The 115,343-nt window shown below is 42.7% G+C and carries 98 protein-coding genes, 4 tRNA genes and 3 pseudogenes (1 of these 105 running past the window's edge); 46 read left to right on the top strand and 59 right to left on the bottom strand.

What is annotated here, in order from left to right; genetic code table 11:
* A protein-coding gene (gene mrdA, locus VXQ92_RS00525; RefSeq protein WP_416679887.1) for a penicillin-binding protein 2 crosses the window boundary here: on the top strand, positions 1-807 show its 3' portion. Its footprint begins 1,245 nt before the window's first position; the window shows 807 of its 2,052 coding nt (coding positions 1,246-2,052); its start codon lies off the left edge, out of view; its stop codon occupies positions 805-807.
* 2 nt (positions 808-809) lie between these two features.
* Positions 810-1,379, top strand: coding sequence for a 16S rRNA (guanine(966)-N(2))-methyltransferase RsmD (gene rsmD / locus VXQ92_RS00520; protein ID WP_416679886.1), 570 nt, complete (start codon positions 810-812; stop codon positions 1,377-1,379).
* Positions 1,380-1,454: 75 nt separating this feature from the next.
* On the opposite strand, the gene VXQ92_RS00515 is transcribed toward rsmD, so the two are convergent.
* Positions 1,455-1,700 (bottom strand): hypothetical protein, encoded by a 246-nt coding sequence (locus VXQ92_RS00515; protein WP_416679885.1) that lies wholly within the window; start codon positions 1,698-1,700, stop codon positions 1,455-1,457.
* Positions 1,701-1,937: 237 nt separating this feature from the next.
* Between VXQ92_RS00515 and VXQ92_RS00510 the strand changes: the two genes are divergently transcribed.
* The 3 genes from VXQ92_RS00510 (at position 1,938) to VXQ92_RS00500 (ending at position 3,991) form a co-directional block, all read left to right on the top strand.
* Positions 1,938-2,672 (top strand): sulfite exporter TauE/SafE family protein, encoded by a 735-nt coding sequence (locus tag VXQ92_RS00510; protein WP_416679884.1) that lies wholly within the window; start codon positions 1,938-1,940, stop codon positions 2,670-2,672.
* Positions 2,673-2,770: 98 nt separating this feature from the next.
* The gene (locus VXQ92_RS00505) at positions 2,771-3,532 is read left to right on the top strand and encodes a 3-oxoacyl-ACP reductase (RefSeq protein ID WP_416679883.1); all 762 of its coding nucleotides are present in this window, start codon (positions 2,771-2,773) and stop codon (positions 3,530-3,532) included.
* Positions 3,533-3,664: 132 nt separating this feature from the next.
* Entirely contained in the window at positions 3,665-3,991 is a 327-nt protein-coding gene (locus VXQ92_RS00500) for a hypothetical protein (RefSeq protein WP_064095605.1), read from the top strand.
* Positions 3,992-4,058: 67 nt separating this feature from the next.
* On the opposite strand, the gene VXQ92_RS00495 is transcribed toward VXQ92_RS00500, so the two are convergent.
* On the bottom strand, positions 4,059-4,643 hold the full coding sequence (locus tag VXQ92_RS00495; protein WP_416679882.1) for a 1-acyl-sn-glycerol-3-phosphate acyltransferase: 585 nt from the start codon (positions 4,641-4,643) through the stop codon (positions 4,059-4,061).
* Between the two features lie 388 nt (positions 4,644-5,031).
* On the bottom strand, positions 5,032-6,186 hold the full coding sequence (locus VXQ92_RS00490; protein ID WP_416679881.1) for a LuxR C-terminal-related transcriptional regulator: 1,155 nt from the start codon (positions 6,184-6,186) through the stop codon (positions 5,032-5,034).
* Between the two features lie 234 nt (positions 6,187-6,420).
* Between VXQ92_RS00490 and VXQ92_RS00485 the strand changes: the two genes are divergently transcribed.
* A complete protein-coding gene (locus VXQ92_RS00485; RefSeq protein ID WP_416679880.1) occupies positions 6,421-6,915 on the top strand; it encodes a copper resistance protein NlpE in 495 nt (164 codons plus the stop codon).
* 69 nt (positions 6,916-6,984) lie between these two features.
* Here the strand turns inward: VXQ92_RS00485 and VXQ92_RS00480 are convergent, their stop codons facing one another.
* Positions 6,985-8,793 carry a YadA-like family protein gene (locus VXQ92_RS00480; RefSeq protein WP_416679879.1) on the bottom strand — a complete coding sequence of 603 codons (1,809 nt, stop codon included), beginning with the start codon at positions 8,791-8,793 and terminating at the stop codon, positions 6,985-6,987.
* A 539-nt stretch (positions 8,794-9,332) separates the two neighbouring features.
* Here VXQ92_RS00480 and VXQ92_RS00475 point away from each other — a divergent pair.
* The gene (locus VXQ92_RS00475; RefSeq protein WP_064095609.1) at positions 9,333-9,707 is read left to right on the top strand and encodes a hypothetical protein; all 375 of its coding nucleotides are present in this window, start codon (positions 9,333-9,335) and stop codon (positions 9,705-9,707) included.
* Between the two features lie 400 nt (positions 9,708-10,107).
* Here the strand turns inward: VXQ92_RS00475 and groL are convergent, their stop codons facing one another.
* The 4 genes from groL to VXQ92_RS00455 all read right to left on the bottom strand — a co-directional run bounded on the left by groL (position 10,108) and on the right by VXQ92_RS00455 (position 13,967).
* Positions 10,108-11,742, bottom strand: a complete 1,635-nt coding sequence (gene groL / locus VXQ92_RS00470; RefSeq protein ID WP_064095611.1) for a chaperonin GroEL — start codon at positions 11,740-11,742, stop codon at positions 10,108-10,110.
* Positions 11,743-11,811: 69 nt separating this feature from the next.
* Positions 11,812-12,102: a co-chaperone GroES gene (locus VXQ92_RS00465; protein WP_064095612.1), complete on the bottom strand. Its 291-nt coding sequence runs from the start codon at positions 12,100-12,102 to the stop codon at positions 11,812-11,814.
* 169 nt (positions 12,103-12,271) lie between these two features.
* Positions 12,272-13,048, bottom strand: a complete 777-nt coding sequence (locus VXQ92_RS00460) for a metallophosphoesterase family protein (protein WP_416679878.1) — start codon at positions 13,046-13,048, stop codon at positions 12,272-12,274.
* Complete coding sequence (locus VXQ92_RS00455; RefSeq protein WP_416679877.1) at positions 13,029-13,967, bottom strand: diacylglycerol/lipid kinase family protein; 939 nt, start codon at positions 13,965-13,967, stop codon at positions 13,029-13,031. The genes VXQ92_RS00460 and VXQ92_RS00455 overlap by 20 nt, the downstream gene beginning before the upstream one ends.
* A 415-nt stretch (positions 13,968-14,382) precedes the next feature.
* Between VXQ92_RS00455 and VXQ92_RS00450 the strand changes: the two genes are divergently transcribed.
* Both VXQ92_RS00450 and VXQ92_RS00445 read left to right on the top strand, forming a co-directional pair.
* The gene (locus tag VXQ92_RS00450; RefSeq protein WP_064095615.1) at positions 14,383-16,212 is read left to right on the top strand and encodes a phosphoenolpyruvate carboxykinase (GTP); all 1,830 of its coding nucleotides are present in this window, start codon (positions 14,383-14,385) and stop codon (positions 16,210-16,212) included.
* A 134-nt stretch (positions 16,213-16,346) separates the two neighbouring features.
* Positions 16,347-16,769 (top strand): hypothetical protein, encoded by a 423-nt coding sequence (locus VXQ92_RS00445; protein WP_416679876.1) that lies wholly within the window; start codon positions 16,347-16,349, stop codon positions 16,767-16,769.
* 61 nt (positions 16,770-16,830) lie between these two features.
* Here the strand turns inward: VXQ92_RS00445 and VXQ92_RS00440 are convergent, their stop codons facing one another.
* Both VXQ92_RS00440 and folD read right to left on the bottom strand, forming a co-directional pair.
* The gene (locus VXQ92_RS00440) at positions 16,831-17,499 is read right to left on the bottom strand and encodes a class I SAM-dependent methyltransferase (RefSeq protein WP_416679875.1); all 669 of its coding nucleotides are present in this window, start codon (positions 17,497-17,499) and stop codon (positions 16,831-16,833) included.
* 137 nt (positions 17,500-17,636) lie between these two features.
* Entirely contained in the window at positions 17,637-18,485 is an 849-nt protein-coding gene (folD, locus tag VXQ92_RS00435) for a bifunctional methylenetetrahydrofolate dehydrogenase/methenyltetrahydrofolate cyclohydrolase FolD (RefSeq protein WP_064095618.1), read from the bottom strand.
* Between the two features lie 153 nt (positions 18,486-18,638).
* Here folD and VXQ92_RS00430 point away from each other — a divergent pair.
* Positions 18,639-18,712: transfer RNA gene (locus tag VXQ92_RS00430), tRNA-Cys, on the top strand.
* 10 nt (positions 18,713-18,722) lie between these two features.
* Positions 18,723-18,808: transfer RNA gene (locus VXQ92_RS00425), tRNA-Leu, on the top strand.
* Positions 18,809-18,960: 152 nt separating this feature from the next.
* Here VXQ92_RS00425 and VXQ92_RS00420 read toward each other — a convergent pair.
* The 3 genes from VXQ92_RS00420 to VXQ92_RS00410 all read right to left on the bottom strand — a co-directional run bounded on the left by VXQ92_RS00420 (position 18,961) and on the right by VXQ92_RS00410 (position 21,440).
* Positions 18,961-19,866 (bottom strand): helix-turn-helix transcriptional regulator, encoded by a 906-nt coding sequence (locus tag VXQ92_RS00420; RefSeq protein WP_416679874.1) that lies wholly within the window; start codon positions 19,864-19,866, stop codon positions 18,961-18,963.
* Between the two features lie 135 nt (positions 19,867-20,001).
* Entirely contained in the window at positions 20,002-20,202 is a 201-nt protein-coding gene (locus VXQ92_RS00415; protein ID WP_064095620.1) for a hypothetical protein, read from the bottom strand.
* 245 nt (positions 20,203-20,447) lie between these two features.
* Positions 20,448-21,440 carry an NAD(P)H-quinone oxidoreductase gene (locus VXQ92_RS00410; protein WP_416679873.1) on the bottom strand — a complete coding sequence of 331 codons (993 nt, stop codon included), beginning with the start codon at positions 21,438-21,440 and terminating at the stop codon, positions 20,448-20,450.
* Between the two features lie 129 nt (positions 21,441-21,569).
* Here VXQ92_RS00410 and VXQ92_RS00405 point away from each other — a divergent pair, with 129 nt between their 5' ends.
* The gene (locus tag VXQ92_RS00405; RefSeq protein WP_416679872.1) at positions 21,570-22,013 is read left to right on the top strand and encodes an N-acetyltransferase; all 444 of its coding nucleotides are present in this window, start codon (positions 21,570-21,572) and stop codon (positions 22,011-22,013) included.
* A 23-nt stretch (positions 22,014-22,036) separates the two neighbouring features.
* Complete coding sequence (locus VXQ92_RS00400; RefSeq protein WP_416679871.1) at positions 22,037-22,381, top strand: thioredoxin family protein; 345 nt, start codon at positions 22,037-22,039, stop codon at positions 22,379-22,381.
* Between the two features lie 18 nt (positions 22,382-22,399).
* On the opposite strand, the gene VXQ92_RS00395 is transcribed toward VXQ92_RS00400, so the two are convergent.
* From VXQ92_RS00395 to cysD, 5 genes are all read right to left on the bottom strand, one after another.
* Positions 22,400-22,660: a DUF2798 domain-containing protein gene (locus tag VXQ92_RS00395; protein ID WP_416679870.1), complete on the bottom strand. Its 261-nt coding sequence runs from the start codon at positions 22,658-22,660 to the stop codon at positions 22,400-22,402.
* Positions 22,661-22,692: 32 nt separating this feature from the next.
* Entirely contained in the window at positions 22,693-23,211 is a 519-nt protein-coding gene (locus VXQ92_RS00390; protein WP_416679869.1) for a PadR family transcriptional regulator, read from the bottom strand.
* A 434-nt stretch (positions 23,212-23,645) separates the two neighbouring features.
* Entirely contained in the window at positions 23,646-23,918 is a 273-nt protein-coding gene (locus VXQ92_RS00385; protein ID WP_416679868.1) for a hypothetical protein, read from the bottom strand.
* Between the two features lie 145 nt (positions 23,919-24,063).
* Positions 24,064-25,677: a sulfate adenylyltransferase subunit CysN gene (gene cysN, locus VXQ92_RS00380; RefSeq protein WP_416679867.1), complete on the bottom strand. Its 1,614-nt coding sequence runs from the start codon at positions 25,675-25,677 to the stop codon at positions 24,064-24,066.
* 149 nt (positions 25,678-25,826) lie between these two features.
* Complete coding sequence (cysD, locus tag VXQ92_RS00375) at positions 25,827-26,741, bottom strand: sulfate adenylyltransferase subunit CysD (RefSeq protein WP_064095628.1); 915 nt, start codon at positions 26,739-26,741, stop codon at positions 25,827-25,829.
* Positions 26,742-27,064: 323 nt separating this feature from the next.
* Between cysD and VXQ92_RS00370 the strand changes: the two genes are divergently transcribed.
* The 3 genes from VXQ92_RS00370 (at position 27,065) to VXQ92_RS00360 (ending at position 30,300) form a co-directional block, all read left to right on the top strand.
* Positions 27,065-27,607, top strand: a complete 543-nt coding sequence (locus VXQ92_RS00370; RefSeq protein WP_416679866.1) for a hypothetical protein — start codon at positions 27,065-27,067, stop codon at positions 27,605-27,607.
* A gap of 313 nt (positions 27,608-27,920) precedes the next feature.
* The gene (locus VXQ92_RS00365; RefSeq protein WP_416679865.1) at positions 27,921-28,556 is read left to right on the top strand and encodes a YqiJ family protein; all 636 of its coding nucleotides are present in this window, start codon (positions 27,921-27,923) and stop codon (positions 28,554-28,556) included.
* A 37-nt stretch (positions 28,557-28,593) separates the two neighbouring features.
* Positions 28,594-30,300 (top strand): flotillin family protein, encoded by a 1,707-nt coding sequence (locus tag VXQ92_RS00360; RefSeq protein ID WP_416679864.1) that lies wholly within the window; start codon positions 28,594-28,596, stop codon positions 30,298-30,300.
* A 66-nt stretch (positions 30,301-30,366) separates the two neighbouring features.
* Here VXQ92_RS00360 and sucD read toward each other — a convergent pair whose 3' ends face one another.
* The 9 genes from sucD to sdhC form a co-directional block, all read right to left on the bottom strand.
* The gene (gene sucD / locus VXQ92_RS00355; RefSeq protein ID WP_064095631.1) at positions 30,367-31,257 is read right to left on the bottom strand and encodes a succinate--CoA ligase subunit alpha; all 891 of its coding nucleotides are present in this window, start codon (positions 31,255-31,257) and stop codon (positions 30,367-30,369) included.
* A gap of 12 nt (positions 31,258-31,269) precedes the next feature.
* Positions 31,270-32,436 carry an ADP-forming succinate--CoA ligase subunit beta gene (sucC, locus tag VXQ92_RS00350; RefSeq protein WP_416679863.1) on the bottom strand — a complete coding sequence of 389 codons (1,167 nt, stop codon included), beginning with the start codon at positions 32,434-32,436 and terminating at the stop codon, positions 31,270-31,272.
* 169 nt (positions 32,437-32,605) lie between these two features.
* A complete protein-coding gene (gene lpdA / locus VXQ92_RS00345; RefSeq protein ID WP_064095633.1) occupies positions 32,606-34,036 on the bottom strand; it encodes a dihydrolipoyl dehydrogenase in 1,431 nt (476 codons plus the stop codon).
* A 60-nt stretch (positions 34,037-34,096) separates the two neighbouring features.
* On the bottom strand, positions 34,097-35,311 hold the full coding sequence (odhB, locus tag VXQ92_RS00340) for a 2-oxoglutarate dehydrogenase complex dihydrolipoyllysine-residue succinyltransferase (protein ID WP_064095634.1): 1,215 nt from the start codon (positions 35,309-35,311) through the stop codon (positions 34,097-34,099).
* Positions 35,312-35,329: 18 nt separating this feature from the next.
* Positions 35,330-38,152 (bottom strand): 2-oxoglutarate dehydrogenase E1 component, encoded by a 2,823-nt coding sequence (locus VXQ92_RS00335; protein ID WP_064101561.1) that lies wholly within the window; start codon positions 38,150-38,152, stop codon positions 35,330-35,332.
* 852 nt (positions 38,153-39,004) lie between these two features.
* A complete protein-coding gene (locus tag VXQ92_RS00330) occupies positions 39,005-39,715 on the bottom strand; it encodes a succinate dehydrogenase iron-sulfur subunit (protein ID WP_064095636.1) in 711 nt (236 codons plus the stop codon).
* A 14-nt stretch (positions 39,716-39,729) separates the two neighbouring features.
* On the bottom strand, positions 39,730-41,628 hold the full coding sequence (locus VXQ92_RS00325; protein WP_064095637.1) for an FAD-binding protein: 1,899 nt from the start codon (positions 41,626-41,628) through the stop codon (positions 39,730-39,732).
* 12 nt (positions 41,629-41,640) lie between these two features.
* Positions 41,641-42,006: a succinate dehydrogenase, hydrophobic membrane anchor protein gene (gene sdhD / locus VXQ92_RS00320; protein ID WP_416679862.1), complete on the bottom strand. Its 366-nt coding sequence runs from the start codon at positions 42,004-42,006 to the stop codon at positions 41,641-41,643.
* The gene (gene sdhC, locus VXQ92_RS00315; protein ID WP_081406340.1) at positions 42,006-42,404 is read right to left on the bottom strand and encodes a succinate dehydrogenase, cytochrome b556 subunit; all 399 of its coding nucleotides are present in this window, start codon (positions 42,402-42,404) and stop codon (positions 42,006-42,008) included. The genes sdhD and sdhC overlap by 1 nt, the downstream gene beginning before the upstream one ends.
* Before the next feature lie 1,006 nt (positions 42,405-43,410).
* Between sdhC and gltA the strand changes: the two genes are divergently transcribed.
* From gltA to VXQ92_RS00300, 3 genes are all read left to right on the top strand, one after another.
* Entirely contained in the window at positions 43,411-44,685 is a 1,275-nt protein-coding gene (gene gltA, locus VXQ92_RS00310) for a citrate synthase (protein ID WP_064095640.1), read from the top strand.
* Between the two features lie 149 nt (positions 44,686-44,834).
* Entirely contained in the window at positions 44,835-45,341 is a 507-nt protein-coding gene (locus tag VXQ92_RS00305) for a hypothetical protein (RefSeq protein WP_416679861.1), read from the top strand.
* Between the two features lie 370 nt (positions 45,342-45,711).
* A complete protein-coding gene (locus VXQ92_RS00300) occupies positions 45,712-47,337 on the top strand; it encodes an NAD+ synthase (protein WP_416679860.1) in 1,626 nt (541 codons plus the stop codon).
* Between the two features lie 227 nt (positions 47,338-47,564).
* On the opposite strand, the gene VXQ92_RS00295 is transcribed toward VXQ92_RS00300, so the two are convergent.
* A tRNA-Met gene (locus VXQ92_RS00295) sits at positions 47,565-47,641 on the bottom strand.
* A 174-nt stretch (positions 47,642-47,815) separates the two neighbouring features.
* Between VXQ92_RS00295 and VXQ92_RS00290 the strand changes: the two genes are divergently transcribed.
* Both VXQ92_RS00290 and VXQ92_RS00285 read left to right on the top strand, forming a co-directional pair.
* The gene (locus VXQ92_RS00290; RefSeq protein ID WP_416679859.1) at positions 47,816-48,220 is read left to right on the top strand and encodes a hypothetical protein; all 405 of its coding nucleotides are present in this window, start codon (positions 47,816-47,818) and stop codon (positions 48,218-48,220) included.
* A gap of 242 nt (positions 48,221-48,462) precedes the next feature.
* Complete coding sequence (locus VXQ92_RS00285) at positions 48,463-48,903, top strand: universal stress protein (RefSeq protein WP_064101489.1); 441 nt, start codon at positions 48,463-48,465, stop codon at positions 48,901-48,903.
* 55 nt (positions 48,904-48,958) lie between these two features.
* Here VXQ92_RS00285 and VXQ92_RS00280 read toward each other — a convergent pair whose 3' ends face one another.
* Positions 48,959-49,306, bottom strand: a complete 348-nt coding sequence (locus VXQ92_RS00280) for an MGMT family protein (protein WP_416679858.1) — start codon at positions 49,304-49,306, stop codon at positions 48,959-48,961.
* Between the two features lie 148 nt (positions 49,307-49,454).
* Entirely contained in the window at positions 49,455-50,954 is a 1,500-nt protein-coding gene (locus tag VXQ92_RS00275; protein ID WP_064101490.1) for a cation:proton antiporter, read from the bottom strand.
* A gap of 216 nt (positions 50,955-51,170) precedes the next feature.
* On the opposite strand from VXQ92_RS00275, the gene VXQ92_RS00270 reads away from it, so the two are divergent.
* A complete protein-coding gene (locus VXQ92_RS00270) occupies positions 51,171-51,725 on the top strand; it encodes a hypothetical protein (protein ID WP_416679857.1) in 555 nt (184 codons plus the stop codon).
* 38 nt (positions 51,726-51,763) lie between these two features.
* Here VXQ92_RS00270 and VXQ92_RS00265 read toward each other — a convergent pair whose 3' ends face one another.
* Both VXQ92_RS00265 and VXQ92_RS00260 read right to left on the bottom strand, forming a co-directional pair.
* Positions 51,764-52,669, bottom strand: coding sequence for a neutral zinc metallopeptidase (locus VXQ92_RS00265; RefSeq protein ID WP_064101492.1), 906 nt, complete (start codon positions 52,667-52,669; stop codon positions 51,764-51,766).
* Between the two features lie 48 nt (positions 52,670-52,717).
* Entirely contained in the window at positions 52,718-53,644 is a 927-nt protein-coding gene (locus VXQ92_RS00260) for a DUF808 domain-containing protein (protein WP_064101493.1), read from the bottom strand.
* A 189-nt stretch (positions 53,645-53,833) separates the two neighbouring features.
* Between VXQ92_RS00260 and trpS the strand changes: the two genes are divergently transcribed.
* Positions 53,834-54,847, top strand: a complete 1,014-nt coding sequence (gene trpS / locus VXQ92_RS00255) for a tryptophan--tRNA ligase (protein ID WP_064095663.1) — start codon at positions 53,834-53,836, stop codon at positions 54,845-54,847.
* Between the two features lie 345 nt (positions 54,848-55,192).
* Here trpS and VXQ92_RS00250 read toward each other — a convergent pair.
* A pseudogene (locus VXQ92_RS00250) lies at positions 55,193-56,624 on the bottom strand (capsule assembly Wzi family protein).
* Positions 56,625-56,771: 147 nt separating this feature from the next.
* Positions 56,772-58,301 carry a lysine--tRNA ligase gene (lysS, locus tag VXQ92_RS00245; protein WP_064095664.1) on the bottom strand — a complete coding sequence of 510 codons (1,530 nt, stop codon included), beginning with the start codon at positions 58,299-58,301 and terminating at the stop codon, positions 56,772-56,774.
* A 388-nt stretch (positions 58,302-58,689) separates the two neighbouring features.
* Between lysS and VXQ92_RS00240 the strand changes: the two genes are divergently transcribed.
* Positions 58,690-59,184 (top strand): YqiA/YcfP family alpha/beta fold hydrolase, encoded by a 495-nt coding sequence (locus VXQ92_RS00240; RefSeq protein WP_064095665.1) that lies wholly within the window; start codon positions 58,690-58,692, stop codon positions 59,182-59,184.
* Positions 59,185-59,224: 40 nt separating this feature from the next.
* Here the strand turns inward: VXQ92_RS00240 and VXQ92_RS00235 are convergent, their stop codons facing one another.
* Positions 59,225-59,767 carry an adenine phosphoribosyltransferase gene (locus tag VXQ92_RS00235; RefSeq protein ID WP_064095666.1) on the bottom strand — a complete coding sequence of 181 codons (543 nt, stop codon included), beginning with the start codon at positions 59,765-59,767 and terminating at the stop codon, positions 59,225-59,227.
* Positions 59,768-60,254: 487 nt separating this feature from the next.
* On the opposite strand from VXQ92_RS00235, the gene rubA reads away from it, so the two are divergent.
* The 4 genes from rubA (at position 60,255) to oxyR (ending at position 63,607) form a co-directional block, all read left to right on the top strand.
* Positions 60,255-60,419 carry a rubredoxin RubA gene (gene rubA, locus VXQ92_RS00230; RefSeq protein ID WP_004279415.1) on the top strand — a complete coding sequence of 55 codons (165 nt, stop codon included), beginning with the start codon at positions 60,255-60,257 and terminating at the stop codon, positions 60,417-60,419.
* Between the two features lie 91 nt (positions 60,420-60,510).
* The gene (gene rubB / locus VXQ92_RS00225) at positions 60,511-61,689 is read left to right on the top strand and encodes a rubredoxin reductase RubB (RefSeq protein WP_416680032.1); all 1,179 of its coding nucleotides are present in this window, start codon (positions 60,511-60,513) and stop codon (positions 61,687-61,689) included.
* Between the two features lie 57 nt (positions 61,690-61,746).
* Positions 61,747-62,685 (top strand): esterase EstB, encoded by a 939-nt coding sequence (estB, locus tag VXQ92_RS00220; RefSeq protein WP_064101494.1) that lies wholly within the window; start codon positions 61,747-61,749, stop codon positions 62,683-62,685.
* A 13-nt stretch (positions 62,686-62,698) separates the two neighbouring features.
* Positions 62,699-63,607 carry a LysR family transcriptional regulator OxyR gene (oxyR, locus tag VXQ92_RS00215; protein ID WP_064095669.1) on the top strand — a complete coding sequence of 303 codons (909 nt, stop codon included), beginning with the start codon at positions 62,699-62,701 and terminating at the stop codon, positions 63,605-63,607.
* A gap of 248 nt (positions 63,608-63,855) precedes the next feature.
* On the opposite strand, the gene ppk1 is transcribed toward oxyR, so the two are convergent.
* Together ppk1 and mtgA are read right to left on the bottom strand one after the other, a co-directional pair.
* Entirely contained in the window at positions 63,856-65,937 is a 2,082-nt protein-coding gene (gene ppk1 / locus VXQ92_RS00210) for a polyphosphate kinase 1 (protein WP_144725197.1), read from the bottom strand.
* A gap of 111 nt (positions 65,938-66,048) precedes the next feature.
* On the bottom strand, positions 66,049-66,723 hold the full coding sequence (mtgA, locus tag VXQ92_RS00205; RefSeq protein WP_064095671.1) for a monofunctional biosynthetic peptidoglycan transglycosylase: 675 nt from the start codon (positions 66,721-66,723) through the stop codon (positions 66,049-66,051).
* Positions 66,724-66,800: 77 nt separating this feature from the next.
* Here mtgA and VXQ92_RS00200 point away from each other — a divergent pair, with 77 nt between their 5' ends.
* Entirely contained in the window at positions 66,801-67,619 is an 819-nt protein-coding gene (locus VXQ92_RS00200) for a rhomboid family intramembrane serine protease (RefSeq protein WP_416679855.1), read from the top strand.
* Between the two features lie 34 nt (positions 67,620-67,653).
* Here the strand turns inward: VXQ92_RS00200 and VXQ92_RS00195 are convergent, their stop codons facing one another.
* Both VXQ92_RS00195 and VXQ92_RS00190 read right to left on the bottom strand, forming a co-directional pair.
* Positions 67,654-70,143, bottom strand: a complete 2,490-nt coding sequence (locus VXQ92_RS00195; RefSeq protein ID WP_416679854.1) for an ABC transporter permease — start codon at positions 70,141-70,143, stop codon at positions 67,654-67,656.
* Between the two features lies 1 nt (position 70,144).
* Positions 70,145-70,870 (bottom strand): ABC transporter ATP-binding protein, encoded by a 726-nt coding sequence (locus VXQ92_RS00190; RefSeq protein ID WP_191730437.1) that lies wholly within the window; start codon positions 70,868-70,870, stop codon positions 70,145-70,147.
* An 11-nt stretch (positions 70,871-70,881) separates the two neighbouring features.
* Here VXQ92_RS00190 and VXQ92_RS00185 point away from each other — a divergent pair, with 11 nt between their 5' ends.
* On the top strand, positions 70,882-71,511 hold the full coding sequence (locus VXQ92_RS00185) for an arylesterase (RefSeq protein WP_416679853.1): 630 nt from the start codon (positions 70,882-70,884) through the stop codon (positions 71,509-71,511).
* A gap of 35 nt (positions 71,512-71,546) precedes the next feature.
* Here the strand turns inward: VXQ92_RS00185 and VXQ92_RS00180 are convergent, their stop codons facing one another.
* Entirely contained in the window at positions 71,547-72,161 is a 615-nt protein-coding gene (locus tag VXQ92_RS00180) for a carbonic anhydrase (RefSeq protein ID WP_064095675.1), read from the bottom strand.
* 312 nt (positions 72,162-72,473) lie between these two features.
* On the opposite strand from VXQ92_RS00180, the gene VXQ92_RS00175 reads away from it, so the two are divergent.
* A complete protein-coding gene (locus VXQ92_RS00175; protein ID WP_416679852.1) occupies positions 72,474-73,511 on the top strand; it encodes an alpha/beta fold hydrolase in 1,038 nt (345 codons plus the stop codon).
* Positions 73,512-73,525: 14 nt separating this feature from the next.
* Complete coding sequence (locus tag VXQ92_RS00170) at positions 73,526-74,527, top strand: hypothetical protein (RefSeq protein WP_416679851.1); 1,002 nt, start codon at positions 73,526-73,528, stop codon at positions 74,525-74,527.
* 44 nt (positions 74,528-74,571) lie between these two features.
* Here VXQ92_RS00170 and VXQ92_RS00165 read toward each other — a convergent pair whose 3' ends face one another.
* Both VXQ92_RS00165 and nfuA read right to left on the bottom strand, forming a co-directional pair.
* A complete protein-coding gene (locus VXQ92_RS00165; protein ID WP_416679850.1) occupies positions 74,572-76,635 on the bottom strand; it encodes a TonB-dependent receptor domain-containing protein in 2,064 nt (687 codons plus the stop codon).
* Positions 76,636-76,829: 194 nt separating this feature from the next.
* Positions 76,830-77,468, bottom strand: coding sequence for a Fe-S biogenesis protein NfuA (gene nfuA / locus VXQ92_RS00160; RefSeq protein ID WP_044111637.1), 639 nt, complete (start codon positions 77,466-77,468; stop codon positions 76,830-76,832).
* 158 nt (positions 77,469-77,626) lie between these two features.
* Between nfuA and VXQ92_RS00155 the strand changes: the two genes are divergently transcribed.
* Positions 77,627-78,244, top strand: a complete 618-nt coding sequence (locus tag VXQ92_RS00155) for a rhomboid family intramembrane serine protease (protein ID WP_064095679.1) — start codon at positions 77,627-77,629, stop codon at positions 78,242-78,244.
* A gap of 219 nt (positions 78,245-78,463) precedes the next feature.
* Positions 78,464-80,005, top strand: a complete 1,542-nt coding sequence (locus tag VXQ92_RS00150; protein ID WP_416679849.1) for a hypothetical protein — start codon at positions 78,464-78,466, stop codon at positions 80,003-80,005.
* Positions 80,006-80,328: 323 nt separating this feature from the next.
* Here VXQ92_RS00150 and VXQ92_RS00145 read toward each other — a convergent pair whose 3' ends face one another.
* Positions 80,329-81,948 (bottom strand): inorganic phosphate transporter, encoded by a 1,620-nt coding sequence (locus VXQ92_RS00145; protein ID WP_416679848.1) that lies wholly within the window; start codon positions 81,946-81,948, stop codon positions 80,329-80,331.
* A 529-nt stretch (positions 81,949-82,477) separates the two neighbouring features.
* Here VXQ92_RS00145 and metH point away from each other — a divergent pair.
* The gene (gene metH / locus VXQ92_RS00140) at positions 82,478-86,164 is read left to right on the top strand and encodes a methionine synthase (protein WP_416679847.1); all 3,687 of its coding nucleotides are present in this window, start codon (positions 82,478-82,480) and stop codon (positions 86,162-86,164) included.
* Between the two features lie 51 nt (positions 86,165-86,215).
* On the opposite strand, the gene VXQ92_RS00135 is transcribed toward metH, so the two are convergent.
* Positions 86,216-88,006 (bottom strand): hypothetical protein, encoded by a 1,791-nt coding sequence (locus tag VXQ92_RS00135; RefSeq protein ID WP_416679846.1) that lies wholly within the window; start codon positions 88,004-88,006, stop codon positions 86,216-86,218.
* A 433-nt stretch (positions 88,007-88,439) separates the two neighbouring features.
* Between VXQ92_RS00135 and dhaK the strand changes: the two genes are divergently transcribed.
* Entirely contained in the window at positions 88,440-90,170 is a 1,731-nt protein-coding gene (gene dhaK / locus VXQ92_RS00130) for a dihydroxyacetone kinase subunit DhaK (protein WP_416679845.1), read from the top strand.
* Between the two features lie 95 nt (positions 90,171-90,265).
* Here the strand turns inward: dhaK and VXQ92_RS00125 are convergent, their stop codons facing one another.
* From VXQ92_RS00125 to VXQ92_RS00115, 3 genes are all read right to left on the bottom strand, one after another.
* The gene (locus VXQ92_RS00125; protein ID WP_191113038.1) at positions 90,266-91,540 is read right to left on the bottom strand and encodes a glutaminase; all 1,275 of its coding nucleotides are present in this window, start codon (positions 91,538-91,540) and stop codon (positions 90,266-90,268) included.
* 224 nt (positions 91,541-91,764) lie between these two features.
* Positions 91,765-92,571, bottom strand: a complete 807-nt coding sequence (locus VXQ92_RS00120; RefSeq protein WP_416679844.1) for an SDR family oxidoreductase — start codon at positions 92,569-92,571, stop codon at positions 91,765-91,767.
* Between the two features lie 20 nt (positions 92,572-92,591).
* The gene (locus tag VXQ92_RS00115; protein WP_191113037.1) at positions 92,592-93,263 is read right to left on the bottom strand and encodes a hypothetical protein; all 672 of its coding nucleotides are present in this window, start codon (positions 93,261-93,263) and stop codon (positions 92,592-92,594) included.
* A 176-nt stretch (positions 93,264-93,439) separates the two neighbouring features.
* Here VXQ92_RS00115 and VXQ92_RS00110 point away from each other — a divergent pair, with 176 nt between their 5' ends.
* Positions 93,440-96,334, top strand: a complete 2,895-nt coding sequence (locus VXQ92_RS00110; protein WP_416679843.1) for a valine--tRNA ligase — start codon at positions 93,440-93,442, stop codon at positions 96,332-96,334.
* A gap of 49 nt (positions 96,335-96,383) precedes the next feature.
* On the opposite strand, the gene VXQ92_RS00105 is transcribed toward VXQ92_RS00110, so the two are convergent.
* The 5 genes from VXQ92_RS00105 to VXQ92_RS00085 form a co-directional block, all read right to left on the bottom strand.
* Complete coding sequence (locus VXQ92_RS00105) at positions 96,384-96,899, bottom strand: hypothetical protein (protein ID WP_416679841.1); 516 nt, start codon at positions 96,897-96,899, stop codon at positions 96,384-96,386.
* A 494-nt stretch (positions 96,900-97,393) separates the two neighbouring features.
* The gene (locus VXQ92_RS00100) at positions 97,394-97,804 is read right to left on the bottom strand and encodes a DUF4062 domain-containing protein (RefSeq protein WP_416679840.1); all 411 of its coding nucleotides are present in this window, start codon (positions 97,802-97,804) and stop codon (positions 97,394-97,396) included.
* 131 nt (positions 97,805-97,935) lie between these two features.
* Positions 97,936-98,310 carry an endonuclease domain-containing protein gene (locus VXQ92_RS00095; RefSeq protein WP_416679839.1) on the bottom strand — a complete coding sequence of 125 codons (375 nt, stop codon included), beginning with the start codon at positions 98,308-98,310 and terminating at the stop codon, positions 97,936-97,938.
* Between the two features lie 229 nt (positions 98,311-98,539).
* The gene (locus VXQ92_RS00090; protein ID WP_416679838.1) at positions 98,540-99,583 is read right to left on the bottom strand and encodes a molecular chaperone DnaJ; all 1,044 of its coding nucleotides are present in this window, start codon (positions 99,581-99,583) and stop codon (positions 98,540-98,542) included.
* Positions 99,584-99,726: 143 nt separating this feature from the next.
* Positions 99,727-100,413: a carbonic anhydrase gene (locus VXQ92_RS00085; RefSeq protein ID WP_416680030.1), complete on the bottom strand. Its 687-nt coding sequence runs from the start codon at positions 100,411-100,413 to the stop codon at positions 99,727-99,729.
* Positions 100,414-100,895: 482 nt separating this feature from the next.
* On the opposite strand from VXQ92_RS00085, the gene VXQ92_RS00080 reads away from it, so the two are divergent.
* Positions 100,896-101,573, top strand: a complete 678-nt coding sequence (locus VXQ92_RS00080) for a DUF421 domain-containing protein (protein WP_064101580.1) — start codon at positions 100,896-100,898, stop codon at positions 101,571-101,573.
* Here the strand turns inward: VXQ92_RS00080 and VXQ92_RS00075 are convergent.
* The 3 genes from VXQ92_RS00075 to VXQ92_RS00065 form a co-directional block, all read right to left on the bottom strand.
* Positions 101,570-102,271, bottom strand: coding sequence for an HAD family hydrolase (locus tag VXQ92_RS00075; RefSeq protein ID WP_064101581.1), 702 nt, complete (start codon positions 102,269-102,271; stop codon positions 101,570-101,572). The genes VXQ92_RS00080 and VXQ92_RS00075 overlap by 4 nt on opposite strands.
* Positions 102,272-102,547: 276 nt before the next feature.
* Positions 102,548-103,810, bottom strand: a complete 1,263-nt coding sequence (locus tag VXQ92_RS00070) for a DcaP family trimeric outer membrane transporter (protein ID WP_416679837.1) — start codon at positions 103,808-103,810, stop codon at positions 102,548-102,550.
* 359 nt (positions 103,811-104,169) lie between these two features.
* Complete coding sequence (locus VXQ92_RS00065) at positions 104,170-105,408, bottom strand: MFS transporter (RefSeq protein WP_416679836.1); 1,239 nt, start codon at positions 105,406-105,408, stop codon at positions 104,170-104,172.
* 137 nt (positions 105,409-105,545) lie between these two features.
* On the opposite strand from VXQ92_RS00065, the gene VXQ92_RS00060 reads away from it, so the two are divergent.
* Complete coding sequence (locus tag VXQ92_RS00060) at positions 105,546-106,175, top strand: 1-acyl-sn-glycerol-3-phosphate acyltransferase (protein WP_416679835.1); 630 nt, start codon at positions 105,546-105,548, stop codon at positions 106,173-106,175.
* Between the two features lie 63 nt (positions 106,176-106,238).
* Positions 106,239-106,820, top strand: a pseudogene (locus VXQ92_RS00055) (patatin-like phospholipase family protein); the annotation flags it as partial.
* 1 nt (position 106,821) lies between these two features.
* Here VXQ92_RS00055 and VXQ92_RS00050 read toward each other — a convergent pair.
* Complete coding sequence (locus VXQ92_RS00050; RefSeq protein WP_404793942.1) at positions 106,822-106,884, bottom strand: hypothetical protein; 63 nt, start codon at positions 106,882-106,884, stop codon at positions 106,822-106,824.
* A 374-nt stretch (positions 106,885-107,258) separates the two neighbouring features.
* Between VXQ92_RS00050 and VXQ92_RS00045 the strand changes: the two genes are divergently transcribed.
* From VXQ92_RS00045 to putP, 3 genes are all read left to right on the top strand, one after another.
* Positions 107,259-107,732, top strand: coding sequence for an NfeD family protein (locus VXQ92_RS00045; RefSeq protein WP_064095698.1), 474 nt, complete (start codon positions 107,259-107,261; stop codon positions 107,730-107,732).
* A gap of 12 nt (positions 107,733-107,744) precedes the next feature.
* Positions 107,745-108,599, top strand: coding sequence for an SPFH domain-containing protein (locus VXQ92_RS00040; protein ID WP_004279377.1), 855 nt, complete (start codon positions 107,745-107,747; stop codon positions 108,597-108,599).
* 213 nt (positions 108,600-108,812) lie between these two features.
* Positions 108,813-110,303 carry a sodium/proline symporter PutP gene (putP, locus tag VXQ92_RS00035; RefSeq protein ID WP_416679834.1) on the top strand — a complete coding sequence of 497 codons (1,491 nt, stop codon included), beginning with the start codon at positions 108,813-108,815 and terminating at the stop codon, positions 110,301-110,303.
* Positions 110,304-110,382: 79 nt separating this feature from the next.
* On the opposite strand, the gene VXQ92_RS00030 is transcribed toward putP, so the two are convergent.
* Positions 110,383-111,291: a polyprenyl synthetase family protein gene (locus tag VXQ92_RS00030; RefSeq protein ID WP_416679833.1), complete on the bottom strand. Its 909-nt coding sequence runs from the start codon at positions 111,289-111,291 to the stop codon at positions 110,383-110,385.
* A 224-nt stretch (positions 111,292-111,515) separates the two neighbouring features.
* A complete protein-coding gene (gene prpF, locus VXQ92_RS00025; protein WP_416679832.1) occupies positions 111,516-112,706 on the bottom strand; it encodes a 2-methylaconitate cis-trans isomerase PrpF in 1,191 nt (396 codons plus the stop codon).
* 332 nt (positions 112,707-113,038) lie between these two features.
* Between prpF and VXQ92_RS00020 the strand changes: the two genes are divergently transcribed.
* The 3 genes and pseudogenes from VXQ92_RS00020 to VXQ92_RS00010 all read left to right on the top strand — a co-directional run.
* Positions 113,039-114,391, top strand: coding sequence for an amino acid permease (locus tag VXQ92_RS00020; RefSeq protein WP_416679831.1), 1,353 nt, complete (start codon positions 113,039-113,041; stop codon positions 114,389-114,391).
* 91 nt (positions 114,392-114,482) lie between these two features.
* A tRNA-Arg gene (locus VXQ92_RS00015) sits at positions 114,483-114,558 on the top strand.
* Between the two features lie 167 nt (positions 114,559-114,725).
* Positions 114,726-114,923 (top strand): annotated as a pseudogene (locus VXQ92_RS00010) (integrase arm-type DNA-binding domain-containing protein); the annotation flags it as partial.
* A 52-nt stretch (positions 114,924-114,975) separates the two neighbouring features.
* Here the strand turns inward: VXQ92_RS00010 and VXQ92_RS00005 are convergent.
* A partial coding sequence (locus VXQ92_RS00005) for an IS5 family transposase (protein ID WP_416679830.1) occupies positions 114,976-115,343 on the bottom strand: 368 nt, incomplete at its 5' end.

The following is a 115,343-nucleotide window of genomic DNA, read 5'->3' as shown; positions in this document are numbered from 1 at the left end:
GATTTACCAAGTGAAAGTTCCGGACTTTATCCTAGCCCGGAATGGAAGATGCGTACCCGTAATGCCAAATGGTCACGTGGTGAAACCATTTCTGTCAGTATTGGTCAGGGCGCTTTTACCTCCACACCGTTACAGCTGGCTATGGCCACCGCGATTACCGCCAACCATGGTAATAAAGTTATTCCTCATGTGCTGCGTGAAAGTCGCGGTGCCAAACCATTCAAGGTACATAATGGTACTCATGGCAAGATCGATTTTAACGGTCAGGAAGAAGACTGGATCAAGATGCGTGAGGCGATGGTAGATGTCATTCAGTCGGGTACAGGTCGAGGCATCAAAAGTGGCCTGCAATACTCTATTGCAGGTAAAACTGGGACAGCACAGGTTAAAAGTATTGCTCAGGGCAAACGCTATAATGAATCCCTGTTGACGGACCGTCAGCTGGATCACGGTCTTTTTGTCGGTTTTGCCCCTGCTGAACAGCCCGAAATTGCGATCGCAGTCATTCTAGAAAATGGTCGTGGTGGTAGTGCGGCAACCGCCCTGGCCCGACCAATTTTCGATTACTGGTTACTGCATAAAGATAAAAATCCAATACGCCCACAGGGACACCAATTAAGTGGCGGCCTGATGACAGCCGGAATCAAGCCAGCTGAATTACCAAGTGGTGCAGGTATGCTAAGTCAGGATGCAGCCTCTAGTGCAACTCCAGCCAGTAGCGATTCCGCTCCTGCTGCTCCGGCTTCTACAAATACTGCTGCATCTCCCGCAGCGCCTCATGCTCCGACACCAGTAGAACGAGATTAAAGATGAAAAACCAGCTTCGAATTATTGGTGGTGACTGGAAACGTCGTCAACTACCTTTTGCCAGTATTGAGGGTTTGCGCCCGACGCCTGACCGTGTTCGGGAAACTCTATTTAACTGGCTGATGTGGGAGGTGCAAAATGCCCAGGTTCTGGATATGTGTGCCGGTTCAGGAGCATTGGCTTTTGAGGCATTATCTCGTGGCGCTGCCTCAGTGGTGATGATTGAACCTGATCGGACTCAGGCACAATTTTTAACCCAGAATCTGGAACTATTGAAAGTCACCAAGACACGTGCCCAATTAAAAGTGGCTACGGCGCAACAAGTCTTGCCCACGCTTCAAACACAATTTGATCTGGTTTTTCTAGATCCGCCGTATAGCCTGAATTTATGGGAAACCTTGGCTGTACAGGCAAATCATCTGATCAAGGATAATGCTTATATTTATGTAGAAGCGGACCGCGATCTGCAATCTCTTAAATTACCCGCCTCATGGCGTTTAATTAAAAATACCAAAGCCGGAATGGTTCGTGCGGGACTTTATCAAAAGACACCTTCGCAAGAGTACAATTAAAAAGGATTCCTTGAACAAGAAATCCTTTTGGTCAAATCATAGGGTTTAAAAATTAATGAGCGGATAACAGAGCAATTAACGGGTCGGAGGTGGAGGTGGCGGATTCCGATTGTTTTGGCCGGGATTATTCCAGTTAGGACGGTCTTTGTTGTTATTCCAGTCAGGACGATCTTTGTTGTTATTCCAATCCCGGTCACCATGTGGTCGATCATGATGCCTATCCCGATCTTTATGACCACGATAATCATCGTGAGGATCTACAACACAACCGGTTAATGAGACTGCCAATACAGAAAGTAATATTACTATTTTCATGTTCATTACCTCTTGCGGTACAGGTTTCAGTATCCGGTAATTTGAATGATAATTCAGAAACTCCCTGTTGGATTCTTGTTTTATTTTATGCTCTGATTTCTTGATTTCCGATGCAGACAAGAACTAAATTCCCTGGCGTTTATATCAATTTGCACTGAGATTTGCATAAATACCACTAAGCAAGTACTTGGTTTTTCCCGTTATCTTTTTAATACTACTGACTTTAATTTCGTACCGATCCTTATGACCTGGTTGTTATTTATTTTTGGTGCGATGGTCGCAGGTTTTGTTCAGGGACTGACTGGTTTTGCCTTTGCCCTGATTGCCATGTCTTTCTGGGTTTGGGTATTAGCTCCGCAACTGGCCGCGCCCCTGCTGGTATTTGCTTCGGTCTGGAGTCATGTGATTTCACTGAGTCAGGAACAGACGCAACCCCTTTTATCCAGACAGTTGGTACTGCCTTATCTGATTGCCGGCCTGATCGGAGTACCGCTTGGTACTTATTTGTTGCAGATCATTCAAGCAGATACCTTCAAAATGGTTCTAGGATTGTTTCTGGTGCTGTGGTGCCCGATGATGCTGCTTAACCCACAACTTAAAATGATTCAGCATTCAGGAAAATTAGCAGATAGTGGTATAGGCTTCATGGGTGGCATCTTAGGCGGACTGGGTGGTTTTTGCGGCGCTATTCCTTCAGCCTGGGTCATGCTAAAGCAATTACCCAAAGCGCAGCAGCGCTATATTTTGCGGCATTTCAATTTTGCCATTCAGCTTTTCACGCTGGGTACGTATCTATGGCAAGGTCTGATTAACCAAAGCCATTTACCCTATATGGCCTTGCTGATTGTTTTTGTGAGCCTTCCGGCGATTCTAGGGGCAAAATTATTTTATAAAATTTCAGAATTACTATTTAAACGTATTATCTTAAGTTTACTTTTTAGTACTGGCTGTTTTCTATTAGCATCTCAATTCATTTAGGCATAAGAAAAAGCCACGCCCTGTTTTCCCTCTAAAGCTTGAATCTAGCAAGATAAATGCTATTTTAAGGCCATTCTTTCGCAATACAGATCATCATTATGCAGATTCGTGATCAGATCGTTCTTGTTACTGGCGGTGCACGTGGTTTGGGTTTAGCCATTACCCGGGCTTTACTCGCTGAGGGTGCGCGCGTGGTCGTCAATTATCATAGCAGTCAGCAGCAAGCTGGACAGCTGGCCCAACAATATCCTGCGCAGGTATTTACTTATCAGGCAGATGTTACTGAGGCTGATCAGGTACGCGCTTTATTTGCCGCGGCAAAAAATCATTTTGGGGAAGCAATTCATGCGATAGTCAATAATGCGTTGATTCAATTTGAATTTAATGGCGATGCACGGCCTAAAGTTGAAACACTCACTTGGGAAATGTTGCAACAGCAGTTCAGCGGTGCAGTACAGGCAGCTTTAAATACCACCCAAGCCGCACTGGATGATATGAAACAGGCAGGATTTGGCCGGATTGTGAATATTGGTACAAACCTCGTGCAAAATCCGGTAGTTCCTTATCATGACTATACTGCTGCCAAAGCCGCATTATTGGCGTTTACCCGTACTACGGCACAGGATTTGGGACAGTATGGTATTAATGTAAATATGCTTTCTGGCGGCCTGTTACAAACCACAGATGCCAGTAAGGCCACACCTGACTTTGTCTTTGACCTGATTGCTCAATCGACCCCTTTACGCCGTGTGATTACTCCCGAAGAATTTGCCGCTGCAATCTTGATGTTTCTGTCGCCTTATTCACGTGCAGTCACAGGACAAAACCTGATTGTAGATGGCGGCCTGGTCAAAGGTTAGGGGCTTAGTGCATGCAATTGATTTTAAAATTCTATTATTCTATTTTTTAACCATTTGGTAGATTAAAAAGGTTTTTGGAACAGTTTTTACTTCTACAATAGAGCGTTCTCATAAAACCTTTTGCCTACTTTCATGAAATTTATCACGACATTGCTCAGTACCTTGCTGCTGGCAGGTTGTATGTCCAGCGATTTGAAAAAATCCGAACAATTACTGCGAAATTTCCACTGTGCCAAGGTAGATACCGCACAAATGCCACATAGCAGTATGACTGATTATTATCAGCAGATGTTGTACAGCAGCAAATCCAAAGTCGAGTCTTATATCAAACAGTATCATCAGGGTGAAAAGCTGTTTGATCTACCGCTACATGAGGTAGTGGAACAACAATATGCTTTGTATAAAGATGCCTGCCAAAACCTGGGAGGAATTTTACCCGCTTCTGAAAATGCATCTTAAGCCTGTCAATTTTAAGATTAGACGAAAAAAAAGCAGGAAATATTTTCCTGCTTTTTCCAACCTAATTTTAACTCTGATAATAGCGCTGATCTACACTGAAGCATTCAGGGAATTTTGGTTCAATATCTGCATAAAATGCCATAATTTCTGCCATATCCTTTTCATAATCCCCCGTCGGATAGACAATTTTTCCTACACCAGTTTTTTTCTTGGCATAGTCCATATAGGCCAATGCAATTGGCACACCAGCATTGATGGCGACATGATAAAAACCCGTCTTCCACTGTTCCTGCTTGGCTCGGGTCGCTTCTGGCGTGACCAGCATGACCAGTTTCGGATGGGTCTTGAATAATTCCGACATCACCTGAACCATACTCGGACGAGGCTCCCCCGGCTGTTTAGGTCGGCGATCAATACCGATTCCACCCATAGCTCGAACAAAAGGCCCCAATGGAAACTTCATATAACTGTCTTTAATGGTTAAGCGAACATTCACCCCTAATGCTTTCAAAGCCAGACGCGCATAAAGTGCATCCCAATTACTGGTATGTGGCGCAGCAATCATGACACATTGATCTAAATCTAATGGCCAGTGATTGTCAATTTCCCAACCCAGCATGTTCAGGCTTTGTTCTGCTAACTTCTCAAACACGTCACGCACCAATTCAATTCAAAATTGCGCGAATTTTAACAACCTAAGCAAATATAGATAGCGCAAAGAGATCAATAAATAACCAATTAATCTATATTTGTATAATTATATTTTTCAAATGAAAGATTAATTTATAGTTCTAATATTTGATCCCTACTGATCAATAAGTCATAAAACGGCTTTATGCTCTTAGCTCTAAAATGGAGCGAAATAAAGGAATATTCAGACCTTGAAAGCCCTGCAACAGGCTGGCAAAATCAAGTATGTATCTCAAATATTATGACAATCATCTTATTATTAACTGTAGATAATAAGCACTCATTCTACTCAAAGTAGGCCAAATAATTTGGCTAAACTCGATTAAATTTTAAAGTTAAATTTAACTATTTTAATCAACATGTTCAAAATGACTCGTACAGCCCATCAATAAATGCATCAGCTCGATTTGCGAACAACAGTGGGTTTTTTCATAGATATTTTTAAAATAAGTCCGAACCGAACTAAGGGTAATGCCACACTGCTCTGCAATGTCTTCTATTTTATATCCATTAATCAACAACTCACATAAATCAAATTCCCGTTTAGAAAGTTGATAGCACTGTTGTAGATAAGCTCTTGAAAGTGAATAATGCTGGTTTTTATGGGTCATAAATAATGCAACCTGATGTTGGGCAGACTGTAAATGTTGCATATTTCTTAATTTCTTAAAGGGCACCACTGTAAGCATGAGTTGCGCGCCCGTAGTATCACTTAGCGCCAGAACCCCGCCTGCTTCTGTGTGAATAGCCGTATCTTCGAGTAAAGCAGTTTCCAGCAATTGATCGAGACGTATCTGCTGCCCAGGAGCGGCTTTCAGACGATTATGCATATCTAAATCAAGACATGAACTTTGATCTAGCATCTTTTGTGCAACCGGATTGGAATAGCTTAAACACAAATTTTGGTCCAGCAGTAAAATTCCTGTCTTGAAATTATCCAATACCGTATACAAGCTTAAATTATCTTGCTGGATGACATTGATTTGCCGATGAATTTGCAAAGCCCGACGTAAATGGAGACTGATACGCCTTAAAAAATCCAGCTCAACCTGCGCAAAAGGCTGCACTTCGCGTGTACGATGAATACCCAATACTGCCCAACGATAATTCCCCCGATCCAGCAGTACTCCTGCCAGATGACAGATACCACTCGGTTTTAAACATTTTTCATAGAATACATAGTGATCGGTTCCCGGATGCTGGGCATAATGCTGACAGCTTTGACTTAATGCCTCTCCTATCTCGCTTCCATTCCATAATGGCATATGCAGTTTCATATCAACTACTCTGATCCGGTCATCTTGATAAGCGGCCAGAGTTTCATTTGGGATATTATGCGTATACACAAAATCATAACCTGGATTAAGCTGATCCAGACCGGTAAAAATTGCGCTCTTGCTTTTAGTATGGTTCACAATATCTTTGATTACGTCCAGCCATAGATTCGGCAATAAAGCAGCATCATAAATTTTTGCGATCAGATTATTTTCTCGTTCTAACTTCATTATCCTCTGCTCTTTATCATTATCATTATTTTCTTAATAATAGCGTTCAGAATCCCAGAACGAAACAGCATAAAATTACTTTGAACTTTGATAAAAATTATTTAATTCTATTCAACTAGGAGTAACTTCAGCCTCATTCACCTAATGAATCAAACATTAACAGGATTGCCCTAGTTATCTGTACAGACTACTTTTAAGCTAAGTGGTAGCAACTAAATCAATAAGGTCTGAACAATGAAAAAACTACCACTTATTGCAGCGACAGCAGCCACTCTTGCAGTAGCCTTAAGCGCATGTTCAAAGCCAAATAATAATGAACCGATGAATAATAATGCTGAATCAAGCCCGGCAACCATGGAACAAAACACCGCAGATACCAACATGACTCGTGCTGATAGCGCAGAAACCTCACTAGACTGGGCGGGTGAATACGAAGGTGTTTTCCCTTGTGCGGACTGTGAAGGAATTAAAGTCGAATTAGACCTGCATCCAGATAAAACTTATGAGCTCAATGAAGAATATTTGGGTAAAACTGGAAAGAATGAGTTTGAGACTAAAGGAAGTTTCAGTTTTGACCCTCAAGATCCGTCTATCATTACTCTAGATAACCATGCTGACAATCGTAAGTTTTTTGTGGGTGAAAATTTTATTGAAGCACGTGATGTAGAATCAGGTAAAAAAATTGACAGTAATTTAAATTATAAATTAGTTAAAAAATCTGCATCTTAATTTTGTAAACATATAAAAAAATCCCCGCAATTGCGGGGATTTTTTAGTTTCAATCAGGCTAAGCTTAAATTATTTACCGCCAAACACATATGAAACACCTACACGACCACCAACTTCGCTACCACCGAAACCTAGTGCAGCGCTTAGAGAAGTACGGCCATCAGCAAGAACACTTGCAACACCTAGAGCAGCAGCAGATTCACCTTCATAGTGACCTACACCGCCAAACACTGCGTACTGACCAGCACCGATGTTAGGAATTTGTTGTTGAGTCGCTAACGCGATAGCGATACCACGGTAAGAAGTCTTCTCTACATCATCAATACGGCTGTTCAATTGACCAACACGGCTATTGAATCCTGCAACTGCATTATCAGTATAAGCATTTGCAGAGGCTAAAGTTGCTGCATCCCCCTCTACAGCTGCAGCACGAATCGCCTGACGGTCTGTTGCCGCTGCTGTTAAACCTGCATCAACTGCAGCTACAGCTTCGGTTACGAATGTTTGATTTGCAGCTAATTGAGTTTCAACTTGTGCCACAACTTCCTGAGTTGCTTCACCTACAGAAGTTTGAATATTTTGAACGATACTTACACCACCGATCTGGAAGTCAGCAGCATTAATTACGCCTGTAGTGTTGATACCATCTGCATTTACTTCTGTGAACTTATCTGCTTTACCAGTTTCTTTTTGAGAAACAACTACACCATAAGTATTTTTACCATCTTCAGATTTTACAATACCAGTAGTTACTGATTGGGAAGATACTTCTGTAGTTGTACCTACATCACCTAAACCGAAACGGTCGCCTTCTTCAAAAATGCCACCTGCAACTGCGCTACTTATAAGCACATTTGTTGCGCTTGCTTGAGTACTTTTAGATTCGCCATAAACAACTGCGTTAGAATTAACACTCTTAGTTACCGTCGTACTTTCAGTTGTACCAGTAGCAACGTCTGCTACACCTGTCGCATATTGTGTAAGTGTGCTAATTTTTGCATTTGATGCAGAAACAGTCCCATCTTGATTTACTTGATACAGCCCCTTACCTACAAGTTCAAAATAGGTATTATCTTTGTCATCTCGGTATGAACGTGTTTCGAACTTTTCTACATCAGCATTTGGTTTTGTGATGGAAGCTGTCACAGTACCTTTAGTAGCATCAATCTCTATATTATCGTAAGCCTGCCCATCAAAATCTGATACAGAAGCTAGACCCAAGCCATTATGTGTTAATGCAGCACCAGTACCTGTAACTTTACCATTAGCAGCAAAGTCAAGGTTATAGGCTAAAACTCCGTGAGTTTCCAACTGCGTATTAGATTTACCAGTTAATTCATTTGGTAAAGCGCCAGCTACTAAAGTATTAACAGTACCAGTATTTACTTGGTTGCCACCTTCTGCATTATATGCTTTCACTTCGATAACAACATTACCATCAGCACTAATGAATGTACCTTCTACAAATTTCTTTTCATATGCAGCAGTACCTGTTTGGTTTTGAGATTGAGACCAAACATGCAGAACACCTTCATCATTATTGTTAGGCGTAATACCATGATCAACTACACCACCAGCATCAGAATCGGTTTGAGAGTCTACTTGACCCCCTAACGCTAATTCATAACCTGCAGGTAATTGACCATTTGCTACAACCGAACCAAATTCGTATCTATTTGTATCTTCATTAAATTCAAGGTTCCAGTACTCATATCCCTCATTACCATTGGCTAACTTAAGTACCACATCACCTTCAGCATTCTGATAAACCCAAGCATCTGCTTTCACTGGATCAGGTAAATTATTAAGTGCTGCATTTGTAGAAGTGAAAGCTGCAAATGCTAAAGTTGCTGCCAATAATGTCTTTTGAAATTTCATATAAATTTCCTTCAATTTTTATAAAAAGACTGGTCTACCCTAGGATTGATGTAAACCAGCAAAACTGATTTGAATGTCTGGTTGTTCTGGAGACTGCCATCCACTACAAACCGCTGTCATAGCGGTTCTGCAGCAATAATAAACAAAAAGAAACAATAATATCAATCAATATTTGATTTAATTTTAAAGTAATAATTAACTAGATATATTAATAAAAAATAAATATTTAATAATTTCAATTGTTTAATTACAAAAAATGATACATAAAAAAATATATATAAATCGAAAGTTGATATAGATTTGTGGGAATTTTAATAATTAAGTTAAACTAATAAATAACCGTGGTATCTAAATAGTCCTTTTCATCTTAGGAGGGCCCTACAAAAAGGAGGTGATGCTTTGATAGAGATCACAAATTTGTTTTTTATTTAACATATTTCTTGTTTTTTGATTAATTTAACTTTAAAGCTACAATTTAATAAACAAATAATTGTACAAAAAGTATAAAATATAAAAAGGTATAAGATTTATTTTGGATTATGAGTAATCAACAAGAAAAAAAGCTATTTGCTGAACGATTGAATAAAGCTTTGCTGGAAGCAAAGCATCCTATTAGTCCCACTTACTTGGCGAATGAATTTAACAACCGTTACAATGGTCAACCTATCAGTGTACAGTCAGCCAATAACTGGTTATTAGGTAAAGCAATTCCTAATCAGGATAAGTTAGCCATATTAGCCTTATGGTTAAATGTATCTAATCAATGGTTACGTTTTGGAGACATTGATCAAATAAATACACCTAATAGTAATTCATTAGAGTCAATGGATTTAGATTTTCTATTGAAATTCAGAAGATTAAGTAATTCTCAAAAGAAACTGGTTACTTCATTGATAGATGAAATTCTAAGATAATTTATTATGTAGAAGCTTCATATAATGTTGCTTCTCCTTCCTGTAGATCTCAAGCAAATCTTCATATTCTCTTATTTTTGCATATAATCTTTTCAGCTCATTTTTTTTAATGACCACTGAATCTATAGGATCATAACAAGTTCCTAAACATGCCTTTTTTTTCTGTTCCATACTTAAAATAATAAATCAATATTTGATTAAATCATAAACCATCTACAATAAAAAACCAATAAAAAAGCCACAAAAATATACTTTTGTCTATAAAACTGTGACCTGGTTCATAAGCAAAAAAACAATTTCAATCAATCACTTAATTTTACTTATTAAAGGAAACCATATTTTTTAATCAAAAAATCCCCGCAATTGCGGGGATTTTTTTATGAAATGATCAGCTGATGAATTACATCATACCGCCCATACCACCCATACCACCCATATCAGGCATCGCAGGTTTGTCTTCTGGAATATCAGTGATCATGCATTCAGTTGTTAACATGAGGCCAGCTACAGATGCAGCGTGCTCAAGTGCAGAACGAGTTACTTTCGCTGGGTCAAGAATACCCATCTCTAGCATGTCACCGTATTCGCCAGTTGCAGCGTTGTAACCAAAGTTACCTTCGCCATTTTTAACAGCGTTGATCACTACAGAAGGCTCATCACCCGCGTTAGATACAATTTGACGAAGCGGTGCTTCGATCGCGCGGCGAAGAATGTTGATACCTACATTCTGGTCATCGTTCGCGCCTGTTACACCTTCAAGTGCTTTAGCTGCACGTACCAGAGCAACACCACCACCAGCAACAACACCTTCTTCAACTGCAGCACGAGTCGCGTGAAGCGCATCATCTACGCGATCTTTCTTCTCTTTCATTGCAACTTCAGTTGCAGCACCGATTTTGATGACAGCAACCCCGCCAGCAAGTTTCGCTACACGCTCTTGAAGTTTTTCTTTGTCATATTCTGAAGTCGACTCTTCAATCTGTGCACGGATTTGCTGTACACGCTCAGAAATCTGAGTTGCATCACCAGCGCCATCAACAATTACAGTATTTTCTTTAGATACAGTTACTTTATGTGCAGTACCCAAGTGATCAAGTGTTGTTTGATCAAGCTGCATGCCGATTTCTTCAGAAATTACAGTACCGCCAGTCAAGATCGCGATATCTTGAAGCATCGCTTTACGGCGATCCCCAAAACCAGGCGCTTTCACTGCACATACTTTGATGATGCCGCGCATGTTGTTTACCACAAGTGTAGCCAGTGCCTCACCTTCAACATCTTCAGCAATGATCAGCAGCGGTTTGCCAGTTTTTGCAACAGCTTCAAGTACAGTGATCAGTTCACGGATATTACCGATTTTCTTATCAACAAGAAGAATGAACGGATTTTCAAGTTCTGCTGTCAAAGTATCTTGTTTGTTTGCAAAGTACGGAGAGATATAACCGCGATCGAACTGCATCCCTTCAACTACATCCAGCGAATCCTCGAAGCCTGAACCTTCTTCAACCGTGATCACGCCTTCTTTACCTACTTTTTCCATCGCTTGCGCAATCAGCTGGCCTACAGTCGTATCAGAGTTAGCAGAGATCGAACCTACTTGTTCAATAGCTTTAGAGTCTGATGCTGGTTTTGCAGTTGCCTTGATGTTTTCAACAACAGAACGTACTGCAATATCGATACCGCGTTTCAAGTCCATTGGGTTCATACCCGCAGTTACTGACTTGATACCTTCGTTCAAGATTGCTTGAGCAAGAACAGTCGCAGTCGTTGTACCGTCACCTGCGATGTCATTGGTCTTAGAAGATACTTCGCGAACAAGTTGAGCACCCATGTTCTCGAACTTGTCTTTTAAAGTAATTTCTTTGGCTACAGTAACACCATCTTTAGTGATGTGCGGCGAACCAAAAGAACGGTCGATGACAACATTACGGCCTTTAGGACCAAGCGTAACTTTTACTGCATCTGCAAGGGTGTTTACACCAGCAATCATTTTTGAACGAGCTGAATCACCAAATTTTACGTCTTTAGCTGACATATTTGACTCCGAATATTATTGTATCTTTACAAAATCTGATTTGGAACGAATAAAACTTTTTAGCGTAGATTAAGCTTCTAATACTGCTAAAATGTCAGATTCTTTCATGATTAAAAGCTCTTCACCGTCTACTTTTACAGTAGTACCTGCATACGTACCGAACAATACTTTGTCGCCAACTTTTACATCTAGTGCACGTACACCATTGTCGGTGATTTGACCATTACCAACTGCAATAACTTCCCCTTGAGCAGGTTTTTCAGCAGCCGAACCAGGAAGTAAAATCCCTCCCGCTGTTTTAGTTTCTTCTTCAACACGACGAATAACAACGCGATCATGTAATGGACGAATGTTGCTCATAAATAACTCCATCAGACTAAGTCTTTTTTAAGGTCACTGATGACGACTTAATTATTCCATGGGTCATCATCAAAAATTTTTGATGTCACTTTTATGGAGATGGAATAAAACGCTTCAAGGGCAAAAATGAAAAAAAATTGGTTTTTTTTAAAGAATTCTTAATTTTCGTCTATTTCTTGGACAGATCAGCTTTAAACACAAAAGATTGTGCCATTTCATCGAACAGATATTGAGAAATGTTTCCTGTGGCATCAATCAGGTTAAAGCTATTAGGTTCATTTTGATGCAGACGATTTGAGGCAGAAGTCCCCGCATGTACATCGTAAACTGGATGATCCAATCCTAGCTCAAATATCTGGTTCAGATCATAAGTCGCCGGTTGATGCAGATGTCCATGCAACACACCAAACAGGCCATGCTCCGCCCAGGCTTGTAACGCAATTTTAGCCATCAGTGGGCTGTCCTTGAAACCGCGCTTGTTTTGAGAAGGCACATAAAAAGGTTGATGGCTGACAATGATTTTTAGTTTGGAAACCGGCGCTTGGGCCAGTTTTATATCAATACGTTGAATCTGCTCAAGCGATAAATGTCCTTTGGTATGATACCGGCGTCGAATTGAATTCACGCCAATCAGGTAAAAGTTTTCTGTTTCAAACACCGGCTCCAATTCACCAAAAAAAATCTGGTAGCGGGTGAATGGATTGAAAAACCGATTCCACAAATGATAAAGCGGAATATCATGATTACCTGGAATTACCATATAAGGTGTATCGAGTTGATCCAGAAATTTCTTACAGTCAAAGAACTGACCAAAACGCGCACGTTGCGTCAGATCACCACTCACCACTACCGCCTCCAATGGGTGAGACTGGCAAAATTGCTGAATCGCTTTTAAACACTCCGGTCTTTCTGTACCAAAATGCAGATCAGAAAGATGTAGAATCATGCGGCACCATTACATTTAAAGCATTTTTTAAAACTGAAATATTTAGAGGAGGTGTCATTTCTACAGTCTCCCCATCTATGGCAATCATCAGCTTGTTACGTCTAGATTCAATCCGTACCTGATCCGCAGCAAAACTATACACATCAGATGCTTCATCAATCTTGCCCCGGACGAGCTGATATACCAGCTTAAACAACGTCATTTTGTCACTTTTAGCGACTACGACACCGGCAACCTTTCCCTGTTCCGCAGCCTGAGCAATCCGCATTTTCATTTCGGCCAGTTGTAGTGGATTATTACCAAAAAAAATCAAGGGAGTTTTAACCGGGTATTTTTTTTGATCTACCCAGATTTTGAGTTTTAATTCTTTGCGATCGCGAATCAGCACATCTAGCGCAGAGGTATAGGCATGGATAGGTAGCCGTCCAAAGATCCGGTTGTAATCTTCACGCTTTTTAATAAATAAAGGATAGAGTCCCAAACTGGCATTATTCAGGTAAATTTCCTGATTAATGCGAGCGACATGAATGGATTTAATCTGACCTGTGGCAATGACTTGTGCGGCTTCAACCAAGTCCAAAGGAATACCCAGCAACCTTGCTACATAATTAAAAGTACCTAAGGGCAAAATACCTACCGGAATCTGCGTTTCAAGCAAATGTTTTGCGACAGAGTTCAATGTTCCATCTCCACCAGCTGCGACCACTACCCCAGGTTCGACAGACTGCTGATGGCGCAGCAAAACTTCGGCCATAATTGTTATAAATTGCTGTGAATCATTGATTTCATAGCTTTTAATCTGATAACCATGCGTTGAAAAAATTTCCATCAATTGCTTATAATTTTCTTGCTGATCGAGTAAACGAAAACCAGAATTATGATTATAAATAATCGATAAGGGTTTAGATTGATTAGACATTTTTTGTTCAGATTAATGTAGACCTATTGGCATTTTGTCCAATTCATACACAATTAATAGTGGCTTTATGTAAAATTCAAATAGTGACCATTTATTTAATCAATAACAAACAAGATTAAATCATTTTATTTATATTATTGATTTTAAATAAAATAATTAAAATAAATACCATACATAAAATTAATAAATATTATATTAAGTCTTTGAATTTATTTGCATCTAACTGTTTTTTCTATATTTAAATTGAAAATAACATAATATTCCAAATAAGATCCAACGCTTCTTTGGTCTTATTTTTTTTACGATTTTATGCTTTAATACAGCCACTTTTTTTTCATATTTCATCTGGCCAGTATTTTATTGACCAGATTGTACTTTGTACAACATTTTGTACACATTTGAGATAGGCCTCACCATGACCCAAGTGAACGCACCAGAATTCGTTCGTCACCCTAAGCTTATTGCGTGGGTGGAAGAAATTGCTAAATTGACAAAACCAGCAAAAATTGAATGGTGTGACGGTAGCGCAGAAGAATATCAACGTTATATCGACTTGATGATCGCTAACGGCACAATGCAAGCACTTAACCAGGAAAAACATCCGGGTTCTTATCTTGCAAATTCTGATCCTTCTGACGTTGCTCGTGTTGAAGGTCGTACTTATATCTGTTCAGAAAACAAAGAAGACGCTGGTGCGACCAATAACTGGGAAGCACCTGCTGAAATGCGTGCTCGCCTGAACGGTTTGTTCGACGGTTCTATGAAAGGCCGTACTTTGTACGTTGTACCTTTCTCTATGGGTCCTTTAGGTTCTCATATTGCACATATCGGTATCGAACTGACTGACTCTCCTTATGTAGCAGTCAGCATGTCTAAAATGGCTCGTATGGGTAAAGCTGTTTATGACGTTTTGGGTACTGATGGCGAATTTGTTCCATGTGTACACACAGTTGGTGCACCTTTAGAAGAAGGTCAAAAAGACGTTGCCTGGCCTTGCAACCCTGAAAAATGGATCGTGCATTATCCAGAAACGCGTGAAATCTGGTCTTACGGTTCTGGTTACGGCGGTAATGCATTGCTTGGTAAAAAATGCCTCGCTTTACGTATTGCATCTTATATGGGTCGTCAACAAGGCTGGTTAGCTGAACACATGCTGATCCTTGGCGTGACAAATCCACAAGGCGAAAAACACTACATCGCAGCTGCATTCCCATCTGCTTGTGGTAAAACAAACTTCGCGATGCTGATTCCACCAGCAGGCTACGAAGGCTGGAAGATTGAAACTGTAGGTGACGATATTGCCTGGATCAAACCAGGTGAAGACGGTCGTCTATACGCAATCAACCCTGAAGCTGGTTTCTTCGGTGTAGCGCCTGGTACGAATACCAAGACCAACCCGAACTGTATGGCTACACTGCACAAAGACGTGATCTATACCAACGTTGCTGTGACTGACAACGGCGAAGTTTGGTGGGAAGGTCTGACTAAAGAAGCACCTGCTAACCTGACCAACTGGAAAGGTCAACCACACACTGGCGAAGAAAAAGCAGCGCATCCAAACGCTCGTTTCACCGTTGCTGCTGGTCAATGCCCTTCTATCGATGCTGATTGGGAAAATCCAGCGGGTGTTCCAATTTCTGCGTTCATCTTCGGTGGTCGCCGTGCAGACACAGTACCGCTAATTTCAGAAGCTATTGATTGGGTTGATGGCGTGTATAAAGCTGCAACCATGGGTTCTGAAACCACTGCCGCTGCTGTTGGTCAACAAGGTGTTGTTCGTCGTGACCCATTCGCGATGCTGCCATTTGCTGGCTACAACATGGCTGACTACTTCACGCATTGGTTAGAAATGGGTGAGAAAGTGGGCGAGAAAGCTGCTGCTGCAGGCAACAAGCTTCCAGGTATCTACAACGTGAACTGGTTCCGTCGTGATGCTGAAGGCAACTTCGTATGGCCTGGTTTCGGTCAAAACATGCGTGTTCTTGAGTGGATCATTGACCGTTGTGAAGGTCGTGCGACTGCTGTTGAGACTCCAATTGGCCGTGTTCCAACTTACGAACAGTTGAACTGGAACGGTACTGATTTCTCTAAAGAACAGTTTGACCTGGTAACTTCTCAAGACAAAGATCAATGGATCAAAGAGCTTGAAAGCCACACTGAATTATTTAACAAATTAGGTGATCGTTTACCTGAAGCGTTGAAAAAACGTCAAGCTGAATTACTTGAAGCTGTTAAATCTGCTTAAGTGCTGATTTAATTTAAGAAGGTCGCGTAAGCGGCCTTTTTTATTAGGTGTCTAAACAATTGATCACAATTCGCCAGATCAACAGATCTGGCAAACTATGGCATACTCGGGACAATACATCAGGGAATATAACTATGAATAAAACCACAATTTTTTTAGGATTAGGTCTCAGCAGTCTACTCATCAGCGCATGCCAGACAGCACCACAACAATTTAATGGCCAGACAGGTTATGAAGTCCTGGAGCGTTCAGAAAATGCTGCGACCCTGAGCTATACACTCGCAGGACGACCAAGCCAAGATAAAAACCGCCTGCAAGCCGCTTGCAGACAGGTTTTAGGCAACTCTAAAACTTATAATATCCAGATTCTAAGCATAAATGAAATTCCCAACCCCACTGCGGAACAAGAACAATATGGCCGACAATTAGGGAACAGCCGTACGCAAATCAGCTTAAGCAATACACCTGATTTATATAATAGCGATAACCCCGGTGCACGCGAAGCCTTAGATGCCCGCCCGACGATCATGCGTGTGATTCGTTATACTTGCTCTTAATCACTGATACTTATTTAAAATGAGGCAATAAAAGGGCTAACAACCCTTTTATTTTTTAACTTTAAAGGGTTTTATAAAAACTGACATTACGAAACTCGGGTGACTCATCTAAATCTGGCCAGGTCGTTGCGCTGCGTTCCTCCAGTTTTTCGTATTGGGGATGGCTAAAGTTTTTGACCCGACTATCTGCAACCCATACCTCAGGTGCAAATTTTAAAAACTCGTCCAAGAAGAAACGGTTGCACTGGTCATACAGGACATCAGCGGCCAGCAAAATGTCTACCTGCTCTGCCTTATACAAATCATCCAGATATTCAAGCTCGACATCATTCAGCTCAGCATTGGCGCGACATGCCTCCAGACTGACCTGATCGATGTCACAACAAATCACACGTTTCGCGCCCGCCATTTTTGCGGCAATTGCTACTACACCCGACCCTGCACCAAAATCCAGCACCACCTTATCTTTGACATGATGCGGTTCTGCCAGTAGCCACTGTGCCATTGCCAAGCCTGAAGCCCAACAAAAGATCCAGTATGGCGTATCGTTCCAGATGCGACGGATGATTTCATCATCCAGCTTATCTGTCGGAAATACTGGCGGAATCAGCCAAAGTGAAATTGGCGTTTCAGGCAATTGCTGTGCCAGCAACTCACAACCGGGAATTACCTCATGCAAGGGTTGAAGTAAATGATCAGGGGCTTTGGGGAATTGAAAAGTACAGCTCATTGGATTTCTTTTAATTGGTATTTATATCTTTGAAGAATCTCCCCTAGCCCCTCTTTAAAAAAGAGGGGGAAACTCCATCCAAAAATAGTGATCAGAGTTCCCTCCTTTGAAAAAGGAGGGTTAGGGAGGATTTAAAATTAACCTAGCGCTTTTTCAGCAGCTTCAACCGTTTGACGAATCAAGGTGGTAATGGTCATAGGACCTACACCACCTGGAACTGGCGTGTAAGCAGAAGCTATTTCTTCAATACCTTGTAACTGGATATCCCCCACACCACCGCCATCACGTGGATGGAAACCGGCATCTACAACTACTGCACCGGGTTTGATCCAGTCTTTCTGAATCAGCTCAGCCTTACCTACCGCACCAACAATGATATCTGCTTGCTTCACGAAGCTTGCAAGATCTTGAGTACGTGAGTGGCAAATGGTCACAGTTGCATTGGCTTCAAGCAGCATTGCTGCCATTGGTTTACCCAAAATTGCAGAGCGACCAACCACTACCGCATGTTTACCAGCAATTTCAATGTTGTTTTCTTTCAGGATGGTCATGATGCCTGCAGGCGTTGCAGAACCATAAGCTGCTTCACCCATTGCCATACGGCCGTAGCCCAGACAAGTGACACCATCTACGTCTTTTTCAAGCGAAATTGCATCAAAACATGCACGCTCATCAATTTGCGCAGGAACCGGGTGTTGGAGCAAAATACCATGTACATCTGGGTTTGCATTTAGTTTTTCAATTTCAGCAAGTAATTCTTCAGTAGTGGTCTCCTTAGGAAGTTCCACTTTAAGTGAATCCATACCAACACGGCGGCAAGCATTGCCTTTCATGCGAACATAAGTAGCAGATGCACCATCGTCACCTACCAAAATCGTCGCAAGAATTGGAGTACGACCTGATTTTGCTTTCAGCGCTTCTACGCGAGTAAACAAGTCAGCTTCTATTTGCTTCGCCAATGCACGACCGTCTAGAACTAATGCCACAGCATTTCTCCCAAGTGTTGATATGAATCAATTTTGCACATTCTACATGATAATGCTAAATATTTTCCGCCAGATGCTGTTTTTATGCGCATACGAATGAATACACTATTGTTTTTTTTTCTGAGCTTGATAATATACGCATCAACAAGACGCGGCGGGGTGGCAGAGTGGTCATGCAGCGGACTGCAACTCCGTGGACGCCGGTTCGATTCCGACCTCCGCCTCCATCTTGTTAAAGCCCGAGTGGTGAAATCGGTAGACACAGGGGATTTAAAATCCCCCGCCCACAAAGCGTGCCAGTTCGAGTCTGGCCTCGGGCACCATTCTTCTACTACAGAAAGATGGTGCAAATAAAGAACCCAGCGAAAGCTGGTTTTTTTATGCCTTTAATTTAGTTATTCCAAAAAATGAGTAAGTCTAAATTTCCTGTTTAAGTTTCATTACCTATTATGCCACCCTGCTTTCATTTAAAATATCATCCGGCAGAGCGTAAATATCCTTGCAGATCCTGTTCCAGTTTTTGCTGAAAATGAATTGGTTCAATGATTTTCACATAAGGTAACCAGTAACGCACCAAAGGCAGTAACTGCATTTCATGACGAATCTGGCAACTAATCAATAATTCTCCAGACTCCAGCTCCTGCTCAATCTGCTGTTCCGGAAATAAACGGCGCTCTTTAAAAAATACTGTGACTGCAGGCTGTACCTTGACCAAAACCTGCTGTTTTTGCCGTCCAAACCAGATACTGTCTTCATCTGTTAGCATTTTCAGTACTTCAGAATCATGCTCAAAACTTTCAGCCTCGAAGACCAGTTTTACCTGCTGCAACTGGCTTAGGCGATAGGTTTTCAACTCGCCCTGTATCACACCAGCCAAGTACCAGATACCATGATGATGAATCAAGCGATAAGGCTGGATAATTTGCACTTGATCTGAATAGAGTAGCTCAATCTGCTGACGTTTATAGATCGCACCTGCAAGCAGCTTGAAATGTTCGGCAAACTGTTTGGCATCTTCAAAATAGTAGCCTTTTGCCGAAAATACCTGATTTGCCCGCTCATCCAGCAGTTCACGTATAAAAGACATATCCAGTGTCGGGTACAGATCACTGATCCCGGACAATTGGGCAAAATTCTGGATATCCTGTAACTTGAAACGTCCTAAATAGGAAGGTTCAAGATAATAGCGTTTTGTATTTTCATCCTGTATCAGCGGCAAATAAGAATTAAGGCGATCAAAATCACGCTCAATCGTTCGGGTGCTCACCTGAAATTCTCGTGCCAACTCCTGCACATTTAACTGATGCCCTATATTAAGTTTGGTTAAAATACTGGCCAAACGTTCTGCAAGGCGCTCATGCGTTGACGCATTGCCCTTCATAAATCCCCTCTTTCGCTATTTTTAGCGCAATGCATACTCTGCTTAGAATTTTTAAATTATGGGAAAATTATACAGCTTAATAAAAATGAGATTAGAGTTAATTACTTCAACTTAAGGCTAATAGGCACAGTCTTTTTAAGCTTTTTTACGGCGTTTAAAAGCAGATTTAGAACTTTTCCGGTTAAGCCGTTCCATATAGCGTTCCAGATGCAGCATGGCCTGATACAGCTTGTGTAAATCCGAACGGATGAACTGATTAAGAATAATGACTTTATGTAACCGCTTTAATGCCCGAAAGCCGTGTTCACGCGTATAGGGAGCTGACACTATTTTCATCATATACTTCCTCTTGTTATGTGATATTTCATTCAATACCAAACAATTTAGTCAGGTTAATTTTAATTGTTAATTTACTCCCCAGTTTCGACAGGTTGTGTCGAACAATTAACATTTTTACCATTTTTTAAAATTTAAACCCCTATATCAATCAATTAATTTAAATTGGTTGTCATTTTTTATGCAAAATAAAAGCCAACACAAGTTGGCTTTTATTGTTTTTAGTATTCTAATCACAAGAATAATTAGATGATTTCCACCACAATTTTTCCAATATGCTCACCCGTATCCATGGCTGCATGCGCCTCCTGAATCTGGTCAAACTTAAAGGTCTGATAAATCATTGGCAGACATTCGCCTTGTGCCCATAAGGGTGCCACATGCGTTTTCAAACCTTGTGCAATTTCAGCTTTTTCAGCCGTGCTACGTGCACGCATTGTTGAACCGGTAATAGTCAGACGTTTCATCATGATCTGACCCAGTTTCACTTCCTTAGCCTTGGCACCACCTAAAAATGCGATATATACCAGACGGCCATCACGGCGGAGCAAATTCAAATTACGCTCTAAATATGGCGCACCGACCATATCCAGAATCACATCTACACCTGCCTTATCCGTTGCTTCATTAATGACCTGCTCAAAGTCCTGAGTCTTGTAATTGATTCCTGTGGTTAGATGTGAAATCGCCTGGATTTTTTCGTCACTACCTGCTGTGGCAAAGGTTTTAATCCCCAAGGATTTACATAGCATGAGTGCCGTGGTTCCAATCCCACTGGTTCCGCCATGCACCAGTACCGTTTCTCCTGCCTTGGCTTTACCCATCTGGAACACATTTGCCCACACCGTAAAGAAGGTTTCAGGAATCGCGGCGGCCTGCACAAAGCTCACGCCTTCAAGAATATTTAAAGTCTGGCTTTCAGGTACGACGCAATATTCTGCATAGCCACCACCATTGGTCAGGCCACAAACCTTGTCACCGACTTTAAACTGACTTACACCAGTTCCGACCGCAACCACTTCACCTGCCACCTCCAGACCTGGAACAGGAGTCACGCCTTTTGGCATCGGGTATAGACCCTGACGCTGCAAGATATCCGGACGGTTAATCCCAAAGGCATGAACCTTGACCAGCACCTCGTCAGCTTTGGGTTCAGGAATAGCAACTGTTTCATAAGCGAGTTTATCCACCCCACCCGGTTCTGTAATAATGACGTGTTGCATGTTTTGTTGCGACATGGATTGTTTCCCTAACATTGATGTTTTATCTCTCTTAAACTTATTTGAACATAGAACGCTTATGGATTGAAGGCTAATGGACTTATGTATAATCTTTGGGGTATTTTATAAATTGATATCAAGCAGACCATGACTATTATTATTCAAAAAGTTGAAACAGAAGATATAAATCCAGTTCTAGACATCTGGCTACATGCCTCCTTACAGGCGCATGCCTTTATTCCCGCAACATATTGGCAACAACAGCTGATTGCCATGCGTGATCTATATCTGCCTCTTTCTGAAAATTATGTAATCAAAGAAAATCATACAGTTATGGGTTTTGCCTCACTGCTAAGATCAGAGCAGGTATTGGCCGCACTTTTCATTGATCCCGCCCAGCAGGGCAAAGGTTATGGTGTACGTCTGCTGGATTTCCTGAAACAGCAATGTGAGCAACTGCATTTAAATGTGTATGCTGAAAATACCTCAGCAGTTCAGTTCTACCAGAAACAAGGGTTTAAAATGACCAGTCAAGGGATTGACCAGAATACCGGCCATGCAGAACTGGCTATGAGTTGGTGCAGGCCTTGATCCGGAACATATAAGGGCAATTTATGTCAGCAGTCATCCTTTATAATGAAGATAATTATAGCGATTTTGAATGGTATGAAGGCCTTGCGGTGATCCGCTTCTATGCAGACTGGTGCAAGCCATGTGTTCAAAACTTTCCTGTATTTGAACAACTGGCAGGGTATTATGCTGAGTACAAACCAACCATCAAGTTCGGCAAGATCAATGTCGATCAATCGCCAATTCTGACTTTACGCTATAACGTCTATGGCCTACCTTCCACCCTGATTTTTAAAAATGGCCAGATTATTCACCGTATTGCCGGTGTAAAAAATCTGACTGAAATGAAAGCCATTCTGTCTCAAGTAATGGACGAATCATCCAACTGATGCAAGCAGACCAATGCCCTATTTGGCAGATTGATTCGGCATCTGCACAAACTGCATCAGGAATTTACGCACCAGTGGGAGTACCACCAGAATCAGTGGAAATGCCATCAGCCATGACATGCTCCAGGCATGCAGCCACACTGAGATAAACTGATCACTCCAGCCTTTATTCAGTAGCAGATTAAAGCAGGAAATTGCACCACTCATAATACCGGAAAGGATCAGCGGCATGAGCCAGTTCAGATGTTTGGCATGAAATTTGGGAACTATATTTTTCATCATTTTACCTAATTTTTAAATCGTGAATCGAATTACAGACGTGTGATGTTTATTGCTGCTTGGTCGATCTGTTTTGCAATCTTTTGAATATCTTCAGTGCTTAATTCATCATCAAACAGTTTGTATCGCAATGCAGCTTTCAGACTTTCCATCGCAGTATTAATGTCGATATAACGCTCATCATCTTTAATCCGGCGACGGGTTTCAAACCGGCGAAGAACTTTTTGCAGGGTTTCCTGATAGCTTTCCAGATGCTTAAGACCTTCGTCAGTAATGTGATATTGCTTGCGCTCATCAGCACTCATAGTCACTTGTGTATATTGCTGCTCTTCCAAATAACTAATGGTTGGACAGATCGTGCCGGTGCTCGGCTTGTAGTTTCCGCCGACCAGAGCAGCCACTTCTTTAATAATGTCATAGCTAAACCTGGGTGCCTGGGCAATAAAATGCAGCACCAGCAATTTCATTTCACCTGCTTCAAACAGACGTTTGCGAAGTTTTGGAGAGTTTTCTTGTTCTTCTGAAATAACAGAGTGAGGACTTACAGGCATGGTTAAGATATATCTTAAATTTAATTAAGATATATCTTATTGAGAATTTAATTAAAATTCTAGTTCTAATTCAACTTTTATTTGATCAACTTAAGCATCTAGAAAACCATCATGAATAATTTTATTTCTCATTTCTTTTAGAAAAGTCAAACTTGATGATTCGGACTCAAATAAACTTCCACTTAATTCATTCAACCTCAATAGTTTTCTTTTACCATGTTTAATATCATATTTATAACATTCAAGCTTTTGATAAGAAGAAAGTGTTATAAATTAATTTTCTTTCAAATTGATATGCATAATCCATCAATAGAGAGTGATATTCTTCCACCCCATTCTTGTAAAAAGATTGATTATTATTTTGTTCACCCTTTACCTCATTTAAATTAAAGTACAACATTTCAATTTCTCTTTTTTAACAGATTAATTCTTAATTATTTCCGACTCAAAAATTCTTTTATCATCTTTTCACTTACATCTTCCGGATAACAAAGTGGTGCATATCCACCAGCGCGGTTATAAGCACTGCGTTTCCCACAACGGCTGCCATTACGTGCAGTATTGTAAGGGCATGGACAATTGCCCGGATAACTCTCAATCGACTGTTTAATAATCTTCTGCTTGATTGCTTCAACACTTTGACTACTCTGTTTGGCTTCAGCTCCAAAAGCTACACACAAACCAACCAGTAATAATAATTTTTTCATAAATACCCCCATCTAGGGAGCATTGTATTAATTGACTAGTAAATTGAAAGATCACATTTTGACTAATCGAATGATTTTCATGCAAACAAAATTTAGGCAATAAAAAACCCGCTTTACAGCGGGTTTCTCTAAAACCAATCCAGTCTTATAGACGAACCAGTTCCACAATTTTCTCAGCAAGTTCTTCAGCAGATTCCTGAGCAAAAGTAACATCTGTACCTTCAGTTGCATCAGTTACTACAATCACACCAGTTTCACGAACCAGCGTAACTTGATCAGCTGAAAGACCCGCTTTCGCAATCGCAACCACACCTTGCTGGATCAGCAGGCTTTCAAGTGCTTGAGCATTTTCCAGTGCCTTAGCAGACACAGTTACTGCGGCAGGTTTCTGACCTAAACGCGCAGCACGCGTTTCAGCCGTTACAGGCTCGTTGTGCGCAGTCCATTCCACTGCCGCCTCAACCATCCCCGCACCCACAGTCACGTTGCTTAGACGGTCAATAAAGATGAATGAGCCGGTGTAACGACTATCCTGATAACGGTCGAATACCACTGGCGCATCAAATTCGATAGTGACATCAGCAATTGCATTCAGCTCCAGTTGCTCTACTTCCATTTTTTCCAATGTATTAACATTGGTACGGTAGTGAATTTTCGCAACTTTTGCTGGAATGGTCTGAGTACCGAACTTCACGTTATAAAGTTTGCCAATGACTAGCGGCTGGTCATTCATCCAAACCACTGAGGCTCGCGCGGAACGTGAAATTAAAGGCTGCTCACCCGCTTTAACGAGAACGTTACCACGTGAAATATCAATTTCATCATTCAAAGTTAAAGTAATGGCTTGCCCCGCAACAGCGTGATCCAGATTACCATCAAAAGTGACGATTTCTTTGACTGTTGATTTCTTGCCAGATGGCAGCGCAACAATCTCATTACCAACTTTTATTTCGCCCAGTGCGATGGTACCGCAGAAACCACGGAAGTCGAGGTTCGGACGGTTCACGTACTGAACCGGAAAACGGAATTCATCTTTGCTGGTATTACGCGTAATTTCAACAGTCTCCAAAGTCTCCATTAAGGTTTGACCTTGGTACCACGGCATATTTGGTGATTTGTTAACGACGTTATCACCGTTGAGTGCAGAAATTGGCGTGAAAATAATATTTTCAGGCTTACGTTCACCCAACTGTTCAATGAACTTGTTGTACTCCGCCTGAATTTCATTGAAGCGTGCTTCAGAAAATTCAACCAGGTCCATCTTGTTCACGGCCACTACGATATTATGAATTCCTAAAAGACTCGCAATAAATGAGTGACGGCGGGTTTGGGTCTGCACGCCATAACGCGCATCAATCAGGATGATCGCAAGATCTGCTGTCGACGCACCTGTCGCCATGTTACGGGTGTACTGTTCGTGTCCCGGTGTATCAGCAATAATGAACTTACGTTTTTCAGTCGAGAAATAACGGTAAGCCACATCAATAGTAATGCCCTGCTCACGTTCGGCCTGTAAACCATCTACAAGAAGCGCCAGATCAGGTGCATCGCCAGTGGTACCGACTTTTTTCGAGTCACGGGTAACTGCCTGCAGCTGATCTTCATAAATCAGTTTTGAATCGTAAAGCAGACGACCAATTAAAGTTGATTTACCATCATCTACGTTACCGCACGTCAGGAAACGCAATAAGTCTTTATTTTCATGTTGTTTCAAATAACCCAAGATATCTTGGCTGATTAAATCAGATTGATGAGACATTGCTCAAAGCTCCACAAATACGTTGAAATCGGTTGCTAATCTTTAAATCCACCTGAATCCTCCTTTAATAAAGGAGGACTTTCCTCCAATCAATTTCTGGAGTTCCCCCTCTTTAGAAAAGAGGGGGGTTAGGGGGAGATTACGAGACTCTAGAAATAACCTTCCTGCTTTTTCTTTTCCATCGAACCTGCTTCATCATGATCAATCATACGGCCCTGACGTTCAGATGTGGTCGCTAAAAGCATTTCCTGGATAATTTCCGGCAAGGTGTTGGCTGTAGATTCCACAGCACCCGTAAGCGGGTAACAGCCTAGAGTACGGAAACGAACCGATTTCATTTGTGGTACTTCGCCTGGATTCAGGCGCATACGCTCATCATCCACCATGATCAGCGTGCCATTACGCTCAACCACTGGGCGTTCAGCCGCCAGATACAATGGCACAAGTTTGATATTTTCAAGATAGATATATTGCCAGATGTCGAGTTCAGTCCAGTTAGACAATGGGAATACACGGATACTTTCGCCTTTATTCACTTTACCGTTGTAAAGGTTCCACAGCTCTGGGCGCTGGTTTTTCGGGTCCCAACGGTGTTTAGAATCACGGAATGAATACACGCGTTCCTTCGCGCGTGACTTTTCTTCATCACGACGTGCCCCACCGAAAGCTGCATCAAACTGATATTTGTCCAGCGCCTGTTTCAGACCTTGGGTTTTCATGATGTCGGTATATTTTGAGCTACCATAGTCAAATGGATTTACGCCCGCATCACGGCCTTCCTTGTTCTGATGCACGATCAGATCAAAGCCATGTTCTTTGGCCATGTTGTCACGGAACGTGATCATGTCTTTGAATTTCCAGCCTGTATCTACATGCAGCAATGGAAATGGAAGTTTTGCAGGATAAAACGCTTTTAGTGCCAAATGCAGCATTACTGCTGAATCTTTACCGATTGAATACAGCATGACCGGATTTTCAAACTCGGCAGCAACTTCGCGGATGATATGAATACTCTCAGCTTCGAGCTGTTTGAGATGAGTAAGTCTTTCCTCATTTAACGACATGGACAACACCAGCTTAGAAAAACGTGTACTTATGACACTTTTGAAAATTTATATTCATTATAGTGATTTACCTATCCTATCCATTGCTTGTTTTATGATATTGATATATCAAAAGCTCATATAAAAATTCATCAATAATGAATATCAGTTTTTATGAATCAAGGTTTTGCATAACGCAGGCGTGGATATTTTGTAGTATTTATCTACGGCTACTCTGTCACCAAACCAATAAAATCATAGAAAAATAATCTAAAGTAGTGGTTCTCAAACAGTTGAAAAATTACTAGAGTAAGCTCAATTCTGCCCTTTCATATATGTTATTTATGCCCTATAGCGCTTTTGATCTCAGCACAGTAAAACAGCGCCTGGAACAGGCTCAGCTTGCCGGCTACATTTATCAGCACCAGCAGCATATTTTAGTTCTGCAAGAACCTTTTAGTGATGATGGCAAGCCCTTGAATATCTATCTGCAACATGAACTGACCGCAGACCAAATCGGATTGCAGTTTGCTTTACGTTTACATGAAGGTCATTGGGAATTTCTAGTGGGCATCACCTATAGCAACCAGAATGCAGCTTTCGAAATCGGTGTCAGCCATCTCAAAGGAGATCAAAAAGCCTTTAACTTGCTATATGCCTTTTATAATTATCCTAAAGCCTTCTATCTGGTGGCATTACCTTTAACGAGTAGCAGTCAAATGCTGGAGCAAACCCTGCAACAACAGCTCTTCAGTCAACCTGATCTGAACTTTCTGAATACCGCAGTCAAGGTCAATCCTAGGGGTGAACAGGTTAAATGGATGCAGCAGTATATTCTGCAACAGACCCTCGATATGAAAGTGCGAATTCAGACCGCCCTGCTCTAGCAGAATTAAACAGAAAATATAAAGATACTCGGGTTGAAGTATCTTTATGTTTTTCCCAGAAACATACAGACAACAGGCGTTACTTGCCATAATTTCTATGGAATTATTCCATTTCTCTATCAAAAATCTGATTCGCTTATAGTTTATTATTAATTTTAATAGTTCACTGATTATTAAATAATCTATATATTCAATCCCTGTTTATCAGGTTTTTTGTTATTTTTTTGCATACAAAAACTACAATTACTGCTATCGTAAGCCTGATAAAAAATTTCAGATACTTTTCCTAAAAACATAATTATAGAGATAAAAAATGTGGGAACTGTTTACACATCCATCCAATATCGTATTTAGCATCAGTTTAAGTCTAATGCTGATGTTTGCTGCACTTGAGTGCATTCTGCTGTTGCTCGGTGGCGGATCACAGCATATGTTTGAACAGTTTTTACCTGACGACCCCCTGCATCCGGAAATAAGTCCGGATCACCCTCCCGGTGTTTTCAGCAAAGTATTTGACTGGTTATATTTGGGACGTCTGCCTTTATTTATCTGGCTGATTATTTTTCTGACCAGTTATGGTTTGAGTGGTTTATTGATTCAGGGCATATTTGAACGCCTGACCAGCCAACTTTTCAGTGTCTGGCTGATTTCTCCAGCCTGCCTGTTTCTGTGTATGCCCGTAGTACGCTTTCTTGCCAAGGCGGCAAGCAAGCTTCTGCCTCAAGATGAAACTTCCGCCATTCATAGCGATGAACTGATCGGACGTACCGCGACCATTATCCTGGGAGACGCTAGAGTGAATTCTCCGGCACAGGCCAGAGTTCAGGACCAGTATGGGCAGACCCATTATGTGCTGGTTGAACCTGAAAGTAGTCAGACTTTAAATCAAGGCCAGGATGTGGTTCTGACCCAAAAAACTAAAAATGGCTTTCAAGCCATTGAACTTTAATTTTATTTAGCTAAAACTCAATTGAGACTTTATAACAATGTTAAAATTTGATTTATATAATATTTTAATTATTGCGGGAATTATTTTTGTAGCACTGGTGACCTTCGGTCTCATCATTGCACGCTTATACCGTCGTTCAAGCAAGGAAATTTCCTTTGTACGTACCGGCTGGGGTGGAGAAAAAGTGATTTTAGGCGGAGGTGCCATTGTGCTTCCAGTCCTGCATGAAATTATTCCGGTAAATATGAATACCTTGCGCCTGGAGGTGCGTCGTGCAGATGATCAGGCACTAATTACCCGTGACCGGATGCGTGTCGATGTCATGGCCGAATTCTATGTACGGGTCAAACCTACCGCTGATTCAATTGCCACCGCAGCACAAACACTCGGTCAAAAAACCATGTCACCCAATGAACTAAAAAATCTGGTGGAAGGCAAGTTTGTCGATTCACTGCGCGCAGTAGCCGCAGAAATGGCCATGGAAGAATTGCACGAAAAGCGGGTGGATTTTGTACAGAAAGTTCAGCAGGTGGTGTCTGAAGATTTACATAAAAATGGTCTGGAGCTTGAAACTGTTTCACTGACTGGTCTGGATCAGACCGGATTTAAATATTTCAATCCACAAAATGCTTTCGATGCAGAAGGCCTGACCAAGCTTACTGAAACTATTGAGGATCGTCGTCGCAAGCGTAACCATATTGAACAGGATACAGATCTGGCAATTAAGACCAAGAATCTGGAAGCTGAACAGGCTCGTCTGCAAATTATTCGTGAAGAAGAATATGCCAAGTTGCAACAGGAACGTGAAATTGCCATTCGACGTGCTGAACAGCTGGCTGAAATTGCTGCTCAGGAAGCTGGCAAAAAACGCGAAGCAGAGGAAGCCCAAATTGCGGCTGAACGCGAGGTCGAACTAAAACGGATCTTGGCCGCCCGTGATGTTGAAAATGAAAACATTCAAAAGGCCCAGCTGATTCAAAAAGCACAGGTCGAGCAAAAGAAAACCATTGAACTGGCTGAACAGGATCGTGCCATTGCCATTGCTGAAAAATCCCGTGCCGAATCTGAAGCCAAAGCACAAGCCGACCTTGCCCGTGCTCAAGCAGTAAAAGCTGAAGAAGAAGTCATCACAGTACGGCAAATCCAGCAGGCAGAGCGTCAAAAGGCGGTTGAGCTGGTCGCAGCCAAAGAACAGGCTGAAAAGGATGCGATTGCGATTACCGTAGCGGCTGAGGCAGGCAAACAGGCAGCGGCGGATGATGCAGAAGCCATTCGTATTGCTGCTGAAGCAGAAGCTGAAAAAGTTCGCTTAAAAGCGAAAGGTGAAGCAGATGCTAAAGTCCTCTTGGCTCAGGCGATGGAGAAACAGTATCAGGTCGATGCTGAAGGTACCCGTGCGGTCAATGAAGCTAATAATGTGCTGTCTTCAGAACAGGTCGAGATGCAGATCCGTCTGGCCATGCTGAAATACTTGCCTGAAATTATCCGGGAAAGCGTCAAGCCAATGGAAAATATTGACGATATCAAAATTCTTCAGGTCAATGGACTACATGGCAGTCATGCCGGTTCTTGTCAGGCAGATGCACATCATGAAGGGGGCAATGTTGCCCTTTCAGATCAGGTGGTCAATAGCGCCCTGCGTTATCGCAGTCAGGCACCGCTCATTGACAGCCTGATGAGTGAGCTGGGCATTCAGGGGGGTGATATCAACGGCATGACCCAGAGTCTCAAAGCTAAAACCTGAAAAATAGACTGAGATATAAAAAAGCTCCCATCTGGGAGCTTTTTTATTACAGCCTTACTTTAGATATCAAGCCAAACCTTTATCTTTTAACACTTGCAGCATGGTTGAACCGAGTTCAGCAGGACTACGCGTATAGGCCATGCCCGCACGCTCAAAGGCTGCAAATTTTTCTTCAGCTGTACCCTTGCCACCTGAAATAATCGCACCTGCGTGACCCATACGTTTGCCTTTAGGCGCAGTTACGCCCGCAATATAACCAACAACCGGCTTAGTCACATTCGATTGAATATATTCAGCTGCTTCTTCTTCTGCCGTACCACCAATTTCACCAATCATAATGATGGCTTCAGTTTGCGGATCTTCCTGGAACAGTTTTAAGCAGTCAATCTGGTTCATGCCCGGAATCGGGTCACCACCAATACCGATACAGGTCGACTGACCTAAACCTAGGTTAGTGGTCTGTGCCACGGCCTCATAAGTCAGTGTACCTGAACGCGAGATAATTCCGATTTTACCTGGTTGATGAATATGTCCCGGCATAATCCCGATCTTACATTCACCCGGCGTAATAATACCCGGACAGTTTGGTCCAATCAGACGTGTACCGTTGCCATTGGTTTCCAGATAACGCTTGGCTTTCAGCATGTCGAGGGTTGGTACACCTTCAGTAATTACCACAATTAATTCAATGCCGGAATCAACCGCTTCAATAATGGAATCCAGTACAAAAGGTGCCGGAACATAAATCACCGAAGCATCTGCGCCAGTTTCCTTCACCGCTTCACGCATGGTATTAAAAACGGGTAAATCCAGATGGGTTTGACCGCCTTTTCCTGGAGTGACACCGCCCACAACTTTAGTGCCATAAGCCAAAGCCTGTTCAGAATGGAATGTGCCGTTTTTACCTGTAAAACCTTGTACCAACACTTTGGTGTCTTTATTAACTAATACGCTCATGATGGATACTCCTTAAGCTTTTACAGCAGCAACAATTTTTTCTGCAGCATCAGCAAGACCATGTGCAGAAATCAACTTCAAACCTGATTCATCCAGTAATTTTGCACCCAATTCCGCATTGTTGCCTTCAAGGCGAACAACCACTGGAACAGTCACATTTACTTCCTGAACCGCTGCAATAATTGCTTCAGCAATCATGTCACAACGTACAATTCCACCAAAAATATTGATTAATACGCCCTGTACGGAGCTATCTGCAAGGATAATTTTGAAGGCTTCAATCACACGCTCCTTCGTGGCACCCCCACCCACATCCAAGAAGTTGGCTGGCTGACCGCCATAGAGCTTGATAATATCCATGGTTGCCATGGCAAGACCCGCGCCATTAACCATGCAGCCAATGTTACCCTCAAGTGCCACATAGTTCAGATCAAATTCAGAGGCTTTCAATTCGCGCTCATTTTCCTGAGATTTATCCCGCATAGCCGCGATTTCTGGCAAACGGTATAGCGCATTTGAATCAATTCCGATTTTGGCATCGACACACAGAATGTCACCATTCTCACGCACAGATAGTGGATTGATTTCGAAAAGTGCAAAATCATTCTCTACAAATGCCTGATAGGCAGCTGTCATGATTTTTACAAATTGATTGATTTGTCCATCTTTCAGTTTAAGTGCAAAAGCAACTTCACGTGCCTGAAATGGCATCAAACCGACTAAAGGCTCAACTTCAACTTTAATAATTTTTTCCGGGGTTTCTTCAGCCACCTTTTCAATCTCAACACCGCCTTCAGTTGATGCCATAAAAGTGATCCGGCGAGTCGAACGATCGACTACAGCACCCAAGTACAGCTCGCGCTCAACCGGATAAACATCTTCCGAGACTAAAATGCTATTGACTGGCTGACCATTGGCATCTGTCTGATAAGTGACCAAGCGTGAACCAATTATCTGGTTGGCATATTCAGCAGCCTCGGCAGCCGATTTTACTACTTTTACACCGCCTGCTTTACCTCGACCGCCGGCATGTACCTGTGCTTTCAATACTGCGAACTTTCCACCCAACTGCTCAAAAGCTTGCACCGTTTCATCGGCATTAGTGGCCAGCATGCCCTCCTGTACAGGCATACCATATTTTTTTAATAGCGCTTTTGCTTGATACTCATGTAAATTCATGGAATAACCTTTTATTACTTCTTTAGCTTGTTATAACTCACCAGCACCCAGACGTCCGTCAAAGCAGCACCAGCATTTCTTCAAATCGTTATCTTTATTTTTAGATGATTGTTCCAATAAAAACAACCATGAAATACAAAAGAGCGACCTAAGTCGCTCTTTTTTTGCATTACTTACGTTTACGCTGAATCGCGTGAATTGCACGGCCATCAACAGCAAGAGCTGCTTCATGCACCACTTCAGAGAAGGTTGGATGAGCAAATGTCATTAACTGCAGGTCTTCAACTGACGATACAAACTCAAGTGCGATCATGCCTTGGTGGATGATATCAGACGCAGCAGGTCCAATCACATGCATACCCAATAGACGATCCGTTTTTGCGTCAGCAACAAACTTCACGAAACCAGCACCTTCACCCGCAGCCAAAGCACGACCATTGACAGCAAAACCGAATTGGCCAGTTTTTACTTCGTGACCTTTTTCTACAGCCTGCTGCTCTGTTAAACCAACCCATGCCGCTTCTGGATGTGTGTAGATCACAGAAATAATGGTGTCATAGTTTACTTGCGCAGCATGTCCGTGAATACGCTCAACAGCCATCACACCTTCTTCCATGGCTTTATGCGCAAGCATTGGACCACGTACCAAATCACCAATTGCGTATACACCTTCAACTGAAGTTGCACACCAGTCATTTACTTCAACCAGACCACGTTCAGTCAGCTTGATACCTGAATCTTCAGCCAGTAGACCTTCAGCATAGGCACGACGACCTACACAAACGATCAATTTATCGAAAGTTTCAGTTTTATCTTCACCAGCTTGGGTATATTTAACTGTCACTTCACGACCGTTAATTTCAGTGCCAGAAACTTTCGCACCGATACGGATATCCATACCCTGTTTAGTCAGGATTTTTTGGTATTCTTTAGACAATGCTTTATCAGCCATTGGCAAGAATGCGTCCATTGCTTCAAATACAACAACTTCTGCACCAAGACGACGCCATACTGAACCTAGCTCAAGACCGATTACACCCGCACCAATCACACCTAAACGCTTAGGCACTTCAGTGAATTCAAGTGCGCCAGTAGAATCAACGATTAAGTCTTGATCTACAGGAGCTGAAGGAATGTTAATTGGTACAGAACCTGTCGCAAGAATCACGTATTTAGGCTCTAAAACTTGAACTTCACCTTCAAATGGTGTGAATTCAACTTTTTTGCCCGCAAGCAATTTACCTGTACCTTGCAACCATTCAATCCCGTTGCCTTTAAGCAACTGGGCAACACCGCCAGTCAACTGATCTACAACTTTGTCTTTACGACTCATCATTTTAGAAAGATCAAATTTAACTTCACCGGTCGTAATACCATGGTCATCTAAATGCTGAACGGTATCTTCATAACGATGTGAAGAATCAAGCAATGCTTTAGACGGGATACAACCCACGTTTAAGCAAGTACCACCCAAAGCTGGCTTGCCTTTATGAATACGTTTTTCGATACACGCAACTTTGTAACCAAGTTGAGCTGCACGAATTGCTGCTTCGTAGCCGCCCGGGCCACCACCAATTACGACTAAATCGAATTGAGACATGTTCATCTCCAAAAATGGGCCTAGAGTTTTGCCCTAAGCCCATAAATATATTCTTAAAAATTAAAGATCAAGGATAAGACGTGCTGGCTCTTCTAACAATTCTTTGATTGTTACAAGGAAACCAACTGCTTCTTTACCATCGATTAAACGGTGGTCATAAGACAATGCAAGATACATCATCGGCAAGATTTCTACTTGACCATTTACAGCCATCGGACGTTCCTGGATTTTATGCATACCCAGAATCGCAGTTTGTGGCGTATTTAGAATTGGTGTAGAAAGCAATGAGCCAAAAGTACCACCATTGGTGATCGTGAATGTACCACCAGTCATGTCTTCGATGCCCAGCTTACCGTCACGTGCCTTCGCAGCATATGCACGGATGCCGTTTTCAACTTCAGCATAGTTCATGCGGTCTGTATCACGAAGTACAGGAACCACAAGACCACGTTCAGATGAAACTGCAACACCGATGTCATAGTAACCATGATAAACAATATCATCGCCATCAATTGAAGCATTTACCGCTGGATAGCGTTTTAGGGCTTCAGTTGCTGCTTTAACGAAGAATGACATAAAGCCAAGACGCGCACCATGACGCTTCTCGAATGCATCTTTGTATTGAGCACGCATTTCCATGATTGGTTTCATGTTCACTTCGTTGAACGTGGTCAACATTGCAGTTTCTTGAGTTGCTGCAAGTAAACGTTCAGCTACACGCTTACGAAGACGTGTCATCGGAACACGTTTCTCAATACGCTCACCCACCGCAACGCTTAATGGCTGCGCTGCAGGTGCTGCCGGCTTCGCCTGATGATTTGCCACATCTTCTTTAGTGATGCGACCACCACGGCCCGTACCTTCGACATCAGCAGCAGCCACACCAGATTCAGTCAATGCTTTACGCACGGCTGGAGCCTGATCCTGTACCTGTTGACGTTCAACGATCGGTGCATTACCCGCTTCAGTTTGCGCAGCAGCTTGTTCAACTTTCTCTTCAGACTGAACTGCTTGAGTTTGCGTAGCGCCAGAAACAGCACCTTCTTCAAACTGTGCAATTACTTCAGCTGAAAGAACAGTATCGCCTTCACCTTTAATAATAGATGCAAGTGTACCGTCTGCAGGAGCGACAACTTCTAAAACAACTTTATCAGTCTCAATATCGCAGATCACTTCATCACGTGAAACTGCTTCACCTGGTTGTTTGTGCCAAGTTGCGATCGTACCGTCCGCAACTGACTCTGGAAATACCGGTGCTTTAATTTCGGTTGCCATTACTTAGAATCTCCTGGATTATTCAGCATCGATCGCAAGCGCGTCGTTGATGAGCTGAGCTTGTTGTTTTGCATGCAAATATGGTGAACCACATGCCGGTGCAGCAGAAGCTTCACGGCCGGCATAGCTAATACGTACTTGTTTACCCGCTTTCATCACATCATCATAAAGACGCGGTGCAATGAACAACCAAGCACCTTGGTTTTTCGGTTCTTCTTGTGCCCAAACAAGATCTTTCACGTTTGGATACTGAGCCAGAACTTCTGCCAGGCGTTTTTCTGGGTATGGATATAATTGTTCAATACGTACAATAGCAGTATTGTTCAATTCTTTTTCACGACGTTTTTCAATCAGATCGTAATACACCTTACCCCCACACAGAATCAGACGGTTTACCTCTGACTTGTTGATGTTATCTACTTCATCGATCACAGTTTGGAATGTGCCGTTTGCCAGCTCTTCCAGGCTCGATACAGCCAGCTTGTGACGAAGTAAAGATTTCGGCGAAGTAACGATCAGCGGCTTACGAATTGGACGAATCGCTTGACGACGTAATGCATGGAAAATCTGTGCAGGTGTAGTCGGTGTGATCACTTGCATGTTGTCTTCAGCACATAACTGCAAGAAACGTTCCAAACGTGCAGATGAATGCTCTGGACCCTGACCTTCGAAACCATGCGGAAGAAGCATGGTCAGACCACACACACGTTCCCATTTGGTTTCACCAGATGAGATGAACTGATCGATTACAACCTGTGCACAGTTTGCAAAGTCACCAAATTGTGCTTCCCAGATGATCAAGCTCTTTGGAAGAGTGGTCGCATAGCCATATTCAAATGCCAATACCGCCATTTCTGACAATAAAGAATCATAGATTGCAGTACGCGGCTGGTTTTCTTTGATGTGACAAAGTGGAATATAAGTTGAACCATCTACCTGATTATGCAGTTTCGCATGACGATGCGAGAAGGTACCACGGCCTACATCTTCACCTGTTAAACGAAGCAAGTAACCTTCATCTAGTACAGATGCATACGCCAGAGTTTCAGCAGCACCCCAGTTCAGTGGCATTTCGCCTGTTTGCATTTTCAGACGGTCATCAATTACTTTTGCAACTTGACGCTGCATCACGAAGCCTTCAGGAAGCTCACGCATTTTTACGCCCAGCTCTTTCAGACGTTCAATTGGGAAAGTTGTATCCCATTCGTCAGTATATTCATGACCCAGATAAGGCGTCCAGTCCACAAACATTTTTTTGTTCGGCTCAAGGACCAGTGCATTGGCAACGTGATTACCCGCTTCAAGATCTGAACGGTAGTTTTCTACCATCTGATCTGCGCTTGCACGATCAAGAATACCCTGCTGTACCAATTGATCCGCATAAAGCGTACGTGTAGTCGCTTTCTTGTTAATCACCTGATACATCATTGGCTGAGTTGCAGCCGGCTCATCTGCTTCGTTATGACCGCGGCGACGGTAGCAGAACATGTCAATCACAACATCTTTACGGAAAGTATGACGGAAGTCATGTGCCAATTGTGAAATGAACACCACCGCTTCAGGATCATCACCATTAACATGGAAGATTGGCGCCTGAATCATTTTTGCGATGTCAGTACAGTATTCTGTAGAACGCGCATCACGTGGATCAGAAGTGGTGAAACCCACTTGGTTATTGATCACGATATGAACCGTACCACCCACGGTATAACCGCGAGTTTGTGACATCTGGAAAGTTTCCTGGTTGACGCCCTGACCGGCAAATGCAGCATCACCGTGTACGATTAATGGCAATACATCATCGCCACCAATGTCTTTACGACGTACTTGACGTGCACGTACTGAACCTTCAACTACAGGTCCAACGATTTCCAGATGTGAAGGGTTAAACGCCAATGCCAGGTGAACTTCGCCACCCGGAGTCATGACGTTTGAAGAGAAGCCTTGGTGATACTTAACGTCACCAGAACCTTTCTTGTGAATAGACTTACCTTCGAACTCACCAAACAGGTCAGCCGGGTTTTTACCCATGATGTTAACAAGAAGGTTTAAACGGCCGCGGTGAGGCATACCGATCACAACTTCTTTACAACTTACAGAACCTGCACGCTGAATGATTTCGTTGACCATCGGGATGAATGCTTCACCGCCTTCAACGCCGAAACGTTTAGCACCAACGAATTTATTACCAAGATATTTTTCCAGACCTTCGGCTGCAGTCAAACGCTCAAGGATATGTTTCTTTTGATCTGCAGAGAAGTTAAATTTACCACGCGCACCTTCAAGACGTTGTTGAATCCAACGTTTCTCTTTAGTGTCTACGATGTGCATGTATTCAGAACCTACTGTATGACAGTAGGTAGATTCTAAGGCTTCGACAATTTCTGCCAGGGTCGCTTCTTCTTTACCAATCGCCAGATTACCAGTATTAAATACAGTATCCAGGTCAGACTGAGTCAAACCGTGCGCAGCCAGATCAAGGTCAGGTACAACTTCACGCTTTGCCAAACCTAATGGATCCAGTTTTGCCTTCTGGTGGCCACGATTACGGTACGCAGCAATCAACTGTAACACGCCAATTTGACGACGTTCATGTTCTGAGCTGACTGTTGACTGAACAACAGGCTGAATCCGGCTTGAATTGCGACCTAGCAGCAGGAATTGCTCACGTACATTACTGTGTGGTTGATCACCTTTTGGGAATTTATCGAAGTACGCTCTCCAGTCAGCACCCACTGAATCTGGAGCAGTCAGATACTGCTCATAAAGTTCTTCAATGTACGCTGCACTATCAGCGGAAAGTTCAGTGTCAAGACGCAGAGCGTCAGCAACTTCTTGCATTTGTGGACCCATTTCCTATTGCAAAAACATTTTCAGGATGCTTTTTAAGCAAAACCCAGGATTATTAGCATCAAATTGGTAATATGATACTAGTCCCCCATAAGGCATAAGCCATGAGGCGTTATCACCACACCAAGAAAATCTTGATATGTATAATGAACAATAACACCCCTCAGCGGTATCATCACTCATCGAATACCCGATCGAAACCGGGCAATTTTTTGCAAATCGACTTAGAAAAAAATAAGCATGAACAAAAGTTTTTTCTAAAGCGACTCAGTTCTATCTTTATATACCAGTCCCAGATTCTACAGTGTTTAAAAAATGTACCTAAAAGTGCTTTTTTTAAAGATATACATGGGCTGAATGCTACCATGTTCTCCACTTTTCAATTGATTTTTTTGACACATACCTTCTATAAATTGGCTAAATACAGTTCAGATATTTTACTCTAATATATGGTGCTTTATCCTAAAAATAGATTCAATGTAGACTTAAGTTCTAAGCATTTCCGATAAATAAAAAGAGAGCAAACCTCTCAATCCACTCCCTTTTCAAATTTCCGTTATATAATAACATCGTTCTTGTTATTTTTCAGGTCAGTTTTACACCGATCTTGTTATTTTTCAGCTCATTTTTAGCTCTAAAAGTCATAAATACCCCCAAATAATCCAGTGTCCGCCGTTAATGATGTTCAACATCTTCCTTATTCCCGAATTGCCTGAATCAACTCTATACATATTAAGTATGGTCTTCTTATTTTTATCTTATGATTGATTATTTTTTCTTGAATAATTTGCATAAAAAAGCACACCCTGAGGTGTGCCTTTTTCAAACTAGAGGAACAGCCTATTAGCCAGCCATATCTAAAAGCATATTACGGATGTGACCGATTGCTTTAGTAGGGTTCAAACCTTTCGGACATACAGATACACAGTTCATGATGCCTTTACAACGGAACAATGAGAACGGGTCGTCAAGACGAGCCAAACGCTCTTGTGTTCCAGTATCACGCGAGTCAATGATGAAGCGGTAAGCATTCAACAATGCTGAAGGACCCAAGAACTTGTCCGGGTTCCACCAGAATGATGGGCATGAAGTTGAACAGCATGCACATAGAATACATTCGTAAAGACCATCAAGATGCTCACGCTCTTCCGGAGACTGTAAACGCTCTTTAGGAGGTGCAGGCTGATTGTTGATCAAGAACGGATGGATCTTGTTGTACTGATCGTAGAACTGGTTCATGTCAACTACCAGATCTTTAATCACAGGAAGACCAGGCAATGGACGAACAGTAATTTCATTTGGTAAATCGTTCAGGTTCCAAAGACACGCCAAACCGTTTTTACCATTGATGTTCACACCATCAGAACCACAGATCCCTTCACGACATGAACGACGGAACGTTAAAGTTTCGTCCTGTACTTTCAATGCAAGAAGCGCATCAAGCAACATACGGTGCTTATCAGTCAGTTCCAGCTTAAAAGTTTGCATGTACGGTGCTTTATCCTTATCAGGATCATAGCGGTAGATATGAAATGTACGAGTACCTCTACTCATCTGAATTCTCCTGATTAGAATGTACGTGGTTTAGGTGGAATCGCATCAACCGACAATGGACGGTAACGAACTGGCTTGTACTCTAGACGGTTGTCAGCAGAGAACCAAAGAGTATGTTTCATCCACTCATCATCACGACGACCGTATGGGTAAGCAGGATGGTCTGGAGACTCTTCAAAGTCTACCACCGTATGCGCACCACGGCATTCTTTACGCGCTGCAGCTGAAATAAGCGTTGCTTTAGCAACTTCATACAGGTTTTCAACTTCAAGTGCTTCAATACGTGCTGTATTGAATACTTTAGATTTGTCTTTCAAGTGAATGTTGCGTACACGCGGTTCAATTGCAAGAATCTGTTTTACACCTTCTTCAAGCAGTGCAGATGTACGGAATACACCCGCGTGGTCTTGAACAATGTCACGAATTGCATCAGCAACTTCTTGTGCATTCTCACCTGAGGTCGATTCGTCAAGTTTACGAACGCGCTCAACAGTTTGTTGAAGTACAGTGGTAGGCAGTGGTTCGTATTCATCACCGTGATGTTTAGTCACGTAATCAATGATGTGCTGACCAGCAGCCTTGCCAAATACAACCAGGTCAAGTAATGAGTTTGTACCTAGACGGTTTGCACCGTGTACAGATACACATGAACATTCACCGATTGCATAAAAACCTTTCACTGGTTTAGTGAAGTCACGGCCTTCTTGATTGGTTGAATAAACGTCATTTTCTTTGTCGTAATGAGTAACAAGCGCTTCAGTTTCGCGAGTTTCAGGAACAACAACCTGGCCATGAATATTCGTCGGAATACCACCCATTTGGTAATGGATTGTTGGTACTACCGGAATTGGCTCTTTGGTGATATCAACGTTCGCGAATTTCTTGCCAATCTCGAATACAGATGGAAGACGTTTCATGATCGTATCCGCACCCAGATGCGTCATATCAAGTAGGATGTAATCGCCTTTAGGACCACAACCACGACCTTCTTTGATTTCTTGGTCCATAGAACGTGATACGAAGTCACGCGGTGCCAAATCTTTCAAAGTAGGCGCATAACGTTCCATGAACGGTTCGCCGTCTTTGTTACGAAGGATTGCACCTTCACCACGACAACCTTCAGTTAACAATACGCCTGCGCCCGCAACACCCGTTGGGTGGAACTGCCAGAATTCCATATCTTGTAATGGAATACCTGCACGAGCTGCCATACCAAGACCGTCACCAGTGTTGATATAAGCGTTTGTGGAAGCACGGTACACACGACCCGCACCACCTGTAGCGAATAATGTTGCTTTCGCCTGGAATACTGCAATTTTACCTGTTTCCTGGTCAATTGCAGTCACACCAAGTACGTCGCCTTCTTCATTACGGATCAAATCAAGCGCGATCCATTCTACGAAGAATTGAGTACCCATTTTCACGTTGCTTTGATAAAGCGTGTGAAGAAGTGCGTGACCTGTACGGTCGGCAGCAGCACATGCACGCGGAACCGCTTTTTCACCGTAGTTTGCTGAGTGACCACCAAACGGACGTTGGTAAATTGTGCCATCAGCATTACGGTCGAATGGCATACCCAGGTGTTCAAGTTCATATACAACTTGTGGCGCTTCGCGAGTCATGAACTCGATCGCGTCTTGGTCACCTAACCAGTCCGAACCTTTAACTGTGTCATAGAAGTGGTAGTGCCAGTTATCTTCTTGCATATTACCAAGAGATGCACCGATACCACCCTGCGCAGCAACAGTGTGTGAACGGGTTGGAAATACTTTAGTCAGAACGGCAACTTTCAAACCAGCTTGAGCAAGTTGGTAAGACGCACGCATACCTGAACCACCACCACCAACGATGACAGCATCGAAAGTTTCGTGTGGAATATTTGTGTAATCTTCTTTAGGGTTTATAGCGCCCATGATTGTTTCCTATCAATTCGCCCAAAAAATCTGGATGGCCCAGATTGCATATGCAAGTACAGCAATGATCACTGCTGAAGTCAGTACAAGGCGTAAACCTGCTGCACCCGGGATGTTTTGACGAGTTGTCACATAGTCAGTGAATACTTGCCACATGCCGATCCATGCGTGTGCAACAAGAGATAAGACCGCCAATAAAGACATGATCTTCATTGGAACTGTCATCATAAAGCCGTACCATTGTTCAAAGTTGAAACCGCCATTTAGGAGAATCCAACCCAGTACAACAACGGTATAAACAGCTAGAACTACAGCACTGATACGTTGGAGAAACCAATCGCGAGAACCTGAACCTGTTAAACCAGTAGCGCTTTTCATTAGAGTACGATCCATACAAATGCTGCAACAATACCAATTGCAGACAAGATTAATGCGATAGTAGATGCAACACGGCCACTTTCTAGTTCTTCAGCAACACCCATGTCAGCAAGTAAATGCTTAACACCAGCGATGAAGTGAAAAATCAAGCCGGCGACAAATACCCATACAATGAAACGAACAATGAAACCACTCATGATTTCTTGAACTTGCGCAAAACCTTCAGGCGAAGACAATGACTTGTCTAAGAGCCATAGAAGGACCGGTACGAGTAAAAATACGATAACACCTGAAAGACGGTGTAGAATTGATGCAATAGCCACGGGTGATTTTAAGTTTACTTCTAAAACTTGACCCATGGACAAATTGACAGGTCTGTTGCTTTTCACAGCGGGCATCCTGTAAGTAAAAACTCCATCCGGAGTTTGTTGGAATTAATTCGAAGGAAAGCTGGCATTTTTAGGCAAATTCATTACCTAAAATCAAAACGACACTGAATTATAAAACGTCAACTATCAAAATACAAACGGCGGAATTTGGCTTTTTGGAGAAAAAGCCATTAAATAAGAATCATTAACATCAACAATTTAAATCTCTCTACCCTCCCAGTCCTCCTTAATCTTATCTATATGGTTGTTTTTAAAAAATTAATTTGATTAATTTAATCTACTTTCAACCTAAAGACTCATGTGCTCGTTTTAGACTAAAGACGCACAGTTCAAACACAAATATTATTTAAATCTCTTTTTAAATCAGATTAAAATCAATTGCCTATATTCTACAGACCAATTGCCCTCCATAAAAAGCAGATCAATCATGAAGATATCTCGTTGTTAAATAGCCACTTAATATTCATTACGATGGTTTTTTCAATCGATTTAGGCTATTTGGATTCAAAAAATCATTTATTTATTTTTATACCACGCCCTTCTGCTATAAAACTGGCCATTTATTAAGCTATTTTTTAATCAATTAAACAGAACTAAAAATCCAATTAATTGCTTTTATTTATAATTCCGAATGTGACGTTTTGGATGACAAAAACCATGTAAGTTATGAGATTTATATAGTTTTAAGCATATTGGCTTTAACTTCTGACAGCTTTTATCTCGATTTCTTATAAGAAAAAAACGCTTACAAATACCCCAGACAATCTATTTTTTTCTGCACCTAGGCATTAATTTGACTTATTATAGAGGTTTGATGCTGTGATTTTACTGAACTTTTTATACTGAACAGATCTGACTAAATTGCTGTGCGACTGTCATTTTTCATCCATAAGTATAATTGACAAAATTTCAGTACTCACTAATCTTATAGCAAATTTTTGATCCGTCCGTTTTGTGCATTAAAAAATTGATAGGCAAACCGGATATACATTCACCAGGACAGGAGATCTATTGAATGTCTGAAGCAACTGGCAAGAAAGCCGTTTTACAGCTTGATGGCAAAGAAATTGAACTACCAATTTACAGCGGCACATTGGGCCCAGATGTAATCGACGTTAAAGATGTGTTGGCTGCAGGTCACTTTACTTTTGATCCTGGTTTTATGGCGACAGCGGCGTGCGAATCTAAAATCACGTTCATCGACGGTAACAAAGGTGTACTTTTACACCGTGGCTACCCAATCGACCAGTTAGCAACTAAAGCAGATTACCTGGAAACTTGCTATTTACTATTAAATGGTGAACTTCCAACTGCTGAACAAAAAGAAGAATTTGACGCTAAAGTGCGTAACCACACGATGGTTCACGATCAAGTTAGCCGTTTCTACAATGGTTTCCGTCGTGATGCGCATCCTATGGCGATCATGGTGGGTGTGGTTGGTGCGTTATCTGCGTTCTATCACAACAACCTTGACATTGAAGATGTAAACCACCGTGAAATCACCGCGATTCGTTTAATCGCGAAGATTCCAACACTGGCGGCTTGGAGCTACAAGTACACGATCGGTCAACCGTTCGTTTACCCACGTAACGACTTGAACTATGCTGAAAACTTCCTTCACATGATGTTCGCAACTCCTGCAGACCGTGATTACAAAGTTGATCCTATCCTTGCAAAAGCAATGGACCGTATCTTCACGCTGCATGCTGACCATGAACAAAATGCGTCTACATCTACAGTACGTTTAGCTGGTTCTACCGGTGCGAACCCGTATGCATGTATCGCTGCTGGTATCTCTGCACTTTGGGGTCCTGCTCACGGTGGCGCGAACGAAGCTGTTCTTAAGATGCTGGACGAAATCGGCACTGTAGAAAATGTTGCTGGCTTCATGGAAAAAGTGAAGACCAAAGAAGTTAAACTGATGGGCTTCGGTCACCGCGTTTACAAAAACTTCGATCCACGTGCGAAAGTAATGAAAGAAACTTGCGACGAAGTTCTTGGTGCGCTTGGCATCAATGATCCACAGCTTGCATTGGCTATGGAACTTGAACGTATCGCGCTTTCTGACGAATACTTCATCAAACGTAACCTTTACCCGAACGTAGACTTCTACTCAGGTATCATTCTTAAAGCGATTGGTATCCCGACAGAAATGTTTACTGTGATCTTTGCGCTTGCACGTACTGTTGGCTGGATCAGCCACTGGCTAGAAATGCACAGCGGTCCTTACAAGATCGGTCGTCCTCGTCAGCTTTATACTGGCGAAGTTCAACGCGATATCGCTCGTTAATTCGAACGACGTTGAAAGACAGAAAAACCACCCTAAAGGGTGGTTTTTTATTACTGACAAAATCCTACACTTAGGTTATTTAATATCTTTTAAAATGAATAAATCTAAACCAAATTCATAGATTAAAATTCGAACAGGATTTGTACTTGATGTTGTTTTATGCTGCTCTGCCTTTCATTCTGAAACTTGTCCGTTTTGAACAGTTCAAATGTCGCAGCCTAACCCCTGGTGAAATCAGCATCTGCCAGCAGGTATTTGGCAACCTGATTGACTACTCAACAGTCAAAGTCATGAACCACCCCTACCTTCCCTGGCAATCCAGATATGTCATTATGGCGCCCAGCGGCTATATTCATGCACGCAATTTAAATTATCGAGAAGACTATTCACATGAAAGCTTGGCATATCAGGCACTATTCATTCATGAGATGACGCATATTTATCAATATCAACAGAAGATTAATGTGGTTTTAAAAGGTGCAATCCTGCAAAGTGCTTATTTTTTAAGCTTTAGGAAATATAATCCTTACAAATATCAATTTAATCCCAACAAATCATTTTCCCACTACAATATTGAACAACAAGGTGATATTGCAAGAGATATTTTCTTAAAAAGAATTCCGAATATAATTTTGAACCCCCAAATAAACAGATGATATTTAATTACTTTAATTTTAAGAAAAATCAAAAGCACATATTTTAAAATCCCTTATTCCCGCTTAAGTCTTTACTTCTGCATAGGTATAGATGTATAAAACATCAGCATATTTTGTAATTTTATATCATTACTTTCCCGTTCGAAGTCTCTTCTTGCTAAGTCAAGTCTAGCTTATCGATAAAATTTCGATAAAATAAGCCAGTATGATTATTTTACTTCGCACATTAAGATTCAGTAATCATGCGATAAAAAGTTTTTAGTTTAGCCATTTGGCATTTTATGAATATCGAAGTGCACTTAACTGGATAATTAGAATAATAAAAATCAGTAATTTAGTGTATTAACCTATAGGAATAGGATTTAATTGGATGAAAAGTTTTAAAATTGCAATTGCTCAATTCTCTCCACATGTCGGCAATCTGGATGCAAATGCGCAAAGAATGATTGAGTTGGCTAGTCAGGCCAAAGAAGATAAAGCGGATCTGATCATCTTTCCTGAGCTTTCAACACTGGGCTACCCTGCAGAAGATTTATTAATTCGCCCAAGTCTGGTGAAACGTACCAAGGCGGCTTTTGAAAAACTGACTGAAGTAAAAGATATTGTCATGGTCTTTGGTTTCGTCAATCAAACCGAAGATGGTCAGCGTTATAACTCAGCTGCTGTCATGAAAGATGGCGAAGTGCTGGGGATCTATAACAAGCAAGTGTTGCCAAATTATGGGGTATTCGATGAAAAGCGCTATTTTGGCGAAGGTCATCAGCACCTGGTTTTTGAGTATCTCGGACACAAATTTGGCATACTGATCTGTGAAGATGTCTGGTCTTTAGCGACCGTTCAGCAACTGGCTAAATTGAATGTTGACACCGCTTTGGTACTCAATGCCTCTCCATATGAAGTAGGTAAGCCCCAGCATCGTATTGAAACTATGGCAGCCTTAGTCAAGCAGCTGAATATCAATCTGGTGTACTGTAACCAAGTTTGTGGACAGGATGATTTGATCTTTGATGGTACCAGCTTTGTGCTGAACAAATCTGGTGAGGTAGCTGTACAGGCCCCAAGCTTTCAGGAAAAACTGGCGATTGCCGAGTATGATGCTGAAAAGCTTCAATTCAAGACAGGTAGCATCACTCCTGCCTTAGACACCATGGCTGAGATTTATCAAAGCCTGGTCATGGCAACACGTGATTATGTACAGCGCTCCGGCTTTCCTGGTGTAATTCTAGGGCTGTCTGGCGGTATTGACTCTGCCCTGACTCTGGCAATTGCCGTAGATGCACTTGGTGCAGATAAAGTTCAGGCTGTGATGATGCCTTATACTTATACCGCACAAATCAGTGTGGAAGATGCAGCTGCTCAGGCCAAAAATATGGGCGTGACTTTCGGTATTGCCGAAATCAATCCAGTGGTAAACGGCTTTATGCAGGTGCTGTTCCCATTCTTTGGTAATGCTCCAGTCGATGCGACCGAGGAAAACCTGCAAGCACGCTCGCGTGGTACTTTATTGATGGCTCTGTCCAACAAATTTGGTAACCTGGTGCTGGCAACTGGCAATAAATCCGAAATTTCTGTAGGTTATTGCACCCTGTATGGCGACATGGTGGGTGGTTATGCTGTTCTGAAGGACGTGTATAAAACTATTGTGTTCGAATTGGCGAAATACCGTAACAGCATTTCAGAAACGCCAGTAATTCCAGAACGTGTCATTACACGTCCGCCTTCAGCAGAATTGCGCCCAGATCAGGTCGACCAAGACTCTTTACCTGCCTATGACATTCTGGATGCGATCTTGTATTCTTATATTGAAGAAGATATGAGTCAGGATGACATTATTGCCAAAGGCTTTGATGCTGAAGTGGTGAAGAAAGTGATTCGTCTGGTTGATACCAATGAATACAAGCGCCGCCAAGGAGCAATAGGTCCTCGTATCAGCTCACGGTCTTTTGGTCGTGAACGCCGTTACCCACTCGTCAATGGCTGGAAAGCAGGAAACTAAATCCAGTTTTCAATGATATAAATTAGAATCGTTCCAGCGAGTGCTGGGACGATTTTTTTTATGTTGTACTAAAGATTAAAGATCATTCATATCTCACATCAAATAAAACTGGTATGTTGAGAACATGTGCAAAATTAGTAGATACTTCAAATATTATTTATGATTTTCTCTGCAGGCTTTTCTATCGACAAAAAAAGAGACCAAGCTGAGAGCTTGGTCTTTAAAAATGGTGGCTATGACGAGACTTGAACTTGTGACCCCCGCATTATGAGTGCGGTGCTCTAACCAACTGAGCTACATAGCCGTAAACTGTGTGCGCATTATCGTAATTTAAGCGTGTATCGTCAAGCATTTTAGAACACAAATGTTCAGACTTTATGCAAATACCCAATAAACTTTTAAAATATAAACAATAAAGCTTTTTTAGTAGGTAATTCACGTATTCATAACACTATTTATTGCTTATAGGATTCATCAAATGCATAAAATCAAAATACTTATTTCAGCAACTGGACTTTCATGTCTCAGTGCCTGTCAGATCATTTCCCCGATTTTTGTAGATTACAATGGCGTCAGACGTGATGTCGCACAGTGGATTAACCAGCAGCAACTGATGAGCATGCAGCAGAAACGCTCTTTGGCACAACTCAGCAGAGCGCAGCAGAAAATCAAACGCTATCCGGAATATGAGCAAAATCAAAGACTGGAAGTAACCCGAGAAAATCAGATCGCCTTACATTGTGCACGTTTGCATGTGACAGAACATAAAATCCGGCAGCTGCAACAGCAAATTTATGCAGATGAAACCCAAACCATTTTAAATCGCTATGAACAGCTGTCACCGCAAATAAAACTAGACCCCGCCTCTATTCAATGTGACTGACCGCAATTTTGGGCAAGCTTATTTTTTTACATATAAATGATTCACTTAGATTTCATCAACAATCAGATTAAAGCACTGTTAGCAGATGCTTTACTCTTCAATCTATTAGATCTTATACCTATGTATTTACTTGGTTTTATTTTTATAAAATACAGGCTATGATCAAAGTATAAACAATTATTCGTATTTCAGTTCAACGCGTCACAATTTTATAACTCTTACTTCCTCTCAGGAGAATTCTAATGCCTTTTGAACATATTTTAGTACCCATCGACGGTTCAGAAACATCTTATGCTGCAGTAGATAAAGCAGTAGAAATTGCCAAAGCATTCAACAGTAAAGTAACAGTCGTTCAGGTGCTGGCACTGGATCCTTATATCGCTGCAGAATATATCTCTGCGGCACAGACCAACGACCTGATTGAACGTGCCCGCACTTCAATCTTAAAAACCCTGGATGAAGCCAAAGCAAAATTCTCTGCGTCAGGTATTGAAGTGGATACACAGCTGCTTGAAGGTCAAGTGATTCACAGTGAGATTCTGGCAGCCGCAAAAGATTTAAATGCTGATCTGATTGTAATCGGTTCCCATGGCCGTACTGGCTTCAAAAAACTGTTCCTTGGTAGCGTAGCGCAAAGTATTCTTGGACAGGCGGACATTCCAGTCATGGTGATTCGCAAGTAAATAATTTTTAAAATTCCCATTTATACAAACCTCCACTTCTCAAAAAGTGGAGGTTTTATACTTCAACCTGACCATTCCACTGATAGCATTTTAAATCCACACGCTCACCTCTTAGAACAACTCCTTCCTGCATGAGTTTTTGCTGCTGGATATTTTGGCCATGCTGATCCAGTTGCTTCAGACTGATTTTCGCCTGAGCATTGATCACCCGATACCAGGGAATATCGCTATCAGGTTCTAAATGGCTTAATACTCGTCCGACCAAGCGTGCATGTTTAGGCAAACCTGCCAGTCTGGCAATCTGTCCATAAGTAGCGACTTTGGCATACGGAATCTGATTCACCACAGCCAAAATCATTTCTGCCATTTCCTGACTGGCTGAAGTTGTTTTGGTCACTGGCATGTTTTAATAACCCGTTTAAATGAAAATATACCTGTCTCCTTACAAAACTCTCTGAGAATGATCAAGCCTGCTTATACTGATTTAGGCTTGTTCGATTCTTTGCCTCAATAAAAAACCCCATAGTATTTTGATATCATTGATCTTATATTTAGAAGTTGTCCGGGTTTTCCAAACGTTTGACTTCCTGAACCTTATCTGGATGATGCACCGTAGCGACGCCATCTTCATCTTTTTGATCAATCATGATATCAGGCTGAAAGACGGTGATGGTTTCATTTCCTTTGGTATCTTCCCCGACAATATAGCGAAAGCCCTTACGATTCAGCTTGTGGCACATGCGTTGATACCAGCCTTTGAAGCCCTCAGTTTCTTCATTGGGATTATAGTAAAAGGCATTCATCACTGCAGGTAAGCCCAAGCCACATACCACACCGGACAATAGCACCACAATAAAGGTATAGCCCACCAGAATACTGCTATAGGCTTCCAGTTGTGGAACATTGGCTACAGCTAAAATGAGTGCCAGGGAAATCCCGCCCCGTACCCCACCCCAAGACAGGATGGTTAAGCTACCGTTATAGCTTTTCTTGCTGACTTTTGGAAACATGGCAAAGGCCAGATAGTTGGCTGCAAACCGGGCCAAATGCAGAATGACAAAGGCCACCATTCCGCCCAGAACCAGGCTGGTACTCAAGTCCAGAATAAACAATTCCAGACCAATCAGTGTAAACAGGAATGAATTGATAATTCCTTCAACGGTATGCCAGAAATGATTAACATCACCGATTTCAGCATCAGCCAGGATTTCTTTCCATTTATTACCAACAATCAAGCCACCAATTACACAAGCAATTGGCGCTGAAGCATGGGCCAGTAATGCCACCAGATATGAACCGCAGGCCAGCAAGGCTGTGGTCAGAATAAGCGATTCCATTTCATGTTTGCCGCGCAAAATCCGCAAGATCCCAAAACCAAATCCCAGACCGATCAGCACTGCCACCACAATCTCATAAAGCAGGGTTTGCAACACCCCTAAGACTGTAAAGTTTTCACCTTGCAGAACATTGAGCAAGGTCATAAATAGGGCAATACACATTGCATCATTAAATAGTGATTCGCCTTCCAGCTTGACAATCAGATGATGCGGTGCGCGAACCGAACTCAATACCCCCTTAATACCGATCGGGTCTGTGGCACCCAAGGCCGCACCGAGCAACAGTAAAACCAGCAGGTCGACATGCTTACCAATCAGGAATTGATAACCATATAAGGCCACACCAAAGAATACCGCACAAAACACCAAAGCCAGGCCCGCCAGAATACTGATGGGCCGCCAGTGGTTACGCAAATCCGAGACCTTAAACTTCAGTGCAGATGAGGTCAGAATAAAACAGATTACGCCATTGATCAGAAAATCATAAAAATCCACATGACGAACAGCCTGCTCGATATTGTCAATATTGATGCTAAAGAATGGATTGCCATGCAGTAAACTGGCACCCCACTGCAAAATAAAAACAAAAATTGCCGAGACAATCGGAACACCGATCGCTTGTGGAAAGCCCAACACACGCTTATTAAACATGGTTGTGGCAATGGACAAGGCAAAGACGACTGTGAGTAGCTGAAGAAAAAAGAAATTTCCCATTCGGTTTCCTAAAATCGGGCGAGATGGAGCACTATGCGCAGAGCGGCGTTGTTAAAATAGAGGTTTGAATAGCAGCGTATTCTGACAAAACAAGTTTAATCCTCTTTTTATCGAATTGAGTTAAGTTTCTTTTCAGTATTTCCGAATGATGATTTAACATACAGATCAGCACTTGGCTTTTGCTTTCCTCACCTTTCTATTTTGAATTTTTCTCCCATGCATCAAACTGTCAAAACCATTTTCCGCCTCTGTTTTGCAAGTGTGATTTTTCTGGTCACCTTGTCCTTATGTTTTACCAGCTTCGCTAAAATTCAGGAAATTCTGCAAGCTGAACAGCATTATCAGCAGGCAACCAGCATCCCCCTGAAAAGTACCGCTAGCGAACAGTATGTTCTGGTATCTAATAACCAGCGACCGGACAATGCTATTTTCATTCTGATAGCAGGAAATGGGTATGTGGCTAAAATCAACTGTGAGCATTACAGCACTTTATGCAGCGATGATTATAATCAATCACATACCCGCCAAATTCAGAGCATTGACCTCATTAAAGCAGGAAACCTGTTTTATATTGAAAAAATCCAGTTTAGAGACAGCGGGAGCGGCAAAGAAACTACTCTTAAATATTCCAAACAGGATATTCAGCAGTTTTATCAGAATGACATCAGCAACCTGAAATATACGGTCTTTGCAATTACCCTGTTTGCTTTGGCTGCGTTATTTGTCAGTATCAAAATATTAAGAAATTTCCGACGTTTTCTATACAAATAAAAAAGGAGCCTAAAGCTCCTTTTTTATAAGCAAATGAGCTAAATATTTTGATTAAAGGTATCGCAATTCGCAATCTGACCGGATTGCAAGCCTGTATTAAACCAATGTACTCGCTGTGCGCTGCTGCCATGAGTAAAGCTGTCCGGTACCACCTGTCCGCGAGCACGTTTCTGTAAATAGTCATCACCAATTTTATGTGCAGCATCCATGGCTTCCTGCACATCACCCTGTTCCAGAAACTGGGTCCGCTGATGATTATGGTAGGCCCAGACGCCGGCCAGACAGTCTGCCTGTAATTCCTGACGTACTGAAAGCTGGTTACTCTGTACTTCACTTGCCTGCTGGCGTGCCTGTTGTACCTGGGAAGAAATACCTAAAATCGTCTGGATATGATGGCCCACTTCATGGGCCACAACATAGGCCAAGGCAAAGTCTCCAGCCTGATCATTGCGCGAGAGTTCGGTGGCATTCTGTTCTCCGCTAATGCCCATCTGGGTACGCATATCTTTAAAGAATGCAGTATCAATATAGACTTTCTGGTCTGCCGGACAGTAGAAAGGTCCCATCGCCGCCTGAGCCGTACCACAACCCGAATTCACGATGCCATTAAACAGCACCAGTTTCGGAGGAACATACTGCTGGTTTAACTGCTGCTGGAACACCTGATTCCAGGTATCTTCAGTATCCGCCAATACGGTTCCGACAAACTCAATCGATTCCTGCTGTTCCGGAGTGGGATTTTCCAGGCCACGGGTTTCTGTTGCACCCGAGATACCCTGAGTTACCTGTTTGGTGGTTTGATAGGTTTGTTGTGGATCAACGCCAAAAAACTTCCAGGCCACAAAGGCGACAATTAACCCGATAATACTGATTCCGCCAGCTTTGGCACCGCCACCGCGACGGTCTTCTACATTGCTACTGACACGACGACCTTTCCAACGCATAGCCTTTTCCTTCTTTTAATCTGCTCAATTTCCAGATATTTCTGCATCTTAAGCTTTTGATGATTTAGGCCAGATCTTTTGGATCATTGCGACTACAAGCAATACCACGAGGCCCGCAACAAAACCAATGACCAGATTAATTAAAGTGGGAGTAACCGCACCAATAATATTTCCAACATTTGGAATATGCTGTATATGATCAACAGAATCTTCAGTTAAATGATGAAACCACGGAATAGTATGGGCAATAATCCCGCCGCCCACCAAAAACATGGCAAGTGTTCCCACAATGGTCAGTGTTTTCATTAATTTTGGAGCGAAAGCCAGCAAGCCACGTCCAATGCTCTGCTTGAAACTCGATGCCTGCTCAGTAAGATACAGTCCCAGATCATCAATTTTGACAATCATGGCTACAAATCCATACACACCAACGGTCATTACAATAGCAATCAGTGAAAGTACCATGACTTTAGTACCAAAAGCTGCTGTTGCTACTGTGCCTAATGAAATCACCACAATTTCAGCCGACAGAATAAAATCGGTCCGGATTGCACCTTTAATTTTTTCTTTTTCAAATTGGGCTAAATCGGTTTCAATTGTATTGAATTCGATTTCAGCTGCTTCTTCAGTTTTAACTTTTTTATGCTTCAGGCTATGCAGTACTTTTTCCACACCTTCATAACACAGAAACAAGCCACCAATCATCAGCAGAGGATTGATAAGCCATGGAGCGACGACACTAATCAGTAAGGCTAGAGGAACAAGAATCAGCTTGTTAACAAAAGATCCTTTGGCGACTCCCCACACGACAGGCAGTTCACGCTCGGAGCGTACACCACTGACTTGCTGGGCATTCAATGCCAGATCATCACCGAGGACGCCTGCTGTTTTTTTTGCTGCCATTTTGCTCATGACAGCGACATCATCCAGAACAGTAGCAATATCATCTAATAATAGTAATAAACTGCTCGCCATACTTATTATCCTTATCGTATTTCAGCTTATTTTAATCAAAATTCTTAAAAATATTGTATTCACTTGTTTAATTTATAAGATTTTTTTACTACAGCTTTTTTTCTGGCTGACAATCAAAAACAGAATGCCGTACAATGTTGCCATTCGTTAAAATACAGCTGTAGTACTGACTACCCTTTGGAATAGATAATGAGTAATCAAGATAATCGTCCAGTGATCTTGACGGGCGACCGTCCTACCGGACAACTCCACCTCGGCCACTTTGTAGGTTCATTACGCTCTCGTGTAGGTCTGCAGGATTCCCATCATCAACACCTGTTACTTGCGGATGCTCAAGCCTTAACCGATAACGCGGACAATTTTGAAAAGGTACGCCGTAACATTATTGAAGTGGCAACGGATTATCTGGCTGTGGGTATTGACCCGACTAAAACCACAATTTGTGTTCAGTCTTGCCTTCCTGCACTGAATGAATTGACCATGCTTTACCTCAACTTCGTGACGGTTTCACGTCTTGAGCGTAACCCGACCATCAAGTCTGAAATCCAGATGCGTGGTTTCGAACGTGATATTCCAGCTGGCTTCTTGTGCTATCCAGTGGCTCAGGCTGCTGACATCACAGCCTTCAAGGCCACTGTGGTTCCTGTGGGTGAAGATCAGATTCCAATGATCGAACAGACCAACGAAATTGTACGTCGTTTAAACCGTCAAATTGGTCATGACCTGTTACCAGAATGTAAGGCACTTCTTTCCAATGTTGGGCGCCTACCTGGTTTCGATGGTAAAGCAAAAATGTCGAAATCTTTGGGTAATACCATTGTGCTGGATGCGACAGATAAAGATATCAAGAAAGCGGTAAACGCCATGTATACCGATCCGAATCATCTGCGCATTGAAGATCCGGGGCAGGTAGAAGGCAATGTAGTATTTACTTATCTAGATGCTTTTGATCCAAATAAAGAAGAGCTGGAAGAACTCAAAGCCCATTATCGTCGTGGCGGTTTAGGTGATGGTACGGTAAAAAAACGTCTGGAAGGCATTCTTAAAGAATTGATTGGTCCAATTCGTGAGCGTCGTATTGAACTGGCTAAAGATCCAGACTACATCATGGACATTCTGAAAACCGGAACTGATAAATGTCGCGATATTACCCAAGCAACACTGGATGAAGTTAAATCTGGTCTCGGCGTATTCCATTTTTAAATATAAAAAATTGCTTTTAAAAGCTCTTCTGATGAAGAGCTTTTTTATTTAAGCTGAAAATGCGCAGTAATAATGCAAATATCCCCACATAATCTCCATAGTTTTAACCTTATTTAACATGTATTAACATGAATACTGATGAGTCATATGAGAATGCATCCTATTATGATCATATTCAGTAAGGAATCAGATTTAACTCTCTCCACAGTTAATGAAGTAGTTTGAAAGACGTTCCTTTTTCTACGCAATGACAACCCCAATCATTGCGTTTTTTTTGTCTTGAATTTAGTAAACCTATAAAAATAAAAAAGCCTACTCAGTCGCAGGACTTTTCAGTATCTAAAATTAGTATTTAAACAGCCCTTTCTCTAAAGGAATTTCGATTCCAAGTGAGGCTCCCCCATCTTGGCCATTCACCTCGGAATTACTCACCCAGACATTGAATTTGAGTGGCATGTCGGGACGGATATAATGCGACCAGTTCAAATCCAATGCTTTAATCTCATCATTAAAAGCAAAAGCAGCATTATTAACAGCAGCACGTTCTGATTGATTCACCTCAGCCAAAAGTATACGACCTGATAAGCGGTTCATAAAATCAATACGAATATCCCCACCCACGGAAATCATCTGCGCATCTCCCCCCAGAGCATGTGCCAGAGGATAACCATGCTGATAAAAACCATCTGTATAATTCGTATGATTATAAGAAATCCCTTGAACCTTACCATTAGTCCGCGTATCTGCCCATTCTGCATAAACTTGGTATGGCATATTTTTCAAACTAGCAGAATAGTCGATTCCAGCCAAATACATTTTTTTTGCAGGTAAGCCGCCAGCCTCGTCCTCTCCCACATATTGAGCATATAGACCTACCGGAATTTGGGTAAGAGAAAATAAATTTAACCGCACATCGAAGCCGGCAATCTGGTTAGACGGGTCAGGTTCACCTGTACCCCCATTATCTTTACTGCCTACAAAAGCATCCCATAGCGAACTTAAACTTTCAGGTCGACCCTCCCCCCCCACTGAATCGCACGCGAGGCACCGAGCTCTAAATAAGGTAAAGGCTGTGCTGTAACACGCAAACCAATCAATTTGGCGTCTGGAACTGCGTTATAGTCATCGAGTTGACCTGCAAAAGCCTGATACTGCCACGACCCAATCCAAGAAAACCATTTATTTTCAAATGCTGTCTGTTCTGCACGTTGAACTGTAAAGCCATAGACCGGACGACTAGCATCACCACGAATCAAGCTGCCATCATGGCCTGGGCCCCAGTAAGTTGGAATCTGACCACCAATCAGCCATTGATTCCAAAGTTTCCCTGCTAGATAAGAGCCTTCAAGATTTACATTCTGATCATTATCAATTTGTGGATCTTTTTCAGCATTCACCCTGATTTTGGCATCCCAATTCGCATTGCCAGCATTAAACTCTAAAGCTGCCTGATATTGTGCTTTTTGCTGATCCCCGAAAGCCTGTGGAATATTTTTTTTATCCGTTTCTTCAAACAAACCTAATTTTAGCTGTTGATTATCTACCTTTAGTTTAGAGAGAACCGAATCGATTACACGCTGCTGTACAGTATTACTGATCTGCGCAATTTGATAAGGCTCGTTGAATTTCATCCCCACTAAGCGGCCAGGTTGAGGTACTGATTTAACCAGTTCAGGTCAGTACGCAAATTTGCATCATTTAGAACCAAGCCCTGAGCAAAAGCAGGAAAAGTAAATGTACTCAGCAATATTTTTAATAATTTTTTTTTAAACAACATAAACTAATTTTTCATTATTATTTTTATTCTACCCTAATCATGTTCATATTAATTTTCAATAACTAAATTGTTTATTTTTTAATCATTTTTCAAATATTTCTATAAAAAAATAACCCACACGATGGTGGGTTATTTTGTATTCAGCACTTAAGCATTTTTATGACGCATATGCGGGAACAGGATTACATCACGGATACTTGCTGCATTGGCAAAAATCATCACCAGACGGTCAATACCGATGCCCTCACCTGCTGTTGGAGGAAGACCGTATTCCAGTGCTTCGACAAAGTCTGCATCGTAATGCATGGCTTCATCATCACCAGCATCTTTTTCAGCAACCTGTGCCTGGAAACGTTCAGCCTGATCGATTGGATCATTCAATTCCGAGAAGCCATTGGCCAACTCACGGCCACCGATGAAGAATTCAAAACGGTCAGTAATGTGCGGATTATGATCATTACGGCGCGCCAATGGAGAGGTTTCCGCTGGATATTCTGTAATGAACGTTGGCTGACGCAATTTGGTTTCTACGGTTTCTTCAAATACCATCGTTTGCAGTTTGCCCAGACCAAAACCTGGCTTCACCTGCTCTTTCAATTCTTCCTGAAGGAATTTTGCCAGGAACTCACGGTCATTGACATTTTCAGGAGTAAATTGTGGGTTATTTTCAAGAATCGCATCGAACATTGAAATTTTCTTGAATGGACCTTTGAAGCTATACACTTCATCACCATAAGGCACGTCAGTGGTGCCCAAGATATCAATCGCCAGACGCTCTAGCATTTGCTCGGTCAATTCCATCAAGTCTTTGTAATCCGCATAAGCCTGATAGAATTCAATCATGGTGAATTCAGGGTTATGACGGGTAGAAACACCTTCGTTACGGAAGTTACGGTTAATTTCAAACACACGTTCAAAACCACCGACTACCAAACGTTTTAAATAAAGCTCTGGCGCAATACGCAAGAACAATGGCATATCTAATGCATTATGATGTGTTTCGAAAGGACGCGCAGATGCACCGCCTGGAATCACATGCATCATTGGCGTTTCAACTTCCATATAGCGTTTTTCAGTCAGGAAGGCACGGATACCTGCCACAACTTTGGCACGAATTTCAAAAGTCTTACGCGTTTCTTCATTGACGATTAGATCAAGATAACGTTTACGATACTTTACTTCAGTATCGTTCAGGCCATGGAACTTGTCTGGAAGCGGACGCAATGATTTAGTCAATAATTCAAAATGCTCGATATGTACATACAGATCGCCTTTACCGGAACGACCGATATAACCTTCCACTGCGATGATATCGCCTAGGTCCAGACCTTTAATGGTAGCAAGTACATCTTCTGGGAGTTCTTTACGCGCAACATAAAGCTGGATACGACCTGTCATGTCCTGGATCACGATAAATGAACCACGGTTCAACATCACACGACCGGCAACTTTAACGTAGACCTTTTCGCCTGCTTCAATTTCTTCTTTAGATTTATCAGCGAACTGGTCTTGTAAATCCTGGGCATAATGCTCACGCTTAAAGGTATTCGGCCATGGGCTCTTACCTGTTTCTTGTGCCTGAGCTTCGATTTGCTTTAACTTGGCATGACGCTGTGCAATTAAATCGTTTTCGGAAATGATTTGTTCAGAAGTCGATTGAGCGTTAGTTTGCGTCATCTCTGCCTCGAATAAGATTAGTTAAAAAATAGAAGTTGCATAGAATAGCAGAAATCGTTCCCAAATCGTAGCGCAAACCCTTCCACGAACCGGCTTTTCTTTGGAAATATCTACTATCCCCTTCTTTTTGCAATTCAGTTGCGTCCATCTGCCACCCTGTTAAATTTCTTTTGCCCAATTTTTTGCAGCATTCGGCTGCTCTCAACTACGATTAAAGTCCAAAGCAAAGAGGTTTTACATAAAATTATTGGAATGTGAAACGGCGGCTTAGACCAATAGCTAACTGTCTTGTACAGCTAGACGTTCTACAATGATGTTCAGATTGAAGAAGGCATGCCCATCCACAAATAAGCAATATGGCATGTCTCATAAAAATGAGTAATAAACTATGTCTAAGATTTTGTTTTTACATGGCTTAGATTCCTCGAAAGAATCCACCAAGTTCCATGCCATCGATATAGCCCCTAAATACTGTATCGATGTCGATTACCGAAATCTGAGCTATAGTTCGGTTGCCGAGTTTTATCACGAGACGATTGAAACCATCAAACCGGATATTCTGGTCGGACACAGTCTGGGCGGCTATTGGGCATTGAAAATGTCCCATGCCCATCAGATTCCATGCGTCATTGCAAATCCCAGTCTGCAACCCAATTTTCGTGATGACTATCCTGCAATTTGCGACAGTGATTTGCAGCACGATATTCCGCAAATGGCTTATCTGGAATTAGGCGATGAAATTCTGGATATGCATGCTGTACAAGCTCAGCTGGAAGATTATATGCAGATTCATGCTATTGATGGCGGACATCATCGTCTGGAGCACCCGGAACAGGTGAACGAGCTGATTCAGGAAATCGAATATCATTTTATCCGACAATAAAAAAGCCCCAATATCCGGGGCTTCTTTATATGCTTTAAGCTTAGGCTACTGCAGCTTCAGGCTGGGATTTATCATCCAGTACTGACCAGATCTCCATGCCTAATTCCATATGCAGGTCAGGAAGATCAAGGAAGATACTTGCACCTAGAACTTCATGCTGGCATTTTTGAGCCAGTTCATGAACCGCTTTTAGAGTTCCACCAGTTGCCAGAACGTCATCCACAATAATTACTTTTTGGGATTGAACTTCCGCAGACATTTCTAACCGATCCAGCCCATATTCCAGGCTATAACCGACACCGACCACTGGAGGTGGTAATTTCCCTGCTTTACGAACCAGCAATAAGCCTTTACCTGTACGTTGCGCTAACAAACTTGCCAAGACAAAACCACGTGCTTCAACCGCAATAAAGCTTTCTACTTCTGCCAATTTGTCAGCAGGAATGCTAGCAATCAAGGCATCAGTCAATGGACCAATATTGCTCATGAAAAGTGGTGTCAAATCATAGAAGCAAATTCCAGGTTTTGGAAAATCTTGGACCGTACGAATGTGAGACCACAAAGAAGTAGACAAATTGCTCATGGGAGATCTTAAAAAAGAAAAGGAATATAAGAATTTTAAACTTATTTGAGGTACGTGGACAAGCCAAGCTGTATAATAAAAACCCGTTACTTAATAACAACTATTTGATTTTATTTAATTCATTTATTTTAAAAAATATTTAATCCAGACTTTAGCTATTTTAAATTACCTGAAAAGGAGAATTTTTACTGCAAGACTTTGGTCGGTCACACCAGAAAACTGTAATTTTTATTCATAATCAGATTGGTGTCTTCAACCGCCTACAGCAGTAAAGCAGATGAAAGTAGTTTTCTGATAAATAAGGAATGCGAGCTCTATTCTGCTGCTAATTTCGCTGATTAAGCTTTTATTCACTTTACTTTCTGAACAGAACTGCGTAAAAATTTAGCCAAATATGTTCACTGTTAAAAAGTTATATTCTTTTAGAGTCTTGCTATTTTATGGATTTTAAGCTGACGCCTAGAATTGCTTAGTTTTGGAGAGTTACATGAGAAAGTTTCAATGCATCGTATGTGGATGGATTTATGATGAGGCAGAAGGCTGGCCTCAAGACGGAATCGTAGCAGGAACCAAGTGGGAAGATATTCCGGATGACTGGACCTGTCCAGATTGTGGCGTGTCTAAAGTCGATTTCGAGATGATCGAAGTCTAATGACGCCCAGTTAAAGGCCATATCTATATGGTCTTTTTTTATGCCTTTCTATCATTTATACAGCATGGAGCTCTACCATATGGAAACAACTATACATCCTATCGTCATTATTGGTTCAGGTATGGCGGGTTATGCCGTAGCACGTGAATTTCGCAAGCTGAATCCCGAGCATGAACTGCTAATGATTTGTGCCGATGATGCGGTCAATTATGCCAAACCGACGCTTTCCAATGCTCTGGCCGGCAATAAAGCACCTGAACAGATTCCACTGGGCGATGCAGCTAAAATGTCAGCACAGCTGAATATGCACATTGAACAGCACACCTGGGTCAAAGCGATTCATCCGGAAGATCATCAGCTGATTCTTGAAAAAGATGGTCAGGAACGCACGCAACCTTATAGCAAGCTGGTCTTGGCAGTCGGTGCCAATCCGGTACGTCTGGCCATTGCCGGGGACGCCAGCGATGATATTCATGTCGTCAACAATTTAAATGACTATAAAGCTTTCCGTAATAATCTGGCGGCACGTGAAGATAAGCGTGTAGTGATTTTAGGTGCCGGTCTGATTGGCTGTGAATTTGCCAACGACCTTCAAAATACCGATCATCAGGTTACCGTCATTGATTTGGCACCGCAGCCGCTTGGCCGTTTATTGCCGGAATATGTTGCCACAGCATTCCAGAAAAATCTTGAAGAAACCGGCATCCACTTTGTCTTGGGCACCACGGTCGAAAAAGTTTCTCGAGCCAATAACGGTGATTATCTGGTCACGCTGGCCAATGGCCAGTCTCTGGTCGCAGATGTGGTGTTGTCTGCCGTAGGTCTACAGCCAAATATTTCTTTGGCGAAACAGGCAGACATCCATACCAGTCGCGGAGTTTTAACCACAGCACAACTGGAAACCAGTCAGGCCGATATTTATGCTGTAGGTGACTGTGCCGAAGTGAATGGGATCTTACTGCCTTATGTCATGCCAATCATGCAACAAGCTCGCGCTCTGGCAAAAACCTTGAACGGTGAACACACTGCCGTACATTATCCTGCCATGCCTGTGGCAGTTAAAACGCCTGCTGCACCTTTAACGGTATTGCCTGCACCCGTCGATGTTGATGTCATCTGGGAATCTGAAGAGTTTGACGATGGCATGCTGGCTAAAGCAATTGACACCCATGGAACCTTACGTGGTTTCGTACTTTTGGGTGCCACTGCAGCCAAACAGCGTCTGGCCTTGACCAAGCAGGTTCCTGACTTGATTCCTGCAGCAGTTTAGAGGTTTAATAGCAAGGATATTTTTTAAACAAAATATCCTTTTATCAGGACAGCGACCATGTACAGCTTAGAACAGCTTAATCTTTCCCCTTATACCCCGTTCATGCATGAAACTAAGGTCGATCTTGGTAATGGGATCCAGCTACATGTCGAGGTTGGCGGCAATCCGGAACATCCTACTATTTTGCTGATTATGGGGCTGGGTGGGCAAATGCTATACTGGCCGGATTTTTTTTGTAAATCCCTGATTGATAAAGGTTATCATATTGTTCGTTTTGATAATCGTGATATTGGGCTGTCTTCAAAAATCCATCATAAAGGCCCACGTCTGAACACCCTGAAAATGATGAGCCGTTTTGTTCTCGGTCTGGGCAATCAGGGTGCACCTTATGATCTGTATGATATGGCGGAAGATGTCAGTCTGTTGATTGAAAAAATGCAGTTGGGGCAGGTCTATGTGCTGGGTGCCTCAATGGGCGGTATGATTGCGCAGATTCTGGCAGCCCGCTATCCGGACAAAGTTAAAAAACTGGGGTTATTATTTACCAGCAATAACCAGCCGCTGTTACCACCACCCTTTCCCAAGCAGCTCTTTAGTTTAATTGACAAACCATCTTCAACAGATGAAGATGGTATTGTCGACCATAGCTTGAAACTGTTTAAGATCATTGGCTCACCAGGTTATGTCAATCATCTGGAGGCAGTACAGACCGCACGCAAATTATATAAGCGAAGTTACTATCCTGCCGGTATACTTCAGCAGTTTTTAGCAATATTATGTACAGGCTCATTGCTGCAACTGGACAAGCAAATCAAACAAGATACCCTGGTGATCCATGGTTCTCGAGATCGATTGCTACCTCCTAGCCATGGCAAGGCCGTTGCGAAAGCAATTTCAGGGGCTAAATTTGAATTAATTGATGGAATGGGGCATGATATCCCACCGCATTTTATTCCATATCTTAGCGAATTATTTGCTGATCATTTTAAATCATAAACATTAGGACACTATGGCTGCATTACCATCCCTAAGACAGCTGTCATACCTCGTAACACTGTCAGAGACGCTGCATTTTACAGAAGCTGCTCGCCGCTCGTTCGTCACCCAGTCTACCTTGTCTGGCGGCATCATGGAGCTGGAGCGTTTACTCGGTGGCGTACTTGTTGAACGCGACCGTCAGAATGTTCGTTTAACGCCTCTTGGTGAACAAGTGGTTGCTCGCGCACGTGTTCTACTGGCCGATGCTCAGGATCTAATGCGTTTAAGTCGTGAGATGAGTGAACCCTTAACTGGTGATTTACATCTCGGAATCATTCCAACGATCGCTCCTTTCCTGTTGTCCCAGCTGCTAGACGAAGTGCATAAACAGTTACCAAAAATTCAGTTGCATCTACATGAAGCACAAAGTGAAAAGATTGTAGAAAAGCTAGAACACGGTAATCTGGATATGGTCGCCCTGGCATTGCCTTTCGACACCCGTGGTCTGAAAGTCGCTGAAATTGCCAAAGAGAATCTGTATCTGGTTTATCAAAAATCTGATCAGCATGCGGCACAAGCCAATTCTCTGGCAGATCTGGACCTGTCTCGCCTGATGTTACTTGAAGAAGGTCATTGCCTGCGTGATCATGCTTTAAGTGCCTGCCCGATTGGTGAGCGTAAAAATGATCATCGGCTAAAAGCCAGCTCACTGCCGACTTTAATCGAAATGGTTTCAGCCAATCTTGGTTTTACCCTGTTGCCTGAAATTGCGATCCATACCAATATGGTAAAAGCTAATCCTGAGATTCAGGTAAAAGCCATCGAGTCAGCCCCAAGTCGTACCCTGGCATTGGTAACCCGTAAAAGCACTCCGCTACAAAGCGAGTTTGATGTGTTGTTACAGATTTTCCAGAAGATTACCCGTCACGACGGCGCTTAATCCCAGTATGATAAAAAGGAGCAACAAGTGTGCTCCTTTTTTTTATATCCTAAAACTCATTATCCAACTCAAATAAAGCCAGCAAATCCTCAGATTGAATATGAGTAAAAATATTCCGAGATAGAAGATCAGCAGCCTAAAATAAATATCAGATCATTTCAGTTACTGCACCTATTCTGCAGCACAGTTAAATCCTCTTTTCAAAATAAAAAAGAGGCTGAATCTTCAGCCTCTGGAAATACTTAAACCTATTTAAACAGCTCTAGTAAAACACGTTGTGCATTATGCGGCTTTTCACCTTCTTGTGGCTGTGCTCGCACCCAGGTTCCATCACCTTGCAATAACCAGGCTTGCTGGTTATCTTTCAGGTAATTAAAAAGACCCTGCTGATAGATACGTTTTTTCAAGCCTTCATCTTCTATCGGGAAACAGGCTTCGACCCGGTTAAACAGGTTACGATCCATCCAGTCGGCACTTGAACAGTAAATCCGTGCATTGCCATTATTGCTGAAATAATACACGCGGGTATGCTCCAGAAAACGCCCGACAATTGAACGTACCCGAATATTTTCAGACAGGCCCGGTAATCCCGGACGCAAACTGCAAATCGAACGGATAATCAGGTCAATCTGCACCCCGGCCTGAGAGGCCTCATAAAGTTTATTAATCAATTGCATTTCGGTCAGGGCATTGACTTTGACGATAATCTGCGCCGGCTTACCTGCCTGGGCAAAGGCAATTTCATTATCGATATAGTTCAGTAACTGGGCATGCAAGGTAAACGGCGCATGTAGCAGCTTTTTCAGCTTGGCCATTTTCCCCATACCGGTCAGTTCCTGGAAAATCCGATGCACATCTTCACACAGGTCTTTATCCGTAGTTAACAGACCATAGTCGGTATAGATTCGCGCATTGCCGGCATGATAGTTACCGGTACCCAGATGCACATAGCGCACCAGTTTATTATTTTCCCGGCGTACCACCAGAATCATCTTGGCATGGGTCTTGTAGCCCACAATACCATACACCACCACTGCACCAGCTTCCTGCAGTACATTGGCGACTTCAATATTGGATTCCTCATCGAAACGCGCGCGCAATTCAATCACTGCCGTGACTTCCTTGCCATTACGGGCAGCTTCAGCCAGGACCTGCACAATTTCAGAATCCGGTCCGCTACGATATAAGGTCTGTTTGATCGCCAACACTTGTGGATCACGTGCCGCTTCACGTAATAATGAAATGACCGGTGCAAAAGATTCAAACGGATGATGCAGCAAGATATCCTGTTTCTGCATTGCACTAAAAATATTTTCAGATTTTTTCAGTACTTTGGGAATAACCGGCGTATGCGAGTCATAGCGTAAATGTGGACGCTTAAAGTTAGACAGCAAACGTGCCAGATTGACCGGGCCAGCAACTTTATAAAGCTGATCCTCATCCAGATCAAATTCATTCAGCAGATATTCATAAATATGCTGTGGACAGTTTTCTGTGACTTCCAGACGTACCGCTCGACCAAACCGGCGTGAACTGAGTTCACCTTTGAGTGCCTTGGCCAGATCTTCCACATCTTCATTCAAGGCCAGATCGGCATTACGGGTAACACGGAACTGATAACAGCCGGTCGCCGTCATACCCGGAAACAGATCGGAGACATGCTCGTGAATAATGGCAGACAGCATCACATGATGTTCTTTGCCATCGGTCAGTTCATCGGGCAAACGTACCACGCGTGGCAATGACCGCGGTGCAGGCACTACGGCCAGATCAATCTGACGACCAAAGGCGTCTTTACCTTCCAGCGTCACAATAAAGTTCAGTGATTTATTCACCAGCCGCGGGAATGGATGCGCTGGGTCTAGGCTGATCGGCGTGAGAACCGGCGCCACCTGCTCCTGAAAATATTTTTTAACCCAGGCAGATTGTGCTGGAGTCAGCTCACCACGGCGCAGGAAACAAATATCTTCCTCACGCAGTTTTGGCAAAATTTCTTCATTCAAAATACGGTACTGACGCTCAATCGCGGCATGCGCAGTTTTAGAAATCTGCTCCATGACCTGCTTGGGTGTGAGACCATCTGGGCTGCGGCTTTCATTTCCCAGATCAAGCTGCTCTAAAACACCTGCAACGCGAATTTCAAAAAACTCGTCCAGATTACGCGAGAAAATCAACAGGAAATTCATGCGTTCGAGCAATGGATGTAAAGGATCGACAGCCTGTTCCAGAACGCGTAAATGAAAGTCCAGGATAGACAGTTCACGATTGATATAACGATCATTATACGTATATTCGGGCTGTACTGAAGTGCTGCTGGCTGCCGTATTCATATCAAACCTACGTGGATTTAAAATTGTGCTTATCGTTCCAAGTATGCTTCAATTTTATGACAATTTCATAAAAAAAGCCCAAATAATTGGGCTTTCTCTCTAAATAATATCTTAAGGTAATTCTGCATAACGCATATAACGCTTAATCATCCGCTTACGTGCATTTAAAGCAGACGAGTTACGATGATCCTGAAAATATTTCGGATTGGTGAGAATGGCAGCCAGAAAGATGGCCTGATCCTGGGTCAGGCTTTGCGCGGTTTTACCAAAATAATGTTTGGCCGCGGCTTCCACTCCATAGATGTTGTCCCCGAACTCGATCGAGTTCATATATACTTCCAGAATCCTCTGTTTGGACCACATGCGTTCCATCATCCAGGTGGCGACAGCTTCTTGTCCTTTACGTACAAAAGAACGCTTATTGACGAGGAACAGGTTTTTCGCCAGTTGCTGGGAAATGGTGGAACCTCCTGCAACGACTCGGCCTTGATCTCGGTTTTTATTCAGCGCCTGTTGAATGCCCTCCCAGTCAAAACCATGGTGATGAATAAATTTTCCATCTTCCGCAGTGACAATGGCACGTTTCAGATTCAGGCTGATCTCGTCGTAGGGCCGCCACTGATGCTGAATCGGTTTGGAAGGTTCTGACCAGTAATCGATCCGCATCATCATGGTGGTGTTTACCGGATGGGTGCGCCACCAGGCCAGACTGGCAAAGATCCACAATTGAACCAGCAGGATCACACTGACGATGACGAGCATCGTGCGGATCAGAAAGGCTTTCATGTCAGTGCGTTACTCCTGAAAATTTAATTTTTCGTGTTAAGCTTATTCGAAATATACAATCACAGCAAAAAAATAGCATGTCTGAATACTCTCCCCCTGTCGCACATCGCAAACTTGAAATGCATCTCTGGTGGATTACCGCCATTTTAATCGGGATCAATGTGGGATTATTTGTTTGGCAAGTCATGCATGGCATGGACGTGACCCAACCGAGTACCCGAGATGCTATTCTCTGGGGTGCAGATTATGCACCTTTAACTTATATAGCGGAACCCATGCGCTTGTTTAGCAGCATGTTTTTTCATTTTGGCCTGATTCATCTGATGTTGAATATGTGGGCCTTGTATATTTTTGGTAGTGTGGCCGAACAGCTTTTTGGCCGGCTGTATTTTATCGGCTTATATCTCTGCGCTGGTCTGATGGGTAGTCTGCTCAGTGGTTATATAAATATTCAAAACAGCTATAGCCTGATTGAAGGTGGTGTCGCCAATCCAGATTTATTGCCTGCAGTCAGTGCCGGGGCATCTGGTGCTGTGATGGGACTTGGAGCTTCTCTCACGGTGTTGGCCTTATTGCCGATGCTACCCCAGCAACGCTTTATTCTGGATAAAAAAACCCTGGTAATGGTTCTGGGTCTAAACCTGGCACTGGGCTTTATGATCAGTGGAATCAACAATGCCGCCCATATAGGCGGCATGCTGATGGGTGCTTTGCTCACCCTGTTATGGTATATGGGTCAAAAAATGCAGCGTAGCCACCTGTTCAATCTGATAGCCTTGTGTATCGGTTTTGGCCTATGTGTCCTGCTTTATCAATATAACCTAGTCTTGCTTGAACCCATTCGTCCACTCTGGCAAGAAATACTGGAACTCATGCAGCAGCAGTTACAACTTTAAATCAGAACCATTTTAAAAGCCCAAGAGATGAATCTTACTGATTCATCTCGCGCAAGCTTTGTAAAGGTGGAATATCCGACAGATAACTCAGACGATAACGGCCAATTAACATACATAAAACGGTCATAAAAATCGGCAGGATAATCCAGATTTCCCAATGCGGCTGAATCATCAAATCCATTTTATAGCTGGCAATTGCACTGATGACTTCGGCAAACAGGCAGGAAACAATTCCGGCAAACAGCCCGATAAAACCAATTTCCAGACTCATCATGGTCTTCAGTTTCTGCTTGGAACTACCAAATGAACGTAGCAAAGCCACTTCACGTTTGCGTTCATCCATTAACAGGTTCAAACAGGCCATCAGCACCAGAAAACCGGAAATACTGACCAGTACCGCCAGAATCGTCACGATTTGCACCAGTACATTCACCAGGCGTTTGATCTCTTCCAGAATCAGGCTGACATCAATAAAAACCGTGTTGGAAAATTGCTGGATTACCGACACCAGTTTGCCTTTATCTGCCTCCGGCACATAAAAACTGCCCAGATAACTGCCTGCATTGGCATCCATGCTATTCGGGGCAAAAATAAAGAAAAAGTTCGGACTAAAACTTTCCCACTCGACGGTTCTTAGATTAACGACTTTAGCTTCCAGTATGCCTTCAGGCAGACTGAAACTGAGTTTATCTCCTATCTTAATGCCTAATTCTTCGGCCGTATTGGCCTCGACTGAAACTTCACCCGGCTGTTTTAATTCTACCTTACCTTGAACAATGACATTATCCTGAGGATAGCGGTTTGACTGGGTCAGATTCAGCTCACGCTTTAAGGTATTGCTGCTTTTAAGCAGTTCATCGGCAAAAGGCTGATCATTTTTGGCGACCAGACGCCCACGAATATTCGGATAGAGGGGCGTGCTTTTCCAGCCATTCTGCTCCAGTTGAGCTTTCAGGGCTGGCATCTCAAAAGGCGGTAAACCGTAAACGAACTGGTTCGGTGTACCTTCCGGCAACTGTTGCTGCCAACGATCCATCAGATCGGTACGTAATACTGCCAGCACCGTAATCAGGCTTAGACCCAAAGCTAAAGCCGTAATCTGCAAGGCAGTCTGTGAAGGTGTTCTGACATACGATGATAGATTTAGCTTCATATTCCGCAGCAGCTTTAACACCACCCAGACCGTCAGATACAGCACCACACATAACACAATAATCGCGCCAATCACCCAGGCGGTCAGCAGCAGGTTTTCAGTCAAAATCACACTGAAAATAATCAGGCTGAGCGTTCCGGTCAGCAGCATCCACAGCATGGACTGTACTGATTTTTCCTGCTGGCGAATCACCCGGATAGGTGGCGTATTCAGCAGTTGTAATAAGCTAGGCATCACAAAACCGAGCAGCACCACCGCACTGGTCAGCATCGCGACCGGCAATGGTCCAAGCAACATTGCAATGGCAGAAAATTCAATCTGCAAATTTGGAATCAGCTGCAACATTAACTGTAACAATCCATAACCCAGACCGATCCCGAGCACAGTACCGATCAGCATGGCAATCAGCAGCACTATCCCGAGTAAAGCCAGATAAGCTGACAGAATCTGCTGCTTGGTGGCACCGATACAACGCATCAAGGCAATATGATCCTGATTCTGCTGCACATAACGCTGTGCAGTTAAGGCTATGGCAATCCCGCATAATAAAATGGTCAGAATATTCGCCAGTTGCAGGAATGTATCCAGATTGGCAATTGGCTTCATCAAACGGGTATTACCCTCACTGGCATTGCGTAACTTGAGACTGCTTTGCTCCTCAAACTCCTGCCCCTGTACTTCCGCTGGCGTTTCAGACGTGACGTTTGCTGACTTGTACTGCTTGAATAAGGCTTCAAATTGTTGGGTATCGTCCGGACGGCCCGCCATGAGAAGGCGATATTCGATTCGGCTCCCCATCTGAATAGCATTGGTTCTTGCTACATCTGCTTGGGAAATAATCACCGTTGGCGAAAAGCCGGAAAATCCAAGTTCCTGATTGGAGTCCTGTTCAATCTTTGCAGTAACTTTAAACGCAGCATCGGCAATATGGAGCTGATCGCCCAGTTTGACCTTGAGTAGATCCATGGCCCGTTGACTGAGCCAGATTTCACCAGATTGAATTGAACGTTTGGCCGGTTGCACCCGCAGCTCACCACGCAAAGGAAAAGCCTGATCAATCGCTTTGACATTGACCATGACAAACTCTGCATCAGTATAGGCCATGCTGCTAAACACAATAACTTCTGACTGCTTCAGGTCCAGCTGTCTGGCCTGATCACGCCACTGCTCAGGCAAAGGTTCATTGTCTGAAAGCACCAGATCAGCAGCCAGCATTTCTGCTGCCTGCAAGGCGACTGCATTTTGAATCTGCTCATTGCTAAATTTAAGCGCAGTGGTCGTACTGATCGCCAGTGTTAAGGCAATAATCAGCAGATAAATCCCGGTCGTTTTAAAGCTTTGTGTCAGTAAAGGACGAAATAATGGATTCATTTCATCCCCCACTCGGATGTTCAATCAGCTCGCCATTCAACAGCTCAAAATGCCGCTGGCACTGCTGTGCCAGTTTGCGGTCATGCGTCACCAGCACCAAGGTCGTTCCCAGTTCCCGATTTAGTTGAAATAGCAGTTGTTCAATTTCTTTGGCAGTTTCGCCATCGAGGTTACCCGTGGGTTCATCGGCAAAAATGATTTTTGGTTCACTGACCAGTGCCCGGGCGATCGCCACACGCTGCTGCTCTCCCCCCGACAGCACTTTCGGGGTTTGCTGCGCCTGTCGATCCAGCCCTACTTTATGCAGTAGTGCCAAGGCTTTTTGCTCGGCTTCTGCATATTTAAAATCGGGTTGCAGGCGCAGGGGCAGCATCACATTTTCAAGTGCAGTCAGATGTGGCAACAGCTGAAAAGACTGAAATACAAAGCCGATATTTTTCAAACGCACCAGTGCACGCTGTTCTTCATCCAGACTTGACACCAATTCACCACAGACCATAAGCTGACCTGAACTGGCCTGATCCAGTGTTGCCAGAATACCCAGTAATGTGGATTTTCCGGAACCGGAACGACCCGTAATCGCTACCTGTTCCCCAGCCCGAATTTCTAGGTCAAGATTCTCAAAAATGGTGAGCTGTTTTTGTGAAAGTTGTATCTTTTGTGTCAATTTCTGGGCAGAAATAATAGCCTGTGGCATGATGGTCGAATCGTTGCTGCTTTGAATCATACGTGTCCTATATGAAAAATCTTAATCAGAAAACCCGGCTATTGCCTTACTTGTTTTTGCTCAGTCTGTGCCTGTTACCTCTTGGGGTTTCAGCAAAGACGATTATGATTTTAGGTGACAGTTTAAGTGCAGGATATGGTATCCAGCCTCAGCAAAGCTGGGTAAATTTGTTACAAAAGCGTTTAGAGCAACAGTATCCGAAACAGCATAAAGTGGTCAATGCAAGTGTCAGTGGCGAAACCACCAGCGGAGCGCTGGCCAGACTACCAAAATTGCTACAAACGCATCGTCCAGACCTTGTGGTGATTGAGTTAGGTGGCAATGATGGCTTGCGTGGACAACCGCCACAAATGATTCAAAAAAACTTAGCCAGCCTGATTCAGCAGAGCCAGAAAGCCAAAGCCAAGGTTATTGTATTTGGTATGAAAATGCCGCCTAACTACGGTCAGGCATATAGCAAGGCTTTTGAAAATAATTATAAAGTGGTCAGTCAGCAATATAAGGTGAAATTATTGCCTTTCTTCCTGGAGGGTGTGGCCGGCAACAAAACCCTGATGCAAAAAGATTTGGTTCATCCGAATGCTAAAGCACAAACCATCCTGTTAAACAATGCTTATCCATACATTAAAGGCGCTTTATAAAGCGCCTTTAATGGATTCAAATCTTAAAATCTGAATTAGAAATCAAAGAATGTAACTTCACCTGTTTCAAGTGAATATTCTGCTCCCACGACCAGTAATTTACCTTTGGCAATCAGGTTTTCCAGTACGGCGGAACCATGACGAAGCTGGTTCACTGAAGCAAATACATTCGATCGAATAGCATGTATGGACAGTTTGTCCAAATCATCTTTTAATTCAGTTTGCATCAGAATTTCAACTGATGGACGTACCCGGTTCACAATCGACATCAAATTTGCAGATGGCGGTGTTGCCGGATTGGTCAAAGCTTCAATTGTAGAATGAATTGCGCCACAATGCGTATGACCTAATACAATAACTACTGGACAGCCAAAGCTGTCTGCAGCGAACTCAACACTGCCGACTTGAGAGGGTGCCACAATATTGCCTGCTACCCGAATCACAAACAGATCACCCAGCCCCTGATCAAATACCATTTCTGCCGGGACACGCGAATCCGAACATCCTAAAACAATAGCAAATGGTTCCTGACTTTCTGCCATTTCAGCGCGTTGCTGATGCGATAATAATTTTAAATGCTGCGTTTCACCATTGACAAAGCGCTGGTTACCCTTTTTAAGACGATCTATAGCTTCCTGAGCTGTGAGCATTCTTTTTTACCATCGATGTTTTTAGTGGGAATATCTTACTGCTAGATTTTTTGAATGTCACTTGCAAAAAAATTACCCGTTTAAATTTTTTAGCTTTTTGATGATTTCTTGTTCTGTGTATTTTTCTGTGAGATTCATCACATTTCATTCGGTATTTTTCTGCACGGACTATTCATTAACAGATGTACAATATTAAGGAATGTTTTAAAATAATTTGAAAGATTACGATTTGATTCATCTATAAATTGCAAATCGATAACACGGAAGTATTTTGAGCATTTTGCTTGGTGGGTTTATTTTGGGGAATAGCCAATGAAGAAAATAATAAGATTGCGCTCGAAAATGATCTGTTCAACCCTGGTTGCCTTAAGCATGGCATTACCAGGCCTGACCCATGGTCAAAATCTGTTTGGCCAGAAAAGTGAAAAGTCTGCCCAAGTATTGCAGCAACATCTATTGCAGGAACGTAGCCTTGCCGGACTCAAGTCCAAGACCCTCAAAATTGGAGAGGTGACCTGGAGCTATAGCGAAGGCGGGTCCAAGAACAAACCGTCAATTCTACTGATTCATGGTCTGGCCGGCACCCGTGACAACTGGAATCGGGTGGCCCAGTTTCTGACACCTTATTATCATGTCATCATTCCTGACTTGCCGAGCAATGGCGACACCAAAGTGCCCGACGATTTTGATGTTTCTGTGCCCAATGTTACCTCTCAACTGCGATTGTTCCTTGAAACCTTAAATGTGGACGAAAATTTACACATTGCCGGCCACTCTCTGGGTGGATCGATTGCTACGGTGTATGCTTCACAATATCCTTTCGATACTCAGAGTCTATTTCTTATTAATAGTGCTGGTCTTTACAAAATGGGGAATACTCCCTACACCAAAGACCCACAAGCCTTAAAAGATCTGATCGTCAGCAAACCCGGCGATCTGCAGGATGTATCCAAAGAGCTGATGCAGAACCCGCCAGTAATTCCTTATCAGTTGCGGCATGCACAGGAAAAACTGCTGATTTCACGCGCTGAACAAACCAGCAAATCGATTGATCAGGTGGTGATGCTAAACCGGATTTATACGCCGGAAACCTTTGCCCGTCTGACCCGTACAGTTGAAGCACCCACCCTGATTTTATGGGGCAAACAGGATCGGATCATTAATGTTGAGGTGGTCAAAGAACTGCATGCCCTGCTGAAACGTGCCGAAAAACCGGTGATTTTGAATAATGTCGGGCATATGCCAATTCTGGAAGCAGAAAAACAGGTCGCACAACATTATTTACCTTTTCTGGCCAAGACGCAGACCCTAAAAAACCCGCTTGCTGATAAACTCATTCCTTTATATTAAGTTTCAGAGATGCTATGCAGAAACACCCGATGATTGAGCAGTTGATCGATGCTCAACTTGATTTTCTCGATCAAGCATTTTCTCAATCTGAAACGATTCAAAGCGAGTTTCATGCATTTTATTTGTGGTTGCGTAAACAGACGCTAAAAGAGCTGTGGAGCTGTGAAGCAATCAATCAGCTTTTACAGGAACAGATTCTGGATACAGTTACCAGTAGCTTTCTAATTGAACAGATTGCCGAGCATATCCGTTTTGCACTGGTGCATCCGGCCAATGACACCACCACGATTGCCGATCTGATTCCAGTACTGACCGTCGATAAAATCGCCCAGTATGTGGCCAGCAAAAGTGACCATCGGCAGCGTTTGATTAAAACCGTAGTCAATAATCCGGCATTTTCAGCCATGATTACCCAATTGATCCAGCACTCCATTCAGGATTATCTGGATAACTCCATGATTGCCAAAAGCGTGCCCGGGGTTTCCCGCTTTATGAAAATGGGTAAATCTGTACTGGAAAATGTCACCGATACCAACCTCGATAGCACCATTGCGCGTTATCTGCAAAAGAACATTCTGAAGCTCAGCCAGATGAGTGAGCATGTGCTGAACCAGCATTTTGACGATGAAAAACTCTATCATTTTCAGGCTAATCTCTGGCATAAAATCAAGGTCATGCCTGTATCTGTCTTGAAGAAGTATATTGAGCTACAGGATCTGAATCAGACGGTCGGCTTAGGTCATGACATCTGGGATCACATACGCCAGACCGACTATCTGCAGCAGCAGTTACATGACGGAATTCATACCTGGTATGTCCGCAATCAGGAACATACTTTTGATCAGTTATTACGTGATCTGAATATTGATGAAGCTCTCATTCAGAATGAATTGCAGCAACTGCTCAGCCCGGTAATCCGGCAGATGGTTTCTCAAGGCCATTTACGTGAACGCGCACGAAAATATCTGGAACAATTTTATTATCATGAAGATACTTTAAAAATCCTTAAAATTTAAATAAAAAAGCCGCTTTATAGCGGCTTTTTTATTTTCTCGTGTGCTTAGAATTTTGCATTCAGGCTGATACCGTAACGGCGGCCATCCAATAATTGATCCCCATCAATATCTTCAGCTTTTTCATCCAGTAGGTTATAGACGCCAAATTTACCGGTCAAATTCGGACTGAATTTATAGTTAAAGCCGACATCTACAAATTGGTAGCCTGGATTTGGCTGAGCCATAGAAGTACGGCTCAGGTATGCAGAGGTTTCAGAACGGTGGTGCAAGCGGCTCCATACATTTAATGCATCGTTTAGCTCATAATCGACACCAATATTAAACATGTGTTCTGGCATCTGGTTCAGTGGCTGGCCTTTAAAAGCACCCGATTTAAACTCTGAATCGGTATAGGTATAGTTTGCAGTCAATGTCGTGTAATCATTCAGACTGGCTTCTACCGTTGCTTCTACACCACGAATTTCCGCTTCATCTACATTAATCCGTTCACTAATAAAATAGAATGGAATATCCCCTTCGAAACATTTCCAATTCTGCCAGTTATTACGGTTTGTTGTGGTGCCATCAGTATCGGTTTCGCAGGCACGAACTTCCGTAATCCGGTCTTTATATTTAGTGATAAAGCCAGTCAGCGATGTATTGATATAATCATTTTTCCAGTTAAAACCTAATTCAGTCGATACACTTGATTCAGGTTTCAAGTCCGGATTGGCACGAATAATGCCACGGCCTGTTGGCAAGGGTGAACCGCCACCACCCGTGACGCTATAGAACCCTTCTGTGGCTGCACGAATATCAGGCTGTTTATAACCTGTGGCCACACCACCTTTTACTACAAAGTTATCATTTACCGCGTACACCCCATACAGTCGTGGCGATAAATGGCCACCATAGTTTTCATCATGGTCATAACGCAGGCCGGCGGTTAAATCGAAACGATCTGTCATGCTCCAGGTATCTTCAAGGAATGCAGCAGCAGACCATCGTGTTAACTCACTAAATTCAGGTGCATTAGGATTCCGGTTAGTGGCTTTATCGACCAGTTTTTCATCTTTAAGATATCCACCGAATGACAGCATGTGATCACCTAAGGCCCAGTTCCATTGACTGTTCGCTGTCCAGGTATCTAGGGTAATCCCTTTGGTGCCGAGTTCCGTATTGCCACGATCCGGATTTTTTGAGTTTTCATACTGGATATAAGATGAACTGTCCAAGTTATCGCTATAACGCCCATTATGGGTTACTGAATAAACATTACGGTAATTACGCGAGAACGAATCTGCAGCGCCTTGAATGGCTGCTACCGTTTTACCGACTGAAGTCGTGGATTCCTGCTGCACAAAATTGGCTTCAACCTGCACATCATGATCATCATTAATGGCATAGCTCAGACGTGAATTTAAGCTTTCACGTTCTGTGCCACGAAAACCGCCCACATAACGGTCTTCATTACGTTCCTGCTTATTGACTGACAGCTGCACGCCCAGCTTGTCTGCAATTAAAGGACCGGCAAGATATACAGAAGCATTTTTAATATCACCTGAACGGCTACTGTCCTGAATTGTGGTTCCTAATTCGACATGACCAGACCATTCATCCGAGACTTTTTTGGTAATGATATTGACTACCCCGCCCATGGCATCCGTACCATACAGTGTAGAAGCTGGACCACGAATAATTTCAATACGTTCGATGGCGGCAAGCGGTGGCAGAATATTTTTCTCAAAACCGCCATCATCCCCGTTCGGGTTCACATCCTTGCCATATTGACGCTTACCATCGACCAGAAACAAGGTGTAGTTTGAACTCATGCCTCGAATACTGATGGTCTGTGCAGAACCTGCACCCGAAACCACGACCCCAGGCGTATTACGCAGCACATCAGTAATGTCATTATATTCACGTTTATCCAATTCTTCACGATCAATCACGGTAATGGAAGCAGGTGCTTTAGCCAAATCTTGCTCATAACCTGTTGCGGTCACCACAATCGTTTGCAGTTTAGTCGCTTCCGCTTGTGGAACAACAGCTTCGACTGCAAATGCATTACCCGTCATGACTGAAGTTACAGCAAATGCCAAAGTGGTTTTTAAGAATGGCTTATTCATACCTTGCGCGCCCCAATATTTATGAAGAGATCATGTTTATTCGGTTGCGAAGTGTAACAGCTTTCCATTTAAATGCAATTGCTATTGATAATTATTATCATTAATATTCACCAAATTTTAAGCCAGATATAAAAAAACCTCGAAAGTTCGAGGTTTTTTTTAAATGCTATAAATGAACTGTTATATAGAACAGCTTATTTCATATACGCACCTTCAGATTGACTATGATCCGTTTCATCAACGACATTCATCAATTCAGGAATATGCTGTTTTAGTGTGGTTTCTACGCCCTGTTTCAAGGTGATATCAATCGCTGAACAACCCTGGCAACCACCACCAAATTTAAGTACAGCGGTTAAACCTTTTTCAGGGTCTTCTTTGACTTCAACCAGTGCACAGTTACCACCATGGCCCGCCAGACCCGGGTTAATTTCAGACTGCAAGACATAGGTAATGCGCTCTTCTACTGATGCATCTGGCCCCACGCGTGGCACTTTAGAGTTCGGCGCACGGAAGGTCAACTGACCACCAAAACGGTCTTTGTTGTAGTCAATTACGGCATCAAGTAAATACGGAATAGATGGCGAGTCGATAAAAGCAGGGAAATCAGGATATTCCTGCTTATAATCTGTCGGTACAACTTCATCAGGTGCACTATAGGCCATGCAACATTCAGCGCGAGGAGTACCCGGATGCTCTACAAAAACACGCACACCAATACCCGGGGTGTTCTGTTTATCCAGTAAATCCTTTAAATACTCTTGTGCTGTTGGTGTAATCAATAAGTTGGGAATTTCACCAACAACTGGAGTGCTGCTGTTCTCAGTCGACATAACAATAATTTCCTCAAGCTCAAGTGACCATTTTAACTGAAGATGCGGGGTAATTTTTAAAAATCAACTAAAATTGTCGGATTTATTATAAAAGTACAACTTTAGCTCAATTTTAATGGCATGATAATTAGCAAATAGGCACCATTAGAATCATTTATATGCTTGATTTACCTTTTAATCATACTGTTACCATTATTCTGATCACCTGTATTGTGTCATTTATTGCTTTCTCCAAAGAGACGGTAATGAACCGGCTGATTTTCTGGCCTCCGGCACTGCAACGTGGACAATATGACCGTTTTATTACGCACGGGTTTATTCATGCGGATGGAACCCATCTGCTGTTCAATATGATTACTCTGTTCTTTTTTGGCAGTGTAATTGAAAGCTTTTATCGTCAATATCTGTACGACCTGGGTTTTATCCTGTTCTATCTGGGTGCTCTGGTTGCTGCGATTCTGCCAAGTTACCTGAAGCATAAAAATGATGCGCGCTGGGCCAGTCTAGGCGCTTCCGGTGCAGTGTCGGCTGTGCTGTTTGCCTATATTCTGTTTGAACCATGGAAACTGATTTTTGTATTCTTCATTCCAGTTCCTGCAATTATTTTTGCTGTGCTGTATGTGGCCTATAGCATCTGGTCAGGCAAAAAAGGCAATAGCAATATTAATCACAGCGCGCATTTATGGGGAGCAGCCTACGGTGTGATCATGACGATTATTCTGGAGCCACGCCTGATTCCGCACTTCCTGAATAAACTGATGCAGATTCCGTTTTAACGCGGATTTTTAAATCCTGAGACAACTGGACTACCTGTAAGTTGGGCCTGAGTTTTTCACTAAAAATCGACAAGAGAGCTGCGGCTCTCTTGGTCAGTTGAAACATCTCGTAATATATTAGAAAGACAGGATGTCACTTAATGCCAATCTTGAAGTGAATTTTGCAGCGATAATGTATACATCTGTATATTAATCACTGTCATTATCGAGATATTTTGCATGTCCACTACACCAGACGGTCTCCAATTTCCTCTTCAGTCTCCACAACAAAAACCCAGTAGCTCAAAAGCAGGGCGCGCAATTATCGCGGCAGCGCTAGCCAATATCGCCCCTCACAGTTCTGCACAGGCACAATCAGAAAAAAACTGGCGCAAACTCTACACCATACATTTTAAGCAGCTGGTCGAGCAGGGTCTGAGTTCTCCTGAAGCCAGTCTGAAAATTGCAGAGGATGGATTGGCACAGGCTCATCAGACTTTTGAGTTTTATCGTGACGGTCAAAAGCATTTACTGCAGGAGGTCTTCTCTCTTCCCGCGGGTCAGTTGCATACCTTTAAGCTGACAGGTCATAGCAAAGCGGCACCAGAATGGTATGTGCCCTACCAGGGGCAAAAGCTGCAAGGTGATGCCTTACTGGAGCAGATTGAACGCTGGGAAACTCAAGGCATCATGGAAACCAGCCATGCCAATGCCCTACGTGAATGTGTGGTAAATCCTGAATGGTTTGACCTGTCAGATCGGACCACAGTGCTGTTTGGTGCTGCATCTGAAGCAGGACCTCTAACCTGGCTGGCAAAATGGAAAGCCAATATTGTGGCGATTGATTTGCCGAATACCCGGGTCTGGGGCAAGATTATTGACACCGTTAGCCAAGGCAATGCCACCCTGTATGCACCTTGTACTAAAGATCTGCCTGCCGATACTTCACCGAACATTTTGAAAGAAAAACTGGGCGCAAATTTACTCACCCAGATTCCTGAAATTGCTAAATGGCTATTACAGTTTGAGACGGATCTGGATCTGGCTGCGATTGCCTATCTGGATGGTGAAAAGCATGTCCGCGTTTCCATGGCGATGGATGCCATCATGCACTATGTTAGCCAGCAAAAAGCCAATACCAGCCTGATGTATATGTGTACGCCGACTGATGTGTATGCCGTTCCAGCTGAAGTGATCGAAGCCTCAAAAGAAAAATATGCAGAACGCTCCAAGGCACAGACCCTGATTTCTAAAAGTGTTGCGACTTTAAGCCGTAAACACTTTTTCCAGAAAAATAGTCATGAGCTGATTCAGTCTGGCGATCAGGCATATGGCATTTGTGACTGTCTGGTGGTTGAACAAGGCCCAAACTATGCGCTGGCAAAACGTATTCAGCAATGGCGTGCAACCTTGGCGCGTGCTCAAGGTCAACGGGTCAGCATTAATATTGCACCTTCTACGACCACTCATTCTGTTACCAAAAATCCGCTATTAAAAGCCGCATTCAATGGCGCCAGCCTGTTTGATGTGGAAGCTTTCGCACCTGAAACTACCAATGCATTGATGGCAGCATTATGGATTCATGACCTTCGCAATCCGGAATCAGTGGCCAATCCTGAAGTGGAACTGAACCATCCGCTTGAGTTAATGATGCATGGTGCGAATCATGGTGGTTTGTGGCGAGTCGCTTATCTGGCGCGTACCGCACTGCCTTTTGCTGCGCTGTTTGGTTTTGCGACGGAGAAATTGCCAAAAGGATTATTGAGCAAGTTGAAGAAGTAATTTATTTCCTTCACTTTACCCTTTTCCTAGAGTCGATATTCTTTTTATTTAAAATTCTGCCCCTCACCCCAACCCTCTCCCCAAGGGAGAGGGAGTATCCATCATAAATTTTAGTAACTGTTAGATATCTGCCTCCAAGCTACTTTTCCATGAGGTAAAAGAGCAAGATTTAGCGTCAATACCCATATTTGAATATATTATGTAAAATCCCCTCTCCTCTTAGGAGATGAGCATCCTCAGAATATATTCTGAGTGCGCAAGGGAGAGGTAAAAATCACCCATAAAAAAACGCTGCCGAGGCAGCGTTTTTTTATCAACGATGTTTAGAACACTTTTAACAATATCCAATACAAACCACCTGACAGACAGATCGTTGCTGGCAAGGTAAATACCCAGGCAGACAGAATGGTTTTCACCATCTGGAAATTCAGTCCTGACTTGTTTGCTACCATGGTACCGGCTACTGCTGAGTTCAGTACATGAGTAGTAGATACTGGCATACCGAAACCATCTGCCGCAGCAATGGTCGACATCGCAACAAGCTCGGCGGACATGCCCTGTCCATAGGTCATATGTTCTTTACCAATACGCTCACCGACGGTCACAACAATACGCTTCCAGCCCACCATGGTACCTAGACCCAGTGCAAGCGCAACTGCAACTTTCACCCAGGTTGGAATATATTGCAGGAATGAGTCAAGATTATCACGGTATTTATCCACCGTTTTTTCTTGCGCAGCAGACATCGCAGGTAAAGATTCTGCTTTATCCAGACGTTTAAAAGCGGTTGTGCTGAGGTACATGTCGTTACGGAATTCAGAAACTTGAGCTTCAGGCACATCTTTAATGTTGCTATAGCTAGCTACTTTCTCACCCAGATGATCGGTCAAACTTGCCAGTGCCGGAATGACTTCAGGGGTAATTTCCTTGGTCTGGATATACTTGGTGATAACAGCACGGGCTTGCTCATCCGGAATATCCTGATGATTTGGATAGATCACATCGGCTGTTTGTGCCGACAACTGGCCAAAAGATTGAATATGCTGGGTATCCAGATTCTTGTTCAATGAGTACGCCAGAGGTACGCACCCAATCAGAATCAGCATGATCAAACCCATGCCTTTTTGACCGTCATTTGAACCGTGTGCAAAACTCACACCTGTACAGGTAAAAATCAGCATGGCACGAATCAATGGAGGTGGTGGCTTGTTGCCTTCAGGTGGCTGAAACAGTTCCATTTGACGCTTGAAGATTTTTTTCACCAGCAGGAACAGCACCGCTGCAAATGCAAAACCGATGAGAGGCGAAAATAATAGCGCCTTACCAACTTTAATCACCTGCTCCAGGTCTATACCTGAAGCGCCACTGCCGGCATTCAGAATGTAATTCATGATGCCAACACCCAGAATCGAACCGATCAGGGTATGCGAACTGGATGCAGGAATACCAAGGAACCAGGTTCCAAGGTTCCAGAGAATGGCCGCTATCAGCATGGCAAAGACCATGGCAAAGCCTGCACCAGAGCCGACATTCATAATCAGCTCAACCGGCAATAACGCAATAATACCGTAAGCAACCGCGCCACTGGCCACCATAACCCCAAGGAAATTACAGAAGCCGGCCCACATCACTGCGACGGGAGCTGAGAGTGCATTGGTATAAATGACGGTAGCAACAGCATTGGCTGTATCGTGGAAGCCATTGACGAATTCAAAGCTCAATGCGATAAAAAGTGCAGTTGCTAACAAAATAACTGAATACAGGCTTAAGGCCGGTACATGTGCTAAATCTGAAGACAATTGGAAGCCGATATAAATCAGCGTAGTGATAATAAGAGTCAAGAACACCGGCATAAAAAATTTCGGTGTTGGCACATGAACATTGGTCGACTTTTTCGAAGCCGACTTGTGTGCTGAATCTACGGGAGTTGGATTAGGATTCATGCAAGCAGGAATAGAGGATTCAATGATCCTCATATTGTTCAGTTAAATTGTGACAATTATATGACAAACTGTTGTCATATGATGCAATTATTTGGATTTTCTTGCTGTCATTCGTCCTGTTTAATTCCGACTAAAAACTAAATTTTGATTTTATAAATCATTCACTTGAGATAGCATTCCAGCTTGTTTCTGCGCAAAAAGTACACACATTTTGCTACCAAAACCATCGAAGCCCTTTCTGTCAGCAGGCTGAATAAAGTTTCAGTTGCATAGCATAAGGAATGAATATGACATTTTTATGAATAGATGCCTCAGTTCAATTTTGTGTTTCTGCCCCTGCCCTAAACCGGTCAAATCAGAGCCAGGTTAACTATATTTTCTGGTCCGGATTTCAGAATTTTATGTTTATCTACTGACTTATCAAATTTTCATATCATACTTATCCATCATTCTGAGCAATGTCAGCAGAAATCAGTTCACTAATCTGCTAAGATTACAGCCGTTTTAAAAGACTGCTGAGAACGTTTGAATGTCGACATTAACCACCTTAAAAGAACTTCTTGCCAAAAGAATTTTAATTATCGATGGTGCGATGGGTACCATGATCCAACGCCATAAACTGGAAGAAGCCGATTATCGTGGTGAACGTTTTGCCGATTGGGCCTTTGACCTCAAAGGCAACAATGACCTTTTAGTCCTGACCCAACCGCAGATTATCCAAGGCATTCACGAAGCATATCTTGAAGCCGGCGCAGACATTATTGAAACCAATACCTTTAACGGTACGCGTGTTTCTATGTCTGACTATCATATGCAAGATCTGGTTCCAGAAATTAACCGTGAAGCTGCACGTTTAGCAAAAGAAGCCTGTGCCAAATATTCAACGCCGGAAAAACCGCGTTTTGTAGCCGGAGTCATCGGGCCAACATCACGTACAACATCTATTTCACCGAATGTGAATGATCCTGCGTTCCGTAACATCACCTTTGATGCCCTGAAAGTTGATTATATCGAATCGACCAAAGCCTTAATTGAAGGCGGTGTTGATATCATCCTGATTGAAACTGTATTCGATACGCTCAATGCTAAAGCTGCCATCTTTGCAGTAAAAGAAGTGTTCAAGGAACTGGGTTATGAATTGCCAATCATGATCTCAGGTACGATTACCGATGCCTCAGGTCGCACATTGACAGGTCAAACCGCAGAAGCATTCTGGAACTCAATGCGTCATGCAGAACCGATTTCAATCGGCTTTAACTGTGCACTTGGTGCAGATGCGATGCGTCCACACGTAAAAACCGTGTCTGACGTTGCCGACACCTTCGTTTCTGCGCATCCTAACGCAGGCTTGCCAAATGCGTTTGGTGGTTATGATGAAACCCCTGAAGAAACGGCAGCATTCATTAAAGAATTTGCTGAAAGCGGCTTGATCAATATCACCGGTGGTTGCTGTGGTACTACGCCAGATCATATCCGCGCGATTGCGCAGGCGGTTGAAGGTATTGCCCCTCGCCAGATCCCTGAAATTGAGCCTGCATGTCGTTTAAGTGGTTTAGAACCATTTAACATCACCAAAGATTCATTATTCGTGAACGTCGGTGAACGTACCAACGTCACGGGTTCTAAAAAATTCCTTCGTTTAATTAAAGAAGAAAACTTCACAGAAGCGTTGGACGTGGCACGTCAACAGGTGGAAGCCGGTGCGCAGATCATCGACATCAACATGGATGAAGGCATGCTGGATTCACAAGGTGCGATGGTGCACTTTCTGAACCTGATCGCATCTGAACCTGATATTTCACGTGTGCCAATCATGCTCGATTCTTCTAAATGGGAGATTATTGAAGCAGGTTTGAAATGCGTTCAAGGTAAAGCCGTTGTGAACTCGATTTCCTTAAAAGAAGGTTATGACGAGTTTGTCGAACGTGCCCGCCTTTGCCGTCAGTACGGTGCTGCGGTGATCGTGATGGCATTTGATGAAAATGGTCAGGCCGATACAGCAGAACGAAAAAAAGCAATCTGTAAGCGTTCATACGATGTACTTGTGAACGAAGTGGGCTTCCCTTCTGAAGATATTATCTTTGACCCGAACGTATTTGCAGTGGCAACGGGTATTGAAGAACACAATAACTATGGCGTGGACTTCATTGAAGCAACCGGCTGGATTAAAGAAAATCTGCCAAATGCGATGATTTCAGGCGGTATTTCAAACGTATCATTCTCCTTCCGTGGTAACGAGCCTGTACGTGAAGCGATCCATGCAGTGTTCCTGTATCACGCGATCCAGAAAGGCTTGACCATGGGGATCGTGAACGCCGGCCAGCTGGCGATTTATGATGACATCGACAAAGAGCTTAAAGATGCCGTTGAAGATGTAGTCTTGAACCGCAACCAGGGCGAAAGCGGTCAGGAAGCAACTGAAAAATTATTGACCATTGCAGAAAAATACCGGGGTCAAGGCGGTCAGCAAAAAGCGGAAGAAAACCTTGAATGGCGAGCCGAGTCCGTTGAAAAACGTCTTGAGTATGCACTGGTAAAAGGCATCACCACTTATATCGATCAGGATACGGAAGAAGCCCGTTTAAAATCGACGCGTCCGCTGGATGTGATCGAAGGTCCGCTCATGGCGGGTATGAACGTGGTCGGCGACCTGTTTGGTGCCGGCAAAATGTTCCTGCCACAAGTGGTGAAATCGGCACGTGTCATGAAACAGGCCGTCGCGTGGTTAAACCCGTTCATTGAAGCTGAAAAAACCCAGGCTGAAGCCAAAGGTAAAATCCTCTTGGCTACGGTGAAAGGCGATGTACACGATATCGGTAAAAACATCGTGGGCGTGGTATTGGGCTGTAATGGCTATGACATCGTTGACCTTGGCGTGATGGTGCCATGTGAGAAAATTCTACAAACTGCAATTGATGAAAAAGTCGATATCATCGGTTTGTCTGGTCTGATCACACCGTCATTGGATGAAATGGTCTTTGTAGCTAAAGAAATGCAGCGTAAAGGCTTTAATATTCCACTGATGATTGGTGGTGCAACGACCTCTAAAGCGCACACCGCTGTGAAAATCTCACCGCAGTATCATAATGATGGCGTGTACTACACGGCTGATGCTTCTCGTGCGGTGGGTGTGGCAACGCAATTGCTTTCTGCCGAGATGAAACCAAAACTGGCAGCAGACTATGCTGCGGATTATGAAAAAATCCGTATCCGTCTTGCCAATAAGCAGCCGAAAGCTGCGAAGCTTTCTTATGCTGAGTCAGTTGAAAACGGTTTCAAAATCGACTTTGCCAAGAATGCACCAGTTAAACCAAATTTCATTGGCTCACAAACATTCACCAACTATCCTTTAGAAACCTTGGTGGAATATTTTGACTGGACGCCATTCTTTATTTCTTGGAGTTTGGCGGGTAAATTCCCGAAAATCCTTGAAGATGAAGTGGTGGGTGAAGCTGCACGTGATTTGTATGAACAAGCACAAGCAATGTTGAAAGACATCATCGAGAATAAACGTTTCGATGCGCGTGCGACGTTTAGCATTTATCCTGCGAATCGTGTGGCGGCAGATACGGTTGCTGTTGCTGATGAAAATGGCAATGTGACGCATAGCTTCGAGCACCTTCGTCAGCAGTCTGACAAAGTGACCGGTAAAGCGAACTACTCTCTGGCTGACTTTATTGCACCGAAAGATGTGGCGCAGGATTACCTGGGTGGCTTTACAGTTTCAATTTTTGGTGCGGAAGAACTTTCGCAAGAATACAAAGCCAAAGGCGATGACTATAACGCGATTATGGTTCAAGCTTTGGGTGACCGTTTTGCTGAAGCTTTTGCTGAGCACTTGCATCAACGTATTCGTAAAGAGTTCTGGGGCTACCAGGCAGATGAACAATTAACCAATGATGAGTTAATTAAAGAGAAGTATGTGGGTATTCGTCCTGCACCGGGCTACCCTGCTTGTCCTGAACATTCTGAAAAAGCACCATTGTTCGACTGGTTAGGTACTACTGAGAAGATGGGTACTTACCTGACTTCTAGCTTTGCGATGTGGCCACCTTCATCAGTGAGCGGTTTCTATTATGCAAACCCTGAAACTGAATACTTTAACGTGGGTAAAATCTCTGGCGACCAGTTAGAAGATTATGCGAAGCGTAAAGGCTGGACGTTAGATGAAGCGAAACGCTGGTTAGCGCCAAATCTGGATGATTCGATTTCTTAAGAATCACCAAGTTTAGATAAAAAAATCCCCTCGAATGAGGGGATTTTTTTACTAATTAAATATTACGTCTTTTTTTACTGATCTATAAGGATTATCAGAAATCCTTACTTTTGGCAAAATACAATTAGCTTCTACAATTTTTTTAATTAAATATGTATAATTAATTTTTGATTTTTCACCTAAATAAATATTCTTAATTTTCGAATCACAATCAACTTGATACTCAATATAACTTCGTTGTTTCTCATTATCATAAATAACTGATGAATCAGATATTTCCTCTATCTTCATCACCCTACACTCTTGCTCCTCTTGAAAAGAAAAGTGTTTAATTAAATAATTTAAAGGCTTTAGTATATTATTAACCGTAGTAATAATATTTAAATTATCCGTATCATTCAATCTTTTCAGCAATACCTTCATATGTTCAAATGACAAATTAATATCTTCTTCAATATCTTTAATTTTCTTTTCATAAGATTCCCATATTCTGGATGCTATTTTCTTATTTTTATGCTCTTGATAAAAAGTAAATTTATTTCTTTTTGCTATTTCAAAATAGCCTGAAAATGCATCCATATAAATACATCTAAATAATGGCAGTTTAGAATAACTTATTTCATCCATATGAAAAGCAAATAAGGAAGACAATACATCATCAAAAAAATCACTACTATAAACAAGACTCATACCTGAGCACTCTACATCATCCATATTCCCATAAAGTCTGAATTGATTTAGTGAATTATGATTAAATGTAAAACATGTTAGATAAACATGACTATGAGGGTTTTCTGGTTCAATTTTTTGTAGATTAAAAAAGTCAGATAAAATTTTTCCTTCACTTGGATCATTCATATGTTCAGTAGAATTTAATCTCATTAGTGATTTTTTAGTAACTAGATTAAATCCTACATCTAGTCTCGTATAATGAGCAACTTTTCTTTCATATTGACTATCAAATCTTACATTCAGTTTATTTAAAACATATAAAACAATTTGTTGTAAAATTATTAGATTAACAAACTCATATTGGTTACATCTTAATTCATCTTTATAATCTTTCTTTTCAGATTTACCCCTTATTTTACCTACACTATAATCAACATATTTATTTCTTGGAAATTTCAATGATTCATTAGATACCACTGGTAAGATTGAAAAGTACTCTAAACTTAGTATATTTCTAATAAAACTTCCAACTTCATTATAATTATGATCTAACAAGTTTTCTTCTTTAAAATAATAACTTTCCAATAAAAATGATAAATGCAATAAAGCAACACACTCAGAGTAATTAAATTCATCAATAATTTCTAAAAATCTTAAATGAGATAATTCTTTCTTATTAAACAAAATATCTACATATACCAAATTAATAAATAAAATCATTATATTATGAAAGTTAATGACTTCTTGCAATTTAATAATTTTTACTCGAGCTAAATCGTATTCCTTTTTCTTTATTTCATAATGCTCCAACTCTTGCTCAGTTAATTTTATTTCTCTCCTTAAATCAAAACACTCAAACTCCTCTTTATTATCCAAAATATAACCATTTAATTTTTCTTTTAGTTTCTTAATTTTTTCTCTTAATATTAATAAATCAATATCTTCCAAATAAAAATAAATTTTATCTAAACTTTCCTTTAATTTAGACCTTTCATCTATTAGCTCTTTTATAAATATTCTATTCTCATTAACTAGAGAGGCATATGTCTTTTCATAATCTAAATTAACATTTTCATCAGCTTTATTTTTTGCTCTATAATTAATATTATAAAATCTCATGAAATTAAAAAACTGCTTAAAAATACTAATTTTTCTATCTGAAAACTCCATAACACCCTCTATGTAAAAATAAACTTAAAATTATCCACACTATAATATATATTTAATTATATGATTCAATAATTTAAATCACATTTATCTCAATTTCACTGAGGTTATTACGTATATCATGTGAGACTGTTTTAAAGTTTTTTATTGCAGGATTTCATTTTTATTCTCTTTTCTAGAATCTCCCCTAACCCTGAGCCATATATGGCGCAAGAACAAAGAGGGGGACTCCACATAAACAAATAAATTACGTGACAGCTCCTCCCTTTTTCAAAGGGAGGTTGGGAGGGATTTAATTTAACAAATATGTGCCCCTTTTCTAACCCATCAACCCTAAATCATCCGCTTTTACCCTTTTTAGTCTGCAAAAATCATCACTTTCATGAATAATAGACCAATAAATTTATCTCCCAAATCAATGACTATTGGTGTTCCAATGAAAAAACTCATGAACGGTGCTGAAAACATCGTTGTCGAAATGTGCAAAGGCTTTGTCCTGGCACATCCAGAACTTGCATTTAATGAATCTTATAAAATCATTTCCCGAAAAGAAAAACACCAAAATGTCGCCCTGATCAGTGGTGGCGGCAGCGGTCACGAGCCGGCACATGCAGGCTTTGTCGGCGCAGGTATGTTAGACGCAGCCGTTTGTGGTGACGTATTTGCATCACCTTCACAAATTCAGGTCTACAAAGCCCTGCAACATGTGGCAACAGACAAAGGCGTTTTGATGATCATCAAAAACTATTCTGGCGATATGATGAATTTCCAGAATGGTGCTGCATTGGCTGCGGAAGATGGCATTAAAGTAGATTACGTCAAAGTGGCAGATGATATTGCCGTTAAAGACAGCCTCTATACGGTTGGTCGTCGTGGTGTTGCTGGTACCATCTTCGTGCATAAAATTGCAGGTGCAGCAGCGTCAAAAGGTTTAGAGCTTGCGGAAGTCAAAGCTGTGGCTCAAAAAGCAGCGGATAACGTGATTAGTCTTGGTTTCGCCTATAGCTCATGTACTGTTCCTGCCAAAGGTACACCCACCTTTACCCTAGCGAATGATGAAATGGAATACGGCGTCGGCATCCACGGTGAACCGGGTATCCGCCGTGAAAAAATCCTGCCATCTAAAGAACTGGCACAACGTATTATCGATGACCTGTTCCTCGATCGTCCTGATCTGACTGAAGTTGCTGTTCTAGTTAACGGCTTTGGTTCAACACCAATGCAAGAGCTGTATGTGTTTAACAATGATGTTTGCGAACATTTGGCGCGCAAAGGCATCAAGATTTACCGCACTTTTGTTGGTAACTACATGACCAGTATCGACATGAATGGTGCCTCGGTGTCTCTTCTGGCAGTCGATGATGAGCTAAAAAGCTACTTAGATGCGGAAGCCAACACGCCCGCTCTTAAAATGGATGGTTCAGCAGCACAGCCTTTAATCTTCGCAACAAAAAATGCCGCAGCAGAAGATGTAATAAATACGGAAGTCGAAACTCAGCCTGAACATGCTGAAATTCAAAATGAACAGTTCACGATAGAAAATATGCGTTATGTCGTTGACGTAATGGCTGCCTGTATTATCAAAAACGAAGTGCCATTCTGCGAACTGGATGCCCATGCAGGTGATGGTGACTTTGGCATGAGTGTGGCTAAAGGTTTTAAACAGCTGAAACGCGAATGGCAAGGCCTGATTCAAGCGCAGTACATGGATGAATTTTTGCTGAACAGTTCAATGATTATCATGGAGCATTGTGGTGGTGCATCAGGTCCAATCTGGGGTTCAGCGTTTCGTGCAGCGAGTAAAGCCATTCAAGGCAAATCCACATTAACTGTGGCAGATTTTGCCGAGATGCTTCAAGCTGCGGTAAAAGGCATTCAAACTACTGGTGAGCGTTCATTTGGTCGTGGCGCTGTGGTGGGTGACAAAACCCTGATTGATGCTTTGGTTCCTTGTGCAGATTCATGGTCTGCCAATACCGACAAAACATTTAAAGAAAACTTTGTGCTGGGTGCAGCCGCTGCGGTAAAAGGTGCGGAATCGACCAAAGATATCGTGGCACGTATGGGACGTGCCGGAACTGTCGGTGACCGTAGCTTGGGCTATCCGGATGCCGGCGCACACGGCTTAGGTGTCATCTTTAGCGATATTGCAGAGCATATTAAGTAAATAACACCCAATAAAAAGCCTCGAATTCTCGGGGCTTTTTAATTTCCTGGCGAGGAGGATAAACCTTGCTTTCAATCAAGATGACAGAAAAATATTTATTGAAACTTTTCTAGATACTTGTCCAGTTTTTCTTTGACCACCACCCTTTTATTGCCCTTCATCTGTGCTTCACTCAAAATCCCTTCAGAGTCAACCACCACGACTGGATGGCCATCCTGCTTCAAACGGGCCACGCCTTCAAATAACATCCGGGCACCGACATTATGAATTAAGGTCAAATTGGTCAGATCCAATACAATCCGTTTTTTGCCTTCCGGTTCATCTTGCAATATACGTAGCAGCATTTCCGATTCGGTAAACTGTAATACGCCACGCAGTTCGTACACCACCACATGGTCCCTCTTACCGGTGAGATAACGGCTTTGCAAAATGGTTTGTGCCGAGGGGGTTCCTTCCATCAAATGCAGTCCCATTTCCCGGGACATACGTTCAAAAATTTCGACGCCGCGCGCACTATGTCCATGCTCATCAATACGTGGAGAAAATACAGCTATACCCACCTGTCCCGGCAAAACGCCGATAATACCGCCTGCGACCCCACTTTTAGCCGGAATACCCACCGTGGTCAGCCAGTCACCGGCAGCATCATACATCCCGCAAGTGAGCATCACACTCAGGACTTGCCGCACCACAGAACGGTCCAGCAATTTTTTACCGGTTTGTGGCTGAATCCCGCCATTGGCAAGTACCGCGGTGATCATCGCCAGGTCCTTGACCGTCACCTTGATTGAACACTGTTTGATATAACCATTTACAATCGCTTCTGGATCTTCTTCCAGCACCCCCACTGTACGTAGCATATAACCCAAAGATCTGTTACGAAATGCTGTTTTCAGTTCAGAGGTATATACTTCGGTATCAAAACTCAGCTCACGCCCCGCCAGACCACTTAAAAAACGGCGTAACTGTTCCGCACGGGATACTGTTCGTTTATAGGGAATCAGGGAATGGGTAGTAATTGCACCCGAATTGATCATCGGATTTTTCGGAATATTGGAATCCTTCTCCAGTGAAATCTGGTTAAAGGCCTCGCCTGAAGGCTCCACGCCTACTTTTTCCATGACCTTGGTCAAGCCGACTTTCTGCAAAGCCAGAGCATAGGCAAAGGGCTTGGACATGGACTGCATGGTAAACTCAACCTCGTCATCACCGGTTGAATAGATCGTGCCATCTACGGTCGAGAGTGCCAAAGCAAACTTATCCGGGTCTACTGCTGCCAGCTCAGGAATATAATCTGCCAGGGCACCTTTATCATTGTCACGGCAGGAAGTTAAAACATGCTTGAGGTAGTCTGGCACCGGTGTTTTCATCGACTGAGCTTATTCCAGTTGGCTGTTATTTTTAATTAACATACCGGCTTTTGACTTAAGTACCAGCGTGAAAAGGTAATTTTCTGCATATCCATGTTATCGGCTGCTTTCCCTGTACGTGCAATCCCTCCAGAAATGAATTGCATTTTTAAGTATTGTTATTTTTATTGAGGTTTTAAGAGACATAAAAAAGGGCGCTCCTGCCCTTTTTTACTCTGGATGATTTATTTTACTTTGGTTTTACGGATCATCTTGTACAGAACTTTTGGTGAAATACGTGAAACCAGTACGCCCAGTTTTTCTTTCTTGCCGCCAATCACGATATATTCTTCGCCGTTCTGCAAAGCCTGTACAGTCTGAGCCGCAAAATCTTCTGCGGATAGACCATTTTCAATCGCTTCATCTGGATGTCCTTGCGGTTTTCCTTCACCGTTTAAGGCGTTCAGGGATACATTGGTTTTGACAAAGCCCGGGAAAACCACCGAAACCTGCACGCCCTGCGCAGCGACTTCCGCACGCAAGCTGTTGGCCCACATGTGAATTGCAGCTTTTGCCGCCGAATAGGATGCACGATACTGGGTACCAAGCAAACCTGCCACACTGGAAATAAAGATAATACGTCCGGATTTTTGTTCCAGAAAAGTGGGCAGTACGGTTTTAGTCAAAAATACCTGTGAGAAATAATCCACTTCCATAATGGCACGTTCAGTCTGCATGGTGGTGTCCTGAATCAGGGCACGCTGGCTGAGTCCGGCATTGTTAATCAGCCAGTCAATCCGGCCTTTTTGCTGCAAAACCTGATCATAGGCATGACGAACCTGGCTTTCATCCGTGATATCAGCCGTGATAGAAATATGCTGTTCAGGATTGTTTAAAAGCTGACGTACCTTTTCCAGCTCTTCATGCCGGCGTGCAGTCAATACCATCTGTGCGCCCAGTGCAGCACATTGTTGTGCAATCGCCTTGCCAATTCCTGAAGATGCTCCGGTAATCCAGACCACTTTTCCCTTTAAGTCTTCAACTTTCGCCATGAAATCCTGTTTCCCTTGTTTTAATGGATGCGCTGAGGCATTTCGTCTTCCAGAAATGCCAGTAAATGTTCAAAATAATAACTCATGGTATCAGCATCATAGATGTGACTGAGTTTATCAAAACGTTTATAGCCTAACTGGGTGGTTAAATGAATCACCCCATTCAAGGTTTTATCGACGACCACATTAAATTTCAACATTTTTTTCGGTTGACGGATCAAATGTGTCACGCCCTGATCAATGACCTGGGTAAAGGCTTTTAAGGCCGGTGTTACATACTGGTGATTACCATTTTTCATCTGGTCCATACAGCCGAGCAGCTCCATCACCAGCATCTTTTCCACCGGATAACGGACAAAAGCATCACCGGCCTGCTCATACGTCATTTGATGCAGGTAATTCACCATCGGCATGAGCCGTTCATTGTCAAATAAGGAGACCGACCAGGGCATATATTTACGGGTAGTATGAATGATCTGCTGAATCACTTTTTCAGACTCACTGTTCGGCGAATTGGCAAGTTGCACAATCTCACCAAAAATCTGGTCAATAATTTCACAGGCCATATCGGCCAGATTTTCACCTAAGGGTCTGGCGAGACTGTTTTGCTCGCCGGCATTTAATCTGGAATGGATCTCTTTAAAGCGCTGATGGGTTTCGGGCCGAAGCTTGAGGGAAATGTTATAGCTCATCTTATTATCCTTTTTTTGATATGCTGCGATGAGTCGCGTTTTTTATGGTTCTATCATACGTTGAGTTGTTATACATGCCAATTGGCTAAAGTTTGCGTTTGGTTAAGCTGCCGCATGTACTATTTTTTTTGCTACAATAGATGCAATTTTTCATTCACTTTTGATCTGTTTAGACTATGACTGACTCAGCGCAAAATATCGCGACAACCTACGATCCGACCGAGATCGAGAAAAAATGGTACCAAACCTGGGAAGAGCGCGGTTACTTCAAGCCGTCTCAAAAAGGCGAATCATTCTGTATCATGATTCCGCCGCCAAACGTCACTGGCAGCCTGCACATGGGTCATGGTTTCAACAATGCCATCATGGATGCGTTGACCCGTTATAACCGTATGTCTGGTAAAAATACGCTTTGGCAGCCAGGTACGGACCATGCCGGTATCGCAACGCAAATGGTGGTTGAGCGTCAGTTGGGTGCTGAAGGTATCAGCCGTCATGACTTGGGTCGTGAAAAATTCATCGAAAAAGTCTGGGAATGGAAGGAACAGTCTGGCGGTAACATTACCCGTCAAATCCGTCGCCTAGGTTCTTCTGTAGACTGGTCACGTGAACGCTTCACGATGGATGACGGCTTGTCAAATGCGGTAAAAGAAGTATTTGTCAAACTGCATGAAGAAGGCCTGATCTACCGCGGCAAGCGTCTGGTGAACTGGGATCCTAAACTGCAAACTGCGCTTTCTGATCTGGAAGTAGAGTCAGATAAAGAAGAACAAAGTTCGTTATGGCACTTCAAATATTTCTTTGAAGACAAGTCAGTGCGTACACACGATGGTAAAGATTATATCGTTGTGGCGACAACACGTCCTGAAACATTGTTAGGCGATACCGCTGTTGCTGTTGCGCTTGATGATGAGCGTTATACGGATCTGGTGGGTAAAAACATCATCCTGCCAATTACTGGTCGTGCGGTTCCAATCGTTAAAGATGAATACGTCGACAAAGAATTCGGTACCGGTTGTGTAAAAATCACGCCTGCACACGACTTTAATGACTATGAAGTGGGTAAACGCTGTAGCCTGCCACTGATCAATATCTTCAACAAAAATGCTGAAGTACTGGCTGAGTTTGAATATATTGCGAAAGCGGGTGAGCAGATTTCTAAAACCATTCCTGCGCCTGCAGATTACATTGGTTTAGAACGCTTTGAAGCACGTAAGAAGATCGTTGAACAGGCTGAAGCTGAAGGCTGGTTAGACCAGATCCAACCTTATACATTAAAGCCACCTCGCGGTGACCGTTCAGGCGTGATTGTTGAGCCATTACTGACTGACCAATGGTATGTAAAAATTGCCCCGCTTGCGAAACCTGCGATTGAAGCGGTTCAAGATGGCCGTATCAAGTTCGTGCCTGAGCAGTACAGCAACATGTACATGGCGTGGATGAATAATATCCAGGACTGGTGTATCTCGCGTCAATTGTGGTGGGGTCACCGCATTCCGGCCTGGTACGATGCGGAAGGCAACGTTTATGTAGGTCGTAACGAGGAAGAAGTTCGTGCGAAAAACAATATTCCTGCCGATATTGAGTTGAATCAGGATGAAGATGTACTGGACACATGGTTCTCTTCAGGTCTCTGGACATTCTCGACTTTAGGCTGGACTGGCGACGAAGCAAAAGACAAAGCCAACTACTTCTTGAATACCTTCCACCCGACAGATGTACTGGTGACAGGTTTTGACATCATCTTCTTCTGGGTTGCCCGCATGATCATGCTGACCATGCACTTCATGAAAAATGAAGATGGGACGCCTCAAGTGCCGTTCAAGACTGTGTACGTTCACGGTCTGGTACGTGATGGCGAAGGTCAGAAGATGTCTAAATCGAAGGGTAACGTGCTTGACCCATTAGACTTGATTGACGGTGTGGATTTAGAAACATTAGTACAAAAACGTACTACAGGTTTGATGAACCCGAAACAGGCATCGAAGATTGAAAAATCAACCCGTAAAGAATTCCCTGAAGGGATTCAGTCTTACGGTACCGATGCAGTTCGTTTCACCTTCTGTGCGCTTGCCAACACCGGTCGTGACATCAAGTTCGACATGAAACGTGTTGAAGGCTACCGTAACTTTGCCAACAAAATCTGGAACGCAACGCGTTTCGTGATGATGAATGTCGAAGGTCAAACTATTGGTTCAGAAGCACGTCAAGACCTTTGGGAATTGCCTGAACAATGGATCGTAAGCCGTCTGCAAAAAGCGGAACAAGCGGTGCAAACCGCATTTGCAACCTACCGTTTAGATCTGGCTGCGCAAGCGATTTACGAATTCATCTGGAATGAATACTGTGACTGGTATGTTGAATTAACCAAACCGGTTCTGAACGATGAAAATGTGTCTGAAGAGCGTAAAGCTGAAGTACGTCGTGTTCTTCTTTCGGTGATGGAAGCGTCTTTACGTTTGGCACATCCGTTGATGCCTTATCTGACTGAAGAAATCTGGCAAACACTTGCGCCGAAACTCGGTATTATGGGCGAAACCATTATGTTGGCGCCGTACCCTGTTGCTGAGCAAGCATTGATGAATGACCAGGCTGAAGCAGATATGCAATGGCTGCAAGGTTTGATTGGTGCGGTGCGTAACATCCGTGGTGAGATGGGTCTAGGTAATGCGCGTTTGTTGCCTGTTCTGCTGCAAAATACAACTGATGCTGAAAAAGCGCAGATTGCACGTATTGAACCGTTGTTCAAAGCATTGGCCAAAGTTGAAAGCATTACCTTCTTGGCGGATGGCGAACAACCACCATTGTCTTCTTCTTCTGTCGTTGGTCACGTATCTGTATACGTTCCAATGAAGGGTTTAATTGACCCTAAAGCGGAATTAGGTCGTCTACAAAAAGACTTGGACAAGGTTCAAAAGCAACATGACCAAATTGCAACGAAGCTTGCAAATGAAGGTTTTGTGGCGAAAGCACCTGCTGCTGTGGTTGAAGGCGAGAAAGTGAAACTTGCTGAGTTTGCTGACCAGTTAGCGAAGATTAAGGCGAATATGGAGCAGATTGCAGCGCTTTAATACTGAAGTTTGATTCAAAAAAATCCCCTCAATTGAGGGGATTTATTTTTTATTCGACAATAATTGGAATTTCTATAAGCTCTTCATTTGCGTATTCTTCACAATGTAAATTTATAATTATATTTCCTTTCCCTTTCTCTAAAGGAAATAAATAATAATCATTATAAGAACGACCTAAGGTATGTAATAAATTGCCCATCTTAATGATTATTCTTCCTTGATTATCTAAATAATCATAATCACCTTGAGCATTAGGAATTTTAGGAACAGTTATTCCCCTCATAGGATCTACTCTCATTATTGAAGCAAGATTTTCTGAGTTATGACCTAATAATGAATTTGATAAACCATAAATACCTTTATATGGATTAACAGCATCTAATTTTTTCTTTTTAAGGTCAGCTTTCGCTTGACTAAGCGGGTTCCATAAAGGCGTTGGTATAATTTCTAAGCTCTTTTTATTCAGATCTTCAATTATTTTCAGTCTTTCTTTTTCTTCACCTTTTTCTTCAACGTAAATAAAATCAGGAAACTTTATTGAAATATACACTTGGTTAGCTTTCAACGTACCATCATTTGAAACTCTAAAGTTAATCTCTTTTAAACCGTTTTCTAGTATGGTCTTTAAATTTATCAATCTATTAAATTCAAGTATCTTTTCATCCGTTATTTCGGATAAATCATGATTATATTTTTCAATGCTTTCAGTAGATAAAAACTCTTTTAAATCATCATCAATAGCAGACTAATCAATAGGCTCTCTGTTTATATAATATAGCTCTTTATATTCTTGATATTTTAAAATTAAAGGCTTACCATCATTCAATTCTAAAGTTAATTTTGGTAGGCGTACTTGCAGATTACGCTTAAAATTTTCATTCTCTTCTCTAAGCTTTCAATTTTCTTCATTAAGATGAACTAATTCCACAGCTAAACCTTCATTTTGCTGATTTCCCCGAACCCAACCTATTAATTCATTATCATAAATAATTTTACCAAGACACTTATGAACAGCTAACTGAATGTCCTTTGTATCAACAAAGAATTCACACATTGAACTTAGTACTTTTTTCTTAAATTTTCAGGGTTTTGATTTTCAACTTGTGCAACAGTTTTTTGGTTTAATGCTTGATCTTTTATAACAATAACGAACAAAGGCTTTTTTATCGAAAGTGCATATTCATATTCTAAATGTGTGTAACTTTTTCCACTTTTTGTCTCAATAAATCCATATCTACCACCCAAAATCAGCATATAAATATCAGATTCATCAATCCATCTTTTGATTATGTCCCACTGACTCTGATTAGAACTCGTAAATAGCTCCATCCCTGCGGGTATATGTCCAGCTTGTAAGATGGCTTCAACTGCTGCCTGACGCTCATCAAGCAAATCTGTATATATAGAACTAATAAAAACTTGATATTTTTTTGCTGAACTCATCTTAATATTTCTTTTATCTTCAATCATCTAAGATTGAATCATAATCATTTTTTAATAAACCCTCACCCCAACCCTCTCCCATAGGGAGAGGGAGCCGTCACCTGATTTCATGCCTATGTGAAATCCAGAATGGAGTTCCCTCTCCTCTCAGGAGAGGGTTAGGGAGAGGTGATTTTGCTTTTTAATTCAAAACATCTCTGCCACAAATCCTCCAACACGACATCCATCCTTCTCAACACATCATGATTCCAATACCGCACAACGGTTAAACCCAAAGCCTCTAAAAACTTGGTGCGTTCAGCATCATATTCTTTTGTCTCATCTGTTCCATGCTGACTACCATCCAACTCAATCACTAAACCAATTTCATGACAGTAAAAATCCACAATGTACGGCTGAATCACATGCTGACGACGGAATTTAAGATTCATAAAACGCTTGGCACGTAGCAGTTGCCACATGAAGTGTTCTGCATCGGTGGCGGTGTGGCGCATTGATTTGGCGAATTCTAATAATTGAGGATCTATTTTCATTGTTATTTTCCCTCTCCCCCTTGCGAAGCAGTGCTTCTCATCCCAAAGGGAGAAGAAACTTTCATTGTGACTTTAATTATTGTTATTTAATTCCAATATTGAAATTCTAGCTTAAAGTTATTCTGTAATGGATTTCCCCTCTCCTGAGCAAGTTTTAAAGCACTGCTTTAAAACGAAGCGCAAGTGATGAGCAGCACTGCTGCGCAAGGGAGAGGCAATTCTAATTAAGTTAAAGCATCCCATGCCTTAAAAACATCTCCAAGCCACTCACCTTTTTGATATACATCAGGCGTTCTTTTTCTACTTTAATCTGCTGTTTGATGGCTGAAGTATCTTCGTCAATCTGCTTATACAGATCAGCAATTTGAACTTTCCCTTTCGCCTTTTTCACCGCAATTCTGGTTTTCGATGACCAGACCAATCTATGAATCAAGGCATCAATCTGCTCTTGTAATTTCTGGCTCTGTGCATCCAAAGCCAGTTGATAAAACTTGAGTTGCTCTGCGCTTAAACCTTTTTGTGAAACTTCCTGATCTTGTTCAATCTGCAGTTGCATTTTCAGTAACGTAAACAGATCCTGCTCTGCATAAGCCTCATTGGCACGTTGCAATAATTCAGTTTTCTTGATTTTTTTGACATCATTCACTTCACGGTCAGGGTGAATGATGGCAGCAATTTTTAAATATACGGTTTTCAATGACTGCTCTGCCATCGCTGTAACCTGTGCCTGTTTTTCCTGCTGGCGTTTTAACCTGGCTTGCTCACGTGCCTGCTGAAAATGATCTGATTCCCATTCTTCAAATACTTCTGCATCTGCAAAATCTGAGGGATTCTCACTCTTAAAGAATGTTTCCAGTTCATTAATTTTCTTTTGGCTTTTTCTGAATTGGGCATGTTCGGCACGTTGCTGATAGTAAGTGAAGATTTCATTCACTTTATGAGCTTGTTGCACCGACATGGCCTGAGAGTCTTTTAGATAATTTGCAAGGTACTGAATCTTTTCATCCAGTACCACCAGTTCTGCCTTGGAAAATGTAGTTTCCTGCAGGTGCTTCCAGAGCTGTTCCAGCTGCTTGAACAGTACACCATGCAACTCATGGTAGACTGGCATAAATGTTTTATGGGTATATTGCTGCAGATCTTCTTCAGCCTGTTGCCATTGGTGTAATTCCTGTTTCTGTTGCTCGATTTTATCAATCAGATGATCCAGCTTCTTCTGCTGTGGCGAAAGCGCTGTGAATGGCTGAATCATGGTTTTCAAGTCAAAGAGCATGGCAGGAGAAGGTCAAAGAAGAAATAATATCTATCTTAAATCTTTCAGCTTTGGTCACAAAGTCCTTTTCAGTGTGCCCTTCCAAAATTTGTATCAGAATTAAAAAAAGCAGACCAAAGTCTGCTTTTTCGCTCTCATATTGATTATTCCAGCACTACACGACCATTCAATGACTGCACCGGACGGTTATTGGGATGTCCCATCAGTTTTGCAAATTCCGAAATCTGCTTGGCAGAAGCCTGTTGAATATCTTTCAGAATCAGCCAGCGTACCCCTTCCGAACACGGCGGTGTGGTCAGCGAGCCGCTAAAACGATAATAATCCAGATTCTTAGGCAACATCTGATTCACAGGTTGTGGGGTCTTTAAAACCACTTTCTCGCCCTGCTTTTTCGGTAAACGGTTCCACATATGTTTGAGCATTTTGCTTTCCTGTCCCTGTTCAAACATCATCCCCACGACAGCCAGCTCACCTTGGGCATTGGCATGGACAAAGTGGATTTCCAGTGGATAGCTTTTGCCTTTAATCAGGTTTTCGCTCGGGCTGTGCAAATGAAACTGTTTTAGCACAAAGGTATCGCCATCCAGTTGCAATTCGCCACCTTGCGCAAAATCCACCTGAACAGTATGACCTTTATTTTCGATCGCATGAATCATGGTGTTATAGCTGAATTTGAGCGGTTCCAGTTCTGCTTTCACTGTTCGTTCAATATTGATTGGTGACTGGTTCAGACCGTTACAGGCCAAATATTTCTGGCTCAAAGTTGACCATTGTTCAGGCTGAGTATAATCCCACTCCGCATCTGCCCAGACTGCTGTACTTAAACCCATAACCGTTAAAAGCGTGAATATTTTTTTCACAATACATCCCTTGGTGGAAATCAAAATCAAATTTCTAATTTAAAAACAGTTTATTAAAGTAGTGTAATCACTCTATTTTTCAGGCCACAAACTACAGATTTTTATAGAAATGAAGTGATTTGCTTACAAATTTCTAAACACTCTTAGATATTCAAAATAAGTTATTCTGAATTTATATTGATAAATTTCAAATGGATAATACTTTTATAGATTTAAAAATAGCCAAAAAAGAATGTGATCTTCTTCAAATTTAATCTGCTGATTTTTTATTCATTTTTTACATGAAATATCTATCTTATTTTTATTATATTCAATAGCTGGATTATTAAGCTCAAGCTTCTTTTTTAAATAGAATCTATTTTTATTCATAAACTTACACAATCACAGCAGCAAATAAAATACTGATATTGCTAGACTCGAGCCAAAGAGCAAAATGAGGATCAAGAATCTAAATGGACTGGGCCACGATATTTATACATGACACCACCTGGGCGTTTACCGCAGAAATTTTGCTGCGTTGTGCCCTGATGTACACGATGATTATCCTGTTTCTGCGCCTGACCGGAAAACGCGGGGTACGGCAACTTTCCATCTTTGAAGTCGCTATCATTTTGAGCTTGGGTTCGATTGCCGGTGACCCGATGTTTACCGAAGATATTCCCCTGATTCAGGCAGTTCTGGTGATGTCGGTCATTATTATCATGTATCGTCTGACCACCTGGCTCATGATGAAATATCAGTGGTTTGAAGACTTACTGGAAGGTAAACCCATTTATATTGTAGAAGATGGACTGTTGGTCGTTGAAGAGATTAAAAAAGGTAAAATGTCGCATGATGAATTCTTTGCCGAAATGCGCCAGCAAGGTGTTGAGCATCTCGGTCAGGTTCGTACAGGTTTACTGGAAACTGACGGTAAATTCAGTGTGTTATTATTTAGCGATGATGAAGTAAGGCCCGGTCTTCCTCTTTTTCCTAAAAGCTGTTCTATTGTCAAACAGGCCAAGGCCAATGAGTTATATGCCTGTATTTACTGTGGACAGGTACAAACTCTTTCGAGTGCCGACCAGCAATGCCCGCGCTGCGACTCTACGCAATGGTCCGAAACACTTGACTGTTTAAGAGTAACTTAAGCGCGATTTAATAACTGCAAATGGGCAAAAATTTCCGGCAGATGCTGAATTTTATGCTGAATATGTTCGGCATCGGCATGAAAGCCCTGCATCCATAAGGCATTCATGCCGGCATTTTTTGCTCCCTGTACATCATTGACCGGATGATCTCCAATATATAGGCATCGTTCTGGTTGCACGTCTAGACGTTCTGCGGTGATCTGGAATATTTCCGGCTGTGGTTTGTTAAAGCCTACCAGTCCTGAACTGATAATTTCATCAAAATAAGTTTCAATACCCAAACCCCGAATCGTATTCAAACGGGTATCATGTCCGCCATTGGAAACAATGGCTAGCTGATAACCCTGATCTTTCAGCTGTTTTAATACTTGTATTGCTTGTGGCATTTCTACAGCGAAACGGCCAAACTGGCGAAACCAGAACTGGGCCAGTTCCTCTATGCTCGGAGGATTTAACCAAGACAATTCCTGCAATAAGGCATAAGCAGCCGAAGCGCCAATACTGCCATGCGTCAGCAGTTCCTTTTTAGGATAACCGCCATTATCAATACGTCTTACAATCTCGATAATTTTATCTGAATCGACCTGTGCCAATGCTGGAGCATAATATTCTGCCAGATAACGGCTATAGGCCTGTGTAGTCAGATCACGGTGGGTCAAGGTATTGTCAAGGTCAAATAAAACGGCTTGGATCGTCATAATGTTCAAATCAAAATGTTGAAGCTTTCAGTCATGGTAACAGCCCGAAACTGGGTAGATTAGACCTAAAATTGCTAAGTTTTGTTGTTTTAAGCATAAAAAATTGATGCTGAAGCACCGCTTTTTGATAGGAAAATAAAACTCTCGATTAGAATTTGTATTCTAAGCCTGTACAAAAATCCCTATGCTTTATTCAAAATAACCTTCTCCCAAGGTATTGATATAAAAAATCCCACCAAGTGGTGGGATTTTTTATATTTAGCTTCACATCATCAATTAGAAGCTATATTTACTCATTAAACCAATACGGTTATCTTTGAATTTTTCATTATTAAAGGTTTTACGCTCACCGTTGACATACTCAACACCAAACTCAAGCGGTTTAACTGGTGAATACACCAAGTTTAACCATGCTTGTTGTACCTCTTTGTTTGCAGCCTCATTGAGGTCTGCATAGTCTGAGTCTTTATCAGCAAACAATGCACCATAACCAAGTGAGGTTTTTAAGTTAGGTAAAATACTGTACGTTAAGCCCGTTTGTACCGCCCAAATTTCATTTTGCTCAATATTACGGTTACCTTCATCATCTACGAATGCAGCATTGGCATTGGTACCATACAAAATACCGTTTACACCTTTGGTATAGCTGACATCCAGCGTCGCTTTTAAAGGATCAATTACTTGATAGGTTGTACCTGCTGCTAGACCCCAACCTGCTTTACGCTTATTAGTGTCTTCATCTTTATAAACTTCAACTAAAGCACGCGCAGACGCATTACCTTTTTTGTCATCAAAGTTGTGTGCCAATTTAGCAGTCAATGTTGGCACGCTTGATTTGATGTCTTCAGCACTTGAGTTTGGTTTTTCTGCCGCCAAGAACAATTGCGTTGCTGGCGTCAAATCAAAACCATAACGAACCATTGGCAGACGGGTAGTACCACCACCGACGTTGGTGCTGAAGTCAATCATAAACGGTGCATGATTTGACAAGAAGTTAGATTGGGTTTGACCAATCAACCAATTTTCATAGGTTAAATATGCTTGACGTATACGGAATGAATCGTTAGTACCTGCGAAATCACTTTCAAGTTTACCGCCAACCTCTGCACCGTTAACACTGGTTTTAAAATCTAAACCCAATCGTGTTGTTTTTGCTGTTGCGACTAACTTGTCTCTAGTTTGACCATTGGTTTTAGCAACGTCAGAGAAGTCTCCTGCTGAACCTTCAATGATATAGTTTGCATCACCACGAACGAAACCATATAGCTTCACTTCAGTATCTGATTTTGTACTTAGTGCTTTCGGTGCAGCTGCTGATGGTTGTGGTGCTGCTTTAACTTGTTCAATCTGCACGGCTTGATTTTGCTGAACTTGTTGCTGCTGTGTTACTAATGCTTTTAGTGCTTCAACTTCTTGACGCAGCTGCTTAATTTCTTTTTGCTCTTGTGTTTCAGCATGTGCAACCGTCCCCATCATCAAGGTTGTTACTGCGACTGCTAATCCCTTAACTAAAAACTTTCGTGTTAAAACTTGATTCATTAAATTCTCCATATTGAACAAACGTTCATTGGCTTTGAAAGCTCACTGATTCCCACTAAAATCTAAAGCGTGGGGAATATCTATAATTATAAATTGACTTATTTTATTATCTCGCGAGATCACTCACGAACAATATGCATAGTTAAAAACCATCCTTATCATGTTACATGATTTTACTGGATTTATGATTTTTTACTATACCTACATAATAAGCCGTATAAAAACATCAGAAATTTAACAATTTTAGACTCAGTTTGAAATCATTTTTATCTCATACTTTTAGCTAAAATATGTATTAACGACACTTTTAAAATAATTTGATTGTTTTTAATACGGCTTTAATTGATGCGTTGCAATGATCAGGAGTCTTGCTGTGTTCTACCCCAAAATACGATAGGCCATAATAAAAACACACTGATCCATACAATATATGTTAAATACTGTGCATACCCCCAATAATCCCCGAATATCCCACTCAGACTATATAACCCACCACTCACTGTGGCCATCAGCGCCACCTGAAAGGTAAAATCAGTACCGGCCAGATGCTTGCGACTGTATTGCATGACCAAGGTCAGCATGACTACCAAAAGCATGGCAGAGATCATATCTTCTGCAGCATTAATCAGATAAATGATCCAGTTTTCTACTTTATTTTGGATTTCATACTGGGCAGCCAGCCAGGCATAAGCCATTAAAGTCATGATTTTCAGGACAGAGAAAATCAGTAAACTCCGGCTGCGCGACCAGTATTTCAGACACCAGCCAGCCAATCCTGCTCCAATCAGTGCCGCAAATGCACCAAGCATGGTGACATAAAGGCCAATCTGGCTAAAGCTCAGTCCGAGATCTACCATTAACGGTTTTAATAAAGGCCCGGATAAACCATCGGCGATTTTAAAGGTCAGTAAAACCAGAAGCCACCTCGCCAAGGTTAAATCTGACCAGAAGTATTGAAAATAGGTTTTTATATTGCTGAGTGCAGGTCCTTTATCAGCTGGCGTGATAATTTTTGAATGCTGAGGTTCTCTAAAAAGTAAAATCGGTAAAGTATTAACAAAAACCAGCGCAGCTAGCAACAGAAAAGTACTTTGCCATTGCAGCAAATCGAGCAGCCATAATATGGCCCCGCCTCCGACAATGAATCCCAGACGCGAACCAATCACCTGAAAGGTATTGCCCCAATGTTGCTGTTCATTTTTCAGGATATTGACCGCCAGTGCATCGGTGGCAATATCCTGCGTCGCACCAATACCATTCATCAGCAAAAGCGTGATAAAAAACAGCAGTAAATATAGCGGCTGGTTCAAAGCCTGAATGGGTAGAAAAGAAAGTCCAATCAAGACAGTAACTGACAGCCATTGCAAGGGAATAATCCAGCTACGGTAATGACCTTTGGCACTCGATCCATGCCGATCAACTAAAGGCGCCCAGAATATTTTGATCGACCACGGTATCATCAGCAGGCCAAAGCCCCCGATATGCGCCAGTGATACCCCTTCAGCCCGCAGAATGACCGGCAAGGCATGCGTCATAAATCCGACCGGAAGCCCCTGTGCCCAATACAGCGAAAACAGTAAGATATAGATATTCCGCATATGCAGGCCAAGTCCTTAGGGTGAAAATGCATTAACGGCATTTAAGATGCCATACATTTTGCCAATGATCCGGATTTTACAACAGTCTAATATAATCAAAAATAAAGAAAAATTAGTTTCAGGAAGAGACAGAAGTAATGACCCAGACACGTTTCCCCCGGTTACCGCCACATGTCCCGGCTCGTGGCAGCAAACTGAGCCGGACTTTTTTCAGGCAACTTTTCTTGGCTCAGGGCTGGCGTCTGGAAGGAGAATTTCCCGATTTGCCCAAAGCTGTGGCCATTATTTCTCCGCATACTTCAAATATTGATGCCTGGCTCGGTTTTAACGCCCTGCTCGGTCTCGGTATTCAGATTACGATTTTTGGTAAAGATAGCCTGTTTCGCACTCCCCTCAAGCCGGTTCTGGAATGGATTGGGGTCGTTCCAGTCGTGCGGGATAGTCCACAAGGTCATACCCGACAGATTGTCGAGATTATTGAAAAATCACCTCAAATCTGGGTCGGTATGGCACCAGAAGGCTCACGCAAGGGTCCTGAAAAAATCCGCAGTGGTTTTTATCATATTGCCAAAGCGGCGCATTTGCCGATTGTGATGTTTTCCTTTGACTATGACATCAAGACCATTCACATCTTGGGTATATACCATCTGACCGGTGACTATGAATATAATCTGGAAAAGATTTATCAGTATTATGAAGGAAAATTCTCGGCCAAAAATCCAGAGTGGGTAGCCAAGCCGTTACAAAAGCTTTTGAAAAAAGACTAGGCAAATACGGCTTTTTTTGATGTGATAGCCTGAATTTTGTTGATTTAATCACCAGTTTTTATAATGAAGTTAGCCCATTATGCCTTGATTGGCTGTCTTGGTTTAAGTCTTGCCGCCTGTGACAAAGCCACTAAAACACCCACCACTACCACGCCTATCAAAGCCCGCGAACCCGTCGTCGCACTTGCTCTCGGTGGTGGCGGTGCCAAAGGTTTTGCCCATATTGGGGTGATTAAAGTGCTCGAATCACATGGCATTAAACCGAAAATCGTTACCGGTACCAGTGCCGGCAGTTTTGTCGGCAGCCTGTATGCCAGCGGCAAATCCCCTTATCAGTTACAGCAGATTGCCCTGAATTTTAAAGAGTCGGATATCCGCGATTTAACCTTGAATCGGCAAGGGATTATTGCCGGACAAAAATTGCAGGATTTCGTCAACAAGAATGTAGCGAACAAACCGATTGAGCAGTTCCCGATTCGCTTTGCTGCTGTTGCCACTCGTCTGGACAATGGCCGCAAGGCAGATTTTATTAAAGGCAATGCCGGCCAGGCAGTTCGCGCGTCCTGCAGTATTCCGAATGTGTTTGTGCCTGCCGTGATTGGCGGCACCAAATATGTCGACGGCGGCCTGGTCAGTCCGATTCCGGTCAAGACCGCCAAAGATATGGGAGCTGATATTGTGATTGCTGTGGATATTTCTGCCCGTCCAGATGGCAATAAAGCCCTGAACATGTGGGGTGTACTGGATCAGACCCTGAATATTATGGGACAGCAAAGCATTCATGAGGAACTGAGTCAGGCCAATGTGGTGATCCAGCCCAAAGTCGGCCATATCGGTACTTTAGACCTGAAAGCCAGCAATGCGACCATTCTGGAAGGTGAAAAAGCAGCCCAGCTGAAAATTCGTGCCATTGAAAAAGCAATTACTGATTTCAAGCAGTCTCCTGCAGCACTTAAACCGCCGCGTCAGGCTAAATTTTGATGCACGATTTTTTTATATTCATCTGCGGCCGCATCTGCTACATTGAAGATCAATCATATAAAGATGATGATTAATTAAATACTTAGCGATATAGGTCACGATATGGAATTAGTTCTTGAACCTTGGCACTGGTTTGTATTAGGCATCCTTCTGATCCTGTCAGAATTACTGCTGCCCGCATTTGCTGCCCTTTGGTTCGGGATTGGTGCCGTCATGGTTGGTGTCCTGTACTGGATGTTCCCGATGATGGGACTGACCACCCAGATCCTGACCTGGATCATACTTTCTGTACTGTGTACGCTGCTCTGGTTCAAGTTTATCAAACCGCTTTCCACCGACAAGACTAAAGCGGGTCTGTCGCGTGAGGCGACGATTGGCCAGATTGGTATGGTGATTCAGATCAATCTGGATCATGGGCAAATCCGGGTACGCTTTCCAATGCCAGTTTTAGGCTCTGATGAATGGGAATGCCGAACTCTGGACCCAGTTCAGGTCGGTGACCGTGTTCGCGTCGTGGATATTCTTGGAAACGACCTGGTCGTACAACCTCACAGCACACATTATCAAAATCAATAAGGTGAATAAGCTATGTCTGGTGGTTCTATCATTGTTATCGCGTTTCTGGCCTTTGTGGCAATTACCATTTTTAAAGGGGTGCGGATTGTGCCGCAAGGCTACAAATGGATCGTACAGCGTCTGGGCAAATACCATACCACGCTAAATCCTGGCCTGAATTTTGTCATTCCCTATGTAGATGAAGTTGCCTATAAAGTCACAACCAAAGATATCGTTCTGGATATTCCTTCACAGGAAGTGATTACCCGTGATAACGCGGTTCTGCTGATGAATGCCGTGGCCTATATCAACCTGACCACACCGGAAAAAGCCGTGTACGGGATTGAAAACTATTCTTGGGCGATTCAGAACCTGGTACAGACCTCACTGCGTTCGATTGTCGGTGAAATGGATCTGGATGATGCCTTGTCTTCACGTGACCATATCAAGGCACGCTTAAAATCCAGTATTTCCGATGACATCTCGGACTGGGGTATTACCTTAAAAACTGTAGAAATTCAGGATATTAAACCTTCTATCACCATGCAGACCGCGATGGAAGAACAGGCCGCTGCTGAACGTCAGCGTCGTGCAACAGTGACTAAAGCTGACGGTGAAAAACAGGCCGCAATTCTGGAAGCGGACGGCCGTCTGGAAGCCTCTCGTCGTGATGCTGAAGCGCAAGTGGTACTGGCTGAATCTTCACAACGTGCAATTGACATGGTGACTTCCGCCATTGGTGATAATGAAATTCCGGTCGCCTATTTACTGGGTGAACAGTATATTAAAGCCATGCAAGATATGGCCAAATCGCCAAATGCCAAGACTGTGGTACTGCCTGCTGATGTGCTGAATACCATTCGTGGTGTGATGGGACGTCCTAACTAGATTTAATAAATACTTCATAATAGGCAGCCAATTGGTTGCCTATTTCTCTTGAAAATAAGAAAATCTCAGCAAAGATTGTGAATTTATGGTTAAATTTCGCGTTTATTTTTGAAATCTCCTGGATTCGATGTTGCCTGACTTTCGGATTAAAGTTTCTCGCATCTGTCACAATCCTTATTTCGATCTACTGTCCAACTTAAAAATGGATACCGTATGAGCTCCCTAAATCCAACCTTAATTACCTTTCTTTTTTATATTGTCGCCATGGTGGTGATTGGCCTGATCGCTTATCGTGCGACAAGCAACTTTTCCGATTACATCTTAGGGGGCCGACGTTTAGGGAGTTTCGTAACTGCACTTTCTGCAGGGGCTTCCGACATGAGTGGCTGGCTACTGATGGGTCTGCCCGGTGCAATTTATCTTTCCGGCCTGTCTGAAATGTGGATTGCCATCGGTCTGATTATTGGTGCCTGGCTCAACTGGCTGCTGGTCGCTGGCCGTTTACGCGTACATACCGAAGTCCAGCATAATGCCCTGACCCTGCCGGATTATTTCTCGAATCGCTTCAATGACCAGAAAAAAATCCTGCGTGTAGTTTCTGCATTCGTCATTCTGATTTTCTTTGCGATTTACTGTGCTTCCGGCATGGTTGCAGGCGCTCGTCTGTTCGAAAGCATGTTTGGCCTGTCTTACAGCACTGCGCTTTGGATCAGTGCCATTGCCACCATCAGCTATGTGTTTATTGGTGGCTTCCTGGCGGTGAGCTGGACCGATACCATTCAGGCAGGTCTGATGATTTTCGCCCTGTTGCTGACGCCAATCGTGACCTTGATGGCATTTTCAGATATGTCCCAGGTGACTTTGGCACTGGAAGCTGCTCGTCCTCAAGCAATGAATATTCTGGGTGATCTGAGCTTTGTTGCGATTATTTCCCTGCTCGCCTGGGGTCTGGGTTACTTTGGCCAGCCGCATATTCTGGTGCGCTTCATGGCAGCAGATTCGGTCAAGTCGATTCCAAATGCACGCCGCATTGGCATGACCTGGATGATTCTATGTCTGGGTGGTGCGGTGGCAGCCGGCTTCTTCGGGATCGCCTATTTCCAGCAGCATCCAGAACTGGCAGCTGCAGTGAATGCCAATCCTGAAACAGTATTTATGGAACTGACCAAAATCCTGTTTAACCCATGGATTGCAGGTGTGGTGCTTGCTGCCATTCTTGCCGCAGTAATGAGTACTTTAAGCTGTCAGCTCTTGGTCTGCTCAAGTACCCTGACTGAAGATTTCTATAAGTCTTTCCTGCGTAAAAATGCCTCGCAAAAAGAACTGGTCTGGGTTGGCCGTTTGATGGTACTGCTGATTGCCTTGCTGGCAATCTGGATGGCAGGTAATCCTGAATCCAAAGTACTTGGTCTGGTGGCTTATGCATGGGCAGGTTTTGGTGCCGCCTTTGGTCCGCTGATTATCCTGTCATTGTTCTGGAAACGTATGACCTTGAATGGTGCCTTGGTGGGAATGATCGTGGGTGCAGTCGTGGTTATTTTCTGGAAGAACCTGTTTGCAGACACTGGCCTGTATGAAATCGTTCCTGGCTTTATCTGTTCAATGCTGGCGATTGTGGTGGTGAGTCTGATGGGTAAAGCACCAACAGCAGAAGTGACTGACCGTTTTGAAGAAGCTGAACGCCTGTACAACGAAAGCAAATAATTCTGTAGCAACTAAAAAAGAGGACTTGAAGTCCTCTTTTTTATGGAATGCTCTTATACACCTAAGAAGAATGTTGCAATCAGCTTTTGCGCATGAGCAGGAACCGGGTAATTTGCATCAACTCTTCCGCCTGACCTTCAAAATGGGCAAGTGCCGTTAAGGCTTGATCATGTAACTGCTGTGCATAGGCTTGGGCCTGCGCCAGACCCATCAATGCCGGATAGGTCGATTTCTCTACCTGTTCATCCTTGCCGGCTGTTTTCCCCAACACTTCGGTATCGGAAATAATATCCAGAATATCATCCTGTACCTGGAAGGCCAGACCAATCGCCTGTCCAAACTCACGTAATTTAGGAATGGCCAGATCGGTACCTTCAAAGATTGTCACCGCCGCCATCATGATCGCGGCACTAATCAAAGCACCAGTTTTATTGCGATGGATGGTTTCCAGTGCCTGCTGATCGATTTTTTTGCCTTCAGATTGTAAATCTAAAACCTGACCATTCACCATTTTAGAAGAAGCGGTTGCCAGAATCTGCATCTGTTTCAGTACAATGGAAGCTTCTACCGCTGGCCCCTGATCAAACAGACGGCTACCCAAAATTTCAAAAGCCATAGACTGCAAGATATCACCTGCCAAAAGCGCGGTATCTTCTCCATAAGCCACATGACAGGTTGGCTGGCCACGGCGCAACAAATCATTGTCCATACACGGCAGATCATCATGGGCCAGTGAATAGCAGTGAATAAACTCGATCGCAACCGCTGCACGGCGCACTGCAGCACTATTCTGGTTGGGTTTTAATGCAGCGGTGGCATAGCATAGCGCTGGACGTACCCGCTTGCCACCCAGCATCACAGCATGATGGACTGCCGACCTTAAAGGTTCCGAAATGGCAAAGGCTTCCAGAGCAGTCAATAAATCCTGTTGAATGCGATGTTGTGCTTGTGTGAGTGCATGGGTTGATACGTCAGTGATAGATGACACATTCGCCTCGAATACGTAGTCCAGAAGAATAAAATGACAAGCGAATAAATGCCTGTACGCTGATCAGGCATTGTACCTAGAAATGCCTTGAATTTTCAGCCATAAATCGAATTGTTCTACTGAAATTTGCCATTCAACATCAAATAAGCAAGTCAGAGATTTTAAACCATAAAAAACCACCGTAGAACCGGTGGTTTTATTCAGTCTAAAAGTATGCACGGCTTTTAAACGAGCACATCTTCTGGTACGCGCACCCAGCCTTCCATCAATACGCGGGCACTGCGGCTCATAATCGCTTTCTTCACTTTCCACTCACCATTTTCAAAACTTGCTTGAGCACCCACTCTCAAAGTCCCCGAAGGATGACCGAAATGTACCGCTTCACGCTCTACTCCGCCTGCGACCCGGTTTACCAATGTACCGGGAATGGCAGCTGCCGTACCAATGGCCACAGCAGCCGTGCCCATCATGGCATGATGGAGTTTGCCCATAGACAAGGCACGAACCAGAATATCGGTATCAGATTCGGTGACCGTCTTGCCACTGGACGAAGTATAAGTTTTAGATGGGGCAATAAATGCAATTTTCGGGGTATGTTGTCGGGTAACTGCTTCTGCAATATCCTGAATCAGCCCCATTTTCTTCGCAGCATAGGCACGAATCGTTTCAAATTTTGCCAGGGCTGCTACATCATTATTAATCTGATCCTGAAGTTCGGTGCCCTTATAGCCGAGATCTCCAGCATTCAAAAATACGGTTGGAATACCGGCATTAATCATCGTCACTTCGAAACTGCCAATATTGGGGACTTCCAATGTATCGACCAGATTGCCTGTCGGAAACATGGAACCGCCTTCTGCATCATCATCGGCAGGGTCCAGAAACTCGATCTGCACTTCGGCTGCAGGAAAGGTGACGCCATCCAATTCGAAATCACCCAATTCCTGTACCTGTCCACTCTGTATCGGCACATGCGCAATAATGGTTTTCTGAATATTGGCCTGCCAGATGCGTACCTTACACAACCCGTTTTCAGGAATACGTTCGGCATCGACCAGCCCGTTGGAAATAGCGAATGCCCCGACTGCCGCAGTCAGATTGCCGCAGTTACCGCTCCAGTCGATATAAGGGCGCTCAATTGACACCTGACCAAATAAATAATCGACATCATGATCGGCGTGCTGGCTTTTCGACAGGATGACCGTTTTACTGGTACTGGAACTGGCACCCCCCATGCCATCGATCTGCTTCCCATAAGGGTCTGGGCTACCAATCACACGTAGCAAAAGCTGATCACGAATCCGGCCAGCCTGTTGTGCCTGTGCAGGCAGATCATCCAGCTTAAAGAAAACACCTTTGCTGGTTCCTCCACGCATATAGGTTGCAGGAATCTTGATTTGGACTGCAGAATTCATGACTTATTTCATCCTTTGAATTGTCTTTGTTGTGGTAGTGCTTATGGAATATTTGTACCAAGAGTATAATCAGTTTCAGGCCAAGTGAGTGCAGTGTTCCGACCTAAGTATAAAAAACCGGCATTTGTATGCAGGCAAAAAAACAGAAAACTCATCAGTTATAATTAAAATAAAATTAATATATTGATTCATATATGGTTTCTTTAATTCGTTTTTTATAATTTTTTATTATAAACACCATAATAATATTTCATTCAAATGCTTGTACTAGGTTTCTTAACTTTCATCCTTTACAATCTTCATACTTATTTTCCATTGTCGGGCTGAACACTTTGAATAACGAGTCTTCACAACTTCAGCGTGGCTTAAAGAACCGTCATATTCAATTGATCGCCATGGGCGGCGCAATTGGCACAGGCTTATTCTTAGGTTCCGCACAGGTGATCCAATCTGCGGGTCCTTCCATTATTTTGGGCTATGCCATTGGTGGCTTGATTGCATTTTTAATCATGCGTCAATTGGGTGAGATGATTGTTCATGAACCTGTCGCAGGTTCATTCAGCCATTTTGCTTATAAATACTGGGGCAAATTCCCCGGTTTCCTTGCGGGCTGGAACTACTGGATTTTGTATATCCTGGTGGCCATGACCGAACTCACCGCTGTTGCGAAATATATCAACTACTGGTGGCCTCATATTCCAGCCTGGGCATCGGTACTGTTTTTCTTTATCGTGATTACACTGGTCAACCTCGGCAATGTAAAATTCTACGGTGAATCGGAATTCTGGCTATCTATCATTAAAGTAACTGCGGTTATCTCGATGATTGTCTTTGGCTTGTATCTGATCCTGACAGCTGATGCTTCTTCAGGTGCCTCTTTTAGCAACCTCTGGACCGCGGGTGGTTTCTTCCCGAATGGTTTTGAAGGTCTGTTCTATATGCTGGCCTTCCTGATGTTTGCCTTTGGTGGTATCGAACTGATCGGTATGGCTGCAGCAGAAGCTGAAAATCCGGAAAAAACCATTCCGAAAGCCATTAATCAGGTCGTGTTCCGTATTCTTATTTTCTATGTCGGTGCCCTGACCATTCTGTTGTCTTTGGTGCCTTGGAACCAGCTGGAGCTCGGTGGTCTGGACAAAAGCCCGTTCGTGATGATTTTCAGCCAGCTGGGTATCGACTGGGCTGCACATCTGCTTAACTTTATTATCCTGACTGCAGCGCTGTCTGTGTATAACAGTGGTATGTATGCCAACAGCCGTATGTTGTATGGTCTGGCTCAGCAAGGAAACGCACCTAAAGTATTCATGAAAGTGAATAAACAAGGTACGCCGATTCCTGCCGTATTATTCTCTGCTGTACTGATTTTTGGCTGTGTAGTGCTTAATTACTTCGTACCTGAAGATGCCTTAAGCCACCTAATTTATATTGTAGTCGGTGCACTTGTACTTAACTGGGCCATGATCAGTCTGACCCATCTCAAGTTTATCCAGACTATGAAGAAACAGGGCATCGTAACCAAATTCCCGGCGCTCTGGTCCCCTGCAAGCAATATACTGGTATTGGCCTTTATCGCCACCATCCTGTACATCATGTGGACACAAGGTTTTCAGGAATCTGTCTATATGATTCCCGTCTGGATCGTGGTGATGTATATCGTATTTAAACTGCTACATTCAAAAAAATAACGGAAAAATCTTCTTATTCCTGATTTTTAAAGTTATTGCTTCGGCAATAACTTTTTTTTTTGTGTTTTTTGCAGTACATTAGCCTTCTTTTGCGCCCTTAGCTTAACTGGATAGAGCAGTTGCCTCCTAAGCGACCGACGTGGGTTCGAGTCCCGCAGGGCGCACCACCCCAATAGCAAAATATAAAACAATTTAGTTAAAAGACGTTTATATTCATACATATATACCAAAAACATAGAAGAATATAGGTAAATATATAAGGATATAGTTGCAAAATATAAGGATATGATTGAGGATATATACAGTTCTACTCAATATGTATCCTTATTCAATCATGGCCAAAAAGACTATCCCTCTATCTGACTCCAAGTGCACCGGAGCAAAACCGCAGGAAAAAGACTACTCTTTGTATGATGGTCATGGACTTATTTTGTTCATCCGAAAGAGTGGCTCAAAGGTGTGGCGCTTTAAATACAAAAGGGCCAATGGTAAAGATGGATTAATGACTTTAGGCAACTTCCCTGCTTTAAGCGGCTTTGTTGCATAAACATTCAAAAGCTGAGTTTTCCCCAATCCATTCAAATTTAAGTGACAACTTGGGTGTGAGGTCTACCTAATTCCGTAAATCTATTCAGAACTGCCACACGCGCATGAACTTCATTGACCTGACTTTGAAAATGTCTTGCCGTCAGCTTATCTCCTAATAATTTGATGCAATGCATCTTGGTTTCCACCAAACTGCGACGGTGATAGCCCGACCATTTTTTCCATAGGGTTCTGCCTAAATGCTTAACCGTTTGAAGTAACTCATTTCGTTCTATTGAACTGATTTTAGAATCTTTCCAGGGCTTGGCATTCTTCCTGGGTGGAATTACTGCATGTGCTTGACGATCTGAAATCACTTGTCTGCAGCACTTCGTGTCGTACGCCCCATCGGTATAGACAGAATCTA

This window comes from Acinetobacter sp. 228 (genome assembly GCF_048147885.1).
This window is presented reverse-complemented; position numbering and strand designations above follow the sequence as displayed.

Bases quoted from the DNA above. Each gene is read 5' to 3' on its own strand.
- VXQ92_RS00390 (WP_416679869.1), bottom strand. From the start codon at position 23,211: ATGCCTGTAAGTCCTCACTCTGTTATTTCAGAAGAACAAGAAAACTCT.
- putP (WP_416679834.1), top strand. From the start codon at position 108,813: ATGAGCTCCCTAAATCCAACCTTAATTACCTTTCTTTTTTATATTGTC.
- VXQ92_RS00330 (WP_064095636.1), bottom strand. From the start codon at position 39,715: ATGAGTAGAGGTACTCGTACATTTCATATCTACCGCTATGATCCTGAT.
- nfuA (WP_044111637.1), bottom strand. From the start codon at position 77,468: ATGTCGACTGAGAACAGCAGCACTCCAGTTGTTGGTGAAATTCCCAAC.
- VXQ92_RS00235 (WP_064095666.1), bottom strand. From the start codon at position 59,767: ATGAGCAATTTGTCTACTTCTTTGTGGTCTCACATTCGTACGGTCCAA.
- rubA (WP_004279415.1), top strand. From the start codon at position 60,255: ATGAGAAAGTTTCAATGCATCGTATGTGGATGGATTTATGATGAGGCA.
- VXQ92_RS00270 (WP_416679857.1), top strand. From the start codon at position 51,171: ATGCATCAAACTGTCAAAACCATTTTCCGCCTCTGTTTTGCAAGTGTG.
- VXQ92_RS00305 (WP_416679861.1), top strand. From the start codon at position 44,835: ATGTTGTTTTATGCTGCTCTGCCTTTCATTCTGAAACTTGTCCGTTTT.
- VXQ92_RS00080 (WP_064101580.1), top strand. From the start codon at position 100,896: ATGGACTGGGCCACGATATTTATACATGACACCACCTGGGCGTTTACC.
- mtgA (WP_064095671.1), bottom strand. From the start codon at position 66,723: ATGAAAGCCTTTCTGATCCGCACGATGCTCGTCATCGTCAGTGTGATC.
- VXQ92_RS00120 (WP_416679844.1), bottom strand. From the start codon at position 92,571: ATGGCGAAAGTTGAAGACTTAAAGGGAAAAGTGGTCTGGATTACCGGA.
- VXQ92_RS00195 (WP_416679854.1), bottom strand. From the start codon at position 70,143: ATGAATCCATTATTTCGTCCTTTACTGACACAAAGCTTTAAAACGACC.
- VXQ92_RS00460 (WP_416679878.1), bottom strand. From the start codon at position 13,048: ATGATTCTACATCTTTCTGATCTGCATTTTGGTACAGAAAGACCGGAG.
- VXQ92_RS00060 (WP_416679835.1), top strand. From the start codon at position 105,546: ATGACCCAGACACGTTTCCCCCGGTTACCGCCACATGTCCCGGCTCGT.
- VXQ92_RS00510 (WP_416679884.1), top strand. From the start codon at position 1,938: ATGACCTGGTTGTTATTTATTTTTGGTGCGATGGTCGCAGGTTTTGTT.
- VXQ92_RS00285 (WP_064101489.1), top strand. From the start codon at position 48,463: ATGCCTTTTGAACATATTTTAGTACCCATCGACGGTTCAGAAACATCT.
- VXQ92_RS00190 (WP_191730437.1), bottom strand. From the start codon at position 70,870: ATGATTCAAAGCAGCAACGATTCGACCATCATGCCACAGGCTATTATT.
- metH (WP_416679847.1), top strand. From the start codon at position 82,478: ATGTCGACATTAACCACCTTAAAAGAACTTCTTGCCAAAAGAATTTTA.
- cysD (WP_064095628.1), bottom strand. From the start codon at position 26,741: ATGTCGTTAAATGAGGAAAGACTTACTCATCTCAAACAGCTCGAAGCT.
- VXQ92_RS00400 (WP_416679871.1), top strand. From the start codon at position 22,037: ATGTCAGCAGTCATCCTTTATAATGAAGATAATTATAGCGATTTTGAA.
- trpS (WP_064095663.1), top strand. From the start codon at position 53,834: ATGAGTAATCAAGATAATCGTCCAGTGATCTTGACGGGCGACCGTCCT.
- VXQ92_RS00445 (WP_416679876.1), top strand. From the start codon at position 16,347: ATGAATAAAACCACAATTTTTTTAGGATTAGGTCTCAGCAGTCTACTC.
- prpF (WP_416679832.1), bottom strand. From the start codon at position 112,706: ATGAATTCTGCAGTCCAAATCAAGATTCCTGCAACCTATATGCGTGGA.
- VXQ92_RS00335 (WP_064101561.1), bottom strand. From the start codon at position 38,152: ATGCAAGAAGTTGCTGACGCTCTGCGTCTTGACACTGAACTTTCCGCT.
- VXQ92_RS00165 (WP_416679850.1), bottom strand. From the start codon at position 76,635: ATGAATAAGCCATTCTTAAAAACCACTTTGGCATTTGCTGTAACTTCA.
- VXQ92_RS00260 (WP_064101493.1), bottom strand. From the start codon at position 53,644: ATGGCGAGCAGTTTATTACTATTATTAGATGATATTGCTACTGTTCTG.
- VXQ92_RS00170 (WP_416679851.1), top strand. From the start codon at position 73,526: ATGCAGAAACACCCGATGATTGAGCAGTTGATCGATGCTCAACTTGAT.
- VXQ92_RS00045 (WP_064095698.1), top strand. From the start codon at position 107,259: ATGGAATTAGTTCTTGAACCTTGGCACTGGTTTGTATTAGGCATCCTT.
- VXQ92_RS00325 (WP_064095637.1), bottom strand. From the start codon at position 41,628: ATGGGCGCTATAAACCCTAAAGAAGATTACACAAATATTCCACACGAA.
- VXQ92_RS00135 (WP_416679846.1), bottom strand. From the start codon at position 88,006: ATGGAGTTTTCAGATAGAAAAATTAGTATTTTTAAGCAGTTTTTTAAT.
- VXQ92_RS00415 (WP_064095620.1), bottom strand. From the start codon at position 20,202: ATGAAAATAGTGTCAGCTCCCTATACGCGTGAACACGGCTTTCGGGCA.
- VXQ92_RS00455 (WP_416679877.1), bottom strand. From the start codon at position 13,967: ATGTCTAATCAATCTAAACCCTTATCGATTATTTATAATCATAATTCT.
- VXQ92_RS00395 (WP_416679870.1), bottom strand. From the start codon at position 22,660: ATGAAAAATATAGTTCCCAAATTTCATGCCAAACATCTGAACTGGCTC.
- odhB (WP_064095634.1), bottom strand. From the start codon at position 35,311: ATGGCAACCGAAATTAAAGCACCGGTATTTCCAGAGTCAGTTGCGGAC.
- sdhC (WP_081406340.1), bottom strand. From the start codon at position 42,404: ATGCCCGCTGTGAAAAGCAACAGACCTGTCAATTTGTCCATGGGTCAA.
- sucC (WP_416679863.1), bottom strand. From the start codon at position 32,436: ATGAATTTACATGAGTATCAAGCAAAAGCGCTATTAAAAAAATATGGT.
- ppk1 (WP_144725197.1), bottom strand. From the start codon at position 65,937: ATGAATACGGCAGCCAGCAGCACTTCAGTACAGCCCGAATATACGTAT.
- VXQ92_RS00110 (WP_416679843.1), top strand. From the start codon at position 93,440: ATGACTGACTCAGCGCAAAATATCGCGACAACCTACGATCCGACCGAG.
- oxyR (WP_064095669.1), top strand. From the start codon at position 62,699: ATGGCTGCATTACCATCCCTAAGACAGCTGTCATACCTCGTAACACTG.
- dhaK (WP_416679845.1), top strand. From the start codon at position 88,440: ATGAAAAAACTCATGAACGGTGCTGAAAACATCGTTGTCGAAATGTGC.
- VXQ92_RS00300 (WP_416679860.1), top strand. From the start codon at position 45,712: ATGAAAAGTTTTAAAATTGCAATTGCTCAATTCTCTCCACATGTCGGC.
- VXQ92_RS00040 (WP_004279377.1), top strand. From the start codon at position 107,745: ATGTCTGGTGGTTCTATCATTGTTATCGCGTTTCTGGCCTTTGTGGCA.
- VXQ92_RS00265 (WP_064101492.1), bottom strand. From the start codon at position 52,669: ATGCGTTGGAAAGGTCGTCGTGTCAGTAGCAATGTAGAAGACCGTCGC.
- VXQ92_RS00500 (WP_064095605.1), top strand. From the start codon at position 3,665: ATGAAATTTATCACGACATTGCTCAGTACCTTGCTGCTGGCAGGTTGT.
- VXQ92_RS00485 (WP_416679880.1), top strand. From the start codon at position 6,421: ATGAAAAAACTACCACTTATTGCAGCGACAGCAGCCACTCTTGCAGTA.
- VXQ92_RS00240 (WP_064095665.1), top strand. From the start codon at position 58,690: ATGTCTAAGATTTTGTTTTTACATGGCTTAGATTCCTCGAAAGAATCC.
- VXQ92_RS00370 (WP_416679866.1), top strand. From the start codon at position 27,065: ATGCCCTATAGCGCTTTTGATCTCAGCACAGTAAAACAGCGCCTGGAA.
- VXQ92_RS00115 (WP_191113037.1), bottom strand. From the start codon at position 93,263: ATGAGCTATAACATTTCCCTCAAGCTTCGGCCCGAAACCCATCAGCGC.
- VXQ92_RS00155 (WP_064095679.1), top strand. From the start codon at position 77,627: ATGCTTGATTTACCTTTTAATCATACTGTTACCATTATTCTGATCACC.
- VXQ92_RS00290 (WP_416679859.1), top strand. From the start codon at position 47,816: ATGCATAAAATCAAAATACTTATTTCAGCAACTGGACTTTCATGTCTC.
- rsmD (WP_416679886.1), top strand. From the start codon at position 810: ATGAAAAACCAGCTTCGAATTATTGGTGGTGACTGGAAACGTCGTCAA.
- VXQ92_RS00360 (WP_416679864.1), top strand. From the start codon at position 28,594: ATGTTAAAATTTGATTTATATAATATTTTAATTATTGCGGGAATTATT.
- sdhD (WP_416679862.1), bottom strand. From the start codon at position 42,006: ATGAAAAGCGCTACTGGTTTAACAGGTTCAGGTTCTCGCGATTGGTTT.
- VXQ92_RS00410 (WP_416679873.1), bottom strand. From the start codon at position 21,440: ATGTCGCAACAAAACATGCAACACGTCATTATTACAGAACCGGGTGGG.
- VXQ92_RS00065 (WP_416679836.1), bottom strand. From the start codon at position 105,408: ATGCGGAATATCTATATCTTACTGTTTTCGCTGTATTGGGCACAGGGG.
- VXQ92_RS00490 (WP_416679881.1), bottom strand. From the start codon at position 6,186: ATGAAGTTAGAACGAGAAAATAATCTGATCGCAAAAATTTATGATGCT.
- VXQ92_RS00385 (WP_416679868.1), bottom strand. From the start codon at position 23,918: ATGAAAAAATTATTATTACTGGTTGGTTTGTGTGTAGCTTTTGGAGCT.
- sucD (WP_064095631.1), bottom strand. From the start codon at position 31,257: ATGAGCGTATTAGTTAATAAAGACACCAAAGTGTTGGTACAAGGTTTT.
- VXQ92_RS00200 (WP_416679855.1), top strand. From the start codon at position 66,801: ATGTCTGAATACTCTCCCCCTGTCGCACATCGCAAACTTGAAATGCAT.
- VXQ92_RS00185 (WP_416679853.1), top strand. From the start codon at position 70,882: ATGAAAAATCTTAATCAGAAAACCCGGCTATTGCCTTACTTGTTTTTG.
- VXQ92_RS00465 (WP_064095612.1), bottom strand. From the start codon at position 12,102: ATGAGCAACATTCGTCCATTACATGATCGCGTTGTTATTCGTCGTGTT.
- lpdA (WP_064095633.1), bottom strand. From the start codon at position 34,036: ATGTCTCAATTCGATTTAGTCGTAATTGGTGGTGGCCCGGGCGGCTAC.
- VXQ92_RS00280 (WP_416679858.1), bottom strand. From the start codon at position 49,306: ATGCCAGTGACCAAAACAACTTCAGCCAGTCAGGAAATGGCAGAAATG.
- VXQ92_RS00405 (WP_416679872.1), top strand. From the start codon at position 21,570: ATGACTATTATTATTCAAAAAGTTGAAACAGAAGATATAAATCCAGTT.
- VXQ92_RS00475 (WP_064095609.1), top strand. From the start codon at position 9,333: ATGAGTAATCAACAAGAAAAAAAGCTATTTGCTGAACGATTGAATAAA.
- groL (WP_064095611.1), bottom strand. From the start codon at position 11,742: ATGTCAGCTAAAGACGTAAAATTTGGTGATTCAGCTCGTTCAAAAATG.
- VXQ92_RS00095 (WP_416679839.1), bottom strand. From the start codon at position 98,310: ATGAAAATAGATCCTCAATTATTAGAATTCGCCAAATCAATGCGCCAC.
- VXQ92_RS00450 (WP_064095615.1), top strand. From the start codon at position 14,383: ATGACCCAAGTGAACGCACCAGAATTCGTTCGTCACCCTAAGCTTATT.
- estB (WP_064101494.1), top strand. From the start codon at position 61,747: ATGTACAGCTTAGAACAGCTTAATCTTTCCCCTTATACCCCGTTCATG.
- VXQ92_RS00070 (WP_416679837.1), bottom strand. From the start codon at position 103,810: ATGAATCAAGTTTTAACACGAAAGTTTTTAGTTAAGGGATTAGCAGTC.
- VXQ92_RS00100 (WP_416679840.1), bottom strand. From the start codon at position 97,804: ATGATTGAAGATAAAAGAAATATTAAGATGAGTTCAGCAAAAAAATAT.
- VXQ92_RS00515 (WP_416679885.1), bottom strand. From the start codon at position 1,700: ATGAACATGAAAATAGTAATATTACTTTCTGTATTGGCAGTCTCATTA.
- VXQ92_RS00505 (WP_416679883.1), top strand. From the start codon at position 2,771: ATGCAGATTCGTGATCAGATCGTTCTTGTTACTGGCGGTGCACGTGGT.
- VXQ92_RS00150 (WP_416679849.1), top strand. From the start codon at position 78,464: ATGTCCACTACACCAGACGGTCTCCAATTTCCTCTTCAGTCTCCACAA.
- lysS (WP_064095664.1), bottom strand. From the start codon at position 58,301: ATGACGCAAACTAACGCTCAATCGACTTCTGAACAAATCATTTCCGAA.
- VXQ92_RS00365 (WP_416679865.1), top strand. From the start codon at position 27,921: ATGTGGGAACTGTTTACACATCCATCCAATATCGTATTTAGCATCAGT.
- gltA (WP_064095640.1), top strand. From the start codon at position 43,411: ATGTCTGAAGCAACTGGCAAGAAAGCCGTTTTACAGCTTGATGGCAAA.
- VXQ92_RS00420 (WP_416679874.1), bottom strand. From the start codon at position 19,866: ATGAAGGGCAATGCGTCAACGCATGAGCGCCTTGCAGAACGTTTGGCC.
- VXQ92_RS00480 (WP_416679879.1), bottom strand. From the start codon at position 8,793: ATGAAATTTCAAAAGACATTATTGGCAGCAACTTTAGCATTTGCAGCT.
- VXQ92_RS00175 (WP_416679852.1), top strand. From the start codon at position 72,474: ATGAAGAAAATAATAAGATTGCGCTCGAAAATGATCTGTTCAACCCTG.
- VXQ92_RS00090 (WP_416679838.1), bottom strand. From the start codon at position 99,583: ATGCTCTTTGACTTGAAAACCATGATTCAGCCATTCACAGCGCTTTCG.
- VXQ92_RS00275 (WP_064101490.1), bottom strand. From the start codon at position 50,954: ATGGGAAATTTCTTTTTTCTTCAGCTACTCACAGTCGTCTTTGCCTTG.
- VXQ92_RS00180 (WP_064095675.1), bottom strand. From the start codon at position 72,161: ATGCTCACAGCTCAGGAAGCTATAGATCGTCTTAAAAAGGGTAACCAG.
- VXQ92_RS00440 (WP_416679875.1), bottom strand. From the start codon at position 17,499: ATGAGCTGTACTTTTCAATTCCCCAAAGCCCCTGATCATTTACTTCAA.
- VXQ92_RS00075 (WP_064101581.1), bottom strand. From the start codon at position 102,271: ATGACGATCCAAGCCGTTTTATTTGACCTTGACAATACCTTGACCCAC.
- VXQ92_RS00145 (WP_416679848.1), bottom strand. From the start codon at position 81,948: ATGAATCCTAATCCAACTCCCGTAGATTCAGCACACAAGTCGGCTTCG.
- VXQ92_RS00125 (WP_191113038.1), bottom strand. From the start codon at position 91,540: ATGAAAACACCGGTGCCAGACTACCTCAAGCATGTTTTAACTTCCTGC.
- cysN (WP_416679867.1), bottom strand. From the start codon at position 25,677: ATGTCTCATCAATCTGATTTAATCAGCCAAGATATCTTGGGTTATTTG.
- VXQ92_RS00085 (WP_416680030.1), bottom strand. From the start codon at position 100,413: ATGGGTTTAAGTACAGCAGTCTGGGCAGATGCGGAGTGGGATTATACT.